The following is a 115,343-nucleotide window of genomic DNA, read 5'->3' as shown; positions in this document are numbered from 1 at the left end:
GGAGGTCGCAGACGGAGCTCCCCTGCCGCCACACCACCGACCTGGCAGGGAGAGACCGCCTCGGGGACTCAGTGTGGAAACCTCCCCGAAATGTGTCAAGACCGTCACGAAAGTTTCGAGAATTCCGCCTCGCGTACACGTCCTCGCATGCGCTTCAGCATTCATCCCGACCTGCAGAGACGTTGCGGCGGTCGCGTTATCCGGGGCCGAAACATCTCGATGAAAATTTCACCCCAACGCCCTCACCAATCAGGTCCAGCACTCCCCCGACAACACCAGACAAGCCCCCGCGCCCTGCTATCGCGACCTGGCGCACCGCACGATCGGCCAACCCCCTACCCGATCTTTGATGGGCTAGGACCACTGGCCCGGGCTCGGAACGAGGGCTGCAGAGCTACTGTTCCCGCAAGCTACCTCCGCAGGAACGAGCCCAAGGTGCGAGGGCGTCAGCATTACCCCCATTTGCGGATCATGGATCGCGTATGGATCGCGCGGCTCGTCATTCGAGGGCATCAGGCGTCGCGAGACGGCAAGATCGCGATAGCCGTACGACACACAAAAGGCCAGGTCAGATGATGTCTGACCTGGCCTTTGGATGGTGCCCCCTGCAGGATTCGAACCTGCGCACCCGGCTCCGGAGGCCGGTGCTCTATCCCCTGAGCTAAGGGGGCTCAACGAGTGGTAAGGCTACCAGCATCTGAGGGCCTTCGGTTACTTGGAAGCCAGCTCGCGATCAAGTATCCGTTGGGGCGCGAGTGGCGGCTGCGGCGATGGGCCTCGAAACGAGCGTGGCAGCACCGCCTCAGCGTGGATCCAGCAACCCCCGCACCGAACGCCCCATGCCCGCCCATGTCCCGGCCCATGATCCCGTCCATGTCCCCGTCCATGTCCCCGTCCATGATCCCGCCCATGTCCCCACCCACCCCGACACCCCGCCACCCCGCCACAGCCGCGCCCACTCCTTCACATGCTCTCCCCTCCCGGCCCGCCTGCGTCGCGCCCTGTCTCCCCGCGTCTCTCCTTGTCTCCCCTTGTCGGGGTAGCGCGTGTCTGCGTGTCCCTCTGTCTATCTGTCCCCGTCCTGCGCGTGCGCCTGGAGGTAGGAGGCGTTCTGGAGGGGTGAGTTGGCCTTTGGGCTCCGGGTGCCGTGCCGGGGTAGGTCACCCGGGGCCCGCCGGCCGTCCACTCTGGGCAGATGGGCACCGCGCTCATGACGGCACTCCTTGGCTGCACCGTGCTCATGACGGCACGCCCTGGCTGGGCTAGGAGGGTGAGTCAGTTGCTTGGGCGGATGGCGCCTCGGTAGCGGGCTCGGTAGTAGAGCGAGTGTGCGAAGTCGACCTTCCGCACTACGTCGCCGGACTTGGGGGCGTGGATCATCACGCCGTTCTTGAGGTAGATGCCTACGTGGGTGGGATCGCCGCTGCCGCCGCCGAAGAAGACGAGATCTCCCGGCCTGAGCTGCGAGAAGGGGATCTTGGTGCCCTTGGTGAACTGGGTGCCGGTGTAGTGAGGAAGCGAGACGCCTGCCCGGGCCCAGGCATAAAGGGCCAGCCCGGAACAGTCGAAGCCACCACCCGTCGCCCCAGCCCCGGATCCGCCACCCCAGACATACGGCGTACCGAGCTGGCGAAGCGCGGCGGACGCGGCGACAGTTCCAGACGCCGTCCGGCCCGATCGGGAGGTGGAGCGAGCGGTCGAGCTCTCTAACGGCTTGGACTTCCCGGCGACTGTGTGCCCCCTGGATCTGCCGGGAGCACCGATGGGGAGCGCGCCTCGGCGGTGCTTCTTCTCGTCGTCCTGCCCAAGGTGCTCGGCGCCGTGGTCTTGGGTGGGGAACTCCTGCTCGTCCCTATGGGTGATGTCGTGGGGGCGTTGTCGGCTGGAGGTCTCGGGACGTCGTTGGCGCGATGTCTCAGGACGTTGTGAGCTGGAGGTCTCGGGGCGTTGTGGGGTGGAGGGGCGTTGCTCGCGGGCCTCGATGGGGGCGGGTTGGTGGATTCGGAGGAGGGGCTCGTCGTCCTCATCACGTCCGTTTGTTTCGCTGGGGCGGGGGTCATAGGCGGGCCACGTCCACATGCGTGCGCCTGGCGAGCCGTGTGGATCTATCTGGTGCCGGGGCGCCCAGGGAATCGACTCCGAAGATCGTGCGGGGGTGGAGATCGGTGGCTCAGAAGGTGGGAGTGGGTGAAGGAGGCCGCCCTCGGAGGGGAGAACGGGATGGCCTTGTGGGTGAAGGAGGCCGCCTTCGGAGGGGAAAAGGGGATGTGGTTGAGGGTCAAGAACGTCGGCCTGGGAGGACAGAACAGGGTGGGCTTGCGAGGGGTCGGCTGAGGGGGCGGGGATTCGGGTGTCGCCTTCGCAGATGGTGACCACCGGGCTGCCGGCGAGAGATCGGAGCCATGCCGAGGCGACCTCTGACCACTGCGCCGGAACGCCCTCTGGCCACCGCGCCGGAACGGCGTCTCGCCAGGGGGTGGGCAGCTTCGCGGGGACGGTGCCGAGCCACCTTCTGAGAGCTGCGTCGGACCAGCGCGGCAGGACGGTGTCGAACCAGGCCGCTGAAGCGGCTTGGAACCACTGAGACGAGGGAGCGTGGAGCCGGCGGACCGGGGGAAGACTTCGCGGCCCCACGTGGGGTTCGAGGCCGGGAAGCCAGCGGACCTGCGCGCATCGGCCGGTGGGCAGGCGCGGAACGCCCTCGCCGGCCCCTCCGGAAAGGGCTGCCCCGGTGACAAGGACGGTGGTGATGAGCATCGTGATCACGGATGCCTCCTTGGGCTCGATGAGGAATCGAGGCCCCAGGATCAATTGGCCGGGCTCAGGCGCGCCGACCCGAATCGGGCTCTGTGCATAACCCGAGGTTGTGGGTAAGTAGCGCCCTTCGCCGCACCTGCTCTGACCTGCGGTGAAGGAGACGTGTGACCGGCGCGCCTGAGCAGTTTGTGGATAACCCAGGTACGCAGCGAGTTCTCGGACGCGATGGGGACCGGTCCCAACGAGCCATCCTCGCGGTCAGGAAAGGGGGACCGTGTTACCGCGAGCTTGGGGGACTTCGGGAAAAAGGCTCGCGAGACTCACCGGTAGGGGTTAGCCTCGCGGCCGTGGACGAGCTTCTGGGACGCGTGCTGGTTGTGGACGACGACGAGGTGATCCGGCAGCTCATCGCCGTGAATCTCAGCCTGGAGGGCTTCCAGGTCGAGACGGCGACCGACGGGCAGGACTGCCTGGAGCGGGTGGCGTCGGTGCGACCTGATGTCATCACGCTGGACGTGATGATGCCGCGCCTGGACGGTTGGATGACGGCGACGAAGCTCCGCGCCGACGAGAGCACCAGGCACATCAAGATCATGATGATTACCGCCCGGGCCCAGGAGGACGACAAGAAGAGGGGGCTCGGCATAGGCGTCGACGCCTACCTCACCAAGCCGTTCGACCCGGCCGAGCTGATCCAGGCGGTACGAGACCTCGCCCTAGCCGCCCGCACCACCAGCGCCTGACAGGCCACCGCCTCAGAGCGCCTGAGATCGCGACGGTGGCGTGATCGGCTCCTCCCGGCGTCGCAGGGCCCGCACCGCGAACGCCTGACCGCACCTGTCTCCCGACAGTCCCGCACCTCCGGCCGCTCGGAGCACCCACGAACGGGGCCGTGGCGTGATCACGCCGGGTGGGTCGACACCAAGACGACCGGCCTCGGTTCGCGGCCATGCGACACACGGCCACCAGGGGTCAGGAGGAGAGTCCTTCCTGGTGGGCGTAGGCGGCGGCCTGGGTGCGGGAGGAGACGCCGAGCTTGGCGAGGATGTTGGAGACGTGGACGCTCACGGTCTTCTGGGCGATGAAGAGCCGCTCCGCGATCTCGCGGTTGGAAAGGCCGGTGGCGACCAGCGCGAGCACCTCCTGCTCGCGGCCGGTCAGCGTGGTGAGGGCGCTGGGGACCGAGGGGGACGCGGAGGAGACGGCGGACGGGCCGGAAGCGGGGAACCGGGCTCGGCGGCCCAGCTCGGTCAGCGCGCGGCTGAGAGGCTCGGCGCCCAGGGCCTCGGCGGTGGCCACGGCCTGATCCCACTCCTTCAGTGCCTCCTCGCGGTCGCCCGCCACCAGCAACGCCTCGGCGAGGCGCCATCGCGAGCGCGCCACCTCGTAGACGAACCCGAAGTCGAAGGCGTCGACGACGGCTCTCCACATCGCGGGGTCGGCGGTGCCCTGGATGCGGTGCCACTCGACCTCACACCTGGCCAGCCACGCCTGTCCCTCGACGCCGACCTCGCCCCGGGTGCCCGACCCCGGCCCCGTCGTGGCCGCCGCACGGGCCTTGCGCAGCAGGTCGTCGGCCTGAGGCTGCCGGCTCTCGCCCAGCTCGGCGAGCGCCCAGAGCCCGGTGGCGCAGATGCGGATCATCGCGGGATCGAACGGCTCCAGAACCTCGACGACCGCTTCGACGTGCGCGATGGCGGTTCGCGGGTCACCGTTCCACAGCGCGTGCTCGGCGGCGAGCCCGCGCGCGATGTAGTTCACGAACCCGTCGTGCAGGAAGGGCTTCAGCCACGCCGTGCGCTCCTCGACGATGGCGTCGCCGCGCGCCACCTCGACGAACAGCGCGTAACCCGACAGCCGCGCCTCTGGCAACCTGCCCACCCGCACCGCGAACATGGAGGCCAGCGCGCCCGCCTGCTCCCACTCTCCGGCCACGTAGTGGATGAGCAGCCGCAGGAATCTGAGGTCGGTGCCGTACGTGCTCCAGGACAGGCCGGTTTCGCGCGCCAGCTTCACCCCGCGGTCGGCGCTGACGGCCGCCGCGGCCAGGCCGCCGCGCTCGTACAGCACCCGGGCCTGGTGGAAGATGGCCCGGAGGTCGATGGACAGGTCACCGGAGCTGATGCCGCCGGCGAGGGCGAGAAGCTCCTCGGCTCGCGCGCCGTCGCCGTCGACGTCGGCGATCGTGGCGAGGGAGATCAGCGCGCTGGACTCGGCGTCGCGAACGCCCGCCGCGCGCGCCGCGTCGAGCGCCCGGCCGGCCAGCTCCTTCGCCTCGTCGTGCCGGGAAGTCCACAGGAGGGCTCGCGCGTAGGTGGCGAGCGCCCGGGCGAGGATGCAGCCCGCGTCGGCGCCCGAGTGCGAGGCGGCGGGGTCGTTGGCGAGCTGGACCGCGGTCTTCGCCGCGTCTATGGAGGAGGCGGTGTCCTCGTCGGCGTCGATGAGGTAGTACGCCAGGCGCTCCCACAGCTCCGCGGTGGCCTCCTCGGTGGCCAGGAGCTCGCGCATCTGGATGACGGCGCGGTGCGTGTCGCCGCTCTCGGCGGCCGCGGCGGCGGACAGCACGGCCAGGCGCACCCGGTCGATGCCGGCGGCCCGCTCGGCGTCGGGGACCCGATGCCACAGCGCCAGGGCCTGGTCGTAGTGGCTGTGGGCCTCAACAGGCGCGCCCAGGCGCTCGGCCCGTCGCCCGGCCTCCACTGACGCGGCCAGGGCCCCGGGCAGGTCGTGGCTGGCGAGGTAGTGGTAGGCGAGCTCGGCCGGTGAGTCGTCGAGCAGGCGGGTGAACTCGGCGTGCAGCCGCGTGCGCTCGCCGGGGAGCAGATCGGTGTAGACGGCTTCCTGGAGAAGGGCGTGCCGGAACGCGTAGCCGTAGTCTCCGTCGGGCAGCAGCAGGCCACGCGAGACGATCTCGCGCATGGCCTCCTCAAGCTGCGCGTCATCGAGGCCGGAAACCTTGTGGAGCAGGTCGTGGTCGACGCGCCGGCCCGCGACCGCCGCCGCGCGCAGCACCCGCTGGGCGGGGTCGGAGAGCCTCTCGACGCGTGCCAGGAGCAGGTTGGCCAGCCCGTACGGAAGGCCCTCGGCGGCGAGGAGCTCCTCGGCGTAGAACGGATTGCCCTCGGCGCGCTCGATGATGTCGCTGATCACCTTGGCGTCCGCCCCGCCCAGGGCCACGAGGTAGTCGGACATCTCGTCGGTGCCGAGCGGGCCGAGCCGCACTGCGGTCACCGAGGGAAGCCGCTGCAACTCGGCCAGGAGCGGCCGGAGCGGGTGACGGCGGTGGAGGTCGTCGGTGCGGTAGGTGCCGGCGAGGCACACCCGCTCGTGCTGGAGCATGCGGCTGAGGAAGACCAGCAGGTCACGGGTGGCTCTGTCGGCCCAGTGGAGATCTTCGAGCACGAGCAGGACCGGCCTGGTCTCGGACAGCTCGGCGAGGAAGCCGAGCGTCGAGCCGAAGAGCTGCTGCTGGGTGAGGCCGGAACCGGCCTCCGGCCCGGAGTCGAACGACGAGCCGGGCACGAGCCTGCGGAGCATGGGACGGGCCTCGATCGCCGCGACGAGGTCGGGATCGGGATCGTCGCCCGCCATGCGCAGGGCGTCGGCGAGGGGGAGGTAGGGCAGGGCGTCACCGAGCTCGGCGCACTGGCCGATCAGCACGGCGAACCCCTGGGCGCGGGCCCGGCTCACCAGCTCGGTCACGAGGCGGGTCTTGCCGATGCCGGCGTCGCCGCCGACGACCGCGACCCCCGCCTGCCCCGCGACCGCGGCGTCGAGCACGCCGATCAGCCGGCGGAGCTCGCCCGACCGCCCGATAAGAGCACTCTGTGCCTCCCGCCACGCCATGTCCGGGAGTATTTCACGCCTGGCCCACAGATCCCCCGGCCAGCATTAACGTACGAAGGCCATGAAACCGACATGACCGGGATTGGACATGAAAAGCGGCCGCGAATGGCCCTCTGTTTCGGGGCGAAAGCCTCCTATGGTCGAGGCCATGATCTCCCCCTCCACCTTGCTGATCTTCTCGCTGGCCGCGATCGCGCTGGTCGTCGTTCCCGGCCCCAACAACCTGTACATCACCGCCAGGGGCATCTCGCAGGGCAGGGCGGCCGCGGTCGCGTCTGCCGTCGGGGTGGAGACGGGGACGCTGGTCCACATCGCCGCCGCGGCGGCGGGGCTCTCGTACCTGATCGCCAGATCGGCGGCGGCGTTCGCCGTCGTGAAGTGGGCGGGCGCCGCCTACCTCGTCTACCTCGGCATCCGTACGCTCACCAGCGGGCGGGAGGCGACCGCCAGGGCCGCGACCGGCCAGCCGCTCCACCGGATCTTCCTCGAAGGCGTGGTGGTCAACGTGCTGAACCCGAAGGTCATCCTCTTCTTCCTCGCCTTCCTCCCCCAGTTCGTGGACCCTGCGGCCGGGTCTCCCGCGTTGCAGATCGTGGTGCTGGGCGTGACCCTGCTGCTGCTCGGCCTGGCCAGCGACATGGTCTACGCCGTCGGCGCGGGCTCCCTGAGCAGGCTGCTGCGCGGAAGGCAGAAGCCGCTGAGGTACTTCAGCGGCTGCGTCTACCTCGGGCTCGGCGTCGCCACCGCGCTGGCGGGGGGCCGTGCCCGCTGATCGGCCAGGCAGGCGAGGTCCTCGACGAGGCGGGCCAGGCGCCCCGAGTCGGCCAGCACGGTCAGGTGGCCCCGGCGCGGGATGTGGATCAGCCGCCCGTCCCGGCAGGCGCGCAGGAAGTCGCGCTCGTGACAGCGGAAGGGGTCGCGGGATCCGTTGACCAGCCACACACGGCCCGGGTACGCGGCCAGGTCGGACAGCGGATCCCGGGCCGCCACGGCCTCCACCGCCGAGGGCATGACCTCGCAGGCGAACCCGCCCGCGACGACCGCCTCGCCGGGTGCCCCTGGCAGGGCGCGGCGGAAGCCGTACGCGCTGACGCGGCCGGCGAGCGCGGGATCGCGGGCCGCCAGGGAGGCCGCGAGACGGTAGACGTTTGCGTTCACCCGGTCGGGTCTCGCCGTGCATCCCATGGCCACCAGGCCCGCGACCTGGGAGGGGAACCGCGCGGCGGCCGCGATGCCCACGTATCCGCCGAGCGACAGGCCCACCAGCAGCGCCCGGCCGCCCATCCTGCCGACGGCGGACGCCACCGCGTCGGCCGCCGACTCCATCGTGAACGGCTCGCCGCGGCGGGAGCCGTGTCCCGGCAGGTCGGGAGCCTCCGCCGGCCTGTCCAGCCGGGAGATCACCGGTCCCCACATGGCGCCGGCGACCCGGATGCCGTGGACGAACACGACGGGCAGCACCGTCATGGCACTCTCCTTCCCAGCTCGCAACGCAACGGTGCGTTGCATATGCCTCCATTAAAGACAACGCAACGGTGCGTTGCAATAGGCTGCCCGCATGGCAGACGGTCCGCGCAGGAAGCAGGAGATCTTCAAGGCGACGCTGGATTCGCTGGCGGAGAAGGGGTACGAAAGGCTCACGGTCGAGGGCGTGGCCGAGCGCTCCGGGGTGAACAAGACGACGATCTACCGGTGGTGGCCGTCCAAGGCCGCGCTTCTGGGCGACGCGCTGGTGGAGGCCCGGGCGCTGGACTTCGAGGTTCCCGACACGGGAAGCCTGCGAGGTGACCTGAAAGCCCTGCTCAGGGGCATGGCCGCCCTGCTGACCACACCTCCGGCCTCGGACGTCGCGGTGGCGGCCCTCGGCGCGGCTGTACACAACCCCGACCTGGCCGCCGGGACCCGGCGCTTCTTCGCCGACCGGTTCGCCCGGGAGCGGCCCATCTTCGACCGGGCCGTACGCAGGGGCGAGCTACGCTCCGGAATCGACGCCATGATGGTCGTCGACCTGCTCGCCGGAGCCGTGTGGCTCCGCGCCGTCTTCCGGCAACTGCCGCTCGACAACGACTTCACCGACCGGGCCGTGGACCTGGTCCTCGACGGGGCCGGCGCCTCGACCGCACGCTGAGCCCAGCCAGGTGGCCGCGAGCCGAGCCGGGCGCACGACCGCACGTAAGGCCAGGGCGTACGACCGCACGCCGAGCCGGGCGGGGTCAGCTTCCCCAGGTGCCGGTCGTCTCGCCCGAGGTGACGGCCGCGTCCTCGATCCGCTTGTGCACGGCGCGGGCGTCGCCGCCGGACTTGATCGGGCCACGCAGCGCGTACACGATGAAGTGGTAGTGGTGCACTCCACCGGGCGGGCACGGACCCGCGTACGCGGGACTGCCGTCGCTGCCCGGCGCCACCTTGCCCGGCGTGGCGCCCTCGCCGGAGCCACTCTCGGAGACCAGGATGCCGGTCACGATCCAGTGGATGTACGACCCGCCGGGCGCGTCGGTGTCGTCCACCACGATCGCCAGCTCGCGCGCCGACTCGGGGACTCCGGTCCAGGCCAGCGGGGGCGAGATGTCCTGACCTCCCTGCCTCGCGCAGGCGTACTTCTTCGGGATCGCGGCGCCCTCGGCGAAGGCCGGGCTGCTCACCTTGAGGCCGGCCGACGGCGAAGCGCCCTGGGACGAGTCCGACGCACCTCCCGCCGAGGGCGAGGCGCCTCCGGCGGACGGTGAGGCCCCTTCGGCGGAGCACCCCGTGAGGGCGGCCAGCAGGAGCCCCACGCAGGCCATACCGAGCCGGCGGCGGACCACCCCGGGCCCTCCGCAGACCACACCCGGCCCGCCACGGACCACCCGGAACCGGCCGCGGACCACACCCGGCCCGCCGCGGGCCACACCGAGGTTGGCGATCTTCATCTGTCCAGGTTAACGCCGGCAAGGCCCGCGCCCCGGTCAGGACGCGGGCCGCACGCGAATCAGTTGCCGAAAGTGAACCAGTTGAGGTTGACGTAGTCGGCCGGCTGGCCGCTGGAGAAGGTGATGTAGACCGTGTGGGTGCCGGTGACCCCCGCGATGTTGGCCGGCACGGTGCGCCAGCTCTGCCACCCGCCCGTGTTGCCGACGGCGAAGTCACCGATGGGCGCGGCGGTCGGGCTGTCCAGCCGCACCTGGACCAGGCCGCTGACGCCGCCGGCGGCCCCGGACGCGACCCGCCCCACGAACTGTGTGGCGGCGGACGTGCCGAACCTCACCCCGTCGTAGCGGAGCCAGTCGCCGTTGCCGATCTGCGAGACGTTCTGGCCGCCTCCGCTGTCGGTCGTGGTCTCCAGCCCGGTGCCCGACTGGGCCTGGTAGCTCTCCGCCTGGATGGTCGACCGCGCGTCGAAGCCGCCGCCGGGGGGAGGCGTCGGCGTGGGCGAGGTCGGCGGGGTGGTCGGGCCGGACCCGCTCTGCCACACGGCGACGTAGTCGACGACCATGGGACGTCCCGACACGGTGGCCGCCGTCGGTGTGGAACCGCCGAGCGCATTGGGGAAGGCGCCGCCCATGGCCACGTTGAGCAGCAGGAAGTAGCCCGCGTGGCTGGTCATGTTGGCCCACGTGCCGGCGTCCATCTGGTTCTCCGCGACGCTGTGGAACTGCTGTCCGTCCACGTACCAGCGCAGCTGGTTGGGGCTGACGCCACGGTCCCACTCGAAGCGGTAGGTGTGCATGGCCGACTGGCAGCTCGCGCCGGGGCAGGGCCGGTTGGCGCCGATGCCGGTCGTCTCGTTGCAGGGCCCGCCGGGGTTCACGCCGCAGTGCAGGACGCCCCACACCGCGTTGATCCCGTTGACGTTCTCCATGATGTCGAACTCGCCGGTGCCGGGCCAGTTCCAGTAGTTGCCCCGGTACGGCGCGCCCAGCGCCCAGAAGGCCGGCCAGTAGCCGAGCGCCTCGTTGCCGGTGACGTTGGGCATCTGGATGCGGGCCTCGACGCGCAGCACGCGCCCGGCCTGGGGCTTGAAGTCTGCTCTGCGGGTCTCGATGCGCGCGGATGTCCACTCGCCCGAGCCGCTCTTGATCGGGGTGATGCGCAGGTTGCCCGCGCCGTCGAGGCTGAGGTTGGCGGGGCTTGAGGTGTAGTTCTGGATCTCGCCTGTCCCCCAGTTGCCCGGACCGCCCGGGTAGGCGTGGCCGGTGTCGATGATCCAGTCGGCCGACGACGGGAGCGAGCCCGCCGAGCCGTTGAAGTCGTCGCTCCACACCAGGCTCCAGCCGCCCGGGGTGGGAGGTACGGCCGCGCCCGCGGCGGTCAGCGCGATGACAGGGAGGAGGGCCGCGCCGATGGCGGCCAGCAGGAGGCGGATCCGGGGACGGCCTCTCGGCACTGGATCGGGGGACATGATTTTCCTCATCTCTCTCGTGGGGGCAGATCACACACTTTCCGTGAGGACGGGCGCCGGCCCGGAGACTCCGGGCCGGCGCCGCCGCTGTCAGCTGAACGGGATGGTGACCACGGAGCGGTTGCCGACCCCGAGCGAGGTCGGGTTGGTCCCGATCGCGCTCCAGATCTCGACCTTCACGCGGCCGTTGACGAGGTTGCCGAGCGTGCCTGAGGAGGACGCGAGGCCCGCCGCCTGGGTGGAGTGCTCCCAGCCCGCGACGGGATCGGTGGCGAAGTACTTGTAGGTCTCCACACGGTCGTAGGTGCCGTCGCCCGTGAGGTCGTACGAGACACGGGTCTGGACGCCGTTGCCCACCGAGGTTCCCGCGTCGAGGAACAGGTCGAACGCGGTGGCTGCCCCGGTGTAGGACATGGTCAGGCCGGTCGAGGTGTAGACGAGCGGGTTGTAGGGGGTGCCGTCGTGGGTGGTGCCCCCGGCCGAGGAGACGGTGTCCGATCCCGCCGCGCCGCTGGCCGCGGACAGCGCGCCCCCGCTCAGCAGGTAGCGGGTCGGTGAACCCGGCGTCGGCGTCACCGTGGGAGTGGGGGTGGGTGTCGGGGTGGGCGTCACCGTGGGAGTGGGTGTCGGGGTCGGCGTGGGTGGCGTGGAGCCGCCCGCGCTGGTGGCGGTCGACGCGGCCGGCACCGCGAGCTTCTTGCCGTCGGAGAAGGTGACGGTGCGGGCGGCGGTGCCGTAGTTGTGCGCCACGTAGGTGCGCGTGCCGTTCAGGCTGAAGACCGCCGCCGTCGGGGTGTCGGCGGTCACCGCCGCGTCGACCGTGCCGAGCCTGGCCAGGTTGTAGATCCAGTGGTACTCGTGGGCCTTGGTCTCCCCCGCCTCCGGAGTGTAGGAGTTCCACCCCGCGTCCCAGTTGGCCTTGGCGGCGGCCGGGTCGCCGAGCGCGCGGTACTCCCAGATGATGTCGCGCCACTCCACCGCTGGACCGCCGTTGTTGGCCTCCATCTCGGCCAGGCCGGCCTTCACCTTGTTCGGGTAGAGCCCGTGGTAGAGCGAGCCGCCTGTGATGGGCAGGTAGTTGATCCCGTGGATCTCCTCGGGGTTGCCGGTCCACCAGGTGCCGTAGGCGGCGCCGTCGCCCCAGATCATGCCGACGGTGTCATGGCCGAAACCGGCGGGGTAGACGACGTTGTCCACGTCGAACCAGTACTGCCCGATGGTGGCCGCCTGCGTGGTGTAGAGGTAGATGCCGAGGTCGCGCAGGGAGTTGTCGCCGGTCGCGGCGCCCAGCAGCAGGGCTCCGGCCGCGAAGTTCATCCCCTCCGACGACGACTCCTCGTTGTTCCCCGCGGCGAAGCCCGCGTGCCCCGACGCCCAGCCGTTGCCCGCGTAGGGGTCGAAGTTGCGCAGGAACGGGAAGCGCGTGTCCGTGCGGTCCCAGTTGTTCGCGTCCTTCGCCAGCAGCTTCGCCATGCCGCCCCACTGGCCGTCGGCCGCCCACGCCCGGTCGTACCTCGCCACGGTGGCGGCGGCCATGAGGTAGTAGCCGTAGTGGAAGTGGTGGTCGTTGACCTCGGAGTCGCTGCCGTACGAGGCGGGGTAGCCGGTGAGGATGCCCCACGTGCCGTCGTACCGGAACTGCTCGCCGCCGGCGGTGAACCAGCTCTGCAGCTCGGTCTTCAGCATCCCGAGCAGCTTGTCGCGGGACGCGGTGTCGCCGAGCTGCTCGGCGATGGGCACGAGCTGCGCGAGCCGCCCGAGGGCCTTGCCCGTCCCGTAGGTGTCGCCGGTGCCCACGAGCGGGTCGCCCGCCGCCCCCTGCTTGACGAAGTCGCCGAGCCGCGCCCGGTCGTAGGCGCCGAGGTCGGGCAGGGAGGGCAGGACGCCGTGGAACGTCTGCCGGGTGCTGAACGACGCGCCCTCGCGCAGCTTCATCGTGCCGCGCGGCGACACGTAGGTGTAGGTGGTCAGCGGGTCGGTGGTGGCGAGCCACTGGTGCCGGTAGAGCGCCAGCAGCGTGCCGGTCTGGGTGCCTTCCTTCGCGGTGGTCGTCGCGGTGTAGGTGGTCGTGAGCCGGGCGGCGGCCTCGTCGTACGACCAGCTCACGTTGGTGCCGGTGACGAAGGAGTAGGCGTACTTCGCGAACAGGTCGAGCGCGCCCCGGGCGGGCAGGGCGGCGACGGAGTAGTAGTTCTTGCCGCCGAGGGCCACCGTCGCCGCCGTACCGGCGATCGTCCAGTCGGTGCCGGTCGGCGCGAACAGCGCGTAGTCGTGCCCGTTGACCGTGGCCCCGAGCACGTTGCCCCTGTCGGCCCAGATGGTGGGCGTCGCGACGAAGCTGACCTGCGCGTTCCCGCCGGAGGGGGTGGCGTACACGAACGGCAGCCCGTGCCCGATGGTGGCGCGCAGGGTGCGGGTGCCGTCGGACCAGTAGGGGGTGACGGTCCAGTCGGACCAGCCGTCCACCTGGGTGCTCGGCGCGTTGAGGCCGGTCACGCCCAGGGTGAGGTCGCGGGCGTGGGTGTAGTCGTACTGCGACGCGGAGATGGTGGGCGTGGTCGGGTAGCTGACCTCAAGGCCGCCCGCCGCGGCGTGGAAGGCCAGCGGGTGGGCGTACATGTTCTCGGAGTAGGGGTTGCCCGCGTACCGCTGGAAGGCCAGCGAGGACCACCAGTCGTTCGTCGGGACCTTCGCCGTGACGGCGGAGGTGATCTTGGGCGTCACGGGCGCGCCGGCGTTGTTGGACGGGCCAACGGCTCCGGCGGGAAGGTCGGTCGTGTAGCTGCCGGCCCCGACGGTGACGGTGGCGGCGCTTGCGGGAGTGGCGGGGACGGTGGAGAGCAGGCCTGCCAGCAGGGTGGCGGCGACCAACCCGGCGGACCGTCGTCTCGAGGAGGGGTTCCTGGGGAGATCGGTGGTCATGCGGCGTGACTTTCGTCGTGGGGGGGGGACCGGCCCGCCTCGACGAGGCGATGACCGGCGACAACTCCTACCGCGGGCCCGACGGCCGTTCGAGGCCCGCACAGCGCTGGGATCCAGGTGTTCGCGTCGACGTAACTTGCTTGTAACGCTCTCAGCGCCGCTGACGCTAGATGGGCTGACAAGCCGTGTCAACAGCCAGAGAATGTTTCTCGAAGATCTTGAGAGCGCTCTCCAACCGTTTCCGCCGACCGCCGTGACGGCCGGCCTCGCCGTCAAGCTCACCACCAGGGACGAAAGCGGGTGTTCACGACATATGCCCCCTCCCACTGGGACTGGCCGAGATAATGGGAAAGAACCTTTATCATGGGGACACCTCCCGGCACGGATCGGCACCGGCCCCGCCCCGAACCGAGAGCGCTCTCTTTCAGATCAAGTGAAATGCGTGGGATCGCCCCCGGCCGGCCGCTTCCGCCCGCGCCCGGCCTCGCCCTGCCCCCGGCAGGCAGATCATCGGAGGAACAGTGGGGACCACTCGCGCGGGCGTCCAGGAGCCGGCGCTCCCCGGCCGCCTCGCCCCGCCCCTGGATGACGCGGATCTCCGGGGGTGTCTCGTAAGGTCGCGACCGGGTGACTTCGAGTGGCACGATGGGTACCGCCGGAGGCTCGGGAACGTGCACGCCGACTGCGAGACCCGGCGCCGGCTCCCCAAGGACAGCGGGCTGGGCTACCGGGATGTCATCCGGGGGAACGGCCTCGCCCCATGATCGACCCGAGGAAGACAGGGCTCTGCGAATGAAACGACCCACCCTGGAAGCGGTCGCCGCGCGAGCGGGCGTTTCCCGGGCGACCGTCTCGCGGGTCGTCAACGGCCAGTCGACGGTGACCCCGGAGATCAGGGACACGGTGCTGCGGGCCGTGAGCGAGCTGGGGTACGTCCCCAACTCGGCCGCCCGCAGCCTCGTCACCCAGCGCACCGACTCCATCGCGCTGGTGATCTCCGAGCCGGCGACCAGGGTGTTCTCCGACGACCGGCTGTTCTCCATGGTCGTCCGCACGGTCAGCAGCGAGCTCGAGTCGTCCGACAAGCAGATCGTGCTCATGCTCGCCAGCTCGCCGCGCGGCCACGAGCGGGTGGAGCGTTACATATCCAGCGGGCACGTCGACGGGGTCCTGCTCCTGTCCATGCACGGCGCCGACCCGCTGCCCGCCGCCCTCAACCGCATGGGCGTGCCGGTCGTCTCGTACGGCAGGCCCGCGGTGGCCGTGGCGCTGCCGTACGTCGACAACGACAATGTGGGCGGCGCCGGCGCGGCCGTGCGGCACCTGCTCGCCACCGGCAGGCGCCGCATCGCGACCATCGCGGGCCCGCAGGACATGATCGGCGGCCAGGACCGCCTCACCGGCTACCGCGACGCCCTGCGCGACTCCGACCGCCGGTCGATCGTCGCCGTCGGCGACTTCACCCGCGCCTCCGGCGCCGACGCGATGCGGCAGCTACTTGAGGACGACCCCGCGCTCGACGCGGTGTTCGCGGCGAACGACGAGATGGCGATCGGCGCGCTGCGTGCCCTGCGCCGGGCGGGGCGCCGGGTGCCCGACGACGTGGCCCTGGTGGGCTTCGACGACATCGAGGCCGCGGCGTACACCGACCCGCCGCTCACCACGGTGCGCCAGCCGATCACCGAGCAGGCGACCGCGATGGTGCGGCTGCTGCTGACCCCGGTCAAGGACCGCACGACCGATCACATCATCCTGCCCAGCGAGCTGGTCATCCGCGAGTCCGCCTGAGCGCACCGCGCCCGGGGGTCAGGCCTTGCGGCCGAGGGCCCCCGGGATGCGGTTCAGCACGCTGTACGGCACGAGCCCGTACGCGTGGAAGTCGACGGCGTCGCCGCCCGCGGCCTTTACCGCGCGCACCTTGGCGGCCAGCCGGTCCTCTGAGTCGGTGTCGGGACGGCCGGGGCGAAGCACCACCCTCAGCTCCCTGTCGTTGCCGACCGAACGGCGGTAGGCGCCCACGTCGTCGGCCACCCGCGCGGCGTCCCTGGCGTAGGCGAGGACCCCGAAGGACGGCACGAGGTCGCCGAGCGCGACCAGGTCGACGCCGAGTTGCCAGGCGTCGTGCGCGGCCAGGCCGGCCGGGGGCAGGCCGTCGGCGTACCCCTTCCTGTGGCCCGTGCCGTCGAGGAAGGTCAGCCGGGAGCCCTCGGCGGCCACCGCCGACGACACCTCGCTGACCAGCGACGTCACCGTCTCGGAACGGGCTCGCGCGTACGCCACCACCTCGGGGCCGGCGTAGGCCGTGAGGGCCGCGCGCGTGACCTCGCCCTGCGCGGGCGAGTCGCCGTCGAGCACCGCGCCGACGATGCGGGCGCACTCCTCCCGCGCCACCTCCGCCTTGACCCCGAGGTCGGCCGCGCGCCGCATGCACCACGAGCAGAAGCACAGGCCGAACAGGAACTCGTCCATCGGGCCGAGTGGGACGAAGCACCTCTCCTGCTGGTATCCCTGGGCGAACCCCCCGAAGTGCAGGGACTCGGCCACCACGCTGCTCACTCCCTGCCGTGCCACCGACCTCGCCAGGGCCACGGCGTACAGGCGGACGTCCGGGTGGGCGGGGCACAGGGCCGCGGGGAAGCCGCGCCCGCCGAAGCAGTCCTGCACGGTCACGTCCGGGTTGCGCAGGCCGAGCGTGATGTTGTGCAGGAACACCGTCCACCCGTGCAGGGCCATCCCCCGGTCGGCCGCGGCCTCGCGCAGCGCCACGAGCGGCTCCCCGGCGGCGCCGTCCTGCACGGGCGGCACCAGGCGCAGGTCGCCGAACAGGTCGGCGGGCGGCGTGAAGTGGACGCCGTCGGCGCGGACGGTCACCCGCGAGGCACCGTGCGGGGTGACGTCGCGGGCTCCGTGGCAGGCGGCGGCGACCGTCACCTCGCGCACGCCGTACCCGGCGATCCGGTCGAGGACCTGGCCGACGCCCTCGTCTCGCACGTCCTCGACATAGACGTAAACCGAACCGTCCAACGCAGCCGTGCCTTTCAAGGAGCCCGCTGTGAATGACCTATGTCCCAGGCGACCCTATATCTTGACAGTTAAGCAGGGTCGGCTCGCGCATCGGGTAGGCGCGGAGCAGGTCACGCGCGTGCTCGCGGGCAAGGTTCCAGCCGTTCCACGACTCGGACTCCCCCAGCCCGTCCACGACGGCCATCTTCGACAGCAGGCAGCTACGCGCGGGCTCGGGCAGGCCGGCCACCACCGGTACGGCCTCGGCCCCGAGGTCGCTGAGATAGTCCACGTCGAGCCGCTCGACGCCGCGCTTGTGCAGCTGGGTCTCCGCGACCCGCAGGTCGGGGTTCCAGGCGGCGAAGACCACCAGCGACAGCCCCGTCAGCAGCACCGTCGCGCGCGGGAGCCAGCCGATCCGCCGGCCGCTCAGGCGTATGCCCCCGGCGACCAGGACCAGCGCGAACACCGCGCCCAGCCACCAGATGGTCGCCCCCACCGACGCCCGCAGCCGCGACAGGCCGTAGGCGTCGGTGTAGAGGCCGAGCCGGTGCAGTGCCGAGGCCAGGATCACCAGGGTGAACCCGCAGAGCAGCCCGAGCAGCCCGGCGAGCAGCCAGCGCTCCCTGCCCCTGGGCGCGAGCACCCCGGCGGCCACCGCGACGAGGCCGAGCACGAACACGCTCACCGTGACCAGCTCGAAGAAGCCCGACCTGGCGTACTCCGCGTAGGTCAGCCCCGCCGTCTCCACGACCTTGCGGTTGCCGCCGAAGAGCGTGGTGATCTGCACGCCCACGAATGAGGCGAACAGCAGGTTCAGCGCCACCAGCGGAGTGATCCACAGGGTGCCGCTCACTCTCCCGCGCAGGTTGGGCGCGGTGGGCTCGACCGGCGGCCTCAGGGCGACGAGCGTCGCCGCCCCCACCAGCGCGGCGAACACCACGAACACGAAGATCCGGAACGGCAGGGACGAGGCCCACGCCGGGGCGGTGAACAGGTGCGTGACGAAGGAGGAGAAGACCGCGTCGGCGGAGGCGAACAGCAGCCCGAACACGACGATCAGCACTGCGGTCAGTCCCAGCGCGGCGAGCACGGGACCGACGCGCCGCCGGTTGATCGCCTTCAGCGGCGTCGCGAGGAACCACGGGAGCGGCAGTACCGCGAGGACGACCGACAGGCCTCCCCTGATCACTCCCAGCCAGCCGCGGCCGACTCCCGACACCGCCAGCGCCGCCACCCCGAAGCCGGCGAGCAGCATTGGGGCCACCAGCCAGCCCGCGTCCCTGAACAGGGCGACGGCGACCAGCGCGTACGCCAGGAGCCCGAACGTCGCGGTCCACGGCGTGATCCGGTGACGCGCGGCGGGAAGCACGGCGGCGCCCGCGGCGACGGCCACGAGCACGATCCCGAGCCCAGGCCTGCTGTCCGGCAGCGCGATCGCCGCGAGGAGCCCGACCGCCGCCGCCAGGAACAGCAGCCTGCGGGGCGTCTCGGGCAGGTCGGGACGCGGGAACAGCGGCGGCGGCACGTACTCCGCCACCGGCTGCCCCCCAGCCGGAGAGCCGGTCCCCGGCGAGGAGGCGGACACGGGTCCGTACCCCGGCGGGGAGGCGGACACCGGCCCGTACCCCGGCGGGGAGGCGGGCACCGGCCCGTACCCCGGCGGGGAGGCGGGCACCGGCCCGTACCCCGGCGGGGAGGCGGACACCGGCCCAGAGGCGGGCGTCGGCGCGTATCTCGGCTGGGGTACGGGCCGGCCGTGGGCGGTCGCGGCTCCGAGGCGGGCGCCCAGCACCGCGCCTCCCACCGTGAAGAGCAGCATCGTGGCCAGCCCGTATAGCCCGCCGAAGAAGAACCCCATGAAGAACGCCGCGCACAGCCCCACGACGAACCCGCAGACGAGCCCCAGCAGTCCGCCCGCGACCCCGGCGCCCAGCCCCGAAGGCACCCCCGGGGCCACGGGCGCGGCCGGGGCCTGGGACGGTGCCGGGGCGGGGGCCGAGGAGGCGGCGACGCGGACGTTCGAGACCACGGTGTCCGGCTCCGCTCCGGCCTCCCACCGGATCGGACCGCCGCCTCGGGGATCCGTGCGCGACGCGACACCGGCGTCGTCCTCACTCCGGACGGACATCCCCGCGGCGCCGACCGGCTCCTTTCCGAGTCCGGCCGGCTCCTTTCCAACACCGACCGGCTCCCCTCCGAGTCCGGCCGGGTCCTTTCCAAGTTCGACCGGCTCAGCTCCTACGCCGACCGGCTCCTTTCCGAGTCCGGCCGGCTCCTTTCCAACACCGACCGGCTCCCCTCCGAGTCCGACCGGGTCCCCGCTGGCTTCGGCCGGCTCACCGTCGACGCCGACCGGCTCACCGGTGGTACGGGCCGGCTGGGCTCCGGTGGGAGCCGGCTCGCTTTCGGTACGGACCCGCTCGCCCCCGTCAGGGAGCGGGTCCTTCCCTGAGTGGCCGAGCTCGGCCTCCACGGGAACCGGCCCGGCCCCGGAAGGTAAGCGCTCTTCCTCGGGTAAACGATCTTCGCCACCGCTCGCCGCCGCCTCGCGAACGCGGTCCGGCCCGGAGGCGGAGGGGGTGGCCGTGGCCTTGGCGGGCTGGGAGCCTTCTCGCAGCGGCTCCGGCGCGTCACTCATGACAGTCGTCCTTCCGGGAAGGCCGACCACCATGCGGCAGCCGACCGGGGAGTCGGCGACCCTGATCGAGCCGCCGTGCAGTTCGACGATCTCCTTGACGATGGCGAGGCCCAGGCCCGCGCCGCCCGCGTCGGCCGCCCGCGCGGTGTCGAGGCGGGAGAACCGCTCGAACACCCGTGGGCGCTCCGGCTCGGGGATGCCCGGGCCCTCGTCGGTCACGCTGAGCCGTACGCCCGCCCCCTCGGGCCGTGCTTCGAGCCGGACCAGCCCGCCGGGCGGGCTGTGCCGTACGGCGTTGTCCAGCAGGTTGGCCAGCACCTGGCCGAGCAGCGCGGGATCGGCCTGGACGCCGAGCCGGGGGGACACCGCGCTCGACAGCGAAACGTCGTCGCGCGCGAGGCTCGCCTCCCGCACGGCCTGGCCGCAGAGCGTTCCGAGCTCCACCGGCTCGGGCTCGATGGGCCGGGCTCCGGAGTCCAGCCGCGACAGGTCGAGCAACTGGGCCACCAGCCGGCCGAGGCGTTCGGTCTGCGCCAGAGCCGTGCTGAGCGTGGCGAGGTCGGGCGGGGACACGCCGTCCACGATGTTCTCCAGCACGGCCTGCAACCCGGTGATGGGCGTGCGCAGCTCGTGGCTCACGTTGGCGACCAGCTCGCGGCGCTGCCGGTCCACCTCGGCGAGGTCGGCCGCCATCGCGTTGAAGGCCCGTGCCAGTTCGCCGACCTCGTCCCTGGACGTGGCCGTGACCCGCATCCCGTACCGCCCCTTGGCGATGGTCTGGGCGGCGGCGGCCATCTCGCGCAGCGGCCCGGTCATGCCCCGGCCGAGCAGCTGGACCGTGCCGAGGCTGAGGAACCCCGCGAGTCCCATGCGCACCGACGGGACGACGCCGAGCGAGCGGCCGTACTCGTTGATGGCGAAGGCCGTGGCGACCGCCAGCAGGATGACCAGCCCGAGCTTGGCCTTGATCCGGCCGAGGAAGTCGAGCGGCCTCACGGCTTGACCAGCGCGTATCCGACGCCGTGGACCGTGCGGACGATGCCCGCGCCGAGCTTGCGGCGCAGCGCGCGCACGTGGCTGTCGACCGTGCGGGTGGCGGCGGCCTCGGAGAAGCCCCAGATGTCGGAGAGCAGCCTCTCGCGCTCGAAGACATGGCCAGGACGTTCCGCGAGGCGCCTGAGCAGGTCGAACTCGGTGCGGGTCAGCTGCGCCTCGGCCCCGCGCACGAACACCCTGCGCTCGGCGGTGTTGATCTCGACGTCGCCGACGCGGATCACCGTGTCCTCGTGGGCGAGCTGGGCCGCCCGTTCGACCCTGCGCAGCAGCGCGTGGATCCTCGCGACGAGCTCGCGCATGCTGAACGGCTTGGTGAGGTAGTCGTCGGCGCCGACGCCGAGCCCGACGAGCAGGTCGGTCTCCTCGCCGAGCGCGGTCAGCATCAGCACCGGGACGGGCCGCGCCGCCTGCATGCGCCGGCACACCTCCACGCCGTCGAGGCCCGGCAGCAGCCTGTCGAGGACGACCAGGTCGGGCTCCGCCCTCGCATAGGCCGCGAGCGCGGCCTCGCCGTCCCCCGCGATGCGGACGTCGAAGCCCTCGGCGACGAGCCGGCTCTGCACGGCCAGCGCGATGGTGCCGTCGTCCTCGACCACGAGAATGCGTCGCTGGTCTGTCACGCACGGAAGCCTAGAACGATCTCGTGCAGACAAACCTGGCTGATATGTGCAGATCCGATGCAGCATTGATTAGCTTGGCCCGTGACGAGATCTCTGGACGTATCCGCCTATCTCCATCGCATCGGACTGGACGAGCCCGCCGGCCCGCCGAGCGTGGAGTCACTGGTGCGGCTGCACACGGCCCACGTCGAGCGCGTCCCGTACGAGTACTTCCACATCTGGCTGGGCCACCCGACGACGGTCGACCCGATGGAGTCGGCCGGGCGCGTCCTCCGCGGCCGTGGCGGCTACTGCTTCCACCTCAACGGCGCGTTCTCGCTGCTGCTCGCCGAGCTGGGATATCAGGTCACGCGGCACATGGGGGGCGTCCAGAACACCGCGGAGAGCCCGGCGGGCGCCGCCGGCAACCACCTCGCGCTCACCGTGTCGGGGCTGCCGTCGGCCGAGTGCCCGGACGGCGTCTGGTTCGTCGACCTCGGCCTGGGCGACGGGATCCACGCGCCGCTCCCCCTGGTCGAGGGCGTCCACCGGCAGGGACCCTTCGTGTACGGCCTGCGGCCTTCCGAGGCCGAGCCGGGGGGCTGGCGGTTCGACCACGATCCGCGCGGCAGCTTCCTGGGATTCGACTTCCGGCGAGGCGCCGTGCCGATGTCGGCTTTCACGGAGAAACACCACTTCCTGTCGACCTCGCCGGAGTCCGGGTTCCGGCAGGTGCTGAGCGTGCAGCGGCGCGACGCCGCGGGGGTCGACTCCCTGCGCGGGCTGGTCCTCACCCGGCTCGGCTCCGAGGAGGGGACGTCGATCCTGCCGAGCCACCGCGACTACTACGAGGCTCTCGCCGACGTCTTCGGGCTGCACCTGGAGGACGTCACCCCGCAGGAGAAGGCCGGTCTGTGGCGGCGGCTGGACGAGGCGCACGAGAAGTGGCTCGCCGGCTCATCCTGAACGAGGCCGGCTCGGCCTGAGGGCCCGGAACGGTTCGCGTCCACCGCTCCGGGCCCCCGCCGGGGGATCAGCAGGCGATCGGCGAGGAGCCGAACGCGACGTCGTCGAACCAGAGCGTGTCCGCGTCACCGCCGTAGCTCTCCCAGCCGAGGCGCAGGGTCGCCGGGCGCGGCGGCGTCGTACGGCTGAGCCACTGCGAGTCGACGTCCCGGGTGGGCGTCTGGTCCAGGTGCAGGCCGGCGACCTCCTGGTTGTCCACCCACGTGCTCATGGCCTGCTTGGTGGTGTCGATCTGGTAGCGCAGGCAGACCCAGCGGCCGGTGGGCAGCGGCGTGCTCAGCCCGACGCCCGTGGGGCTCTGCTCGGGCAGGGTCGCGTCGTCGGACTCGCGGTTCCACTGCAGGGCGCTGTTCTGCCCGCCGATGCGCAGGTCCTTGTTGCCGTTGGCGGCGTCGGCCATCGTGATCATGGTGACGTGCGAGGGGGGAAGGGCGGTGGTGTGCCTGACCCACATCCGCGCGTACACCACGGGCCCGACCGTGGAGACGTTCTTGGTGGTGCCGACGAAGATGTGGTTGCAGTAGCCGCCTCCGCCGTTCACCCGCAGGGACTTGGTGCCGCTGTGCGCGGTGGAGGAGTCGATGGCGGCCGTGCCGCTGCCCTGGCAGTTGGGCGTCACGACCTGCCAGTCACCGCTGGGCGTGGAGGACGCCTGGTCGTCGAACCCCGAGCAGACCACGGCCCCCGAGCAGCCGCCGGGCGCCGAGGGCGTGGGCGTCGGAGTGGGCGTCGGGGTGGGTGTGGGGGTGGGGGTGGGCGTCGGGGTCGGGGTCGGAGTCGGGGTGACGGTCGGAGTCGGGGTGACGGTGGGGGTGGGCGTCGGCGTGCCGGTGCCGTTGCAGGGGACGCCGTTGACGGTGAAGGCCGCCGGCACCGGGTCCGACGCCGCCCACGTGCCCTGGAAGCCGAAGTCGGTGGCCCCGCCGGTCGCCAGCGAGCCGTTGTACGCCAGGTTGACGGCGCTCACGGCGGCCCCGGTCTGGGTGAGCTTCGCGTTCCACGCCGAGGTGACCTTCTGGTCACCGCCGAAGGTCCACCGGAGATCCCAGCCCGAGATCGCCGGACCCAGGTTGGTCACCTTGACCGAGGCGGTGAACCCGCCGCCCCACTGGTTGACGGTGTAGTCCACCCGGCAGCCGGGGTCCGCCGCCGAGGCGGCCCGGGCCGGCAGGAGCACGGCGACGACGGCGGCCAGCGCGGCGACGACGGCGAGGATCTCTCGCGTCGCGCTCGGCCGGCCCGGCCGCGGGGGCACGGGCCTCGGCAAGGGAGACGGACGGCCGGGGACGGGAGCACTCATGGATTCGCTCGCTTTCTACGGTGAGGAGTGGGAGCGCTCCCACACGCCGGACCGGGATCGCTCTGCTGCGCTCGACCGCCGATGGTTCTCCGCGCGCGTCCAGGTGTCAACGACGACGCCGCTTCTCGGTCACCGACCTCGGACGGCGCGGAAACGAGCTGAATCTTTCACCTCAGAGCTGCTCGCGGAGATCGCGCTTGAGGATCTTGCCCACGGCGTTGCGCGGCAGGCCCTCCACGATCTCCAGGCGCTCGGGGAGCTTGTAGGAGGCGATGCCCCTCTCCTTGAGGAAGTCCACGAGCGATGGCAGATCGACGTCGTCCCGTGGCGCGACGACCGCGCAGACCCGTTCGCCCAGCACCTCGTCCGGATAGCCGACGACCGCCACCTCCACGACGGCCGGGTGCCCGGCCAGCAGGGCCTCCAGCTCGGCGGGGGCGATGTTCACGCCGCCCCGGATGATCAGATCCCTCGCGCGGTCGACGTACCGCAGGTAGCGGCCGCCTGGACCGTCGATCTCGAACACGTCGCCCGTGACCAGGTAGCCGTCCTCGTCGAAGGGGTCCGCGTCGGCGGTGCCCGCGAGATAGCCGGCGAAGACGGTCGGCCCCGACAGGTGCAGCTCTCCCGGCCGGCCCGGCTCGGTGATCTCCTCGCCCGAGACGGGGTCCACCAGCTTCACGCGGGTGGCGGCGAGGGTCCCGGGCCAGGCGCCTCCGGGGACGCCCGGCCGCGGGAAGAACCGTGCGCGCTCTTCGGGGTCCGGGATGTTCACCGGATCGGAGAGCAGCGCGATGCCCTCGTTGGAGCCGAAGAAGTTGATGATCGCGATGCCGTGCCGCTCCTGCCACCCCTTCACCATCCACGGAGGCAGCGGCGCGGAGCCGGACCCGATGCGCGTCAGCGAGGAGATGTCGTACCGCTCCAGCATCTCGGGGTTCCGCAGCAGCATCGTGAGCAGCGCGGGCGGAGCGAGGGTGTAGGTGACCCGTTCCTCGGTGATCTGGTCGAGGTAGCCGAGCAGGTCGAACGGGTGGTGCTGGACCATCTGGAACCCGGTGCGCAGCCAGGGCAGGAAGACGCCCCCGATGCCGGCCATGTTGACCATCGGGAACGGGTTGAGCACCACGTCGTCCCCGGTCAGCGAGGGCGCGGCGGTGGTGTTCGACTCGACGGCGAACCAGTCGTAGTGGCAGCGGGGCACGCCCTTGGGCGTCGCCTCGGTGCCCGAGGTCCAGCAGATGGTCACGCAGTCGTTCGGGTCGGTTTCGAGGCCCTTGAGGTGCGCGGCGAGCATGGCCGGGTCGGCGATCGCGGTCTCCAGGTCCCGGGCGGGATCGCCCCAGGCCAGCACGATCGGGGGCGCGGGCACTTCGAGCCTCCGGACGATCTCGGCGTTGTCCCGGTCGCCGACGCGCTCGGCCGTGACGAACACCTTGACCGCCGCCAGCCTGATGACCTGCGCCAGCTCGTACTCGCGGTACTGCACCGGCAGGGGGGTGACCACGGCGCCGATCCTGGCCACCGCGAGGAACGTCACCGCGAGCTCCACGCTGTTCGGGAGCTGGACCGCGACCACATCGCCCTGGAGGACACCGGCCTCCAGCAGGACCGCGGCGATCCTGTCGGCCTCCGCGCCGAGCTGGGCCCAGGTCAGCCGCCGGACCGGGCCGTCCATCAGGCTGGGCTTGTTGAGCGGGTCGACGATCGCGACGGCCTCCGGCCGCGCGCTGACCTGCTCCCTGAACAGCCGGTCGACGGTGTCGCCGGTCCACCATCCACCCGAGGTGAAGCGCTCGACCTGCTGTGGGGGGTGCAGCCTCATCGCGACTCCCATCGTGGATGGAGCGACACTACGAAGACAGAAGCCAGCCGGTCAATGGCGGGCGGGCAGATCCTCGCCGGAGGCGGCCGGGACGGGCGGGGGCCGCAGGTGCTCCGGCACGTTGAAGCGGATCTCCCTGCGCTCCAGCGGCCGCTCGCAGGCCCGGCACAGCAGGACGGGCCGCAGCGCGGCGCCGCAGGGCCTGTGCGTGATGGTCAGGCCGGACCCTTCAGGAGCTGGCAGCTCCCGCTGCGCCCAGTCGGCGAGGAAGGCGAAGACCTCGAAGAAGGCGAGCCCCTTGTCGGTGAGCCGGTAGAGCCGGTACGAGTCGGTCTGGAGCACGCCGAGCTCGACGAACCGCTTGAGCCGCTCGGTGAGCACCGACGGCGCGATGCCCAGCTCGCCCTGGAAGTCGATGAAGCGCCTGATGCCGAGGAAGGCCGCCGCCAGGATCGTCGTGCTCCAGCGGTCGCCGAGGATCTCCATCGAGCGCGGGCAGTAGCCGAGGAAGTCGGTCCGGTCGTCGACGCGCACGGTGCGGCGATGGTGGCGAGCCACCCCGGCACGGGCGAACGTCGCGAACGGGCCGCGCTCGGCGTGGGTGTCCCGTGCGCTCATCGGCCTGCGGCACGTTCCACAGGCGAGGTACGGCCGCGCGTCGTTCCCGCACGTGTCGTGGGTCGGCGTGAGCAGGTCGGGCCGGTCGGCCCAGTCGCGCTCCCAGCTGTGGATCGCCACGAGGAACGCCCACAGCCGCAGGCCCCTGCCGGTCAGCCGGTACTCGTAGCGGATGCGGCCGTCGCGGTAGGCCGCGGGCTCGAAGATGCCGTGCCTGACCAGCTCCTTGAGCCGGGCCGCGAGCACGGACTCGGAGATGCCGAGCTCGTCGCGCCACGCGGCGAAGGTGCGGATGCGAAGAAGGAAGGCCCGCTGGAGTATCAGCAGGACCCATCGGTCGCCGAGGATGCCGAGCGCGCGCCCTATGGCGCTGAGATCCGCGCTGTCGTGATCGCGGCCTCCGGCCCCGGCCTTCCCCACCCCCGCCATGACCGGCGACTCCTTCGTCTCCACCGCGCCGACTCTGAACAGCGCCCCCCGGCGGGAGGCCTGGCCGGCGCGTTGACTGGCTGACTTTTTCAATCGTAGTTTCCAGTGATGAGGGAACAGCCCACGGCGGTCGCGACGGTGATGGACGAGTCGGGCGAGCCGAACCCGTACCTCCTCGGCGTCTACGCGCCGGTCCACGACGAGATCACCTCCGGCGACCTGAAGGTCGTCGGCGAGATCCCCCGCGACCTGAACGGCGTCTACCTGCGCAACGGCCCCAACGCGCGCTATCCGATGCGGGGCCGCTACCACTGGTTCGACGGCGACGGCATGGTGCACGCCGTGCACTTCGAGAACGGCCGCGCGCGGTACCGGAACCGCTACGTGCGCACCCGCGCCTTCGAGGCGGAGTCCGACGCCGGGAGGTCGCTGTGGAGCGGCGTCATGGAGAGCCCGAAGGGCAACCCGTTCGGCAACACCCGTGGACTCAACCTGAAGGACTCCGCGAACACCGATGTGATCTTCCACCGGGGCAGGGTGCTGGCGACGTGGTACCTGTGCGGCTCGCCGTACTCGCTCGACCCGCTCTCGCTGGAGACCCTCGGCGCCGAGACGTTCCTGAACACGCTGACGGGCGACGTCATGGCCCATCCGAAGGTGGACGAGCGCACGGGTGAGCTGTTCTGGTTCGACTACGGGCCGCGCGAGCCGTACCTCCGGTACGGGATGGTCGGCGCGGGGGGCGCTGTCGAGCACTGCGTGGAGCTGGACCTCCCCGGAGCGCGGCTGCCGCACGACATGGCGATCACCGAGAACCACGCGATCCTGATGGACCTGCCGCTCTACCAGGACCTCGGCGCCGCGCGGCGGGGAAGGTACAAGCTGACCTTCGACCGCGAGCTGCCCTCGCGCTTCGGCGTCATCCCGCGCCGGGGCCTCGCGCACGAGATCCGCTGGTTCGAGGCCAAGCCCTGCTACATCTACCACGTGGTCAACGCCTGGGAGTCCGGGGACGAGATCACCATGGACGTCTGCCGGGTGTCGCGCCCGGCGCCCAGCGGCGACGGCGGCCCGCTGGCGCGCATGCTGTCGTACCTCAAGCTCGACGCCCGGATGTACCGGTACCGCTTCGACCTGCGCACCGGGCGGACCTCGGAGGGGTTCGTGGACGAGGGCCACAACACGGAGTTCCCGTCGATCGACGCCCGCCAAACCGGATATATCACGCGATATGCGTACAACGTGTCCGTGATGAACGCCGACACCAACCTGTTCGACGGGCTGGTCCGCTATGACAACGTGACCGGCGAGAAGCAGGTGCACCGCTTCGGCGAGCACCGCTACGGCAGCGAGGCGCCGTACGCCCCCCGCGACGGCGCGACCGGCGAGGACGACGGCTATCTGGTCACCTTCGTGACCGACGAGCGCGAGGGCACCTCGGAGGTGCAGGTCCTCTCCGCTTCCGACCTGGCGGCGGGGCCGATCGCGCGGGTGCTGCTCCCCCAGCGCGTGCCACTCGGCTTCCACGCGACCTGGGTCAGATCAGACCAGCTCCGATGAGCCGTTGACCAAGCAGATACGCATATGACTCACAAAACGGAATCAAATGGAAGTGGTGAGGAGTGTCCAGTATGAGGTTGACTAAGCGTCTCGCAAGGACAGTGTCGGGGGCATGCCGTACGAGGCACTACGGCTCCCCCGGGCTATGGCAGGAGCATTACACATGAGGCTCAGCGTCTCCCTCGGGCTGTGGCAGGACCGCCCGGCGGGCGAGGCGGTTCGGACCGCTCGGATCGCGGACGAGCTCGGCTACCCCGAGGTATGGGTCGGCGAGATGGCGACGTACGACGCCTTCGCCCTCGCCACGGCGATCGGCGCGAGTGACGGCCGGGCCGCGCTCACGGTGGGGCCGCTGGCGGTGAGCGTGCGGGACCCCATGATGATCGCGATGGGAGCCGCCTCGGTCGCGGAGCTCACCGGCAGGCGGGTCAACGTCGCGCTCGGCACCTCCAGCCCTACGGTCGTGGAGGAGTGGCACGGCCGGTCCAGGAGCGGTTCGGGCACGGCGCTGCGCGAGGCCGTCCAGGCGCTGCGCCCGCTGCTCGACGGGGAGAGGTCCGACTTCTCGGGCGCCCGGGTCTCCAGCAAGGGCTACCGGCTGCGGCTGCCCGCTCCCCGGTCCGAGGTCACCGTCGCCGCCTTCGGTCCTGCCGCGGTCGCCACGGCCGCGCTCGCGGACCGCATGGTGCTCAATCTTCTCACCCCCGCCTCCGCCGCCCGCCTGATCACCGACCTGCGCCTGCTCACGCCCACCACGCGGGCCGCCGCCTGGGTGACGGCCGCGGTGGACCCCGGCCCGGCCGCGATCGAGCAGATCAGGCGGGGCGTGGTGCCCTACCTCGCCGCGCCGGGGTACGGCGAGATGTTCGCCGAGGCCGGCTTCGAGGACGTGGTGCGGTACGCCAGGACCCAGCCGCACCCCCGCGAACTGCTCGCCAAGATCCCGGATGCCCTGCTGGAGTCGGTCGCGCTGATCGGCGACTCGGTGGAGATCATGGACCGGCTGGACGCGTACGCTGAGGCGGGTGTGGACGAGGTCGCGCTCGTGCCCGTCAGCACCGACGCCGACCCCTGCGGCGAGGCGACGCTCAAGGCCCTCGCCGACTAGCCACCGCCGGCACCTGCGACGCCGCCACGCGAAAGGAACTCCCGCCGGAGGGCCAGACGTTGAAGGGACGACGCAGAATGGGCGGTGGGGACCACCCCCGCTCGGCGAAGAGAAAGGCCCGGCCATGTCGCCACTCGCAAAGTATTACGTGGGCGCGGGGATCGCCTCCGTACTCGCCCTTCTCGTGCTGCCGTCCCTGGTCGCATGGATCCTGGTGCTGGCCGTGCTGGCCGGGCCCGTGGTCGTGTACTTCATGCTGGACGAATCGCAGCGTGCCCGGCTCAAGCGGATCCGGCGGCGCCAGATCGGCGGCTGATCGCCGGCACGACGACCGCGTGAGCGGACGGGACGACCGTCCGCCCACGCGGTCGTCCGCGCTCGGCCGCCTGTGCGGTGCGGGTGCCCGTGCTCGCCGTGCGGTCAGGCGGGAGCGACGGCGACCTGCTCCTGCACGCGCTGGGTCACCTTGCGCTCGATCACGAACGACAGGAACGGGATGGTGCCGGCCAGCAGCACTCCCAGGATGTACGGCCAGGACCAGCGTGCCTTGAGCCCCAGGTTGAGCGCGGTCAGGAGATACACGGCGTAGATGAAGCCGTGCACGGGGCCGACGACGGCCACGGGCGTGGCGTTGTCGAAGACGTACTTCACGACCATGGCGCCCACGAGCGCGAGCAGCATGCAGCCGACGATGTAGGCCATCACCCGGAAGGGCTTGAGCGCGGATTCCACGATGATCTTTACCTCGCTTGGAGAGCGGTCACCACACGATATCCGGGCCTGGGGGTGGTCAGCCCTGCGGGGACGGGCTGAGCTCCGGAGCCGCGCCGCCGCCCGCCCGCTCTGTGCGCACCGTGTCTCGCACGAAGTGGAACCACATGAACACGGCGAACGCCGCGAAGATCCACCACTGGGCGGCGTAGGCGAGGTTCCGCCAGGTGAAGCCGCCGCCCTCGGTGGGCGGCGGGACGTCCACCAGGCGGGGGGCCGATGCCGGGGAGACCGGCGCCGTGGCCACCACGAACCCGTCCTGGAGCCGGACGCCCCGCCAGACGTTGATCAGCTCTGCCGTCGAGACGGTGGCCACCTGGCCCGCCGGGAGCGGGGAGGTGCGCCTCCTGGCGAAGTCGGTGGGCTCGGACGGCTGGAGCCGCCCGCTCACGCTCACCGTCCCTGTGGGTACGGCCGTCGCGGGGTCGGCGGGAGAGGCGACCCACCCGCGCACGACGGGCACCAGAGTGCCGTCGGCCAGCTCCAGGGGGGTCAGCAGCCAGTAGCCGGCGTCCTTGCTCGCGCCGCCGCCGGACTCCACGGTCGGCGCGCGCTCCGCCACCAGCAGCTGCCGTGAGGCGTCGAACGTGCCCTGCGCGGTGACCCTGCGGCTGATCGCCGGAGCCGGCACGCGCTTGCCCGCCTCGACGAGCGTGGAGAGCGCGACCGGCGCCGGATCCATCACGGCGTGGGGACGGCCGGACTCCTCGAAGACTCCCAGCTGCCATCGCCCGAGAAAGGTGAACGAGATCAGCACCCCGATCGTCACCAGGTGGAGGCCCACGAGGCGGGGCGAGAACAACGTCCGGAGCATGCCCCCACGCTATCCGCCCGGCCCCGTGGTCCCGCCTCCGGTCCTGCTCAGGCACGGCGGGCACGGCGTCCTGGGGAAAGGTTCCTCGGCCTGAGGCCGAAGTGGCATAAACAGCGTCAAGTCACCTCCGGGGTCGATAAAGTCGTGGCCATGTCAGAACCTCAGATTGACCCTGCGGGAAACACCCAGCAGTTCAAGGCCTTCGCCCAGCGCCAGGAGCCCGAGCCCGTCGCGCCGCAACGGTCCTACCTGGTGCCCGCGATCGCCGTGGTCGCCGCCGTCATCGTCGTCGCCGTGGTCGTCTTCCTGCTCCTCCGTTAGGACCCGGCCGGTCGTAGACGCCCGCGCCGCCGGCCTCGTGCCGTCGGCGCTTTTTCCCGTGCCCAGAAATATCCTGATACGGCCTACTCAAGGTGGGGGATAGACCAGAACGACGCCTACCTCTAAATTGGATCGAAGGTCCAATACGGGGGTGGAGGAGATGGTATGGCAGCCACGGGCCCCGGCATCACGATCATCGGCTCCGGCTTCGCCGGGCTCTGCATGGCGATCAAGCTCAAGGACGCCGGCTACCACGACTTCGTCATCCTCGAGAAGGACTCCGACCTCGGCGGCACCTGGCGGGACAACACCTACCCCGGATGCGCCTGTGACGTCCCCTCCCCGATGTACTCCTTCTCCTTCGAGCTCAACCCCGAGTGGTCCCGGCTGTTCGCCCCGCGGCGGGAGATCTGGGACTACCTGCGCGCCTGCGTGGAGAAGTACGGGCTCGCGCCCCACATCCGCTTCGGGAAGGAAGTCGCCGGGCTCGAATACCTGGACGAGACCAACCGCTGGCGGGTGAGCACCGGCGACGGCGCGACCTTCACCACGAACGCCGTGGTGTCGGGCATCGGGGCCTTACACGTCCCCTCCTTGCCGGAGATCCCCGGGCGCGAGACCTTCGCCGGCCGGTCGTTCCACTCGGCGAACTGGGACCACTCCTGCGACCTGACCGGCAAGCGCGTCGCGGTCGTCGGCACCGGAGCCTCCGCGATCCAGTTCGTCCCCCAGATCGCCCGCCGTGCCGGGCGGCTGCACGTCTTCCAGCGGACCGCCCCGTGGATCCAGCCCAAGCCGGACGTCCCCCTCTCGGAGCGGACCCGCAGGACGCTCAGGACGCTGCCCCTGGCCGGGCGGGCGCTGCGCAACGCGGTCTACTGGCTCCTGGAGACCCGCGCCCTGGGGTTCACCGTCGACCCGCGCCTGATGAAGGTGCACCAGGTCGTCGCGGAGCGCCACTTGGCCGCCCAGGTGCCGGACGCGGAGCTGCGCGCCAGGCTGACGCCTGACTACACCATCGGCTGCAAGCGCATCCTGCTCTCCGACGACTACTACCCCACCTTCGGGCGCGACGACGTCGAGCTGGTGACCGACCGGATCACCGAGATCCGCGAGCACTCGATCGTCGACGCGACCGGCAGGGAGCACCCGGTGGACGTGATCATCTACGGCACCGGCTTCAAGGTCACCGAGGCGCTGACCGAGCAGCGGATCACCGGCAGGAACGGGCTGAAGATCCAGGACGCCTGGCGGAACGGCATCCAGGCCTACCTCGGCACCGCCACGGCGGGGTTCCCCAACCTGTTCTTCCTGCTCGGCCCGAACACCGGGCTCGGGCACAACTCGGTCGTCTTCATGATCGAGGCCCAGGTGCGATACGTCATGTCGTGCCTGCGCCTGCTGTCGTCCACCCGGGCGAGGGCCCTTGACGTCCGGCCCGAGGCCCAGCGGGCGTACAACGACAGGCTCCAGGAACGGCTTGAGCGCCTGGTGTGGTCCGAGGGCGGCTGCGTGAGCTGGTACCTCGACGACCAGGGCAGGAACCGCACCCTGTGGCCCGGCTTCACGTTCGAGTTCTGGGCGCGAACCCGGAACGTGAAGCCGAAGGCCTACGAGCTGATCCGCTAGGGCTTCGCCGACACCACCAGCGCGCTGCCCCCGCCCCTGCGGGACGGCTCGGCCGCCGCCTGGACCTTGCCCCGGCCGAGGAACTCAAGGCCGGTGGCCGCGCCGATCTCCCCGACCGGCGGCCCGGGGGCGATCGTCAGGGTGTGGCCCTTGGCGGTCAGCCCGGCTCCGTAGCGGTCGATGAAGGCCTGCTCGGCCTGCGTCGCGGCGGTGTTGCGCTGGCTGGCCCTCGGCGCGGCGATCGCGTCGGGCAGGGACATGCCGAACTCGTAGCGGTTGACGAGGATCTGCAGCACCGTCGTGATGATCGTGGCCCCGCCCGGCGAACCCACGGCGAGAATGGGCTTGCCGTTCTTCAGCACGATCGTCGGCGCCATGGACGAGCGCGGGCGCTTGCCGGGGGCCGGGAGGTTCGGGTCGCCGGCGGCCGGGCCGAAGGTGAAGTCGGTCAGCTCGTTGTTCAGCAGGAAGCCACGCCCCGGGACGACCATGCCGTTGCCGCCGGTCTGCTCGATCGTGATGTTGTAGGCCGCGACGTCGCCCCAGCGGTCGGCCACGACCAGGTGGGTGGTCTCGGGCCCCTCCGGCTTCTCGGCCGCGCCGGACTCGCCCGTCTTGGCGGTCTCGTCGGCCGCGAGGGGCTTGCCCTCGATCTGGCACCCGCCGTACGAGCCGTCGGGCGAGCCGGGCGTGGCGGGGTTCGGCATCGCGACGTCGCCGATCAGGCAGGCGCGCTCCTTGGCGAACCCGTCCGACAGCAGCCCCTTGAGCGGCACGTCGACGTAGTCCGGGTCGCCCACGAACTTGTTGCGGTCGGCGAAGGCGAGGCGGGATGCCTCAAGGTATTCGTGGAGGCCGACCTTGGGCAGCGCCTCCAGGATGTTGAGCGCCTCGCCGACCGTGGAGCCGCCCGAGGACGGCGGCGCCATGCCGTACACGTCCATGCCGTTGTAGCTGATCTTGCTGGGAGCGCGCTCAAGGGCGCGGTAGGCCCGCAGGTCGGAGAGCTCCATCAGGCCCGGCCGCACCACCCGGGTGGAGCCCGGCCTGACCGGCGGGGACTTGACGGTCGCCACGACCTCCTCGCCGAGCTTGCCCCCGTACAGCCAGTCGCCGCCGCGCCGGCCCAGCTCGCGGTAGGTCGCGGCGAGGTCGGGGTTGCGGAAGACCGAGCCGACGGGCGGCGGCGCGCCGTTCGGCAGGTAGAGGGACGCGGTGGAGGTGAAGTCCGCGAAGCGGGCGGCGTTCTGGGCGGTCTGGTCGTAGAAGGTCTGGTCGACCGTGAAGCCCTTGGTGGCGACGTCGACGGCCGGCTGGAGCGCCTGCTTGAGCGAGAGGGTGCCGAAGCGCCGCAGCGCCAGCTCCCACTGCGCGAGGCCGCCGGGCACGCCCACCGACAGCCCGCTGGTCACGGCGGCGTCGAACGGGATGGCGACGCCGTTCTCCTGGAGAGAGGTCTCCGTCATCGCCTGCGGGGCCTTCTCGCGGCCGTCGATCGTGACGACCTTGCCGCGCCGGGCGTCGTAGTAGACCAGGAAGCCGCCGCCCGACAGCCCCGCCGAGTAAGGCTCGGTGACGCCCAGCGTGGCGGCTCCCGCGACGGCGGCGTCCATGGCGTTGCCGCCCTGCTTCAGGACGCTCAGCGCGGCCTTGCTGGCGTCGAGGTCGACGGTGGCCACGGCTCCGCCGTACCCCTCGGCGACGGGGACCTTGGCCGGCTGCCCGTGCCCCTGGGCGCCGGGGTTGCCCGGTGCCCGGGCGTCCGCGGGCGGTATGACGAAGGCCAGAGTGGCGGCGACCCCTACGAAGGGCACGGCCAGGCGGCGAAAGCTCATGCTGGACCTCATTCCTAGATCGCACCAGCATTGACTCATAGCTTCACAACCGTGGTCAATTATGATCAAAGTGTCCGCATGCGGTCATGCCACCGGGCAGAGGCGTTGACATGAAGTGACCAGAGTGTAACGCAGGGTCCACGCGGCGGCGCGGCGGTACGCCGGGGATCGTAGGCGGCACTGCCACGCTGGGACGATGCGCTGGTCAGCGCGCTGACGTACCGTTTCCGCGTGCGCACGAAACGATCCCACTGGTTCGACTCCACGCTCCCGTTGCTGGTGGGCATGGGTCAGGTCTGGGGTTCGATGGCCGCGCAGAGGGCCCAGGTCGACCCTGCGGACCCCAGCACGCGCGTCCCGCTCGACCCCATCGGGTTCGCGCTGCTCACGGTGGGGCCGCTCGCGCTGGTCGCGCGCCGCGCCCACCCCGTGGCCACGCTGTGGGTGGCGATCGTGGCGACCTGCGTCTACATCTACTCGGCTTTCGCGTACGGACCCGTGTTCATCAGCCCCATCATCGCGATCTTCAACGCGGTCCTGACCGGGCATCGCAGGGCCGCGTGGGCCGCGGGCGGCTCCCTGTTCCTCTTCTTCGCCGCCTACGCCACCTGGCTTCTGCCGAGACCCCAGGGGTGGCTGCACCACGCGAGCGTCGGAGCGATCATCCTGGTCGTGCTCACCGGGGCCGAGATGGCCCGCGCCCGGCGCGAGCAGCGCGTGGAGCGCGAGCGGGTCGAGGAGGAGGAGGCCAGGCGGCAGGCGAGCGAGGAGCGCCTGAACATGGCGCAGGAGCTGCACGACGTGCTCGGGCACAGCATCTCGCTCATACACGTCCAGGCGTCCACGGCCCTCCACCTCATCGACGAGCATCCCGAGCAGGCGCGCACGGCCCTCGCGACCATCAAGCAGGCGAGTAAGGACGTGCTCACCGAGATGCGGGCGGTGCTCGGCGTACTCCGCGACGGCGCCCCCCGCTCGCCCGCGGCGGGCCTCGGCCAGCTCGACGAGCTGATCGAGCGCACCGGGCTGGACGTCACCAGGGAGACCGAGGGGGCTCCCCGGCCGCTGCCGCCCGGGGTCGAGCGGGCCACCTACCGGATCATCCAGGAGTCGCTCACCAACGTCACCAAGCACGCGCCCGGCTCGCGCGCCACGGTGACGATCATGTACGGCCCGGAGGAGCTGTGCGTCCGCGTCGCCGACAGCGGCGCGACGGGGCCGAGCCCGCTGACCGGCGAGGGCGGCGGCAACGGCATCCCCGGGATGCGCGAGCGCGCCACCGCGCTCGGCGGCTCGCTCACCGCGCGCGCCCACCAGGCGGGCTTCCTCGTCGAGGCCCGCCTTCCGATACCGCCCGTCGAGGGCACCGAGTCCCCTGAGGAAACCGAGTGATCAAGATCCTGCTGGCGGACGACCAGGCTCTCGTGCGGGCGGGCTTCCGCGCCCTGCTCGACGCCCAGGACGGCATGACGGTGGTGGCCGAGGCCGCAGACGGCGCCGAGGCCGTCAGGCTGGCCGAGGAGCACCGGCCGGACGTGGTGCTGATGGACATCCGCATGCCGGGGATGGACGGCCTCACCGCGACGCGGAAGATGCCCGGCGACATCAAGGTCATCATCCTCACCACCTTCGAGCTGGACGAGTACGTCTTCGAGGCGCTCAGGGGCGGGGCCAGCGGCTTCCTGGTCAAGGACACCGAGCCCGCCGAGCTGATCCAGGCCGTGCGCGTGGTCGCGGTGGGCGAGGCGCTGCTGTCCCCCAGCGTGACCCGGCGGCTGATCGCCGAGTACGCCTCCCGGGCGAAGGAGCCGCACGTCACGGCGGGGCTCGACCAGCTCACCGACCGCGAGCGCGAGGTCCTCACCCTGGTCGCCGCCGGGATGACCAACGACGAGATCGCCGCGGAGCTGTTCATGGCGCCCGCCACGGCGAAGACCCACGTGAGCCGGGCCATGATGAAGCTCCACGCCCGCGACCGGGCCCAGCTCGTCGTCATCGCCTACGAGTCCGGCCTGGTCAAACCCGGCTGGCTCTGACCCTCCGCACCCGCTTGGCGTGGCGTTTTTGTCCGCATAAGGGCGGAGGCGGCAGGCTGGCGGCATGAGACTCGACGACATCGTGCTCCCCGATTCCTCCGCCGCCCGCGCGGCGCTGGAGGTCGCCACCGCCTACTGCTCCCCCGCCCTGCTGAACCACTCCGTGCGCTCCTACCTGTGGAGCGTCTCCTACGGCGCGCTGAACGGCATCGGGTTCGACGCCGAGCTGTTGTACGTGTCGGCGCTGCTGCACGACATCGGCCTGGTCAGGGAGTTCGACAGCCACACGGTGCCGTTCGAGGAGGCGGGGGGCCACGTCGCGTGGGTCTTCTGCGCGGCGGCCGGCTGGCCGGCCGAGCGGCGTACACGGGCCTCCGAAGTGATCGTGCGGCACATGTGGGATGAAGTAGACGTGTCGCAGGATCCCGAGGGGCACCTGCTGGCGCTGGCCACCAGCCTGGACATCTCCGGGCGGCGGCCGGAGGCCTGGCCCGCCGAGTTCATCGCCGAGGTGCTCCGGCGGCATCCCCGCCTGTCGCTCGGCGACGAGTTCCTCGCGTGCTTCCGCGACCAGGCGGAGCGCAAGCCGGACGGCTCCGCCGCTCAGGCGGTGCGTAGCGGGATCGCCGGCCACATCGCCGCCAACCCGCTCGATCTGGCATGACCCTCCTACGACGCTGGAAGTAGCGCGTACGGGACGCGTGCCCACCGGTGAGGTAGCGCGGGACGCGCCGCGGGGGCGATGGCAGGCGCGCCGGCGAAGAGGAGTGTGGAGGGCATCCGACCAGCTAGGAGGGGCGAATGCCTTACGCACACTGGGGACCCGGGCCATGGTGGCCGGTCATCCCGATCTTCTGGACCCTGTTCTGGGTCACCATGGCGGTGCTCGTCTTCCGTGCCCGCAGGAACGGCTGGGGTCCGTTCGGTGGCGCGGGCCGTACGGTCCCGTGGGCAGGTGGGGGCTTCACGGCGGGCGGCTCGTCGACGGCGTCGGCGGAGAAGATCCTCGCCGAGCGGTACGCGCGCGGCGAACTCGACCACGACGAGTACTTCGAGCGCCTGTCGGTCCTGAAGGGAGGCTCCGGCTGAGGCCGCCGCCCCCGTGGTCCGCGAGAAAACTCCGTCGTGGCAGGTCATGACGGAAAAAGGAGCGGCGGTTAGCGAAGTGTCACTGGCCACCGGCGGCCCTCTCCGTTACGTTCCGCGAGGAGACACTTACGGAGGAGGATCGCGTGGAGCCGAGCGTACGACCGGGTGGAGCCGGAGCGACCCGGGTCCGCCGAGCGTGACGCCCGCCGCGCTCTTCGCCGGGGGGCTCGCCGCCGGGCTGGTGGCGGGCACCGCCTCGTGCACGGCGGTGCAGGGAGGACTCCTCATCGGCCTCACCGGCCGCCGTGACGGCGGGGAGCGCCGGTCGGCCGGCCCGGTGGTGCCGGCGTTCATCGGGGGGCGGCTCGCCTCCCACATGGTGGTGGGGGCGCTGCTCGGCCTGCTGGGCGGCGTCGTGCGCATCCCGCCGGAGGCGCGGGCGGTGCTCCTTGTGGGGGCGGGCACCGCCGTGATCGTCTTCGCCGTCCGGCTCATCAGGAACACCGGCCGGGCCGCGTCCTGCTCCTCCCACCACGCGCCGGCGCCTTCGCCACCGGGAGGGGGCCTCGCGCGCCCGGCGCCCTGGATGAGGGCGGGGCTGCTGGGAGCCGCCACCGTCCTCATCCCCTGCGGGGTCACGCTCAGCACCGAGGTCATCGCCGTCTCCAGCGCATCCTGGTTCGGCGGCGCGGCGGTCATGGCCGGTTTCGTGACGGGCACGGCTCCGGCGTTCGCCCTGCTCGGCGTGCTGGTCCGCCGCATCGCCTCGACGAGGCTGGCGGTCATCGCCGCGGCGGCGGCGCTCGTGGCCGGGTCGGTCACCGTGCTCGCGGGCCTGCGGCTCGGCGGGTGGCTGCCCGATCTCGGCGCTCCCGCGACCGCGACGGCCGGTGCCCAGAGGCGCCCGGACGGCACCCAGGTCGTCACCGTCTGGTCGACGGCCGAGGGCTACCGTCCCGGCGTGGTCTCCATCGAGGCGGGCCGGCCCGCGGAGATCGTCTTCCGCACCCTGGACAACCAGGGATGCACCCGCACGCTGACGATCCAGGGCCGCGACATCACACTCCCCGTGACCGGCGAAGCGACCGTACGGCTCGCGCCGCAGGGCCCCGGGAGGCTCCGCTATGTATGCGGGATGGGGATGTATGCCGGATTTATCAACGTAAGTCAACCGGCGCCCTCTGCTGCGACCACCGAGCCTGGGCACTGACATCCCTGGTGGCGGCCGGGTCAAACGCGTTCCGCCGGACGGCAAGAAGCTGTCGATTATGTTCCATCTCTTTTGATCACGTGCGACTCTGTCCCCCATGACGTGGTGGCATGGTGAACCGGAGGCGGCGGTCGCGTGGCCCGCCGTGCCGATGCCCCGTGCGCCCGAAGCGTCACTCCGGGAACCCAGCGAGGCCGACCTCCTGAGCGCCGCCCAGGCGGGCGACTCGGGGGCCGCGCACCGGCTCGGCCGCCTGTACGCCCAGCGCGGCGACCGGTCGGCGGCACGCCACTGGTGGGAGCGGGCGGCGGGAGCCGGGAACATCGACAGCACCTACAACCTCGGCGTCTGGCACGAGAAACACGGCAGCCTCGACGAGGCCATCTCCTGGTACGAGCTCGCCGCCGGCGCCGGGGACGCCGAGGCGGCCGTCAACCTCGCCACCCTGCTGCTGGAGCAGCGGGGGGACGTCCTCGGCGCGCGCCACTGGTTCGAGAGCGCCGCGGGCGCCGGGTCGCGTCCGGCCACCCGCAGGCTGGCCCTGCTCTGCGAGGACATCGGCGACCCCGTCGCCGCCCGCGACTGGCACCACCGCGCTGCCTCGGCGGGAGACCTCGCCTCCGCGCACGATCTCGCCTTCATGAGCTACGCCACGGGCGACGAGGCGCAGGCGCGCGGCTGGTGGGAGTACGCCGCCAGGGGCGGGCACGCCGACGCCGCGTACTACCTCGGGCGGCTGCTGCACGCCGACCGCGACCCTGAGGGCGCGGAGACGCTCTACCGCCTCGCGGCCAAGGTCGACCACCCGGCCGCCGCCTCGCAGCTCGGCAGGCTCGCACTCGCGCGCCGTGACCTGCGTACCGCCCGCGCCTGGTTCGAGCGCGCCGCCCACTTCGGCAGGGTCGAGGACCAGCGCATGGCGGGATTCGTCTGCGTCGAGCTGGAGGACCCCCGCGCGGCCAGCCACTGGTTCGGGCGCGCGGCGGCCAGCGGCGACCCCGAGTCGGCCTACAACTTCGGCCTGCTCCTGATCGCCGAGCACAACGACCTGCGGGGCGGGCAGCACTGGTTCCGCCAGGCCGCCATGTACGGGCACCAGGGCGCGGCCACGGAGCTGAGCACCCTGCAGTCGGTCATCGGCGCCCGGCCCGCGGAGGCCCCGCGGTGGACGGCCGACCAGGTGGCGCCGGTGTGGGACCGCCCAGTGGAGCCCGAGCTGGTGGCCCGCGCCGAGCTGGCCGTCGCGGCGGCGGGCAGGCGGGGCGGCACCATGCTGCGCATGGCCGACCTGACCGAGATCCTCGGCACCTGGGACCTTCTCACCCGGCGGCTCAGGGAGCCCATCGACGTGGTCGCCTGGCTGACCGAGAAGAGCGGCCTGCACGCGGCGGCCGTCGAGCACCTCAGCTCGGTGCGCATGACCCTGCTGAGGCCGGGCACCGCCCCCTGGCCGACCCCGGCCGAGATCGAGCACGTGCTCGCCACCTCGCGGCAGCTCCGCAAGCGCCTCGGCCTGTCATGAAGGCCGGGGCGCTTTGCGGGTGATGTCGTCGGGGCCTAGCCGAGCAGGTCGGCGACCCGCGCGAACGGCAGGCCGTGGGCCTGGGCGACCTGCTCGTAGGTGAGCTGCCCCGCGTGGGTGTTGAGGCCGAGCGCGAGCGGGGCGTCGCCGCGCAGCGCCTCCTGCCAGCCGAGGTCGGCGAGCTTGACCGCGTACGGCAGCGTCGCGTTGGTCAGCGCGTACGTCGAGGTGTTGGCCACCGACCCCGGCATGTTGGCCACGCAGTAGAAGACCGAGTCGTGCACCTTGTAGGTGGGCTCGGCGTGCGTGGTCGGCCGGGAGTCCTCGAAGCAGCCGCCCTGGTCGATGGCGATGTCGACCAGCACCGACCCCGGCTTCATGCGGGAGACCAGCTCGTTGGACACCAGGGTCGGAGCCTTGGCACCGGGGATGAGGACGGCGCCGATGACCAGGTCGGCCTCCACGACGGCCTGCTCGATGGCGTACCGCGTGGAGACGATGGTCTTGAGACGGCCCTGGTAGATCGCGTCGATCTGGCGGAGCCTGTCGATGTTGACGTCGAGGATCGTGACGTCGGCGCCCATGCCCACCGCGATCTGCGCTGCGTTCAGGCCGGAGACGCCGCCGCCGATGACGACGATCTTCGCGGGGGCGACGCCCGGCACTCCGCCCGGCAGCACGCCCCGGCCGCCGTTGAAGCGCATGAGGTTGTACGCGCCCACCTGCGGCGCCAGCCGTCCGGCCACCTCCGACATCGGGGCCAGCAGGGGCAGGGAGTTGCCCACCTGCACGGTCTCGTACGCGATGGCGGTGACCTTGCGGTCGAGGAGCGCGTCGGTGCACGCGCGGGACGCGGCGAGGTGCAGGTAGGTGAACAGCACCTGCCCCTCGCGCATCCGGTGGTACTCCTCGGCGATGGGCTCCTTGACCTTCAGGACCAGGTCGGCCTCGCCCCACACCTCGTCCGCGGTGTCGACGATCTTCGCCCCGGCGAAGAGGTAGTCCTCGTCGGGGATCTGCGAGCCGAGGCCCGCGCCACGCTGGACATGGACGTCATGGCCGTGGCGGACGAACTCGTGCACGCCCGCCGGAGTGGCGGCGACGCGGTACTCGTGGTTCTTCACCTCGGCGGGCACGCCGATCTTCATCGCGGAATCCTTTCCGAATGGCTCGAGTGATGGTATGCGGACGTGCCCCTACCAGCACAAACGCGGGCACCGGGACCGTAGGGAACCTACAGGCGGTTCCAGGCTTCGGTGAGGACGGAACGGAGGATCGACTCGATCTGGTCGAACTCCTCGGGGCCGCAGATGAGCGGCGGCGCGAGCTGGACGACGGGGTCTCCGCGGTCGTCGGCCCGGCAGTACAGACCCGACTCGTACAGGGCCTGTGAGAGGAAGCCGCGCAGCAGGCGCTCGGACTCCTCGTCGTTGAAGGTCTCCTTGGTCGCCTTGTCCTTGACCAGCTCGATGCCGTAGAAGTAGCCGGCGCCGCGCACGTCGCCGACGATCGGCAGGTCGAGCAGCTTCTCCAGCGTGCCGCGGAAGACGGGCTCGTTCTTCTGGACGTGGCCGAGGAGGTCTTCACGCTCGAACAGGTCGAGGTTGGCCAGCGCGACCGCCGCCGACACCGGGTGCCCGCCGAAGGTGTAGCCGTGGGAGAAGGAGTTGGCGCCCGTGCTGAACGGCTCGAACAGCCGCTCGGAGGCGATCATGGCGCCGATCGGCGAGTAACCGCTGGTCAGGCCCTTGGCGCAGGTGATGATGTCGGGCACGTAGTCGAACTTCTGCCCGCCGAACATCGTGCCGAGGCGGCCGAAGGCGCAGATGACCTCGTCGGAGACCAGGAGCACGTCGTGCTGGTCGCAGATCTCGCGCAGGCGCTGGAAGTATCCGGGCGGCGGCGGGAAGCAGCCTCCGGCGTTCTGCACCGGCTCGACGAAGACGGCCGCGACGCTGTCGGCGCCCTCCATCTCGATCGCCTTGCCGACCTGGTCGGCGGCCCACCGCCCGAACTGCTCGGGAGTCAGGTCGGCGAAGCCGGTGATCTCGTCGGCGCGGTAGTAGTTGGTGTTCGGCACGCGCACCGAGCCCGGCACGAGCGGCTCGAAGGGCTGCTTGAAGGCCGGGATGCCGGTGATCGACAGGGCGCCCTGCGGGGTGCCGTGGTAGGCGATCGCGCGGCTGATGACCTTGTGCTTGCCCGGCTTGCCGGTGAGCTTGAAGAACTGCTTGGCGAGCTTCCAGGCCGACTCGACCGCCTCGCCGCCGCCTGTGGTGAAGAACACACGGTTCAGGTCACCGGGGGTGAGCTCGGCGAGCCGCTGGGCCAGCTCGGCGGCCTTCGGGTGCGCGTAGGACCACAGGGGGAAGAAGGCGAGCTCCTGGGCCTGCTTGGCGGCGGCCTCGGCGAGCTCGGTGCGCCCGTGGCCCGCCTGCACGACGAACAGGCCGGACAGGCCGTCCAGGTAGCGCTTGCCGTGGATGTCGTAGATATGGGCACCGTCGCCCCGCACGATCGTCGGGACCTCGCCGGCGTCGTAGGAGCTGTGCCGGGTGAAGTGCATCCACAGGTTGTCCTGCGCTGCCCTCAGGACGGCGGCCGTGTCGGTTTCAGGTCGCGTCATGGCTATCTTTCCTCAGTGATCTCGACTGTCCTCAGTGTGCATGTTCCACATGGAGGATTACAACTGGTTGCGTGGCGACACTATGCAAGAACTTCGGAATCCGTGATATCGCTATGTAACAACGACGAAATCCGTTTGGGGGTGTCGGGCTTACCGCCCTTCCCCGCAGCCCCCGGAGACGGCGGGGAACGCCTGTGACAGCGCCGTTCTCCGCTGGTGGCACGGTCGGTGCCACGCCTGTGATGCAATGTGTCGAATCAGAACACAGCCGATGCGGGGAACAGATAGTCGTGACACCTGAGCAAATCGAGAGCGCCGTCACCGCCGAGATGCCCCGGGCGGTGGACGAGCTGAGGCGGCTCGTCTCCATCCCGTCGGTCGCCTTCCCCGGTCACCCGGAGGAGCCGGTGTACGCGGCCGCCGCGATGACCGAGGAGCTGTTGCGCAGCGTGGGGCTGCCGCACGTCCGGCAGATCCCCGTCGAGGGCAGCTTCCCCGCGATCTACGGCGAGTCCCCCGCGCCTCCCGGAGCACCCACCGTGCTCCTGTACGCGCACTACGACGTGCAGCCCGCCGGCGACCTCGCGCTGTGGCGCACTCCCCCGTTCGAGCCCACCCTGATCGACGGAGAGCTGTACGGCCGGGGCGCCGCCGACGACAAGTCGGGCGTCATCGCGCACGTCCTCGCGCTGCGGGCCTTCCAGGGCCGCTTCCCCGTGGGCATCAAGGTCGTCATCGAGGGCCAGGAGGAGTACGCCGGCGAGCGCCTCGAAGCGTTCGTCGAGAAGAACCCCGAGCTGTTCCGCGCCGACGCGATCGTCGTCGCCGACACCGGCAACCCCAGCGTGGGCGACGCGGCCGTGACGACGTCCCTGCGCGGCCTCGCCGCGTTCACCGTCGAGGTCAGGTCCCTGAAGGAGTCGCTGCACAGCGGCTCGTTCGGCGGCGCCGGCCCCGACGCCCTGGCGGCGCTGATCCGCATGCTCGCCTCGCTGCACGACGACAACGGCGACATCCGGGTCCCCGGCCTGCCGCGCGGCGTCTTCCTCGGCACCGGCCCCTCCGACGAGGAGTTCCGCGCCACCGCCGGGGTGCTCGACGGCGTGTCCCTGGTCGGTTCCGGCTCGCTGGCCGACCGCCTGTGGGCCTCGTACGCGATCACGGTCACCGGCATCGACGCGCCGACCGTCCACGGCGCGATCAACGCCGTCCAGGCCGTGGCACGGGCCCGCGTCACCGTCCGGGTCCCCCCGGCGGGCGACCCGGGCACGGCCGCCGACGACGTGGTGGACCACCTGCGCCGGGCCGCGCCGTGGGGCGTGCGGGTCTCGGTGACCGACCGGGTGCTCGGCTCCGGCTACCTCGCCGACACCGGTGGCCGCGCGAGGGCCGCGCTGAACCGCGCGATGGAGCGCGCGTTCGGCCGCGCGCCGCGCGACATCGGCGCGGGCGGCTCCATCCCGCTGGTGGCGACCCTGGTCAGGCAGTTCCCCGCCGCCGAGATCCTGCTGTTCGGCGCCGAGGACGACGGCGCGTCGATCCACGCGCCGAACGAGCGGCTCGTCCTCGAAGAGCTCCGGCGCGCGGCCACCGCCGAGGCCCTGTTCCTGGCCGAGTACGGCGCCGTCTGACCGGTTCCCGATCCCGGAGCATGAGTCCGGCCAGAAGCCCCCGTGCCGCCGGCACGGGGGCTCTTTCGGGGGTTACCTGTAGGTGATGTCCGACGAGGAGTAGAAGCAGTTGGTGCCGTCGGCGCCGCTGCCGATCTTCGTCGGCTCGCTGCCCTTGGGCACGCCCTTGTACTTCTCGCAGATCACGATCTTCTTGCCGGAGTCACCGACGATCGTGATGTTGGAGAACCTCGCGGTGTCGCCCCAGTTGGTGTTGATCCCGGCCAGGGTCTTGCCCGGGTAGGTGGCGGTGACGTTGGAGATGACCACGTCCCGCTTGTACGAGTTCGTACAGTTGCCGCAGGCTCGGTAGAGCTTCCCGAAGTCAGAGACCTGGAAGCTCCTGATGAACATCGTGCCCGGGCCGTTGTGCTGGAACACCTTGTCCGTGGCGCTCCTGGCGCCGCCGCCGTCGATGGTCATCGTCTGCGACGACGAGGTTCCCATGAAGGTCGCGGCGTCCTCGCCCACGTCCTCCCACCAGACGTTCTGGAGCGTGCAGGTGCCCAGGCAGTGGACGCCGTCCGCCGCCGGGGCGCCGATGATGACGTTCTTCAGCACCGCGCCGTTCGCCAGCTCGAAGATGGGCAGCTGGCTCTCGCTCTGGCCGCCGTCGCCCATGTTCCCCGTGGCGTAGTAGCGCCTCAGGTTGCCGTCGAGGGTGCCGGAGACGCCGATGGTGCTGCTCACGGCCTGCTGGCCGTTGGCGCTCGGCCACGATCCTGGCGAGCCGGTCGGGGTCGTGGTCGGGGTGCTCGTCGGTGTGGAGGTCGGGTTGGATCCCGTGGGGTTGAGGGTCCACTGCTTGGTGCTGACCGAGTCGCAGGAGTTCTGCTGCACCAGGCCACCGGAGGCGGTGGAGTTGTCCTTGATGTTCAGGCACTTACCACCGTTGGCACTCACCACCCGATAGCTCGACCCCGACGCCGTCAGCACCCAGGCCTGCGAGGAAGCACCCGAGCAACTCTGCAGCTCGACCGCCGCACCCGCCGACGTGCTCGCGCCCCTGACCCCAGCGCACTTACCGCTGTTACCCGCCTTCAGCGTCACCCCACCGCTGACCGAGGTAACCGTCCAGCTCTGGTTCGCCCCGCCGTTGCACCCGTACTGCACCAGCTGCGTACCATCGGCCGTACTCCCGCCCGGAACATCCAGGCACAGACCACTACCCGCGTTGACCAGGGCGAACGAACCCGACGTCGGCGCCGCAGCAGCCGACACCCCGCTCACCACCACCCCCGCCAGCGCCACCCCGGCCGCCACCAGCACAACCAGAGCCCTGCTTCTACTCACGATCACGTTCACGACCACGCTCCTCGGCTCCCGGGACCTCGCGGTCCCGGCCTGTTCATCGGGGTCACCGCGTGCGCGTCAGACGCTGATCTTGCCCGCGCCCGCGCCGCCGCTGACGATCGACTTGACGTTCGACGGGGTGTCGAGCGTGTAGGAGTAGGGGATGGAGGCGACGCTGCCTCCGGCGTCCCCGGCTCCGGAGTTCACGAAGAAGTTGTTGCGCGCGACCAGGTTCCCGGCGGACGAGGAGGCCTCACCGCGGTGGAACGGGTCCGGGGTGTTCTCGAAGTAGTTGCCCTCGACCAGGACGCCGGCGCCTTCCGTGGAGGCGACGCCGTACCCGCCGCCGGAGCCGACGTTGGCGTAGTAGTTGTTGTAGACGTGCACCGGGTTGCCGAAGCGCACCCGCGGGTGCCGCTGGTTGGTGCCGTCGAAGAAGTTGTGGTGGTAGGTCACCCGCAGGTGGCCGTTGTCCTCGGACCCGTTGCCGTCGCTGTGGCCCAGCAGCATGGTCTTGTCGTGGTTGAAGGTGCGGTTCCAGGAGACGGTGACGTAGTCGCTGGCGCGCTTGATGTCGATCGCTCCGTCGTAACCGTTGCTGAGGGTGTTGTGGTCGATCCACACCCGGGTGGAGTACTGGACGTTGATGGCGTCGTCGTCCCAGTCCCTGAAGGTCAGGTTGCGGATGATCACGTTGGACGCCTCGGTCACATTGAGCCCGCAGCCGACGATCGTGGCGCCGGCGTTGCCGAGCACGCTCTTGTTCGACGTCACCTTGAGCATCCCGGAGCAGGAGATCGTCCCGGAGACGCGGATCACCGCGGTGCCGCCGGCGGACAGCGCGCTGGTCAGGGCGGAGGCGGTGGTCACCGTGGTCGGGGTGGCGTTTCCGCCGCCGGTGGTGCCGCCGCCCTGGGTGGCCCAGCCGACCAGGCCGTTCGCGTTACCGGGCGGCGGCGTGGGCGTGATCGTCGGGGTGGGGGTGGGCGTCGTGGTGGGGTTGGATCCCGTGGGGTTGAGGGTCCACTGCTTGGTGCTGACCGAGTCGCAGGAGTTCTGCTGCACCAGGCCACCGGAGGCGGTGGAGTTGTCCTTGATGTTCAGGCACTTACCACCGTTGGCACTCACCACCCGATAACTCGACCCCGACGCCGTCAGCACCCAGGCCTGCGAGGAAGCACCCGAGCAGCTCTGCAGCTCGACCGCCGCACCCGCCGACGTGCTCGCGCCCCTGACCCCAGCGCACTTACCGCTGTTACCCGCCTTCAGCGTCACCCCACCGCTGACCGAGGTAACCGTCCAGCTCTGGTTCGCCCCGCCGTTGCACCCGTACTGCACCAGCTGCGTACCATCGGCCGTACTCCCGCCCGGAACATCCAGGCACAGACCACTACCCGCGTTGACCAGGGCGAACGAACCCGACGTCGGCGCCGCAGCAGCCGACACCCCGCTCACCACCACCCCCGCCAGCGCCACCCCGGCCGCCACCAGCACAACCAGAGCCCTGCTTCTACTCACGATCACGTTCACGACCACACTCCTTTGACTCGCGGTTCATATATGTGGACGCCATACATGTAACCGAACGAGCTAAAGGTAGAACAACGCCAACGGCTGTCAATGGCGCTGGTGACCCGGACGAAACATTCACTCTTTCCTGGTGGGCGCTCGATGGCTTCTACCTGCGCCGTCGGCGATTTCCCATAAGCGGATGCATTTCATGTATGTGAACGCGATGAAACATTCACCCCTCGTCGCCAATGGCGGCCCTGGGGCATTCCGATCGCCCATGGACTCGCGCACTCGGCGGCAGTGATAGGTTCTTGCACTGACCGGTCAGTTCAAAGCGGCGAGGAGTGCGAAGCGATGCCAGGCGAGGGCCAGGAGGCGCGGGCGATCCTCGCGACCGGGCTGTCACTCAAGGGCGGGCACGGCTGGGTCTATCGAGACGTCGACCTCGACATCCCCGGGCGCGGCGTCACCGTCATCGCCGGCGAGTCCGGCAGCGGCCGCACGAGCCTCCTGCTGACGCTCGGCGGGCGCATGCGCCCCACCGGGGGCACGCTGATGGCCGCCGGCCACACCAGGGCTCGCCGCATCCGGCGCGTCACCGCGCTCGGGCTGTTCGACGGCGTCAACGATCTCGACGACGCGCTCTCCGTCCGCGACCACATCCACGAGCGGCTCCGGCCCCACGCCCTCCGCCGCCGTGACGGCCACGCCGCCGAGGGCGCGCTGGCCCGGGCCGGGCTCGACGTGTCCGGCCTGCCCCACGCCGACCGCACTCTGGTACGCCACCTCGGCCGCGATCAGCGGATGCGCCTCGGCATCGCCCTGGCCCTGCTCGACGAGCCCGAGATCCTGCTGGTCGACGACCTCGACGACGGCCTGCGCGAAGATCAACGTGCCGGCCTGGTGTCGACGCTGCGCGCGCTGTCCCGCCAAGGCCTCACCGTGGTCGCCTCCGCCACCGAACCACCCCACGACGCCGACACCGTGATCCCCCTGACCTCCACCCCCGCCGAACCACCCCCGGAGCCGGTCCCGCCGCCCCTCCCGAACGGCACCCCGGCCGAGATCGCGGTGGTGACTCCGGAAGATGCGCCCGAGATGGCGGTGGCGGCTACGGAAGCGGCGGCCGAGGTGGCGGTGGTCGAGACCGACAAGGAGTCGTCGTGAGGAAGCCGCTTCCCTTCCGGCTCGGGGGGCTTGAGCTGCGCCGGTTCACCCGGTCGCGCCTGACGCGGGCCGCGCTGGCCGCCGTCGTGCTGCTGCCGCTCCTCTACGCCGGGCTCTACCTCTGGTCGTTCTGGGATCCCCAGGGAAACCTCGACAGGATCCCCGTCGCCCTGGTCGTCGCCGACCGGCCCGTGACGGTAGGCGGCAAGACCCTCGACGCGGGCGAGGAGCTCGCCACCGAGCTGCGCGACCGCAGGGTCTTCGCCTGGCACCAGGTCGACGCCCGCCAGGCCGACCAGGGTGTGCGGGACGGCACCTACTACCTGTCCCTGACCATCCCCGCTGACTTCAGCGCGAGCCTCGCCTCCCCCGACGGCGGCGGCACGCCCACGGCGGCGCGGCTGGGCGTGCGGGTCGACACCGGCCGCAGCTACATCATGCGCACGATCTCCGACGCGGTGTTCTCCGAGGTCAAGGAGGCGGCCGGCCGCAGTGCGATCCGCGACTACCTCGACCGCGTCTTCCTGTCCTTCGGCGACCTCCACGACGCCACGGCCAAGGCCGCCAAGGGAGCCGGCAAGCTGAGCGACGGCGCGGCGGCCGCCAGCGAGGGCGCCGCCACGCTCGACGACGGGCTCGGCGACGCCCAGAAGGGCACCCACCGCCTCGCCACGGGCGCGGCCACGGCCCAGGGCGGCGCGGCGCGGCTCGCCGGAGGCCTCGCCACGGCCGAGCACGGCGTGGCGACCCTGCGCCAGGGGCTGGCCGAGCTCGACCGAGGCGCCGCGAAGCTCGCCACCGGCAACGCCCAGGCGTACAAGCAGGTGCACGCCTACTCCGGCACGATCAACGGAGCGGCCGACAAGTACGCGCCGATCCTCACGGAGAACGGTCAGAAGATCCGGCAGGCCGCGCTGGCCGTGGCCAGGGGCGCCGACCTCATCGCCGAAGGGCTCGGCGACCTCCCGGCCGAGGTCGGCGGAGACGCGGCCCGGGCCCAGCGTGACCTGCGCGCGGTGGAGGCCTGGCTGGACGACCACCCCGACGCCGACCCCGAGCTGCGCTCGCTGCTCGGCAGGGCCGCCGACTCGGCCCGCTCGCTCTCGGACTCGGCCGGTCGCCTCCAGGACCGCGTCCAGGCGCGTAGCGCGGCCATCGACGACCTCCGGCGGGACGCGCGCGCGGTCGCGGAGGCCGCGCGGGAGCTAGCCGCCGCCGCGCCCAAGCTGGGCGCGAGGCTCGACGCCGCGCGTGACGAGTTCAACCGGCTCGACAGCGGCCTCAAGCAGCTCGCCGACGGCTCGGCGAAGCTCAGCCAGGGCACCGGCAGCGCCGTGCGTGCCACGGGCCGGCTCGGTTCGGGCCTCGCCGGTCTCAGCACCGGCGCCGACCAGCTCAGTGGAGGTCTCGCGGCGCTCGGCCAGGGCGCGGGGCGGCTCGACAGCGGCATCGGCAAGTTGCACGCGGGGGCCGGCAGGCTGGACCACGGCCTGGTGAAGCTTGCCGACGGCTCCGAGAACCTGGCAAGCGGACTCAGCGACGGAGCCGGACGGATCCCCGACTACACGACCTCCGAGCGCGACAGCCGCACCGGCATGATGAGCGATCCCGTCAGGCTGGACAGCGAGGTCGACAACAGCGTGCCGAACTACGGCACGGGCTTCGCCCCGTTCTTCGTCCCGCTGGCGCTGTGGGTCGGTGCCATGGTGACGTACATGGTCCTGCGCCCGCTGAACCCTCGCCTGCTCGCGGGTTCGGCCCCGGCCTGGCGCATCGCGATGGCAGGCTGGCTGCCGGGTGTCACCATGGGCGTCCTGCAGGTGGCCGTGCTGCTGGGCGTCCTCCGGTTCGGCCTCGGGCTCGACGCGGCGAACTGGGCGGGCATGATCGGCCTGCTGGCGCTCACGGTCACGGCCTTCCTCGCGATCGTCCAGGCCGTCAACGCGCTCGTGGGGCCGCCCGGGCGGGTGCTCGTGCTCGCGCTGCTCATGCTTCAGCTCACCTCGGCGGCGGGCACCTATCCGATCGAGACCTCACCCGGGTTCTTCCAGGCGATCTCACCCTGGCTGCCGATGAGCTGGGTCGTGCGGGCGCTCCGCCGGTTGATCAGCGGCGGCGACGCGGCCGTGGTGTGGCAGGCTTGCGGCGTGCTCACCGCCTTCACCGCCCTCGGCCTGACCCTCACGGTGCTCGCCGTCCACCGTGGCAGAACCTGGTCCCTACGCCGCCTCCACCCAGAACTCTCCCTATGACTGCCGTCGACGTGACCAAGCTCGCCAGAACCAAGTGGGAGCTGTCGACGTGCTCAAACCAGAGCCATCGTCGTTGTGAGCGAGCCGAAGCCGTTGATATGAGCACGTCGGAGCCGTTGATATGAGCACGTCGGAGCCGTTGATATGAGCAAGATGGAGACCCGGCTCAAGCTCTACATGGCAGCGGTGGAGCTCATCGCCGAGCAGGGCTACACCGCCACCACGGTCGACGCGATCGCCGACCGCGCCGGGGTGGCCAAGGGCACGGTCTTCTACAACTTCGGCAGCAAGGACGGCCTGTTCGTCGCCCTCCTGGACCACGGCATCCAGCGCCTCGCCGACACCCTCAACGAAGCCCTCACCACCGAGCCTCCGCCCCCGAGCGAGGCGGCCGGTGACACAGGGCGGAACCTGTCCTCCTCCGGCCGAGCCCTCACCCTCAACCCGCCGTCCGCGCCGCTTCAGCGGCTTGACGCGGTGGTGATGGCGCAGCTTCGCTTCTTCGAGGAGTACGGGGCCTTCGCCCGCGTGCTGCTGGCGGAGATGTGGCGCACCACCTGGGAGGACGCGGTGGCACGGCTCCGCAGGCAGGCGCTCGGGGTGTACGCCGACGTGTTGCGGGAGGCGGTCGACGCGGGGCAGCTGCGCGCGGATCTCGACGTGGAGACGGCGGCGACGGCGGTGTTCGGCATGGTCCTCACGGTCTCGATCGAGCGCCGGGCACTCCACCCCGAGCGCCCCCTCACCGAGGTCCACGCCACCCTCGCCGACCTCATCCACGGCCGCATCGCCGGCACGAACACCCCCAGGTAGTACCGAGCCCCAGGTAGTACCGAGACGCCGCCCGGCCCAACGCCGCATACCTTCGGCGCTGGTGGTGAACGACGGACCCTCGCCACGGAGTCCCCACGGCCGGAACGCTCCCCATACGGCGGAACGCTCCCCACGGCCGGAACGCTCCCCATACGGCGGAACGCTTCTCACGGCGGGAACGCTCCCCATACGGCGGAACGCTCCCCATACGGCGGAACGCTCCCCATACGGCGGAACGCTTCTCACGGTGGGAACGCTCCTCGCGGTCGGGTTCGCTGGGACGGAGGGGCGTCGGTCGTGCGGTCACCGGTCCGCCGTGGGGCGGTGTTGGGTGGGAAGCAGGCGGGTGCCCCGATCAAGCGAGTGCCGGGAGGGAACGACACAACCGCACCCACGCCCAGTCAACGAAGAGCCCCGGCTGAGGATCAGCCGTGGCCGGCGGTCAACGAAGGGCCCGCGGAGAGCACGTGCTGGAGTTCGGCCGGACCGGCGTTGGCACCGCTGCAGACCACCCCGACCTTGCATCCCGCGAACTCGTCCTTCCGGCTGATCAGAGCGGCCAGGGCGGCGGCGCCCGCCAACTCGCTGAGGGTGTGCGCCTCCGAGAGCAGCAGCCACTGGGCGAGGCGGAGATCGTCGTCGCTGACCAGCGCGAAATCGTCCAGCTCCCGCATGATCGCCTGGGGCAGCGCGAAGGCCGAACCGGTGGCGAGCCCGTCCGCCACCGTCCCGACCGGCCGCCTGACCGGCTCGCCCGCCCGCCACGAGTCGTGCGCGGCCGGGGCCAGCGACGACTGTACGGCGATCACCCGGCACCGGGGTGCGATCGCCCTTGCGACCAGGCAGGCGCCCGCCGCGCCCGTACCCGATCCCACCGGGACGAAGATCACGTCGAGGTCCGGCCGCCGGGTCAGCATCTCCAGGTACAGCGTGCCGACCCCGGCGATCAGGCCGGGCTCTTCGGCTGGGCTGATCAGGCGGTTCCCCCGGCCGGCGGCGAGCGTGACCGCGTACTCGCCCGCCTCGACCATGGTGGCTCCCTTGATCTCCACGGTCGCGCCGAGTGCCTCCACCGCCGCGACCTTGGCCGGATTCGGGTTCTCGGGCATCACGATCGTGCAGGGCGCGCCGAAGATGCGGGCCGCGTACGCGATCGACTGGGCGTGGTTGCCGGTGGAGTACGTCAGCACGCCCGCCACCCGCTGCTCCTTCGGCATGCGGGCGAGCAGGTTGATCCCTCCGCGCACCTTGAACGCGCCGGTGGGCTGTGCGTTCTCATGCTTGACAAGCGTTTCGACGCCCAGCCGCTCGTCCAGCACCGGATACGACCACATGGGCGTCTCCGGCAGGTGAGGACCGATCAGCCGCGCGGCGTCGAGGACGTCGGTGATGGATGGCGATGTCGTATGCACGGGTACCACGCTCGGGCACCGCCATCCATAGGTCCAATGCCAACACACGCCATGTTCCATAGATATGGTTGATGGATGCTCGATGTCCTGCGGCTGCGCGTCCTCGATGCCGTGGCCAGGCACGGCTCGGTGACGGCGGCGGCCAGGGAGCTGCACTACTCCCAGCCCTCGGTGAGCCACCATCTGGCCCGGCTGGAAGCTGAGACGGGGGCGAAGCTCGTCCAGCGGGCGGGGCGCGGCATCCGGCTGACCGACGCGGGCAGGCTCCTCGCCGACCGGGCCGCCGAGATCATCGGGCGGCTCGACTCCGCCTCCGCCGAGCTGGCCGCGCACGTCGGGCTGCGCACCGGCAGGGTCCGTCTCGCCGCGTTCCCCTCGGCGCTCGGCACCTTCGTGCCGGCGGCGGCCGTACGGCTCGCGAACGAGCACCCTGGGCTGGACCTGCGGCTCATCGAGGCGGAGCCGCCCGAGGCGCTCGGCATGCTCCGCGCGGGCCAGGTGGACGTCGCGGTGACCTTCCACTACGCCGGGAGCCCGCACGACGACGGGCTTCGCTACGCCGGAGCGACACCCGAGGACAAGCCTGAGGACAAGGGGGTCCGCCTGACCGCCCTGTTCGAGGATCCGAGCTTCCTGGTCACCTCGTCGGCGACGCCCACGGCGGGCACGCTCGCGTCACACGCCGGATCCAAGTGGATCGCGGGATGCGACCGGTGCCGCATCCACCTCCTGGAGCTGTGCGCGCGGGTGGGGTTCGAGCCCGCGATCGCGTTCACGACCGACGACTACGTGGCCGTGCAGGCGATGGTCGCGGCCGGGCTGGGGGTGACCGTGCTCCCCCGGCTCGCGCTGTCCGCGCATCGCCACGCCGGCGTAGAGGTCAGCGAGCTCGCGGGCTCCACCAGGCACGTCTTCGCCGCCACCTACGGAGAGCCCCCCGATCCGCCCGCGACCTCCGCCCTGGTCCGCGCCCTCGCCGAGACCGCCAAACCCACGACACCGGGGCGCCCCCGCTTCACATGACCGGGCCACTCACGATTCCGCGCGGCGTGTCGTGAAATCTGGGTCACCTTCGGCTCCGAAACAGGCCACAGGTACCCCGCAGAGGGCCTCCTCCACCGCGAGACGGGCCGCTGTTCACCTGTGTGAAATACGATGGACCGCGTTACCAGGCGTTTCCTACTATCAGCGGCATGCCACCCATCACAACGCTCGCGATATTCGCCGCTGCGACCCTCGCGCTGCTGCTCGTGCCCGGCCCCGCCGTCGTCTACATCGTGACGCGGAGCGTGGCGCAGGGACGTACGGCCGGGCTGGTCTCCGTGGCCGGCATCCACGCGGGCTCGGTGGTCCACGTGGCCGCCGCCGCCCTCGGCGTCAGCGCGCTGCTCGCGGCCTCGGCCACGGCGTTCGCCCTGGTCAAGTACCTCGGAGCGGCTTACCTCGTGTACCTCGGCCTGCGCAAGCTCTTCTCCCGTACCGGCGACCTCGCCAAGGAGGTCGCGCCGGTGTCCGGGCCGAGGCTGTTCGGGGAGGGCTTCGTGGTCAACGTGCTCAACCCCAAGACGGCGATCTTCTTCCTGGCCTTCCTGCCGCAGTTCGTCGACCCCGCGCTCGGCCCGGTCGCGGGCCAGATCGTGGTGCTCGGCCTGATCTGGATCGCGCTCGGCATGGCGAGCGACGGCAGCTACGCCCTGCTGTCCGCCGCCCTCGCCGGCCGCCTGCGCCGCTCCCCGAGGGCCTCCAGGCGGCTCGACATCGCCAGCGGGCTCGTCTACATCGGCCTCGGCGCCGTAGCCGCCTTCGCCGGGGACGGCGCGCGCAAGGCCTGACGGCGGGCCATGTGACCTATTCAGTCCATCGCGGCCTGGGCGGTCTCCTTCGCCCAGCGGTAGTCGGCCTTGCCGGCGGGTGAGCGGACCATGCGGTCCACGAAGGCGTACGTGCGCGGCACCTTGTACCCCGACAGCCTCGCCCTGCAGTGGGCGTCCAGCTCCTCGGCCGTGGGCCGGGCTCCCTCCCTGGGCTCGACCACGGCGGCCACGCGGCTGCCCCAGCGCTCGTCCGGGATGCCGGTCACGACGGCGTCGAACACGGCCGGGTGGCCCTTGAGCACGGCCTCGACCTCCTCGGGGAAGACCTTCTCGCCGCCGGTGTTGACGCACTGCGAGCCGCGCCCGAAGATCAGGATCGTCCCGTCGTCCTCGACCCTGGCGAGGTCACCGGTGAGCAGCCAGCGCGTCCCCTCGGCGTCGGTGACGAAGGTCCTGTTCGTCTTGCCGGGGTCGTTGTAGTACCCGAAGGCGATGCTGCCCGCCTTGGCCACGGTTCCCATCTCCCCCGACCCCGGTTTCACCGGTTCCAGGGCGTCGTTCAGCACCGCCAGCGTGGAGCTCGCGTTGGGCTGGTACTTCAGGCCGGACTCCGGGGACGAGCCCGCCACGGCCGAGGCGGTGTAGCCGGACTCCGTCGAGCCGAAGCTGTCGATGATCATCACGTTCGGCAGCAGCTCCTGCAGCCGGTCGCGTACCGCGCCCGTGAGGATGGCCCCGGTCGAGCTCAGCACCATCAGCGACGACAGGTCGTACGACCCGCCGGCGATCTCGTCCGCGAGGGGGCGCGCCATCGCGTCGCCGGTGATGTTGATGGTGAGCACCTTCTCGCGCTCCACCGCGCGGAGCACCTCCGGGGCGTCGAACTTGCGCGTGTAGACGATGGTCGACCCCATCCACCACGCGATGAACGTGGCCATCTGCGCCGCTCCGTGCATCAGCGGCGCGGCGGGCATCATGACGATCGGCCCCGTGCTCGTCGCCGTCTCGATGACCTGCCCCGGCTCGCGGTGCGGCTCCCCGTACGGGTTGCCGCCGCCGAAGGCCATGAACAGGTCCTCGGTGCGCCACATGACGCCCTTCGGCATGCCGGTCGTGCCGCCGGTGTAGATGATGTAGACGTCGTCGCCCGACCGCGCGGGGAAGCCGTCCCGCCCGTCCGGCCGCCCGGCGACGGCCTGCTCGTACGGCACCGCGCCCTCGACCCGCGAGGGGCCGCCGACGGCGACCAGGGTCTCCAGCTTGGGACACCGCTGGGCGGTGGCGGCCACCCTGTCGTCGAACTCCACGTCGAACAGCAGGGCCACGATGTCGGAGTCGGTGTACAGGTAGAGCAGCTCGGACTCGACGTACCTGTAGTTGACGTTGACCGGCACCGCCCTGATCTTCAGCGTGGCCAGTAACCCGGCGATGTACTCGATGCCGTTGTACAGATGGATGCCGACGTGCTGCCCCGGCCCGACGCCCCGGTCGCGCAGGAAGTGCGCGAGGCGGTTGGCGTGCGCCTCAAGCTCGGCGTAGGTCAGGCGGATGTCACCGCAGACGACGGCCACGCGGTCCCCGATCGCGTCGGCCAATCCCTCGAACAGATCAGCGTGGTTGAACTCCATCGGGGACGCTCCTTAGAAGTCGTGGCGGAAGGCCCTCACGGCCGGTCACTCCCGACGATCCACATCGCGAAGAACTGTGCGCCCCCGCCGTAGGCGTGACCGAGCGCGCGGCGCGCCCCGTCCACCTGGTGCTCCCCCGCGAGGCCTCTGACCTGCAGCGCCGCCTCGGCGAAGCGGATCAGCCCCGACGCGCCGATGGGGTTGGAGCTGAGGACGCCGCCCGAGGCGTTCCAGGGGATGTCCCCGTCGAGCTCCGTGGCCCCTGACTCGGTCAGCTTCCAGCCCTCGCCCTCCCCCGCGAAGCCGAGGTTCTCCAGCCACATCGGCTCGTACCAGGAGAACGGCACGTACACCTCGGCGACGTCGATCTCCCGCCGGGGGTCGGTGATCCCGGCCTGGCGGTAGACGTCGGCGGCGCAGTCCTTGCCGCCCTGCGGGTTCACCGTGTCGCGGTCCGCGCGGAAGATGGGCTCCGAGCGCATGGCCGTGCCGTGGACCCAGGCGGGCGTTCCCGTCACCTTGTGCTCGGCCGCGAGCACCATCGCGCAGGCGCCGTCCGAGGACGGGCAGGTCTCCAGGTAGCGGATCGGCTCCCAGAGCATCGGCGTGGACTCGACCATCGCCCGGTCGATGCCGGGGATCCTCAGGTGCGCGTACGGGTTCCTGAGCGCGTTCCGCCGGTCCTTGACGGCGACGAGCGTGCCGATGTGGCCGGGCGCGCCCGATCGCCGCATGTACTCGCGGATGTGCGGGGCGAAGTACCCGCCCGCGCCCACGACCAGCGAGGCGTTGAACGGCAGGTGCGTCGACAGCGCCCACGTCGCGTTGGACTCCGACTGCTTCTCGAACGCGACCACCAGCACCCGGTCGTGTACGCCGCCCTGGATGAGCGAGGCCCCGACCAGCCCGGTCGAGCCGCCCACGCTGCCGGCGGTGTGGACGCGCGTCACCGGCTTGCCCGCGGCGCCGAGCGCGTCCGCGAGGTACGCCTCGGGCATCATGACGCCCTCGAACAGGTCGGGCGCCTTGCCGATGACGACCGCGTCGATGTCCTTGAACGTCAGCTCGGCGTCTTCCAGGGCGCGCAGGGCGGCCTCGCGCACCAGCCCGGCGATCGAGACGTCCCGGCGCTTCGTCTGGTACTTGGTCTGCCCGACCCCGATGACGGCGCAGCGGTTTGCCATGCTCAGGCCTCCAACACGGTGACGAGGTTCTGCTGGAGGCACGGGCCCGACGACGCGTGGCCGACGGTACGGCCCGCGCCGCCGTCGATGATCCGCCGGGCGGCCTCGCCGATGCGGATCAGCCCGGTGGCCATGACCGGGTTGGCGGCGAGCGGGCCGCCGGAGGGGTTGACGACCGTGTCAGGCGGCAGCCCGAGCGCCTCGCGGAGGATGAGCTCCTCGTGGCTGAACTGGGCGTGCAGCTCGGCGACCTCGACGGGGCCCTTGCCGACCCCCGCGGCGCGCGCGGCGTCGGCCGCGGAGGCCGACCTGGCCAGGTCTCGCATCCCCAGGTAGTGCGGCTCGGTCCGGTGCGCGATGCCGGCGATCCACGCCGGGCGCTCGACCAGCTCCCTGGCCAGGTCCCCGGCCGCGAGCACCACCGCCGCCGCGCCGTCGGTCATGGGCGCGGCGTCGCTCGGGCGCAGCGGACGCACCTCGTACCCCTCCTCGCCGGGGTCCGGCAGGTCCAGCGCGTACGGGTTGGCCCGGCCGTCGGCGCGGCTGCGCCGTACGATCTCGCGGAGCGCGCCGGGGTCGGCGTCCAGCGCGCTCGCCTGCAGGGCGGCGAACGAGACCTGGTCCAGGCCGAGCGGCGCGAGATAGTACGGGTCGAGCTGGAGCGTCATGATCTCCCGCAGGTCGCCCTGGGAGGACTTGCCGTAGCCGTAGACCAGCGCCGAGTCCACGTCGCCGTGCTGCAGGCGCACCCAGGCCTCGTACAGGGCCCAGGCGGCGTCCATCTCGACATGGCTCTCGGAGATCGGCGGCCAGGCGCCGATGGCGTCCAGCGCCGAGACGAACGAGAACGGCGCACCGGCCAGGTAGTCACAGCTTCCCGAGCAGGTGAAGCCGAACCTCGTCAGGCCCGACAGCCGCTTGACCTCCTGGATCACCGGCGAAATCAGCTCGGGCTCGGTCAGCCCCTCGTCATGGCCGGTGTGCCTGGTCTGGGCGAACGCGACGACCGCCACCTCACGCACGCGACCCTCCCCTCACGCGGCTCGCGCCGTCGATCCTCACAGCCCGCTCGCTCACAGCCCGCTCGCTCACAGCTCGGCGTCCGGCTCGCCCGTGGGGGCGAACCACCTGATGTTGGTCATGGAAAGGGTGCGCTCCTCGGGCGGCACCCAGACGGCCTTCACGCGCATGCCCTGCCGTACCTCGTGTGCGGGCACGTCGCCCATCAGCGCGATCATCGGGACGTCCGCCCCGTCGAGCAGGATGTAGGCGGAGACGAACGGCACCTCGGGCGCGCGGGGGTCGGGCAGGTTGTTGATGGCGAAGGTGGTGACGGTGCCGGTGTCGGGCAGCTCCACCTCCTCGCCGATGGAGGAGCCGCACTGCGGGCAGGTGGTGCGGTAGGGCACGTAGACCTTGTCGCAGTGCGCGCAGCGCCCGGCGAGGAAGACGCCTTCGCGCACGCTTTCGAGGAAGCGGGCGAGCGATCGGCCCGGCTGGACGCGGTACTCGGTGCGGATGTGCGACACCATCGTGGTGACCTCGGGTACGAAGCACGAGATGTCGGTGATGTGCCCGACGCGCTCGGCCTCCGGCCGGAACCGGGGGCGCACCCGCAGGCCGGGTCGCATCGCCTTGACGTCGCCGGCGTCCACCGCGTGGACCAGCGAGGTGTCCGCGCCGTCCAGCCTGACCAGCGCCCAGGCGAACGGCCGGTCGAGCGGATGCCCCTTGCGCGGCGTCTCCACCCAGGCCCAGCTCTGCACGGTGCCCGCCGGGCCGACCTGGACGAACGTGCCGGTCACGGCCTCGCCCGTGGCCGGGTCGTACTCCAAAGGCGGCACCAGCACGCGGTCGTCCGCCGTACGCACCCCGACGATGCGCCCCTCGCGTAACTCCGTGAGGAAACGCCCGATCACCGGTCCCGTCGTGCGGGTGTACCCACCGGGGAACTCCAGCACATGCTCGGCGATGAGCGGTTCAGATGGCACGGTCGCGGCCCTCCCAGTAGGGATCACGGAGCTTGCGCTTGAGGAGCTTGCCGTTCGGCTCGCGCGGCATCTCCTGGATGAAGTCGATCGAGCGCGGCCACTTCATCCTGGCCAGCCGCCCTTCGAGCGACCCGAGGATCTCCGCCGCCAGCTCCGGCCCGGGAGTGACGCCGGGGGCGGGCTCGACAACGGCCTTGATCTGCTCGCCCCACTCGTCGTCGGGGATGCCGAAGACCGCGACGTCGGCCACCTTGGGATGGACCACCAGCTCGTTCTCGATCTCGGCGGGATAGATGTTGGTGCCACCCGAGATGATCATGTCGGCCTTGCGGTCGCAGAGGAACAGGAACCCCTCCTCGTCGAGATAGCCGATGTCACCGACGGTGAAGTGGTCCCTGAGCCGGTTCTCCTCGGTCTTGGCGGGGTCGCCCTTGTACTCGAAGCGGAGGCCGGCCATCTTCATGTAGATCGTCCCGGGGGTTCCCACCGGGACGGGCTCGTGGTCGTCGTCCACGATCAGCAGCTCGCTGATCGGCCACGCGGACCCGACCGTGCCCGGGTGCTTCTTCCACCCCTCCGGCGTGGCGATGGTGCCGCCGCCCTCGGTCGCCGCGTAGTACTCGTAGATGCAGTCGCCCCACCATTCGAGCATCGCCCACTTGACCGGCACGGGGCAGGGCGCGGCGGCGTGGATCATCCACTTCAGCGAGGAGAGGTCGTACTTGTGCTTGACCTCGTCGGGCAGGCCGAGCAGCCGCTTGAAGTGCGTGGGCACCATGTGGGAGTTGGTCACCCGGTACTTCTCGCAGAGCCGCAGCGTCTCCTCGGGGTCCCACTTGTCCATGTAGACGAGCGTGTGCCCCATGTGCAGCGCCGTGCCGCCGAACTGCGTGACCGCGGTGTGGTAGTTGGGCGAGGTCACCAGGTGGGCGTTGGGCCTGCCCGCGGTGATCCCGAACAGCGAGAGCAGGAACGTCATCAGCTCGGCCGCGTCGTCCGGATCGAGCCCGTTCAGTGGCCGTCTGACACCCTTGGGCCTGCCCGTCGTGCCGGAGGTGTAGTGCATGGTGGCGCCGGCCGTACGCTCGCCGGGCAGCGTGTCCGGCCGTCCCACGGTGAGCTCCGACACCGGCCGGAAGCCGTCGATCGCGCCGAACGAGAACCGCCGGTGGGCCTCGATCGCCTCGGCTCCCCGCGCGCCCTCCTTGGCGTACCGCTCGTGGACGAAGAACGCCTTGGCCTCGCTGTCGGAGACGATGTACGCGATCTCGGGCCCGGTGAGGTGCCAGTTGACCGGGGTGTAGTACCAGCCGGCCTGCAACGCGGCGAGGTAGACCGTGAGGCCGTCGACTCCGTTCGGCACCAGGCCGCAGATGCCGTCGCCCGCCTTCAGGCCGAGGTCGCGCAGGCCGTGCACCAGGCGGTTGGCCCGGGCGAGCAGCTCAGCGGCCGTGTATTCGGTGCCGTCGGGGTCCACCGCGGCGATCCAGCCGGGATCCGCCTGCGCGAGCCTCCAGAAGCCGAGCGAGCCCATCGGAACTCCCTTGTTCGGTTCCGCCTTGACGTCCGCAACGTCCCCCGAATCCGCCGAAATGAAGCATGTTCCTGATATTCCATCTAGGCCTGGCGCTACGGGAGGGTTACAACAAGAATCTGTTCTAGTTTGCAAGCCGCAGACTAACCCGCCCGGCGTGAGCCGAGCAAGCGCTTGATTTGACAGCGACGCGCGTCCGGCCGCCCCGGCAGGCGCCTGACCACTGAGGACGATGCCCATGGAGCTCCTGCCCATCAGCACGCCACACTGCCGCGTCGAGCGTGAGGACCACCTCGTCGTCGTGACCATGGACCGTCCCGAGGCCAGGAACGCGCTCTCGTCCGACATGCTGGTAGGGCTCGCCGACGCCTGGGCCTACATCTCCGCCGAACCCGGCGTGCGGGTGGGCATCCTCACCGGAGCGAACGGCACCTTCTGCGCCGGCGCCGACCTCAAGGCCATGGGCACGCCGTCCAGCGACCCCCGGGTGCTCAGGCGCGCGCAGGAGATCCCCGACTTCCACTGGAAGGGCCTGCTGCGCGACAGCGAAGCCCTGCCGACCAAGCCCATCATCTGCGCGGTGGAGGGCTACGCGGTCGCGGGCGGCACGGAGCTGCTCGTGGGCACGGACCTGCGGGTGGTCGCGGAGTCCGCGACCCTTGGCCTGTTCGAGGCCAGGCGTGCGCTGTTCCCGATGGGAGGCAGCGCCATACGGCTGCCCCGCCAGGTGCCCTACGCGTTCGCCATGGACCTGCTGCTCACCGGCCGGGCCGTCACCGCCCAGGAGGCGCTGTCGATGGGCCTGGTCAACCGCGTCGTGCCGGACGGCGAGGCCCTGGCGGTGGCGCGCGAGATCGCCGACCAGGTCTCGGCCTGCGGGCCGCTCGCCGTGCGGGCGATCCTGCGCACGTACCGCGAGACCCTGGGCATGCCCGAGGCCGAGGCCCTCAAGGTCTCCGACGCCATCGGCTGGCCGGTGATCGGCTCCGAGGACGCCAAGGAGGGCTCCCGCGCCTTCCGCGAGAAGCGTCCCCCCGTCTACAAGGGCGAATAGCCGGCCGGCTTCACGCCCGGACCTGGATCATGGCGTGCGTCCCCGTCGTACGCCAGGGCTCGCCGGCCGCGTCCAGAGCGGCCAGCGTGCGCTCGCCCACGCCGACGAGCACGTCGGACTTCAGCGTGCGCAGGGCCGCGACCGGCCCGGGGAAGTACGCGGTGACGTCTTCGAACGGTGTGGTCGGCGGCCACACCTGGTCGCCGACCAGCCTGCGGTAGTTGAGGTCGCCCTTGGTGATCGTCAGTGCGGCCGATGCGAGGTCGTCGCGCAGGTCGTCCGGCATGTCGCGGTACGGCAGCGGAGCGCAGGAGAAGGGATGGGCGCGAAGCTTGAGCCGTCCCTCGCCCATCGCCCGCCACAGCCGCGCGCCGGCCTGACCCGGCGCGCCCGCGAGCCGCCGCAGGCAGGCCGCCACGTCGGCGGGCGTGGCGTCGGACACGAAGTACGGGTGCGGCTTGACGTGCAGCACCACCTCGGCGGCGAGCCCCTCGGCCAGGAGGTGGTCGACCAGGATGAGGTCGGGCAGCAGCTCGCGCCCGGCGTTGTCCGCGAGCACGCAGATCTTGCCGGGGGCGCCGTCGCGGACCAGCGACCACAGCAACGCGCTGTCGTCCACCACGAGGGCGGCCACGTGCTCGCGCTCGTCCGCCAGCGTGACCTTGAACGACAGGTCCGCGCGGTTGCCCCAGAGCGACCCGAGCAGGAGCCCCTTCGCCCGCTCGCCGGAGGGCAGCGTGGCGGCCTTGTCCAGGGCGGCCAGCTCGTCGTCCACGACGGCGCCCTGGAGCTCGGCCTGCTTGACCGGCCCGAACGGGTCGACGCCCCGCCACGGGCCGTCCCCGAAGTAGCCCGTGGCGTCGAGGAGCTTGCGGTAGAAGTAGCTCTCGGCCCACAGGAACGGCACGTCGACCCACCGGCGGCCGAGCTTGCCGCGCCCCCACTCGGCCCACGCGGCGAAGTCGTGCGCCGAGGCGTCGAGCGGCTCCATCACGTCGCGCGTGACCTCGTCCAGCAGCCGGTCGAGCGCCTCGTGCCGGTCGGGGGTGTAGGGCAGCGCGTCCCTGACCTGCCGCAGCAGCACCGGATGCCGGTCGCGGAACACCCCGAGGGCGTACGAGCCCGGCACGTTGCCCAGGATGGGAGGCGCGTCGATCGTCTCCGGCATTCGTCCAGCTCCTCGGCTCGGCGTCTCACCCGCTAGTAAACCGCACACCGCCGCGGGAGCCCGGGTCAGTCTGCCGTGAGGCGGTCCAGGCGCTCGATGGCCTCGATGTACTCCTCGACCAGGCCGAAGACCACGTCCTTGGCGGATCTGATCTGGTTCATGGAGCCGATGATCTGCCCGGCGGGGAACGTCGCGAGCTCGGCGGCGTCGGAGTCGCCGATCCTGCGCAGCGCCCCGGAGATCAGCATGAACTGCAGGGGCATCGGCAGCGTGCCCGGCGACTCGGCGGACTCCCAGGCGTCGGTCCACTCGTTCCTGAGCAGCCGCGCGGGCTTGCCGGTCCAGGAGCGGGATCGCACGGTGTCGCGGGAGGTGGCCCGCAGGATCCGCTGCCTGGCGTGCTCGGGCGTGTCCGCCTCCTCGACGGTCAGCCACAGCGAGCCCGTCCAGACTCCCTCGGCGCCGAGCGCGAGCCCCGCGGCCATCTGGCGGCCCGACCCGATGCCGCCCGCGGCGAGGACGGGGACGTCGACGGCGTCCACGACCTGCGGGATCAGCACCATCGTGGAGATCTCCCCGGTGTGCCCGCCCGCCTCTGTGCCCTGGGCGACGACCACGTCCACGCCGACCTCGACCTGCTTGATCGCGTGGCGCGGCGTGGAGGCGAGGGCGGCGACCTTGACGCCCTTGGCGTGGGCGAGGTCCACGACGTCCTTGGGGGGCGGGCCGAGCGCGTTGGCGAGCAGCGCGATCGGGTGCCTCAGCGCGGTCTCGACCTGCGGCCGGGCCGTGGCGTCGGTCCAGCCGAGCAGCACCCTGCCCGCGTCGGCCCCGCCGGACAGCGGGGGCACACCGTGCTCGGCCAGGAGGTTCTCCACGAACTCGCGGTGCCCGTCGGGGATCATCCCCTGGAGCCTGGCCACCAGCTCCTCCGGGGAGTCGACGCCGAGGTCGGCTCCGGCGTACGAGGCCGGCATGACCACGTCCACGCCGTACGGCCTGCCGTCGACGTGGTCGTCGATCCACTTGAGCTCCATTTCGAGCTCTTCTGGAGTGAAGTAGAGGGCGCCGAGCACTCCCATGCCCCCGGCGCGGCTGACCGCGGCGACGACATCCCGGCAGTGGCTGAAGGCGAAAATCGGCAACTCGATCCCGAACATGTCGGTGACACGTGTCCGCATGGCTCGAATGTACGACTCCTCCGAAGACGGCTGCAACGCGTTCTATCTAGAACCTTCGGTCAGTAGGGCCAGCCGGTCGGCCACGCATCATCGAGGCAGCGTAACCGAGAGGAACACGTTTCAGTCGCCCGGCTCACATCTCGCCCGATGGGCTGTGAACGACGTTCGGCATGATCCGACTAATTACTGTCAAATTTCGTGACATATCGGCATTGCGGACATAACACGTTAGTCGTACGTTCCCGGTATGGACCTGGAGCTCCGTCACCTCAAGATCGTGCGCGCGGTCGCCGAGGCAGGGAGCGTCACCAAGGCGGCCACCCAGCTAGGGCTGGCCCAGCCGTCGCTGACCGCGCAGCTCAAACGGATCGAGCGCACGCTCGGGGGCGCTCTCTTCGAGCGTGACCGCAACGGCGCCCGTCCCACTCCCCTCGGCGAGCTCGTCCTGACACGGGCTCGCGTCCTCCTGCCGGCCGTGCGGGAACTGCAAGAAGAGGCGGTGCGCTTCGCCAACACCTATGAAGGAATACCGGGGTTCCGGATCGGCGCCACCCACGGGCCCATACTCGGCGGCCTGGTCGAGCGGCTCACCATGGCCCATCCGAACACGCCCGTCAGCACCCGTACGTCGTGGTCCTCACGCGAGCTCACCACGATGGTGAGCGCCGGCCGGCTGGACTTCGCGCTCATCGGGACGTGCGGGGACACCCCTCCCCCCGCCGCCGACGTCATGACGTGGAGCGTCGTCGGGGCCGACCCGGTCTTCGTCCTGCTTCGCGAGGACCACCCCATGGCCGGGGAGAAGGAGCTGGAGCTGTCCAACCTCGCGGACGAGGCGTGGGCGGTCGCCCCCGGTGACGGCTGCTTCGCCGACTGCTTCGCCGGCACGTGCGCGCGGGCGGGCTTCGTCCCGAAGACCGTGTACGAGACCGACGTCGGAACCTGCCTGCACCTGGTCAAGGTGGGCAAGGCCGTGGCGCTGTGCCAGGCGACGTTCGAGCTGACCGCCGAGCTCGTGATGATGCCCATCGCCGGGGCGCCGCTGCGGTGGCGGCACCTGCTGGGCTGGCACTCCGACTCCATCGCCGCCCGGGCCGCGCCGTCTGTGGCGCACCACGCCCGGGAGGCCTACGGGGACGCCATAGCGCGCAGCTCCCGATACGCCGACTGGCTCGTCTCCAACCCGCAGTTCGGCGCGGTTCCATAACGCGGCGGTAGGGGCAAAGCAATATATCCGCGACCAGCATGGACGCCGCTACGGTGACGGCACCCCCCAACACCGAGGAGACTCCATGCTCCGCAGACGCACGGTCACCGCCGGATGCGCCCTGGCAATCAGCGTCCTCACCCTCATGGCCGCCCCGGCCGTCGCAGAACAAGCCCCCACGGGCGCGACCGGAACCTCCGCGGTGAAGCCCCCGCCCGGCCTCGTCAAGGCCATGCAGCGGGACCTCGGCATCACCGCGGAACAGGCCGAGTCGCGCCTGCTCAACGAGTCGCGCCTGAGTGGCGTCGAGACCAGGCTGCGCAAGGGCATCACCGGCACCTTCGCCGGCTCGTGGCTCAGCGGGCCCACCTCCGCGACGCTCACGGTCGCCACCACCGACGCCTCCGCCGCCTCCTCGATCACCGGTTCCGGCGCGCAGGCCAAGGTCGTCGAGCGCAGCCTCGCCTCGCTCGACGCCGCCAAGGAGGCCCTCGACAAGGTGAGCGCCAAGGCGCCCAAGTCGACCCCCGTCTGGTACGTCGACGTGCGCAGCAACAGCGTCGTCGTCCTCTCCTCCCAGCCCGCGGAGGCCGAGGCCTTCATCGCCGCGAGCGGCGCGGACAGGGCGGCCGTACGCGTCGAGCAGTCGAGCGAGCAGCCGCAGACCTTCTACGACGTACGCGGCGGCGACGCGTACTACATCAACAGCTCGGCCCGCTGCTCGATCGGCTTCTCGGTGACGAAGGGCAGCCAGAACGGATTCGTCAGCGCCGGCCACTGTGGCAGCACGGGCAACAGCACGACCGGCTTCAACCAGGTCGCGCAGGGCACCTTCCAGGGCTCGGTCTTCCCGGGCAGCGACTACTCGTGGGTCGCGGTCAACAGCAACTGGACGCCCCAGCCGTGGGTCAACGACGGCAGCGGCGGCAACGTGACCGTCAGCGGCTCCACCGTCGCCGTCGTCGGCGCGTCGATCTGCCGGTCGGGCTCCACCACCGGCTGGCACTGCGGCACCGTCCAGCAGCTCAACACCAGCGTGACCTACTCACAGGGCACGGTCTCCGAGGTGACCCGGACCAACGTGTGCGCCGAGCCCGGCGACTCCGGCGGCTCCTTCATCTCCGGCAGCCAGGCCCAGGGCGTCACCTCCGGCGGCTCCGGCAACTGCTCCTCCGGCGGCACCACGTACTTCCAGCCGGTCAACGAGATCCTCTCGGCTTACGGCCTCACGCTGAAGACCAGCGGCAACCCGCCGCCCACCGGCTGCAGCGGCTACCAGCAGAACTTCAGCGGCAGCCTGAGCAGCGGCCAGAGCGCCTACCAGCCCAACGGCACCTACTACCAGTCGACCGTCTCTGGCACCCACCGCGCCTGCCTCGACGGCCCCACCGGCGCCGACTTCGACCTCTACCTGCAGAAGTGGAACGGCTCGGCCTGGGTCAACGTCGCCAGCGGCACGACCTCGGCCCCGGACGAGACGATCAGCTACTCCGGCACGGCGGGTTACTACCAGTACCGCGTCTACGCCTACAGCGGCTCGGGCTCCTACAGCTTCGGCCTGAGCAAGCCGTAGACCGGCTTCGGCCTGAGGAGGCCGTGAGCACCGCGGCATGAGGCGGTGCCGCCGTCCGGAGCGGGACGGCGGCACCGCTTTCGCGTGCCCGGCCTCAGCCGGCCGGGTGGATCTTGAAGATGGTGTGCTGCCCGGAGACCGTGCTGCGGGCCGAGCCGGTCAGGCCGGCGTAGTGGTCGGTGCCGCTGGTGATCGCGGAACTGCTCGTCCACGGCGGGTTGCCCGCCCAGTCGTCCATGCCGAGCAGCGTGATCTGCCCGTGCCGGGTGCGCAGCACGCGCGTGCACTGCGCGACGACGCCGTGCGGAGTCGCCTGAACCGCCGAGCAGCGCGCGCGGCCGTCACCGGCCCGCTTCCTTTTCCCGTCGGAAAGGGAGAAATAGGTGACCCACGAATCGCCCGGCTTGACCTGCGCCGGCTGGGTGTTCACGACATTCTCCGCGTGGAATACGAGCTCGGCGGACTTGGGCTTCGGAACGGACGTGAGGGTGGACGTGTTGGATGCGGCGGACGCGTTGGCGGACGGGGACGCGGTCGTGGAGGCCGACGCCGCGACCGGCGGAAGAATAGCGATCGAAGCACCCGAGAACGCCATGACCAGCGCGGTCGTGGCATAACGGGTACGAAGCGAGAACCCTGACATTTCTACTCCAACTCGGGAATCGGGGGATGCGGAGAGAGTGGCCGCTTTTCATGTGAAGCGGCAGAACATTGTGTCCGCTCCGCCTCGCCAATCGCAACGATCAGATTCGCGACATAATCGCATTCCCTCTGCAAGTCAGCATAAAAAGCACCGCTATTTTTTGCGCTCAGGAAATACCCGGCGAATCGCCCCCAAACCCCAGCGGCGGGCGGCGTTCTGATCTTGGGTGGGGGCCGGCCGGGCGAATCCGGACAGACCTTGGCAACGCGCCGGAGGGTTCCATAACGCGGCGATAGGGACCAAACGATAGCTCCGCGACTGCCGTGAGCGCAGTTACGGTGACGGCACCCCCGAACACCGAGGAGAGCCCATGCTCCGCAGACGCACCGTTACCGCCGGATGCGCTCTAGCAGTAAGTGTCCTCACCATCATGGCCGCCCCGGCCGTCGCAGACCGCGCACCGGCCGCCGCGACCGGCGTCACCGCACAACCCGCTCCCGCCATGATCGACGCGATGAGCCGTGACCTCGGCATCACCAGGGAGCAGGCCGAGTCCCGCCTGCTCAACGAGGCCCGCTTCACCGGCGTCGAGGCCAAGGTCAAGGGCCAGCTCGGCGACAGCTTCGCCGGGTCGTGGCTCAGCGGAGCCACCTCCGGCACGCTGACCGTCGCCACCACCGACGCCGCCGCCGCGTCCGCCATCACCGGTTCCGGCGTCCAGGCCAAGGTCGTCCAGCGCAGCCTCGCCTCGCTCGACGCCACCAAGGCCGCCCTCGACAAGGCCGCCGCCGCCCAGACGCCCAAGTCGAGCCCGGTGTGGTACGTCGACGTGCCGAGCAACACTGTCGTCGTCCAGACCTCCCAGCCCTCGGACGCCGAGGCCTTCGTCGCCGCCAGCGGCGTGGACAAGTCCATGGTCAAGATCGAGCAGTCGAGCGAGGCGCCGCAGACCTTCTACGACGTGCGCGGCGGCGACGCGTACTACATCAACAACTCGGCCCGCTGCTCGGTCGGCTTCGCGGTGAAGCGCGGCAGCACGCCGGGCTTCGTCAGCGCCGGCCACTGCGGCAGGGCGGGCAACAGCACGACCGGGTACAACCAGGTCTCCCAGGGCACCTTCCAGGGCTCGTCCTTCCCGACCAACGACTACTCGTGGGTCGCGGTGAACAGCAACTGGACGCCCAGGGGGATCGTGTCGTACGGCAACGTGACGGTCAAGGGCTCCACCGTCGCGGCCGTCGGCGCGTCGATCTGCCGGTCGGGCTCCACCACCGGCTGGCACTGCGGCACCGTCCAGCAGCGCAACACCAGCGTCACCTACTCGCAGGGCACGGTGTACGAGGTGACCCGCACCAACGTGTGCGCCGAGCCCGGTGACTCCGGCGGCTCCTTCATCTCCGGCAGCCAGGCCCAGGGCGTCACCTCCGGCGGCTCCGGCAACTGCTCCTCCGGCGGCACGACGTACTTCCAGCCGGTCAACGAGATCCTCTCGGTCTACGGCCTCACCCTGGTGACCGGCTGACAGACCGGGTGACCGGCTCAAGAACCCCGTAAGCACCCCCCGGCATCACCAAGGCGCCGCCATCCCTCACGGGGTGGCGGCGCCCTCCCATGTGCGGGGGGCGCCTCAGGCGGGGAGGTTGAGCCAGTAGAAGCCGTGGCCCGCGAGATTGAGTGGATAGGGCTCGTGGCCGATCGGCAGGAAGCGGGACCCTCCGAAGGCCTCCACGGGAGTGCGGTTGGCGTACCCGGCGAGGTCGAGCCTGGCCGACTGGGCGAACCTGGAGAAGTTGACCACGCACAGCACCTGGTCGGCCTGGTGCGAGCGGATGTAGGCGAACACGGCGGGGTTGGTGGAGGCGACCTCCTCGAACCTGCCGACGCCGAAGGCGGGATTGTGCCGGCGCAGTTCGATGACGCGCCGCGTGAAGTGCAGCAGCGAACGGCTCCGCCGCTGCGCCTCGACGTTCGTCGCCTGGTACCCGTACACCGAGTCCATCAGGACGGGCAGGACGAGCCGGTCGGGCTCGCTGTGCGAGAAGCCGGCGTTGCGGTCGGGCGACCACTGCATGGGCGTGCGCACGCTCTCGCCGCCGCGCAGCATGAGGTTGTCGCCCATGCCGATCTCGTCGCCGTAGTACAGCATGGGGGACCCCGGGAGCGACATCATGAGCGCCGTGCACAGCTCCAGCAGGCTGCGCTCGTTGTCCGCCAGCGGCGCGAGGCGCCGCCTGATGCCGGTCTCTGTGCGCATGCGCGGCGCCGTGGCGTACTCGCGGAACAGGTACGCGCGCTCGCGCTCGTCGAGCGAGGCCAGGGAGAGCTCTTCGCTGTTGCGCAGGAAGACGCCCCACTGGCAGCTCGGCGCGATGGCGGGCAGCCGGGTCAGCACGTCGGAGACCGGCTGGTGGTTCTCGCGCCGGATGGCCAGGAAGATGCGCGGGATCAGCGAGGTGTAGAGCACCATGTGGCACTCGTCGCCGGTCACGGGGTCGCCGAAGTAGGCCGCGGCGTCGGCGGGCCGGCGGTTGGCGTCCGCCATGAGCACCCGGCCGGGATAGAGCTTCTCGACCTCGGCGCGCAGCCTCTTGAGGTAGTCGTGCGTCTCGGCGAGGCCCTCTCCCGAGGTGCCCTCGCGCTCGTAGAGGAAGGGCGCGGAGACCAGCCGGTAGCCGTCGACGCCGAGATCGAGCCAGTGGCGCACGACGTCGAGCATGGCTTCCTGCACGGCCGGCTCGTCGAAGTTCAGGTCGGGCTCGGCCGCGTGGAACCGGTGCCAGTAGTAGGCGCGGCGCACCGGATCGTAGGTCCAGCCTTGCGTGTCACCGCTCCCCCGCGTGTACGGTGCCTCGGCCTCAACGGCGTCTCGCCAGACGTAGAAGCCGCCGTACGGGCCGGCGGGGTCGGCCCTGGACCGGCGGAACCACTCGTGCTGGTCACTCGTGTGGTTGAGCACCAGGTCGAGCACGACGCGGATGTCCTTGCGGTGGGCGGCGTCGATCAGCTCGACGAAGTCCTGCCGAGTCCCTAAATCAGGATTTATCGCGAGAAAGTCGGAGATGTCGTAGCCGTCGTCGTGGAGCGGCGAGCCGAACACCGGGGACAGGATCAGGCAGGTGACCCCGAGCCAGCCGAGGTAGTCGAGCTTGTTGATGAGCCCGCGCAGGTCGCCGACCCCGTCGCCGTCGGAGTCGGAGAAACTCCGCACCCGCACCTCGTAGAAGACGGCCTTCTTGTACCAGAGCGGGTCGCGCAGCGGCGCCCGCGCGGCGTCCTCGTCAAGGCCGGTGAGGGACGTGCCTCGGTGCCGGGCCAGCACGCGCCGCGCGGCCAGCCCGACCTCCTCGGCCGGATCGGCGCGCAGGTCGGCCAGCGCGCGCTCGGCCGTCGCGACCTGGATGGCGTCCGCCGACAGCAGCCACAGGCCGATCTCCTCGACGGCCATGACCCGGGCGGCGACCCGCCCGCTGTGCATCAGCGCGGCGACGTCGGGCGGCAGCACCCCGGGACGTACGGGGGCGCGGGCGATCCACAGGTCGCCGCCGACCCTGCTGTCGATCGTGGGCGTCTGGTTGCGCCCGCTGTAGCCGAGCCGCTCGCGGGCGTGGTCGAAGGCCTCGCGGACGCTGACCCACCCGTTGCCGTCACCGTCGGCCGCGCCGGTCTCGATGCCCTCGAAGAACGCGCTGCCGAAGACCGAGGGGAGCGCCTGGCCCGACTCGTCCTCGGCCTCGTGCGCCCGCTGGATCGCGCTGGCCGCGACGATGACCACCCGTTCGAGGTCGCCGCGCTGCTGCCGGCTGCGCGGGAAGGCCCCGGCGTAGCAGCAGTCGAGGACGATGGCCACGCGGCGCGCCCGGCACCTGTCGAGACAGTCGCGGACGTACTCGGCCGGCACCGCCGAGGGGAGCAGCCGCTCGGGGTCGGTCTCGATCGTGGCGAGGTAGAGGCGGCCGTCGGCGTCCTTCACCCCGTGCCCGGAGAAGTAGGCGAACAGGAAGTCGTCCGGCTCGGCCGACACGAAGAAGTCGTAGATGCGCTCGCGCACGGTCACGAGGTCGGCGTCGTACAGGATGCCCACGGGGTCGAAGCCGCCGAGCAGCGGGTCGGAGAGCACCCGCCGCATGATCGCGGCGTCCTTGGCGGGCGACTCAAGGTCGGGCAGGGAGGGGTGGCGGTAGTGGCCGGTGGCGATCGCCAGGGCGCGCCGGTGGCCGCCCAGGCGAAGATCTTCGCCCAGCGCCTCAGTCACGGTCGGCTCGGTCCTCGTATTCCTTGAGAATGGCCACGAGCCGCTCGGCGGACTCCTCGGAGTGCCCTTCGATGGTCACCTTCTGCCCGTTGGGGAACTCCAGGCGCGCGCGGTTGCCCGCGTTGCGCCGGAGGAAGTCGCGGATCACCGAGACCGCCGGACGGACCACCCAGATGTAGATCGAGATGGCGAGCGCGCCCTCCTGCATGAGCGCGGGGGCGCGGGTGCCCGCGGCCGGCTCGCCGGACGCCACCGGCTCGGCGGCGGTGACCCCGTCGATCTGCAGGATCTCGTCGCGCAGGCGGCGCGTGCTCTCGGCGAGCGCCTCGGTCTCGCCCGGGTCGATGGGTTCGAGCCTGACGATGAATGGCTGTGGCTCCATGGAGGAATTCTGCCCGACTTGCCCTTTGGCGGGTACCCGTTCGGCGCCGCCGCGTAGCGATATGTGATCTAGCCCGCCATACGGCGTGGACAAGTAACCCCATGAGGGGTATACAGGGGGGATAACCCGTTCATAACCCCAGTCTAGGAGCGCGAGCGATGCCGAAGATCAACGTCTACCTGCCGGACGAGCTCGCCGAGGCGGTCAAGGAGTCGGGGGTGCCGGTCTCCGCCGTGTGCCAGCGGGCCCTGGAGCAGGCGGTGCGCCGCGTCACCGCCATCCGGGAGACCGCGCTCGGCGACCTGGACCTCGACGACCCCACCGCGCGGCTCGCCCATTTCACCGGCCGGGCACGCATGGTGCTCAAGCTCGCCGTGGAACAGGCACGTGCGGACGGCGCTCCGAGCGTCGGCACGCAGCACCTGCTCGGCGGCATGCTGGCCGAGGGCGGCAACCTCGCCCTGCACGTGCTCCGCGCCGTGGAGATCGAGCCCGAGCAGCTCGGCCGCCACCTCGCCCGCGAGTCATCCGGGACGGAGGACGACGAGGACGGTACGGCACGGCACTTCAGCAGCCCAGCGGCCAACGCCCTGGAGCTGGCCGTCACCGAGGCCACCGCTCTCGGGCACAACTACGTCGGCTGCGAGCACCTCCTGCTCGGCCTGGTCGCCGAACCCGACGGCACCGCGGGTCAGGTGCTGCGCGCCCTCGGCGCCGAGCCCCGGCTGACCCGCCGCGCCGTCGCCGCCGCCCTGGCGGGGTACGTGCACCTCCGGGCGCAGAGCCAGGCAGCCGGCCCGGCGATGCCTGCGGATACGGCGAAAGCACTGGCCACCGCGGTCCGCCAGGAGGTCCAACCACTGATCCGGCGCATCGAGCGCCTGGAGGAGCGCCTCAACACGGCTCCCGAAGCCTGACAGCGAACAATGCCGCCACCCGGCGGGAGTGTCATCCCTAGCAGCGGATCCCCGAGTCCCGAGACGGACAGACCCCGTGCTCGGGGATCGGATATCGGGCGGAGCCATCCCATGGACCGATTACCGAAGACCGTACGTGCCCTGTCCTGCGCCATCGTCTTCTTCGGCTGGCTGTGGACAGCCCAAGGAGCACCTTGTCGCAGCACTCCTTCGACGTCCCGAGCAGCAGCGCCGGACGGTGCCCAGCGACCCGAAGACGACCAGCTCCGGAGGCCGCCCCGGAAACCAGACAATCCGAAAGAGCCGAGCCGCCACAGAGACCACCCATGACCGCGAGACGAAGTTGAACGATTACTTATCGTGGAAGAGTTGGCTTTCCTAGTATGCCTGCATACTATGAAGGAGGGCTGCGGTGGGGTGGCGTCTTGAGATGGTCGGAGAAGTGAAGGAGTGGCTGCACACGATCCGCGTGGAAGACCGGATCACCGCTCGGCTGATCGGTCAGGCGATCCAGACCCTGATCGAGATCGGACCGGACTTGGGCCGGCCGCTCGTCGACAGGATCAGGGGGTCGGCCATACAGAACTTGAAGGAGCTCCGCCCGGGCTCCGCAGGCCCAAGTGAGATCAGGATCCTGTTCGCCTTCGATCCCAGGCGCACTGCCGTGCTTCTCGTCGGAGGAGACAAATCAGGACAATGGGATTCCTGGTATGAGAAAGCGATTCCACTCGCCGAAGCGCGTTTCGCCGAGTGGGTCGAGCTACTCGAACATGGATCGAAGGGACACGGTCGATGACCACTTTTCACGAGTGGGATGCTGTCAAGCGAGAGATCTTCGATGACGAGGACATCGCGGCGATCGACGAGGGCACCGCGGAGATGGCGGCCGCGATCAGGCTGTCCCAGGTACGCAAGCAACTCGGCCTACGGCAGGCGGACGTCGCGGAGAGGATGCACGTCCGCCAAGAACGGGTTTCCGCGATCGAGCGTGGCGACCCCGCATCCACGACGCTGAGCACGCTCATCTCCTACGTGCAGGCCCTGGGTGGAAGACTTGACGTCGTGGCAACGGTGGACGGCACCCACTACAAGATCGCCTGACCCACCGACCGCATCCGCGCCCGCCCCCTGCGACCCAGCCGACACCGGGGACCCGCCTTCGCACCACCCGCGTCCGCATCCCGACCCAGTGCGACCCGCGGAAACTGTCACCCGTCGTGCCCTCGCGCAGAGCGCGTGGCCATCGTCTGCTTCGGCTGCACCAGCACCGAACCGTCGGGATCTCTTCGAGTCGCGTACGACATAAGGCTTGTGAGCGTCCAGCGTGAGCGACACTCCAGCCGGGGCGAGGCCTGCGGATCGTCAGCATGCTGGCCAAGGAATGGGGCGTCACCCACCGAGGCACAACCCTCACCACCTGGTGCGAACTGCGCGCCTGATGCCAGACCGGCTGCCGGCCACCTACCGCCGCACCCATGGCATGACCTCCTTCCACGGCTGCTCTCCCTCCACGATGACCGCCTGACAGCACTTTCGTCGTTGTCAGACAAAAGTCCCGCATTGTTGGAAGAACTATCTTCACAAACCATCAAAAGATGGCTTACCGTCGGGGCGATCACCACGTTCGCCGAGGACCTGTGAGGCGAACACGCACCGAGGAAAGGAAACTCCGCCATGCCCCCCAGGCGGCCGACCGGACGCGCCAGAAGATGGATCGCGCAGACATGCGCCCTAGCCATAGCCCTGACAGGCCTCACCGTGGTCACCGTGGCCGGCCCCGCCCAGGCGCACGCGGCGGCCCTGGACCCCGCCGACTACCAGCGCGTGGAGATGGCCAAAGGGGTCGCCGACATGGGCGAGCCGATGACCATGACCGTGCTGCCCGACCTGTCCGTGCTGCACACCTCCCGCGAAGGGATCCTGCGGCGCACCGACGCGCTCGGCGACACCGCCGTGGTCGGCGCCCTGAACGTCTACAGCCACGACGAGGAGGGGCTCCAGGGAGTCGCCGCCGATCCGGGCTTCGCGACCAACCGGTTCATCTACCTCTACTACGCACCTCGCCTCAACACCCCCGACGGCGACGCTCCGGCCACCGGTTCGGACTTCTCCGCCTGGAAGGGGGTGAACCGGCTGTCCAGGTTCGCGGTCAAGCCCGACTGGACCCTGGACATGGCCAGTGAGGTCAAGGTGCTGGACGTGTCGGCCGACCGGGGCATCTGCTGCCACGTGGGCGGCGACATGGACTTCGACGCCGCGGGCAACCTCTACCTGAGCACCGGCGACGACAGCAACCCCTTCGACTCGTCGGGCTACTCCCCGCTTGACGAGCGGACCGACCGCAACCCCGCCTACGACGCCCAGCGCAGCGCCGGGAACACCAACGACCTGCGCGGCAAGATCCTGCGGATCAAGGTCAAGCCAGATGGAACCTACGACATCCCCGAGGGCAACCTGTTCCCGCCGGGGACCGCGAGCACCAGGCCCGAGATCTACGCCATGGGCTTCCGCAACCCGTTCCGGCTGAGCGTCGACAAGTCCACCGGCATCGTCTACGTGGGCGACTACGGCCCCGACGCGGGCACCAGCGACCCCAACCGAGGGCCGAGCGGCCAGGTGGAGTTCGACCGTGTCACCGGCCCCGGCAACTACGGCTGGCCGTACTGCACGGGCACCAACACGCTGGCCGAGACCTACAACGAGTTCACCTTCCCTTCGGGGCCTTCCGGCCAGAAGTACGACTGCGCCGCGGGCGGACCGACCAACAACTCGTTCCGCAACACCGGCCTGAGCAAGCTCCCGCCCGCCCAGCCCGCCTGGATCAGGTACGGCGGTGACGCCGGCTCGCCGCCGGAGTTCGGCGGCGGCTCCGAGTCCCCCATGGGCGGGCCGGTCTACCATTACGACGCCGACCTGAAGTCCGCGGTCAAGTTCCCCGAGGACCTGGACGGTCACTTCTTCGCCGGCGAGTTCGGCCGTCGCTGGATCAAGGCGATCGACGTGAAGGCCGACGGGACCCGCGGCGACATCGTGGACTTCCCGTGGACCGGCACCCAGGTGATGGACCTGGCGTTCGGCCCGGACGGCGCGCTGTACGTGCTGGACTACGGCTCGGGCTACTTCGGCGGCGACCAGAACTCCGCCTTGTACCGTTTCGAGTACATCAAGGGCCGCGACCGTTCACCGATCGCCGTGGCCAAGGCCGACAAGACGTCGGGCAGGACCCCGCTGACCGTGACGTTCTCCTCGGCCGGCTCCGCCGACCCGGAGGGCGCCGCGCTCACCTACGCCTGGGACTTCGGCGACGGCACTACCTCCACTACCCCGAACCCGGTCAAGACGTACACGACCGACGGCCAGTACAGCGCGAAGCTCACGGTGAGCGACCCTGCCGGCAATACCGGCACCGCGAGCGTACTCATCACGGTCGGCAACACGGCGCCCACCGTGGCCGTGGAGCTGCCCGACGAGGGCCAGCTGTTCCAGTGGGGCGACACCGTCCCCTTCAAGATCAAGGTGACCGACCCGGAGGACGGCGACATCGACTGCGCGAAGGTCAAGATGACCTACGTGCTCGGCCACGACAGCCACGGTCACCAGATCACCTCGAAGAACGGCTGCTCGAGCGACCTCACCATCCCGGTCGACGGCGAGCACGACGACGCCGCGAACATCTTCGCGGTGTTCGACGCCGAGTACACCGACAAGGGCGGCCTGACCACGCACACCCAGCACATCCTGCAGCCGCGGCACCGGCAGGCCGAGCACTACACGGCCGCGTCGGGAGTCAACCCCATCAGCAAGGGGCAGGCGCACGGCGGCAAGACGGTGGGTGACATCAACAACGGTGACTGGATCTCGTTCAAGCCGTACAAGCTGACCGGCGCCAAGGGAATCACCGCCCGCGTCTCCTCCGGCGGGAAGGGCGGCACCATCGAGGTGCGCGCCGGATCGCCGACCGGCACCCTGCTGGGCAAGGTCAGCGTGCCGGTGACCGGCGGCTGGGAGACCTTCGTCGACGTCTCGGCGCCACTGTCGAACGCACCGGCCGGAACGACACAGCTCTACCTGTTCTTCAAGGGCAATGACGGCGCGCTCTTCGACGTGGACGACTTCACGCTGACGGCCGAGCCGCCGAGCGGGGGCCCGACCGTCGGCCCCATCACCAGCGTCGGCGGCCGGTGCCTCGACGTCGCCGGCGCCAACCCGGCCAACGGCACCAACGTGCAGCTCTGGGAGTGCAACGACACCGGGGCTCAGGTCTGGACCGTCAGCGGCTCCACGATCCGGTCACTCGGCAAGTGCCTGGACGTCGACGGCGGCCGCACCGCCGACGGCACCAGGGTTCAGATCTGGGACTGCGTCGCCGGCGTCGGCGCGCAGAACTGGACCTTCGGGTCGGACGGCACGCTGAAGAACCCGCAGTCGGGCAAGTGCCTCGACGGCTCGAACGCCGGGCAGATGGTCATCAAGACCTGTGACGGCAGCGACGCGCAGAAGTGGAAGATGCCGGCCGGCGACGGCGGCAGCGGCGGCGCCGAGGGCGACGTCCTGGTCTTCTCGCGTACGGCCGGCTTCCGGCACGACTCCATCCCGGCCGGCATCCAGGCGATCAAGGACCTGGGCTTCAAGGTCACCGCGACCGAGGACCCGGGTGCCTTCACCGCCGACAACCTCGCCAAGTACAAGGCGGTGGTCTTCCTCAGCACCACCGGAGACGTACTGAACGACGCCCAGCAGGCCGCCTTCGAGTCCTACATCCACGCGGGCGGCGGGTACGTCGGCGTGCACGCCGCAGCCGACACCGAGTACGACTGGCCGTTCTACGGTGGCCTGGTCGGCGCGTGGTTCGCGTCCCACCCGGCGATCCAGCCGGCCACCGTCAAGGTGGAGGACCGGGCCCACGCGGCGACCGCCCACCTCGGCCCCATCTGGAACCGCACCGACGAGTGGTACGACTACCGCTCCAACGCCCGTAGCACCGCCCACGTGCTGGCCTCTCTCGACGAGTCCTCCTACTCCGGCGGCGGCATGGGTCCGGATCACCCGATCGCCTGGTGCAAGACCTACGAAGGCGGACGGTCGTTCTACACCGGCGGCGGGCACACCGCGGCCTCCTTCGCCGAGCCGGAGTTCCGCAAGCACCTGCTCGGCGGCATCAACTACGCGATGGGCGACGCCCAGGCGGACTGCCGTCCCGAGATCGGCTACACCTCGATCTACAACGGCAGCACGACGGGCTGGTCGCAGGCCGGGCCGGGCGGCTTCACCAACGCCGACGGCACCCTCACCTCGCAGGGCGGCCTCGGCATGCTGTGGTACAAGGCGAAGGAGTACAACTCCTACTCGCTGAAGCTGGACTGGAAGATGCGCGGCGACGACAACTCCGGTGTCTTCGTCGGCTTCCCCGCCTCCGACGACCCGTGGTCGGCGGTGAACAACGGCTACGAGATCCAGATCGACGCCACGGACGCGCCGGACAGGACGACCGGCTCGGTCTACAGCTTCAAGTCCGCGGATCTGGCGGCCCGCGACGCCGCGCTCAACCCGCCGGGGCAGTGGAACACCTACGAGATCCGGGTGGAGGGCGAGCGTCTGCAGGTCTTCCTCAACGGCGTGAGGATCAACGACTTCACCAACACCGATCCCAACCGGTCCCTGAAGCAGGGGTACGTGGGCATCCAGAACCACGGCGACGGCGACGAGGTGTCGTTCCGGAACATCCGGATCAAGGAGCTCGGCCCCGCGACGGGCGACGTGACCGTTCAGGCCGAGGCCTGGACGGAGGCCAACGGCGTGCAGCCCTACCCGCACGTCCCGGCGCACGGCGGCAGCGTGCTCGGCTTCGTCCACCCCGGCGACTGGGCCGCCTACGACGATGTGGACCTCACCGGCGTCACCGGCTTCACGGCCCGGGTGGCCTCACCCAACCCGTCCGGCGGCTTCGAGATCCGCACCGGTTCACCGACCGGGCCCGTGCTGGGCAGCGTCACCGTTCCGAACACCGGCGGCTGGGAGTCCTACGCCGATGTCTCCACGCCGCTCACGAACGTTCCTTCCGGAAGCACCAAGCTCTACCTGGTGTTCACCGGAGCGGACTTCGACGTGGACGACTTCACGCTCGTCCGCGGCCCGAAGGACACCAAGGCGCCGGTGACCAAGGCCGCCCTGGACCCGGCGGAGCAGCCCACCGGCTGGTACACCGCACCGGTGACAGTCAGCCTCACGGCCACCGACGAGGGTTCCGGGATCGACAAGACGGAATACAAGCTGGACGACGGCGAGTGGGCCGCCTACACCGACCCGTTCAAGGTTGAGAGCGACGGCACCCACAAGGTGTCCTTCCGCTCGAAGGACAAGGCGGGAAACCAGGAGGAGGCCAAGGACGTCACGCTGAAGCTGGACGCCACCAAGCCGGCGCTGACCATCGGCGGGCTGAACAACGACGGGAACTACGGCGACAGCGCCCAGATCACCGTCACCGCCGAGGGGAAGGACGAAGCGTCGGGGATCGACACCGTGACCGCCACGCTCGACGACAAGGCACTGGAGCTGGGCAGGCGTCTCGATCTGACGGCCGTTCCGCTCGGCACGCACACCGTCAAGGTGACCGCCAAGGACAAGGCCGGCAACACGACCGAGCAGGCCAGGACCCTGACGGTGACCACGTCGTTCGGCGATCTCACGACCCTGCTCGACAGGTATGCCATCAAGGGCTCGCTCGGGAGCCAGCTTCGCAACTACCTGAAGTCGGCGGGCAAGAGCTACGAGAAGGGCCACACCGAGGAGGCGCTCCATCATCTGCGCAAGTTCCGGGACAGAGCCGACGACGTGGCCGACCAGGCCGCCCGAGCGGTGCTGGTCCGTGACGCGGACGCTCTGATCGTCCGCCTGGGCGGCCAATCGTCCGCCGAGGGGATCGCCGCCAACGGCGGACGTCTCCTCCTGGACATGGCCAGGTGACCAGCCGGACGTAATGGGCCGCAGGAGGCGGTCGGCGTCCGCCGGCCGCCTCCCCTGCGCTCAGCGCCACCCGCACGGTTGCTTTTCGCAATTGGGAAGGCCGACTACAGACGAGTAACCATGTGCTCCGCGCATACTAGAACAGGTTTCAGCGGGGCATGCGGCGCCACAGTGAGCGGGGCAGCGCGCGCATCAGTGCGAAGGCCGGGCGGAGCTTTTTCGGCACCCAGACGGTCTCGGCGCCGTCGCGCAGGCCCTCGGCCACGGCGTCGGCGACCGCTCCCGGCGTGGTGGCCATGGGGGCGGGCGGCATGCCCGCGGTCATGCGCCCGGTGACGAACCCCGGGCGCACCACCATCACGCGGGCGCCTGAGCCGTGCAGGGCGTCTCCCAGGCCCTGGGCGAAGCCGTCCAGGCCCGCCTTGGCGGCCCCGTACACGAAGTTCGCGCGCCGTACGCGCACGCCCGCGACCGAGGACAGGACGACGAGCGTGCCGTGGCCCTGCTCGCGCAGCCGCCGGGCGGCGAACAGCCCCGCCGACACGTGACCGCCGAGGTTGACCGCCACCGACCCCGCCGCCGACACCGGATCGGCCTCGTACGCCGCCTGGTCGCCCAGCACGCCGAAGGCCGCGACCACGACGTCGAGGTCCCCGGCGAACTCCGCGGCGGCATCGATGACCTCGCCGTGCGTCTCCGGCTCCGCCGCGTCGAAGTGCAGCACGCGGACCTCGGCGCCGAGGCCCTTCAGCCGTACGGCCGCCGCCTCCGCCTCGCCGCGCGCGGCGAGCACGACCCGCCGGGCCCCGTCGCGGACGAGCCGCTCCACGATGGCGAGGCCGATCTCGCTGCGCCCGCCGAGAAGCAGCACCGTGTCCACCGAGCCCAAGGCGTTCTTCACGGGGCGGTCTCCTCGTCGGATCCATACTTCGCTCGGTTCACAGCGAGAGTCTCCTTGCCAGGTCGGAGCGGAAGACTTCACCAGGGTCGACGCTCTCCCGTATCTTGCGCCATTCCGCCAGCCGCGGGTACATCACGGGCAGCAGCTCGGCCCGCATGCGCGCGTCCTTGGCGAGGTAGAGGCGCCCGCCCGCGCCGGCGACCCACTCGTCGAACTCCCGCAGCAGCCCGGCCAGCCCCGTCTGGCCCGCAGGGATGTCGAGCGCGAGCGTCCAGCCCGGCATCGGGAAGGACAGCATGCCCGGCGTGCCCGGCCCGAAGCGCTTGAGCACGGTCAGGAAGGACACCACCCCCTCGGCCGACAGGCGGGACACCACGCGCCGGAGCGTGCCCTCCTCGCCGAACGGCACGACGAACTGGTACTGCACGAACCCCCGTGACCCGTAGACGCGGTTCCACCCGTCCACGAAGTCCAGCGGGTGGAAGAAGGGGGCGAGGTCCTGGATGACCCGCCGCTCGCGCGACTTGGCGTACCAGGCCTCGTTGAACGCGCGCACGGTCAGCCCGTTGAGCAGGCCGTTCGGCGCCCACGGCGGGGCGGGCAGCCGCGAGGAGGGGGCGAAGGCCAGGGGGTCGGCACCGGCCGGAAGCTCGTCCCTGCGGGCGTGGTCTCCCCGGGTGAGCACGCTGCGGCCCATCCGGGAGCCCCGGGCGAGCAGGTCGATCCACGCGACGGTGTAGCGGTAACGGTCGTCGGTGGCCGTCATGACCTCCAGCGTGTGGTCGAGGTCGCGGGTGCGCTCGACGTCCACGCGCACGCGGGAGGTCTCGACGGGGACGCAGGCGAAGCTCACCTCGGTGATCAGCCCGGTCAGGCCCATGCCACCCACGGTGGCCCAGAAGAGCTCGTCCCCCGGCCCGAGCACGCGGCTGGTGCCGTCCGCCGTGACCAGCGTGAGCGACCGCAGGTGCGCGCCGAAGGAGGAGTCGACGTGGTGGTTCTTGCCGTGCACGTCGGCCGCGACGGCTCCGCCGAGGGTGACATGGCGGGTGCCGGGTGTGACCGGGACGAACCATCCCCTCGGGACGAGCGCGAGCATCAGGTCGTGCAGGCTCATCCCGGCCGTCGCGGTCACCACACCGGTGTCCGGATCCAGCGACCAGCGCGCTTCCATCCCCGCGACGTCCACCACCACGCCGCCCGCGTTCTGGGCGGCGTCCCCGTACGCCCGGCCGAGCCCGCGCGCGATCAGGCCGCGCGAGGACGCCCCGGCGATCAGGGCGGAGAGCTCCGGCGCCGTGCGGGGGGCGACGAGCGTGGCGGGCGTGGGAGCGGTGCGCCCCCAGCCGGACAGGAAGGTCATCTCACGTAGATTCCGACGACGAGCAGGACGACGAGCAGGGCGGTGTAGAGCTGCAACGGCCGGTCGCGCAGCGCGAGCTCCTCAGGCTCCTCCCCTATCCCCCGGTCGACCAGCAGGTTGTGCCGGAGCACGATGAGGACGAACGGGACGATGCTCACACCATAGAGGGTGTCCGCGTGGATCTGGAGCGCCCACAGGCAGTACGTGACGATCATCGCGCCCGAGGCCATGGAGCGGACGTGCGCGAGGTAGCTCGGGGTGTAGGTCACCAGGGTCGCACGGGTGCCGTTCGTGCCCTGGTTGCGCATCTCGGCCTCCCGCTTGCCCACCACCACCTGGAGCGAGCCGAGCGAGACCACCACCAGGAACCAGCTCGTCACGGGCACGCCCACCGCGACCGCCCCGGCGAAGGCCCTGATCACATGGCATCCCGCGACGGCGACGAGGTCGACGACCACCTCGTGCTTGAGCCAGTAGGTGTAGGACAGGGTCAGGACGAGGTAGCCGGCCACGACCGCGGGCAGCCGCCAGCCGCCGGCGAGGAAGGCGAACGCGGGCGCCGCCAGGATGAACAGGACCCCGGCCGCGCGCGCGGCCCGCACCGGCACGATGCCGGCGGCGATGGGACGCAGGCGCTTGCGCGGGTGGCGGCGGTCGGCCTCGGCGTCGGCCGCGTCGTTGAGCAGGTACGCGCCGCTCGCCGCCAGGCAGAACGCCACGAACGCCACCATGGCGTCGAGCAGGCCCGCCGGGGTGGTCAGCACCCCGGCCGCGGCGGGGGCGGCGAAGACCAGGACGTTCTTCAGCCACTGGCGGGGACGGCACGCGCGCGCGAATCCCCTGATCCGCGCGCCCATGGTGAGGGCCGCCGGCACGGTGTCCGACGGCCGCACTCCCGTGTGCCCGGCGGTCACGAATCCCCGGCGCTCCCGCGCCGCGACGTCGCCGGGCGGCGCCGGACGACGAGGAAGGCCCCGGCGACGAGCACCAGCAGCCCGGCGACGAGCAGGACGACCGGGATCGTGGTCTTGATCAGGCCGATCTGGTCCCTGGACTCGATCGCCTTCTTCACCAGGTCGTCGGTGGTCTGCGGGGTGTACTTCGCGGTGGCGATCAGGGCCGGCTTGCGCTCGACGCCGTCCTCGGTCTTGAGCACCTCGTGACGCCGCTGCTCCTGCCTGACCGGCACGCCGCTCGTCGGCTCCACCCAGAACGTGACGGTGCCGTCGTACCAGCGGCCGAGCTGCACGTCACCGGCCTCGTCGATGCCCATCACGGAGGCGGGGGCGGTCACCGTCTGCGTCTTGGTGGCGGGCACCTGCTGCACGTACCTGTAGACCCGCAGCCCGTTGACGGTGTCCTCGCCGTCGAACACGGCGTCGTACGCCGCGCCCGTGCTGGAGTTGAACACCTTGTAGGTCTTCTTCTCCGCGCCGAACGGGAACAGGAAGATCTGCCCCTCCAGCTTCACCGGCTGCTTGTCGATGCTGGCCCCGCAGCAGTTGACCGCCGCCCCCGTGTACTTGTTGAAGGCGCTGCGGAACTCCGTCATCGAGATGCCGGGCCTGTCGTTGGTCACGTCGCTGACCGAGGTGAACTGGTCCCAGACGACCTTGTCGTCGGTGGAGTCCGTGACGTCGCCCCGGGTGGTGACGGTGATGTCCAGGGTTCCTGTGAGTACTTTCAGGTCACCGGCGCTGAAGTACTGGGCGTTGTCGGCGCTCAGCTTCGTGATGCCGTACTGATCGGCCGGCGCGGCAATGAGCCGATCCGCGACCTGGAACCTCACGAGCGGTGCCAGCGCGATCAGGAACGTGCCTACTCCTAAGAGAACAATTCCGACGACGCGGCCCATCGCTCCTCCTGGGGGTGCCCGCCGGGCCGGGCTTTTGTCCGGACGGCGGGGGTGTTCTTGCTCTCGACAACTGGTGACGGTACGCGCGGGGGTGCTCGCGGCGATATGTCCTAAAACAAAGTTCTAATTCGGGATATGTTAGTTCGGCGAGTGACCCCACGTCACGAGGGATGCGGAAAAGTGACAGAAACAGGTTCTAAGTTGGGCGGGCACCTCGACGCGCTCGACGGAATGCGGGCCGTCGCCGCCTTCGCGGTCCTGATCTTCCATGTCGCCATCGAGTCCGCCACCGCGCTTCAGGACAACTACTTCGGCGCCCTGCTCTCGCGCGGTGACGTGGCCGTGCCGATCTTCTTCACCCTCTCGGGGCTGCTGCTCTACCGCCCGTACGCCAGGGCCGCCGTGGAGGGGACCGAGCCGCCCAGCACCGGGACGTACCTGGTCAAGCGCGCCCTGCGCATCCTGCCCGCCTACTGGCTGGTCGTGGTCATCGCCATGCTCCTGTGGTCGCGCGACCACCTCGGCGACACCAAGACCTGGCTGCAGATGGTGTTCCTGGCCCAGAACTACGAGACCCACCCCTGGTGGTTCGGGCTCGGCCCGAAGGGGCTCGCGCAGATGTGGAGCCTCTGCGTGGAGGTGGCGTTCTACCTGGTGCTCCCGCTGCTGGCCGCGGGGCTCGCGAGGTTCGCCCGCCGGGGCGGGGGCGACGCCGGGCGGCGGGCGAGGCGCCTGCTGCTGGGCCTCGCCGCCCTCGCCGCGGTCTCCTACCTGTGGACGATCCTGAGCTACTACCCCGAGTACCGGCCCTACATGAACACCTGGCTCCCGCGCGCGCTGACGTTCTTCGCGCCCGGCATGGCGCTGGCCGTGGTCCTGGTGTGGGCGCGCCGCGAGCAGGACGGCCCGGCCGGGCGCCTGGTGCGCGCGGTGAACGCCTCACCGGGCACGCTGTGGGCGGTGGCCGGGCTGGCCTACGCGGTCGCGGCATCCCCGGTGACCGGCCCCCGGTTCTCGGGCGTCGACGGGGTCTGGAGCGGCGTCTTCGAGCTGGCCCTCTACAGCACCATCGCCGCGTGCCTGGTGGCGCCCTGCGCCATGCTGTCGCGCGGCGACGCCCCTGTGGGCCGGCTGCTCGGCAACCCGGTGATGCGCTACTTCGGGCGCATCTCCTACGGGGTGTTCCTGTGGCAGTTCATCGCGCTCTACATGTGGTACGACCTCACCGAGCAGCGGCCGTTCTCGGGGAACTTCCTGGTGAACCTCCTCGTGGTCGGCGCGCTGACGATCGCGCTCGCCGCGCTGACCTACAAGTACGTCGAGGAGCCGGCTCGCGGGCTGGTCCGCTTCCTGCGGCCGCCCGCGCTCAGCGCCCGTTCACCGGAACCGCTGCCCCAAGGGCGAACCCCTTGAGGCAGACGTCCGCGGACGGGTCGTCGACGCGCAGGAGCAGGCCCTTGCCCGGGGTCAGGATCGGGAAGTGCACCAGCGCGCCGGAGGTCGCCGCCAGGTTGAGCTGCTGGCTCTGGCCGCTGACCTCGATGGACACCGAGGTCGGCCGGTTGGCCGAATAGGCCAGGCCCGCCACCCCGTCCGGGCCGCCCCAGCTGACCGCCTCCGGGTAGTAGACCGAGCCGCCCAGCGTCGGCAGGCACTTCTTCTTCGGGGGCGGCACCTGGGCGAAGTCGGGGGTCACGCTCACCGGGACCAGCCTGCCGCTGTCGTCGAACACCATGGCGTGGTCGGACGGCTCGGGCACGCGCATCCGGGCACGGAGCGCAGGAGAGGCGAGCGGTGCGAGCAGGTGGTGGCTGAGGCGGCGGCCGCCGTTCCACGGCAGCACGACGGAGTCGGGCACCGGGCGCGAGAAGATCACGGTGTCGGCCGGCGCCTTGGCCAGGGCCGCCCGCACGTTGCCGAGGTAGGTCCGCACGTGGTCCCCGGACAGGGTCTGCCGGAAGTTCTCGATGGAGACCACCGACATCGTCAGGTACGCCCCGGCGGCCAGCCCCGTCACCAGCGGGACGACGGTGCCCGCGGGAACCGGCCTGCGGTAGGGGGCGGGCTCGTCGCGCAGCGGCAGCAGGGCCACGCCGAGGCACACGGCGAACACCACGACGGCGTCGGCCACGTAGCGGGTCTCGGCGCCGACCAGCCCGAGCGCGGTGCCCCGGGCGATCACCGTGGGGACGGCGTCGACGACCACGAGGTACACCGCGACGATGAGCCACGCGCGCGCCGCCCGGCGGCGGTAGAGCAGGGTGGCGCCCACCAGGACGGCGAGCGCCGTCCAGGCGGCGACGACGAGGAGCGTGGAGGGGGCGGCCATGCCGCCCGTGGACGGCACGGGACCCCACGACAGCGGGCCGCCGACCACGCCGGTGGGCAGGGTGCGGCCGAGCAGCGTTCCGATCAGGTCGGCGGCGACGTCCGGCTTGGGCACCGCCGCGCCCTCCCCGGGCGCGGTGTACTGGCGTGACAGGTACAGGGCCGTGTAGCCGCCCATGAGCAGGACGTGGACCCCCCACAGCCGCCAGTGCTCGCGCAGCTCCCGCCCCACGGAGGTGAGCCATCCGGCCTCCTCCGCCCGCAGGAAGGCCGTGGTCAGGGCGAACAGCAGCAGGGACACGAACACGCCCTTGGTGCTGAAGGCCATGCCGAACACGACCCAGCCGAGGGCCCGGAAGGCGTGCCTCGTCCCCTCGCCGCGCGCGTGGCGGAGCTGCGACGACAGCGCGAGCACGATGGCGAGCTGCAGCGGGACGGCGTTGAGCGCCGCCGACCACCAGCTGAAGGCGGGGATCGTGAGCGGGCAGAAGAGGTACACCGCCAGTGGCAGCAGGATGCCCATGCGGGGCCCGAACAGCGACCACAGCAGGCGGAACATCAGCACCGCGACCAGCGCCTGCAGGACGAACGTCACCGAGGCGACCAGCAGCCAGTCGTAGGCGGCGAGCCGCGACTCCACCCACGTCAGCCCGAGCGCGCCGGGCATCAGGTGGCCCTTGTGCACGCGGAACAGGAAGTCGAACGTCAGGTCATGCTCGTAGGCGTCCCCGACGAACAGCAGGTCGTCCTCGATGAAGTACGCGCTGCGCAGGATCGGCACGCGCAGGCCCATCGACGCGACCACCAGCAGCGTGCCGAGGAGCAGCACGGGGTGCGCCAGGCGGGCCATCCATCTCGGGTAGGCGATGCTCAGGGTCGGCTGCTCCGGCGGCTCGACCTCCGCGGTCTGCGGCAACGGTCCCTCCGATCACGCGCCGGTTGCTACCCCCGAGTAACGAACACCCTACGAGCCCCGCAAACCAGGCGCAACGCGGTGTTATGCTCCCGGGCACCCGAACCACTCCGGTGAATGGAAGCAGACGTGGAGACCTCGAACGCGCCCTTCCGCGCCACACTGGGCCGGTCGGTCCGGCTGCTGTCGGCCTTCCGCAAGGAGCAGACGGACCCCGATCTCTTCTACGGCATGCTGGCCCGCGACACGGCCGCCCAGCTCGCGACGTACACCGGCCTGCCGGGCGCGCTAGTGGCCGACGTGGGCGGCGGGCCGGGGTACTTCACCGAGGTGCTCCGCGCCCACGGCGCGCGGACGCTGTGCGTCGACTGCGACGCCGGGGAGATGATGGCGCGGGACGGCGCCGTCCCCGAGGGCGCGGTGCTCGGGAGCGCGCTCGACATCCCGCTGCGCGACGCCTCCGTGGACGTCTGCTTCTCCTCCAACGTGCTGGAGCACGTGCCCGACCCCTGGCGCATGGCGGCCGAGATGGTGCGGGTCACCCGGCCGGGCGGCGTCGTCTACCTGTCGTTCACGAACTGGCTCTCGCCCTGGGGCGGCCACGAGACCTCCCCCTGGCACTACCTTGGCGGCCACCGCGCCGCGCGCCGCTACACCGCCCGCCAGGGCCACCGCCCGAAGAACCTGTACGGCGAGAGCCTCTACCCCGTGTCGGTGGCCGCCGCCCTCCGCTGGGCCCGGTCGCGTGCGGACGCCGAGGTGCTGGACGCCCGGCCGAGGTACCACCCCGAATGGGCCACGGGCGTGGTGCGGTTACCCGGCGTCCGCGAGATCGTGACCTGGAACCTCCTGCTCGTCCTGCGCCGGCGCTGACCCCTCCGCCTTCGGGCGGCGGCGGAGGCGCACGGCCACCGCGACCGGGATGACCACGAGCGCGAGCACGAGGCAGACCACCGGGAACACGTCGCGGATCATGATCGCCCATCGCCGGAACCCCGCGGCCTCGCCCACCTGGGCGTCCACGTCCCCCGGCTCGGTGGTGAGGTCGGCCTGGAAGCTGACCAGGCGGTCCACCTGGTCGGGGGTGCGCAGGGTGTCCTGCCGCTGCTCGCGCGTCCTGACCGGCAGGCCGCTCTCCGGCTCGACCCACATCGTCCTGGTGATCCGCACGTACCTCGCCACGCTGACGAGCTTCCACGCGGGCAGGCCGAGCACCTTGCCCGGCATCTGGTCGGGCAGGTCCTCCACCTTGGCGGGGCCGACGGTGTAGGAGTAGCGGTAGGTCGGCAGGCCCTCGACGGTCTCCTCGCCCTCGTACCGCAGCGTGACCTGGCGCTTGAGCACGGTGTCGAAGATCGGGTACCCGCGCGGCTCCGCCCCGTACGGCAGCCGGAACGCCAGCCCCGTCTGCCGCACGGCCGTGTCCTGGTCGATGTACGCGTCGCAGCAGTCGACGGTGAGCCCGGTGTGCCGGTCGAAGGCCGTCCTGCGCTCGTGGTAGTCGATCCGCTGGCCGTACCCCGTCTCCAGGGACGAGAACTCCACCCACACCGCGGTGCGCGCGTCCCCCGCCACCGGGTCGCCGTACAGCGAGACCGTCTCGGTCATCGGCACGCCCGTACGGACCTGGAAGGTGGCGGTGTCGAGGTAGGTGGCCGCCGGGGCGGTGAGGTGAGAGATCCTGCGCTGGTCCAGCGGCAGCATGAGGCTGTTGCCGTAGACGTAGTAACGCAGCAGCACCGCCATCGTCACCAGGAAGGCCACCACGACGTACGGGATGGTCCTCAGCAGCTGCTCGCGCGTCACCCGCCCACCTCCGTCAGCGTGGCCTCGCGGTGCTTCGGCACCGGGCCCGCCGGGGTCGGGGATGGGCCCAGGGAGGGTACGGCGGCCAGCAGCCGGGCGACCACCACGAGGCAGCAGAGCTGGGGCACCAGGCCGGTCAGCGGCGCCACCTGGAACTCGGCGCCCACCGCCGCGCTCAGCCCGGCCAGGACCAGCGCCCACGCGGGCACCCAGGGGGACAGCGTGATGCGGGCGGCCCGCCGCGCCCGGCCGCCGCCGGCGTGCTGGGCGGCGAGCACGCGGGGAAGCCACAGACCCACCAGCACCAGCGCCGAGAGGATCACCGCGCCCGCGAACCCGCCGACCCACAGCCCGACCAGCGGCGCGGCCGGCCAGACCCAGCGGGCCCCGACCCTCCCCGCGCCCGCCTTGGGCGGGCGGCGCCCGGGCCTCGCGCGGATCAGGGCCAGCGCCGCCACGGCCACGACCAGGCCGAACCCGGCCAGCAGCGCCACCCGGTACGTCGCGTCCGGCTCGTACCTGAGCACCACCGTCCCGGCGCCCGCGGGCAGGATCCACGCCTGCCGCCAGCCGTCGAGGCGTACGGGCGTGAGCCGCGCGCCCTTGAGGTAGGCGTGCCAGCCGGCGTTGTAGTTCTCGCCGACGGTCAGGTAGGAGCGCTCGCTCGTGGATACGGCCAGCCGCCGCTCCTCGGGTCCCCAGCTCTCGACGCGGGCGGGCTGGATCTTCGTCGTGCCGTCGTCGGCGGCCGACTCCCCGCGCAGGACCGCCGACCTGACCCTGAAGGCGTCGCTGAACGGCGCCCCGACCCAGGTCATCCCCGGGATGAGCCGCACCGGCGTGCAGCCGGCGTAGGTCAGGGGACGGCCGTTCAGCACGTCGTTGAGGGTGCCGCCGACGATGCGGGTCGGCACGGTGTTGCCGTCGACCTCAAGGGTGGGGCCGTAGCCGCAGGGCAGCCGGAGCGGGAATCCGCCGAGCTGGCCGAGCGGCTTCACTCCCGGGATGCTCACCTCGGCGACCTCGATCGCCCGCGAGGCGGGCGCGGTGAACTCGATGCTGAGCCGCCGGGTGGTGAGCTCGGGGAACGCCACCCGCCCGTCGCCGCCGACCCACGCCTGGACGGTGCGCGACCCCGTGCGGATGGTGATCTTCACAGGGGGCTTGCCCAGGAAGGAGTCGGGGAACAGCACCTTGATCTGGGAGAACTTCCGGGTCTCGCCGAGGTCGATCGAGAGCGTGGGGTGGCGGTCGAACGGCTGGGCGTACCAGAGGGTCTTCTCGTCGCCGTCCATGGCCGAGCGCCCGAGGACGGCGGGGTAGTCGGTGATCGTCGAGGACGCCGTGACGTGCGGGTAGGCGTTCGGCAGCGTGGTGAGCAGGTCCGCCGACCTCGGATCGGTGAGCACGGCCGTGCCGCTCAGCGTGCGGGTCTGGTTGGAGTCGACCGCGAACAGCCGCTCGAAGCCGTAGCCGTCCTCGCCCAGGATCTCCAGCCGGTGCGAGCAGGTCCAGGCGGACGAGCCGCGCATGCAGGCCGGGGCCTTGCCCTGCGAAGTCAGCATCACGGTGCCCGCGTCACCGCCGCCGGGCAGCCCGGGAGCGGCGATGGCCCGCGTCGGCCGCACGCCGGGGATGGCGACCTCGGTGATGCCCACCCGGCTGCCGAAGGAGCTCTTCGGCTGGTAGGCCAGCTTGGTGACCCGGATGCGCAGCCAGGTCGTCGTTCCGGGCGGAGGCGCGAACAGCTGAGGATCCGCGGTCTCGCGCACGGGCACGCGCCGCGTCCCCGTCGCGGTCGACAGCTCGACCTCGGCGACGGGCGGTCCGATCGGGCCCTGGTCGAACGCGATCGTGATGTCCTTCATCGGCACCGGCTCGACGAACCTGGCCTCCAGCCACTCGCCCAGCGCGCCGTTCCACCCGTCCGACCGCCATCCGGTGCGCGCGTCGCCGTCGAAGGCGGCGAACGGCAGGCGGCCCGCGTCCCGCTCCCCCGCAGCCGCCGTGATGTCGGCGTCCGAGGAGGACGCCCTGACGTCGTCGATCCCGAGGTAGCGCGCGGACGAGGTGGCCGAGGCCCAGGCCGGGTCCAGCAGGTCGGTGGTGGCGTTCAGCTTCCCGCCCTCGGTGAGCGTCGGCCCCGCGCTCCGCCGGACGTCGCCGAAGACCATCTGCCGCCTGCGCAGGGTGTCGGTGACCACGGTCTTCCTGGCGGGCACCGACGAGGCGCCGGGCTCGTCTCCCACCAGGACCGGGGCGTCGTCCTTGAGCACACCCTGCTCCGCCATGGCCAGCACGCCCTCGGGCGCCCCCGCCATCCGCAGCGTCGCCTCGGCCGGTACGGTGCCCGCGACCGGCGCGGGGTCTGGTACCGCGTAGACCTCCAGGGCGGGGTAGGCCTGGTCGAACCAGTTCGAGGCCGTGGGACTGGAGACCTGGCCGACCAGGGGGCCGAACTGGGCGACCCGCACCAGCCCCGCGGAGTCCTCGATGGTCTGGTGGACGCGGGCCGGCCACGCCGAGCCGATGGTGTCGCGCGCCAGGTCGTTGCGGACGAGCAGGTACTTCACCCCGATGCGGCGCAGGGTGAGGGTGAGGCCCTCTGATCCCTCGCCGTCGGAGAAGCGCTCGTCGACCGCCTGGAGCAGGCGTGCCAGCCCGGCCGAGCCCCACGGCACGTTCGAGTGCGTGGCCCAGCGCACGGTCAGCAGCGACTGCATCGGCTCGTCGAGCGGACGGCCCCACAGGTACTCGCCGCGCCTGGAGCCGGGCACCGCGAGCACCATGCCATGGCCGGTGTTGGCGTTCAGCCAGGTGGCGGCGTCGCGCCAGTAGGAGGGCAGGTCGGTGAACGCGCCGGCCGGGGTGATCCCCGAGGTGGCTACGGGCAGCACGGCGAGCCCCGCGAGGCCCGCGCTGACGGCGGCCAGCCGTAGCCGCGTACCCTCCGGGCGCCACGCGGGCAGGGCGGCCAGGCCCAGGGCGAGCGGCAGCCGCAGCAGCGCGTCGAACTTGTGCAGGTTGCGGAAGGGGGCGAGCGGGCCGTCGAGCAGGGCTCTGAACTGCCCGGCCCATGGGAAGGCGAGCGCGTCGGCGTGCCCGGCGGTGACGATGACCACCCCGGCGAGCACGCACAGCACCAGGAACGTGCGCTCGGGAGTGGACCCGCGGACCAGTCCCGCGAGGCCCAGGGCGGCGACGGCGGCGGTGACGACGACCAGCCACGGCTGGGTCGCCTGGTCGTAGGCGGCGGGCAGCCAGGGCTTGCCGTCCACGGGCAGGAAGGAGATCCAGCTCGACGTGCCGCGCAGAGTGTTCAGCAGGGACGTCACGCCCGTGGTCGCGGCGGCGGTCTCGATGAACGGCAGGAAGGAGAAGATGTAGCGGCCGAGCAGCACGAGCGGCACCAGCCACCACATCGACACGGCCGCGACGCAGGCGAGCCACCAGGCCAGCAGCCGCCGCTTGCGCGAGCCGCTCCGGCGGGTGAGCAGGTACAGCAACGGCACGACGAGGACGGCCAGCTCGGCGGCGGCGTTGATGCCCCCGGCGAACAGGAACGCGACGGCCGAGAGCGCGGCGGCGCGGCGGGGGCTGACACTCTGGTCGGCGCCGCGTACGAGCGGCAGCAGGATCCACGGCAGCACCGCGCTGGGCTGGAACTCCGAGGAGTTGACGCCGATGAGCGCCAGCGCGTGCGGCGCGAGCGCGTAGGCCAGCCCGGCGAGGATCCTGGTGTTGGGGGTGCCGACGCGCAGAGCGCGCGCGACCCGCTCGGTGCCGAGGAACGCCGCGCACAGCACCAGCGTCATCCACAGCCGCTGGATGTTCCACGGAGGCATGTCGAGCCAGCGGAACAGGGCGTAGAACGGCCCCATCGGGAACAGGTAGCCGTACGCCTGGTTCTGCAGGTGCCCGAAGAAGGCGTCGTCCCAGAGATGGGCGGCACGTGCCAGGAAGCCGATCGGGTTGACCGCCATGTCGAGCTTGGTCTCGGCGATGACCTGGCCAGGCGAGGTGTTGAAGGCGATCGCCCCGAGGAGCAGGCAGCTCGCCAGCAGGCGTAGCCGCCCGCGCAGCCGGGATCCCGGGGCATCGGGCCCGGCGCGGCCGACCGTCAGGCGGCGGAACCAGGCATCAGCGGTCAAAACGCACCCTTGGCGGGGGTTCAGGGGATATGGCTCTCACCTGTGGCAAGACGGAGACCTAGGGCACGGACGTGTCCCCTTTGCTCAAGTTCGGCCGTGATGAGTCCGGTCATCCTAGCGCCCGTCCTTCCCCACGAGAACTCCGCCGCCCAGCCCCGGCACGCCTGCTGGATCCGCGCGCGCCGCTCCGGGTCCTCCAGCTCCTTCAGCGCCCGGTCGACCACGTCGGCCAGCGACTCGCCGTCCTGGACGAGCCAGCCGGTGACGCCGTGCCGCACCGAGTCGCGCAGGCCCGCCACGTCGTAGGCCACGGTGGGCACGCCCAGGGCGGCGGCCTCGATGACCGTGAGACCCCACCCCTCGAACTCCGACGCCGTGACGTTGAGCCGCGCGGCGCCGAGCACCGCGTTCTTCTCCGGCTCGGCGAGGAAGCCGTGCAGGCTCACCCTGCCGGTCACCCCGAGGGCGCCGGCCCTGCGTACCAGCGGCCGGTACTCCGGGCCGCGCCCGATCACGTGGACGTGCAGGCCGGGCCAGGTCTCCCCCAGCTCGGCCACCAGCTCGACGACGCGTTCGACGCGCTTGTGGCCGACCAGGCGCCCGAGGTAGGCGACGACCGGGTCACCTGCGACCTCCTCGCCGCCGACGTCCGCGGCCACCGGGCGCGCGACGGGGCTGCCGTTGGGGATGACCTCGATCGGCGCGAGCCAGCCGAGCTTGCCGCGCAGCTCCGTACGCGAGGACTCCGACACGGTCACGGTGGTGCAGTGGCGGTAGAGCAGCCGCGCCACCGGCCCCTCGACGAAGCAGCCGGCACGTGCCAGCCACTTCGGGAAGAACGCGTAGAACTGGCGGTCGTGCACGTGGTGGACCAGCGAGATGACCGTCGTGCGCCTGCCGACCACCAGGGGCGCGAAGAACGGGATGCCGTTCATGCAGTCGACGACCACGTCGAAGCGGCGGCGGCGCAGCAGGATCCACAGCGGGACCAGCAGGTAGACGAGGTAGCGGTTGCCCATGCGCCGCAGTTCGATGCCGTCACGCCGCTCCCTGCCCGGCTGCCCGGGCTCGCGGCTCGTCAGGAAGTGCACCGAGGCGCCCTGGCCGACCAGGTACCTGCCGACCTGCCAGGCGTACTCCTCCGCACCGCCCGCGACCGACTGCAGCGGCTCCCGGAAGTTCAGCACCGCGACCCGGACGTCCTGGAGGAGCCGGTCGGGAGCGTGCGCCGTCTCGACCGTGAGGCGGGGCGCACCGGCGGGCCCGGTTGGAGGTACGGGCACGTCGCCTGGATCGTGGGGCGCCCGGCCCGCCTGCTGTGCGACCACGACCACTCCTTCTGTGTCTCGAGCCCCCCTGGCTGGTACGCGCGTGCTCGGGCGTGGTTTCGAGCATGGGCATGGTTCCGCGGCTTGCCACCGGCCTGTTCGGCGGCAGGTTTAGCTGCCTGTTTCGCTGCCTGTTTCGCGGCATGGCGAAGCCACGCCTCGTGCTTGTCGCGAAGTGGAACCGGACGGGCTCACCGAGCGTGGTGTGAGACCCGCCCGTGGAAGATCATCTGTCGCCGTAGTTGTACAACGGCTTGTTGGGCGGCTGAGGGCTGGGGGCGACAACGTTGACGACGCTGACGGACGCGCCGATCGCCAGAACCACCCCAACGACGAGAGCGGCGAGCACTCGCACCATTGGGCTTCTCCCTCCAAAGTGCGGACGCTGTGGGCCTACCGAGAGTAGAACGTGATACAGGTTCTAAGCCAGCAGCTTGGTCAAAACGTAATAAATGGACTTACCGTCCAGTATGCACCTCCGACGGCCCCGTCACTAGGTCACAGTCGAAGCAGCAGCATCTGAGGGCCCAGGTAGGCCGGGATGGCACCGGGCAGCCGTGAACGAAACGTGTTCTCGTTCTGTGCCACGATGAGCACGTACCGTATACCGGCCGCCCTGAGCAGGGAGGTCAGGGGGCCGTCACCTGCCGCGATCGCCGCCCCGACGCGCCTGGCCAGCCTGTCCTCCCCCGCGACGCGGAGCGGCCGCCCGCCCGCCCGGCCGACGATGAGCGCGTCGTCCCAGACGACCCGCCGGGCGAACGACTTGGTGGCCGGGTCGAGGATCACCCGGCCGCCGTTCCACGCGAAGGCCCGGTGCGCGCCCCACGGCAGCGAGATCAGCGCCCCCGGGCCGGGGTCACCGTTGACGATCGCCTGGACGCGCCGCCAGTCGTCCGGATACTCCACCGCCGCGAGCCGCCCCGAAGCCCCCCAGGCGAAGGCCGGCAGGACGAGCACCGGCAGCAGCACGCCGACGACGGCCGGTACGAGCACCGCCGCCCGGTGGCCTCGGGCGTCGGGGCGGGAGAAGCGGCCCACGAGCACCCCGAACCCGACGGCCTGCACCAGCACCAGCGGAGCGACGTAGAGCTGCCCGTCCCGCAACGGCCCGAACCCCGGCCACAGCCCGATCATCCCCTTGAGCACCCCCGGCGCGTACGCCCCGGCCAGCGCGATCACCAGCCCGGCGGACGCCGCGATCAGCAGGCCATGCCGGTACGGCAGCCTCTCCTCAGAGCGCGGCGCCTCGCCGTCCTCGTCCCTGGCCGCCCCGCGAAGCCGTACGAAGGTGACCACGGCCACCACGGCGACGAGCAGGCGCGCGGTGGCGAGCGCCCACCCGGCCTGGCCGGAGACATTCGCCCGGGCGTTCCAGATGCCGCCGAGGCTGAGCAGGCTGCCCAGCGTGCCGAACGGCCCGTCGGCCCTGGCCGCGAAGGCGTCCACCCCCGCGGGATCGGTCACGGCATGGCTGAGCAGCGCGGGAACCGCCCACGGCAGGCTCAGTACCACCAGTACGGCCAGGGCCTCCAGCGTCCCGCGAAGCCGCCGGGAGGGGCGGGTGGCCGCCACGGGCAGCACGGCGAGCGCCGACACGAGCATGGCCTGGAAACCGCCGACGGCGGCCGGGACCAGCGCCAGGGCCAGCCGCCACGGCCCGCCTCTGGCCGCCGCCCTGACCGCCCACGGCAGGCCGGCGAACCCGAGCAGCAGCGCCCACTGGCCGAGCAGCAACCGCTGCGCGAGGTAGGCGTTCCACGCGTAGAACACCGCCGCCGCCAGCCGGGGAACCACCCGCTCCCCCGGCACCAGCGCCGCCGCCCCGGCTCCGGCCAGCACGAAGATGCCCAGGAGAACGAGCTTCTGCACGGCCTGCGCCGGTAGCACCGACGACAGCAGCGCGACGACCTGGTCGCTCGGCACGGCACGCGGGAACCCGCCGGGATCGAGGCGCAGCGGCGGGCCTGGCACGAACACCATGTCGTACAGGAGCGTGAACCCCGGCCGGAGGGCGGGCCCGAGCGCCAGCACGCCGAGCGCCAGCCCGAGCACGGCGGGCAGCGCCCGCGCGAGCCGGGAGGGATGCCGCATGGCGTACAGGCTAGCCACCAGCGGGGGGCGAACGAGCGGGGAAGGCTTGATCGTCAGGCGGCTACTTCCCTGGTTCGGGGTCGCGGGGGAGGCCGAGCATGCGTTCGGCGATGATGTTGAGCTGGACCTCGGTCGTGCCGCCGTAGATCGTCATCGCGCGGGTGGCGAGCACGGCGCGGTTCCAGTAGCCGGCGTCGCCCAGCTTCATGTCGGCCGCCACGGTGGCGGAGGCGCCCAGCAGGCTCACCGCGCACTCGGACACGTGCTGAGCGTGCGAGGTCGACAGGAGCTTGCGCACCGAGGCGTCCGCGCCGGGCTCGGACCCGGCGAGCTGCTTCAGCGTGACCCGCATGCTGAGGGCGTTGATCGAGTGGCCCTCGCAGACCACGCGGGCCAGCTCCTGCCGCTCGGCCGCCGTCAGCTCGCGGCCGAGGCGGGACGCCAGGCCGAGCAGGTCGGTGACCGAGGAGCCCGTGCCGCCGGATCCGGACGACAGAGACACGCGCTCGTTCGACAGGGTGTTGCGCGCGACCCGCCAGCCCTCGTTGATCTCGCCCACGACCAGGTCGTCCGGCACGAAGACGTCGTCGAAGAAGACCTCGTTGAAGAGGTTCTCACCGGTCATCTCGGTGAGGGGCCGCACGGTCACCCCCGGGGCCTTCATGTCCACGACGAAGTAGGTGATGCCGTCGTGCTTGGGCTTGGAGGTGTCCGTGCGGGCGATGCAGATGCCCCACTCGGCGACGTGCGCCACGGAGGTCCAGATCTTCTGCCCGTTGAGCTTCCAACCGCCCTCGACCTGCTCGGCCTTCATCTGCAGCGAGGCGAGGTCGGAGCCCGCGCCAGGCTCGCTGAAGAGCTGACACCAGATCATCTCCCCGGCCAGGGTGGAGGGCAGGAACCGCTCCTGCTGCTCGACGGTGCCGTACGCGGCGATGGACGGCACGACCCAGGCGCCGATGATCATCTGCGGCAGCCGTACGCGCGCGGCCTTCAGCTCCTGGTAGATGAGCACCTGCTCCAGCGGCGAGGCCCCACGGCCCCACGGCTCCGGCAGGTGGGGCAGCACGAAGCCCTTGCCGGCGAGCGCGCGCTTCTGCTCCTTGCCCTCCAGCGCGGCGATCTCCGCGATCTCCTCGCGAAGGGAGGTGCGCAGCGCCTCGGCGTCCTCGGGGAGGTCGAGCTCCATCTCGCGGGCGACGCCGGACAGGGCGTGCGAGGCCACCGACTCGGCCCACTCGGCCGACGGGCCGAGCAGCGCGCGAAGGGTCAGCGCGCGGCGGAAGTAGAGGTGGGCGTCGTGCTCGAAGGTGTAGCCGATGCCGCCGAAGGTCTGGATCGCGTCCTTGGCGCACTGCACGGCGGCGTCGGGGGCCATGACCCCGGCGATCGCGGCGGCGTAGCCGAGCTCGTCACCGCTCGCGCGGGTGGCGTCCCAGACGGTGGCGCGGGCCTGCTCCAGCGCGACCAGCATCCGGGCCGCCTTGTGCTTGATGCCCTGGAACTGGCCGATCGGGCGGCCGAACTGCACGCGCACCTTGGCGTACTCGGAGGCCGCGCGCACGCACCACGAGGCGACGCCGGCCGCCTCCGCGCCGAGCACGATCGCGCCGAGGTCACGGACCCCGGCGCCGGTCAGCCCGTCGAGCACCCGCTCGCCGGGCACGCCGAGCGAGTCGACCTCGACCTTGGCCACGCCCCTGGTGAGGTCGAGGCTCTTCAGCGGGGTGACCGTCACAGTGTCCCTGGACAGGGCCACCCACTCCTCGCCACGGTCGGTGCTCACCGGGAGCACGAGCACGTCGGCGAGGGCGGCGCCGAGCACGGGCTCGGCGGTGCCGCTCACGGTCAGGACACCGTCGTCGTCGCGGGTGCCGGTCAGCGTGCCGGTGAACGCGACGGCGCCGGTCAGGGTGCCCTCGGCGAGGCCGGGCAGGAGCTCGGCGCGGGCCTTGCCGTCGGAGGCGAGGATCACGACGGACGCCAGCACCGTCGGCACGTACGGGCCGGGCGCCATGCGCTCGCCGAGCGCCTCCACGGCGACGGCGGTCTCCAGCAGGCCGAAGCCGCTCCCGCCGTACTCCTCCGGCAGGTGCAGGCCGAGCAGGCCCTGGTCGGCGAGGCCGGCCCAGAAGCCGGGCCGTTCCTCGGTCTCGGCGCCCACGGCCGAACGCACGACCTCGGCGGGAATGTTGCGCTCCGCCCAGCCGCTCACGGACTCGCGGAGCGCCTCGTGCTCCTCGCTCAACCCGATCGCCATAACACCCTCCGTGCGGTTCGGCCCCAAGACGTGGCAGAACCATATTCTAGAAGATGCTTCCAAGGCGAACCAAGAGCCGACCACATCCGGCCCTGAGTCAACTTACCGAGCACACCGCGTGAAGGTGTGGAAACGCTGGGCACCGGCCGGCGCGCGGCAAAGGATCACTCGCCGTGCGCGTCGGCCAGCGCCTTCTCGAAGGCGTCCATCTCCCGCTCGATGCGGGCGAGCCCCGCGGAAGGCAGCCACGGCATGACCCGGGCGACCCCGGCCTTCTCGCACTCCTCCAGCACCTTCGGATCCGGCGGCACCGACAGCATGACCACCCGTACGGACTTCCCGGCCTCCTCGGCCCTGCGGAACAGCTCGGGCACGCGCTCCAGCACGCCGGGGCCATAGTTGGGCAGCCAGGCGTCACCGTACGACAGGACGCGGTCGAGCACCTTGGGGCCCGTGCCACCCACCAGCACAGGCGGGTACGGCTGCTGGACCGGCTTGGGCCACGACCAGATCGGGTCGAACGACACGAACTCGCCGTGGTACTCGGCCTCGTCGTGGGTCCAGATCTGCTCCATCGCCTCGACGCGCTCCTTCATCACCGCGAACCGCCTGGCGGGGTCGACCCCGTGGTTGCGGATCTCGGGGTCGTTCCAGCCGGCGCCGACGCCGAACTCGAAGCGGCCCCCGGTGAGATGGTCGATGCTGGCGACCGTCTTGGCGAGGGTGATCGGGTGGTGCTGCACCACCAGGCAGATGCCGGTGCCGACGCGCAGCTTCGTGGTGGCCATGCCGGCGACCATGCACGTCGTGAGCGTGTCGTAGGTGTGCCGGTACTTGCGCGGGAGCGGACCGTTCTCGGGCCGTCGCGGCAGCTCCACGGAGGCCGGGATGTGGGTGTGCTCGGAGAAGAACAGGGCCGCGTGCCCTCGGTCCTCCACCAGCCGGGCCACGGTGTCGGGAGCGACCGCGTCATGCGTCGCGAAGTAGCCGAATCCAGAGTCCATCGCCCCAAGGTAACCCGCGCCCCCGCCGCAGCTCCGCCGACACTCGGATGCCTCCTGACCAGGCGTTTCCCGGCCAAGGACTAGATCGCGCGGGCCGTCCAGAACAGCATGTTCAGGTCGTGGTAGAGGGCCGCGCGGGTGTCGGGGACGCTCGCGAACAGCATCGCGGGCTTCTTCTTGGCCGTCGAGATCACCATGACGTAGGCCTGCGAGGAGTGCTTCTTGCCGCCCTGGACGTAGCTCACCTTGTAGCCGAGCACCCAGCCGAGGTTGTACCGCGCCCGTTGCGAAACCGTCCAGGTGAACTTCGACCCGGCGGGCTGGTAGCGCAGCGTCCACTTCGCCGCCTTGCCCGCCAGCTTGCGGAAGTCCTCGTACGTCGCCGGCGCCCTGGGAACGGCCACCGGCACAGGGGCCGAGCCGATCAGCGCCTGGGACTGCCGCGACGTGCCGGCCTTCTGCGCGGACGTGAAGGGGTCGCGGGTGGTCTTGGCCCACGGGGTGCCGTACTGCGCGTAGCTGATGCCGGCGGTCTGGTCGACCGCGTACGACGCGACCGGCGTGCCCGTGCCGGTGAAGACCGTCATCGTCTTGGCGGCGGGGACCGGCGGGACGGCGATCGGGGTCGGCTTCGGTGACGGCGGCGCGCCCGACGCGGCGGGGCCGCTCCCCTGCGCCGGGCTGACGCGCACCTGCTCGCCGGGGGTGTCACCGCCGAACAGCATGAAGATCAGAACCACGACGATGCCGGTGACGATCGCCGCGCCGATGCCGTACACCGCTCTTATGGGAATGTCGCCGATCCGGAAGATCGCCAGGGCCAGCCACCGGGGCCGCCTCCTCGCGCGGGGGGCGGCGGGCCTCGGCCGGTCGGCCAGGGCCCCGAAACTCGACGGGGGGCCCGGCTCGGGCGCGGCCGGACGGGCCGGAGTGGCCCGGGCGGCCGCGGTGGCCTGGGTCGCCTGGGTCGCCTGGGTGGCCGCCGAGCCCGCCACGGGACGGTCCGGACGGAGGAACGGTCCAGCAGGCCTGCGGACATCCGCTGTGACGTTGTAGTCCACGGTCTCCCGCGTGCTCTCCTCCTGCGCCGCCGAGTCCGTGCCCGCGTGGTCCGTGCCCGCGTGGTCCGTGGCCGCGTCGCCGGAGTCCTGCCGCGCGCCGGTCTTGGCGGCCCGGGCCTTCGCCGCCTCTGCCATGGCGAGCGCCTGCTCGGGGCTCACCCGGGGCATCGGCGTGGTGGGCGCCTCATAGGAGGGAACGTAGGTGGGAGGCCGCCCCGAGCCCGGGCGGCTGGGGGAGATTCCAGCGCCGTCCGCCATGTCCGCAGACTACGTCACAAATCGTGATCCCCGAGGGCCGACGCCTCGTGCCACGGCGACGGAAAACGCGTTGTAGCAGGTAGAACGCGCGAGCCCGCACCCAAGAAAATCGGGGCCCGGACAGGCGGAGCCGGCCCGCCGGGCGGCTATCAAGATCAACACGTGGGGCGCGAACAGCGAGTATCTTCCGCGTGGTCGGGCATCACCTTTTCCATGGAGACGACACCAGGAACTCGGCGTACCGGACATGCGGGCCGGCACGCCCTCGCCGCCGGAGTGGTCGGGGTCCTGGTGGTGCTCAGCGGCTGTGGGCTCGTCGGGGCACCGGCCTCGACGGACCGGGCCTCCAAGAGTGGGATCACGACCCGGCCGGCCGCGCCGGTGATCTCGGAGGAGCAGGCGTACGAGCGGGTCATCGCCCAGGTGCTGCCGTCCATCGTGCAGATCAACACCTCAGGAGGCCTGGGCTCGGGCGTCGTGTACGACACCGACGGACATATCGTGACAAATGCCCATGTGGTGGGTAAGTCGAAGAACTTCGAGGTCATCCTGGCCACGGGCGGCAAGCCCCGCAAGGCCAAGCTCGTCGCGTCGTACCCGCTGGGCGACCTCGCCATCATCCGGGTCGGCGACAAGTCGGGGCTCACCCCCGCGACGTTCGGCGACTCCACCAAGCTCAAGGTGGGTCAGATCGTGCTCGCCATGGGCAACCCCCTGGGCCTGTCCGGCAGCGTGACAAACGGCATCGTGTCCGCGCTCGGCCGCACGGTCACCGAGCCCCAGGGCGAGGGATCACCGGGCGCCACGATCACCAACGCCATCCAGACCTCGGCCTCGATCAACCCGGGCAACAGCGGCGGCGCGCTCACCAACCTCTCGGGCGAGGTCATCGGCGTGCCCACGCTGGCCGCGATAAACCCCGAGCTGGGCGGTGGCGCGGCCCCCGGCATCGGCTTCGCCATCCCGAGCTCCACCGCCAAGGACGTCGCCGAGCAGATCATCAAGAACGGCAAGGTCACCAACACGCGCCGCGCCGCCCTGGGCGTCCGGGTGAACACCGTCGTCGGGCCCGACGGCCAGCCGGTGGGCGTGGGCGTCGCCCAGGTGGACCCGGGCAGCGGCGCCGCGAAGGCGGGCATCAAGCCCGGCGACATCATCATCAGCGTCAACGGCAAACCCACTCCCACGGCCGCGACCCTCTCCGAGGTGCTCGCCGGCCTCAAGCCGGGCGCCCAGGCGAGGGTCGAGCTCCTCCACCCCGACGGAAGGACAGACACCGTCACCGTGATCCTCGGCACCCTCTCGGGCAGCTGACCGCGAGGCCTCGTATCGCCGGGGGGTCACTGACACCAGGTGTCAGTGACCGGGGCATAGCTTGTCCGCATGAACGACTTCGACTTTCTCATCGGCACCTGGAACGTGACCAACCGGCGGCTCAAAGAACGCCTGAAGGGGTGCACGGAATGGGATGAGTTCCCCGGCGTCTCGACCTCCAAGAGCATCTTCGGCGGCACCGGGAACATGGACGAGATCGACTTCCCTACCATGGGATTCTCCGGGCTGACCCTCCGGCTGTACGACCCCGAGCGCGAGGAGTGGTCGCTGTACTGGACCAGCAGCCGCTCCTCGGTCATCGAGCCGCCGGTCATCGGACGCTTCGACGGAGGCGTGGGCGAGTTCTACGCCGACGACACCCACCAGGGCATCCCCGTACGGGTGCGCTACCTCTGGTCCGGGATCACCGCGACCACCTGCCGCTGGGAGCAGGCGTTCTCCACGGACGGGGGCCGGACCTGGGAGACCAACTGGATCATGGAACACACCCGGGCCTGACCTGGACCCGGTTCGCGAACCGCGGCGAGGGCGGGCGTGTCAGGACTTCGCCCGCCACTTGCCAAGGAGGAAGGCGACCGCCGCCACCGCGAGGATCAGCCACAGCACGGCGGCGAACTGGAGATCTGCCCTGCCGATGACGGCGAAGAGCCCGCCCATCCCGAGCCCGCCCAACACGGCGGCGGCCGAGGGGGAGACCTTGAGCCCGGAGCGGGCGGGCTTGTGCGTGGCGAGCCTGGCGTCGATCCGCTCGTCGATGGTGTTCCCGATGCGATCAACGAGCGCGTCGGCGAGCGCGTCCTCGTAGTCCCCGCCCAGTTCCCGGCGGGCGGCGAGCGTGGCGGCGACGTCGTCTCGCTGGATGGATTCGGCCATGGGCGGATTGTGGCGATTCAACGGCCGTTTCCCTAGAACTCCGGCAAAACCCCAGCCAGCCCGGCGTGTCGCGGCCACCGCCCACACCGGAGGCGGTACTGCCGCCGGACCCGGCATACGCCATTGGATCAAGAACGACTAGAGTCCTTATGTCGTGAGATGTCCCTTGGTTCTCAATGCGCTGATCGCCGCGATGGAGAATGGCAGCCGATGACCACCACCACATCCGTCTCCGCGCGGCAGCTGATCGAGCAGGCGGCGCGAGGTCAATATCGCACCGTGTACACACCCTCGGCGCTGGAGGCCGCCGCCAAGGTGCTGGCGGGCCTGCACGAGACCGGACAACGTCACGGCATCGGCCCCTCGGACTGGGCGGGGTTCCACGGCGCCGACCACCGCCTCGCCGAGGCCGTTCTCCTGGGCCAGACGACGGCGTACCGCCGGGCCTCGCTCACCGACCCCGGCGACCCGCTGGCCCTGCTCACCGCCGCCGCCGAGCGCGCCGGCCTGAAGACCCTGGCGCCCCGCCCCCACACCGGCGACCCGGCCGTACCCGGCTCACGCGGGGACGGCGAGCGCGACCGTCCGGACCCGGCCCCCCGGGCCGCGATCCACCTTGCGCGGCTCTCGCAGACGCCTCCGTGGGGTTGGGACGGCATGGCGTCGCTCGTGGTCTCGCTGGACCGCTTCGACAACCCCGTGAGCCCCGCGTGGAAGTGGGAGCTGTTCCCCGACGTCGGCGAACCCAGCACCCAGATGGTGCAGGTCGTGGCGCCGCCCCCGTCGCCCGCCGTGGCGGACGAGGTGCTCGCCATCGCCCACCTGACACTGACCGGCGCCATCCGCCTCTACCGCTGACCGGCCGCCGGCACCGGCACTAGCGCCCGCAGTCGCCTTCCGCCTCTGACCGGCGTGGCCCGGCTCAGCGCTCGAGGAACTCCGTGAGCGCCGCGAGGAACTCCTCAGGGCGCTTGGCGTGGACGTCGTGGCCCGCCTCGATCGTGACCAGCCGGGCATCAGGTATGCGAGCGGCCAGGTCGGCGACCTGATCCTGCGGGAGGTGGCTGGGCGCGCCGCCGGCGATGACGAGCGTCGGCGCGCTGATCTTCGCGAGCCGCTCCAGCCACGCCGGGTCGGGATGATTGCGCTGGTAGGCGGTCTGCTCGACCATGGCCCAGTCGAAGGCCAGCGCGCCCTCCGGTTTCGCGGGCAGCGGCAGCCCGGCGGGATGAGGAGCGGGAACGTCCTCCAGCACCAGCCGCTCCACCCTGTCGGGATACTCCTCGGCGATCAGGCACGAGACCATGCCGCCGAGGGAATGGGCGACGAACGTCGCGCGGGCCACCTCCAGATGGTCGAGCAGGGCGACCACGTCGTCACGCATCAGCTCCAGCGAGTAGACCCCCGGCCATTCACTGTGCCCGTGGCCCCGCAGGTCAGGCGCGTAGACCCGCCAAGAACCGGCGAGATGGGCGATCACGCGAGCCCAGTCGGTGTGATCGAGCCCCCGCCCCGGCAGCAGCACCACCGGCGGCGCCCCCACCTCCCCCGCCACCAGAAAAGCCAGACGCACCCCATTGACAGAAACGACCTGGAGATCACTCACCCCCCCAACCTAGACTGCCCCCATCCCGCCCGACCTGGAGTTCGCGACGGGTGAAAGGACTGGGAGGGCTTAATAGTGCGGGAAAAGGATCAAGGGCGGTCGGTGGGCCTTGGGGCTACCGACCGCCCTTGGCGATCTGGTGGAGGTGGCGGGAATCGAACCCGCGTCCTTCAACACCACGACAGGGCTTCTCCGGGTGCAGCCTGCTTCGATTTTCTCAGCCCCGGTGATCACGCAGGCGTGTCATCGACGGGCTCAGTCACTGTTAGGTTTCCCTATCGGCCCCGTGACCGGGTCGATCGGTTTAGCCTCCTAGCGATGCCAGATCCGGGCCGGAGGCGGTCCCGGGCTGACAAGGGCTTGGTCCTCGCTCAGGCGGCGAGGGCCATGTGGCCCTGAGTGCGCGTGTTATTGGCACTTATTGTTTTGCGGTCACAGTGTTAACGAGGTTATGTCCGCAGTCCTCGACCCGCTTCCCCTGGCGCGACATGTCAAAGTCGAAACCAGTCACCCCCTGTGGAGTTGTCACCCGGTCTCGCGAAAGACCAGGTAACCAGAAGATACTCTAGAGAACACCCAAGGCGCCAACTTGATTCCCGGCATGCCCGGCGCGGAGGGCCCCGTACATGCCGAAACCCCCGGAGGCGTGGCACGTGGCGCACGCCCCCGGGGGCCGACCGGCAGGGTCGAGCCGGTCCGGACGGCAGGGCTTCCCCCGAGATGAAGCCCTGGTCTCATCACGGCGACTGAGCCCGCAACCCCCAAGCGGTGCCCAGTCATCCAGAAAGACGCAGGCCGAGCCCCCAAAGGTTGCTCGGCCCGAGATTTATTTTTCAGGCGGCCGAGCGGGCGCTGCGGAAGAACTGCCCGGCGATCTGCGCGGAGCTCGTCGCGCTGGTCGTCTCGCTGAGCACGGCCACCGCGATGTCGCCCTGCCAGCCGACGAACCACGAGAGGCTCCTCGCGCGCTTCTTGTCGGTGTAGGTGATGGCGGCGGAGACGCCGTGGACCTTGTCGCCCGGCGCTGCGGCCGCCGCGGCCGTACCCGAGGTGACCCCTGACCGCATGAGGGCGCGCAGCTTGGTCAGGGTCTGGGGGTCGAGCGCGACAGGGCGCGGAGAGGCGGGGGGCGGGGCGTCGGAGGAAAGATCGGGCGAGCCGGGAGAGGTGACCAGCGTGGGCGGACGCCACGTGCCGGAGGCGACCGCGCCGGCGACCAGCGCCATCGACAGCGGGCTGACCCGCACGCTCTGACCAGCGATGATCTTCGCCTTGGCGGCGTCGCTCGTGGCCGCCGGGACCGTGCCGCTGAACGACCGCAGCGGCAAAGTCCAGTCGCCGCCGATGCCGAAGCGGCTGGCCGCCTCGGTCAGCGTGCCCGCGTCGACACGGCGGGCCAGCGACGCCAGCGCGGTGACGCATCCGTTGGCGAAGTCGCTAGCGATGGTGGGCGACGTGCCGAGCGGGCCCACGGCCACCTGCTCGAACCGGGCGCCTCCGACCGTGCGGCCGACCGGGCACGGCAGCTTCTGCCTGGGATCGACTCCCCCGGCGAGCAGCCCCTCGGCCGCGACGACCGAGAACGCGGTGCCGGGCGGGAACCGGCCGTTGAGCCCGTCGCGCGCCTGGTTCATCTCGTGGGAGCCCACGGCCAGGATCTCGCCGGTCGAGGCCTTGACCGCGACCAGGGTGGCGGGGACGGTGCCGCTGACGGCGAGGTCGGCGGAGCGCTGCACGCCCCTGTCGATGGTGGTCTTCACCGACGTGGTGTTGGACCTGCCGGGCCACTGGGCCAGCTCGGCCACCTGCTCGCTGGTCTTCAGGTCGTAGGTGATGACCTTCGTGCCGGTGGAGCCGGTGAGCTGGTCCTGGTAGGCCTTCTGCAGCCCGCCCTGGCCGACGGTGTCGCCGGCCCGCTGCGGGCCGCCGAGCTGCTGCTCGGTCTCCGGCGTGATCGCGCCGACCTTGCCGATGATGTCGGCGGGCTGCGCGGGCGCGACCGGCTGCGACTTCTTGTCGATCTTCAGGTCGGGGATCTCGTCCAGGCGGTCGCGAAGCTGGGCGTACTTGGTGCCGCCGAACGTCACCAGCGGCACGAAGTCCTGCGGCGGGGCCGACCTGATGCGGCTGAGCAGGCGGTCCTGGGCGAAGCCGGTCACCTGGTACAGCCGCTCGCACACGCCCACGGGGTCCTTGACCCTGGCGGGGTAGACGCCCGCGACGTAGAGCGTGGCCTCCCGCTGGAGCGCGTCGCCGTTGCGGTCCTCGATGGGCTGGCGGCCCATGGAGGAGACCTCCACCGCGAACCGCTGCCCCTCGCGGAGCTGCGGGTGGATGACGCTGGGCGACCAGCGGACCTTCCACACGCCGTCGACCACGTGCAGCGGCAGGTCGTTGTCGTACTGCCACAGGGGGTTGTTGTCCCCGAGGTCGACCTGGACCTGGAACCTCGCGTCGGCGTTCTCGCCGTTGGTCCGCAGCCCCTTGAGGGAGAAGCGGAGCGACGCGGCGTCCAACTGCAGGCCGGCGTCCTCCAGGGCCCTCTTGACGACCTTGGGGTCGCCGTCGGTGCGCTCTGCCGCGGAGTCGTAGTCGCCGGTCTGCCACCCGACCAGGAACTGGCTGACGGCCTCGTGGGGCGACGGCTCGCTCAGGCAGGCCGACAGCAGGGGGACGGCCACGGCCAGCGACAGCCCGGCCGACAGCGCTCTTCTGATACGTACGGCTAGCGGCACGACTGATCGGACCTCATCGGTTGCGGTGACGAAGAGCGCGGGCCATCTCCCGGGTCGCCTGCTTCTCCGCGAGGTCGTGCCGCTTGTCCCAGGTCTTCTTGCCGCGCGCCACACCGATCTCGACCTTGGCCTTGCCGTCCTTGAAGTACAGCGAGAGGGGGACCAGCGTGAGGCCGGACTCCTTGGTCTTGGCGATGATCTTCCCGATCTCCTTGCGGTGGAGCAGGAGCTTGCGGGGGCGCCGCGAGGCGTGGTTGGTCCACGTGCCCATGTGGTATTCGGGGATGTGGATGTTCATCAGCCACACCTCGTCATCTTTGACCTGGGCGTACCCGTCGGACAGGCTCGCCCGGCCGGCACGGAGGGATTTCACCTCCGTGCCCATCAGGACGAGCCCAGCTTCGTAGGTGTCGTCGATCTGATAGTCGTGCCAGGCACGCTTGTTCTGGGCGATGAGCTTGCGCCCGGTCTCACGTGGCATAGCGTCGAGCCTACCGGGGTGTGTCACACCCTCAGGTATCGCCGGAGGGTGACGAAGGAGGCGAGGATACAGATCAGCACGCCGACCACGGTGGTGAGCGTGATCACCTGCGCCACCTCGCTCCAGCCGAGCTGCGTGGACAGGACGAAGTACTCCCTCATGCCGTCGAACAGCACGACCTTGGCGAGCATCAGCAGCACCGCGGAGATCACGCCGCCGACCAGGCCGGCGATGGTGCCCTCCATGACGAACGGCAGCTGGATGTAGAGGTTGGAGGCGCCGACCAGGCGCATGATGCCGGTCTCCCGCCTCCGGTTGTACGCGGACAGCCGCACCGTGTTACCGATCAGGAGGATCGCCGCGAAGACCTGGATCATCGCCACGACGAGCGCGGCCCAGCGCAGCTTGCTCATCAGGCCGAAGAACTTCTCGAGGAGCTGCTGGTCGTTGACCACGTTGGACACGCCGGGCGCGCCGCTGAGGGCGTCGAACACGGCCTTGTAGTCATCCTGGTTCTTCAGCTTGACCCGGAACGACTCGGGCATGTCGTCGACCTTGACCGCGGACAGGAACACGCTGTTGCTGCTGTAGGCATCCTTGAAGTTCTTGTAGGCCGCCTCCTGGCCCTCGAAGAAGACCTTGTCCACCTGGGCCATGCCTTCGATGCGCGTCTTCAGCGCCTGCTTCTCCTGCTCGCTGACGGCGCCGCGGCCCTTGCAGGCCTCGAACGGGTCGTTCTTCTTGCACAGGAACGCCGAGAGCTGGACCTTGTCGGACCAGTAGGTGCTCATGCTGCCGACCTGTGCGTTGATCATCAGCCCAATGCCGAGCAACGCCATGCCGATGGCAACGGTCACGATGACCGCGACGGTCATCGTGAGGTTGCGGCGTAGGCCGATCCAGACCTCAGAGAAGATGAAGTTTGCCCGCATGCTGTGGGTGTCCCCTGTTGCTCTCGCTTGGTGATCAGTACGCCTGACCGTAGACGCCGCGTGACTGATCTCGGACGATCTTGCCGTCCTCCAGCTCGACCACGCGCTTGCGCATGGAGTCGACGATCGCGGCGTCATGGGTGGCCATGACGACGGTGGTGCCGGTCCGGTTGATCCGGTCGAGCACCTTCATGATCCCGATGCTGGTCGCGGGGTCGATGTTTCCCGTGGGCTCGTCCGCGAGCAGGATCATCGGGCGGTTGACGAAAGCGCGGGCCATGGCGACCCGCTGTTGCTCACCTCCGGACAGCTCGTCGGGCATGCGGTGGGCCTTGCCTTCCAGGCCGACCAACTCGACCACCTCAGGCACCACCTTGCGGATGAACCGCCGGGGCTTGCCGATGACCTCCAACGCGAACGCCACGTTCTCGTAGACGTTCTTGTTGGGCAGCAGCCGGAAGTCCTGGAACACGCAGCCGATGCGGCGGCGCAGATGCGGCACCTTGAAGTTCGACAGGCGCGCCAGATCCTTCCCGGCGACATGTATCGCGCCCGAGTTCGGGCGCTCCTCCTTCAGGACCAGCCGGAGAAAGGTCGACTTCCCCGACCCCGAAGGACCGACCAGGAACACGAACTCACCCTTGTCGACGTCAACGCTGACGTGGTCGAGGGCGGGCCGGTTCTGGTTAACGTAGACCTTGGTGACATTATCGAAATGGATCACAGGCGCATCACGGCATGCCAGTCTAGGGGTTAGGACGGTCGCGGAAGTGGCCGCGTGGGCCACAGCGCATTGCTCGCCGGCCGGGGGGCGCCGCTCTTTACCATTGATCGACGTTCCGGTTGGCCGAGGCTCAGTCTAGGGGTAACACTGGCATGGAACGTCCATAACGGAAACAAAACGATTCCACACTCGCTAACAGGCTGGTAAAGCGATCACCGTGGAGAGGGAGATATCCCGTGAGCTGCGAACATCTCATCTGCGCCCAGTGTGCCGGCCCAGTCGTGGAGGGCCGGTGCCCCGCATGCCGGGCGAGCAGGGCCAGGTTCCATCACCATGGGCTGGGGGGTCTTTCGCCCATGCTCATCGCGATAATCCTGTTCGTCCTGCTTGCCGCTACGCTGGCGCTGAAGCACCTGTACGGCGCCTGACCGGCGTCCGGTACGGATCCCGGAGCGCCGGGATCCGTACGGGGGCTAGCCCGCCGCCCCGGACTCGATGCGGCGCGTCCAGCGGATCTCGCCCTCGATGAACTCGTCCAGGTCGCCGTCGAGCACCGCGCTGGGGTTGCCCGCCTCGACGGAGGTGCGCAGGTCCTTCACGATCTGGTACGGGTGGAGCACGTAGTTGCGTATCTGGGTGCCCCATGAGGTGGTGGACTCGCCGCGCAGCTCCGACATCTTCTCGGCCTCCTCCTGCCGCTTGCGCTCCAGCAGCTTGGCCTGCAGCACCGTCATCGCGGAGGCGCGGTTCTGGAGCTGTGAGCGCTCGTTCTGGCAGGAGACCACGATGCCGGTGGGCAGGTGGGTGATGCGCACCGCGGAGTCGGTGGTGTTGACGCCCTGCCCGCCGGGACCCGACGAGCGGTAGACGTCGATGCGCAGGTCGTCCTCGTTGATGTCGATGTGGTCGGTCTGCTCGACGACCGGCACCACGTCGACGCCCGCGAAGGAGGTCTGGCGGCGGCCCTGGTTGTCGAACGGGCTGATGCGGACGAGCCGGTGGGTGCCGTGCTCCCCCCTCAGCGTGCCGTAGGCGTAGGGCGCCTTGACCACGAACGTCGCGGACTTGATGCCCGCCTCTTCGGCGTAGGAGGTGTCGTACACCTCCGTGGAGTGGCCCTTGCGCTCGGCCCAGCGGAGATACATGCGGAGCAGCATCTGCGCCCAGTCGGCGGCGTCCACGCCGCCGGCCTGGGAGTTGATCGTGATGAGCGCCTCGCGCGCGTCGTACGGCCCGGAGAGCAGCGTGCGCACCTCCAGGGCGTTGACGTCGGTGCGGAGGGAGGCGAGCTCGCGCCCGGCCTCCTCGCGCGTCTCGGCGTCGTCCTCGGCCTCGGCCAGCTCGTAGAGCACGGAGATGTCGTCGAGCCTGCGCAGGAGGTTCTCGACGCGGTTGAGCTCGCCCTGCATGTGGGACAGCTTGCTGGTGACCTTCTGCGCCTGCTCGGGGTCGTTCCACAGGTCAGGCGCGGCAGCCTGCTCCTCCAACTCGGCGATCTGCTTTCGCATGACGTCGAGGTCCAGCACGTCCTGAATGCCCTTCAGTGTGCCGGTAAGCTCGCTGATCTCTTCTGCGGGATCGATGGCTGCCACATCTGCCAAGGGTACGCGACACCGGAGGCACCTCGCGCGTGGCTAGCATTGGCGGTCTGCGGGGGACTCATCGGGAGGCGAGCGTGAACGGGACCATGCGTGCCGTCCTGGCGATCGTCCTGTTCGCCGTCACGGCCTCCGCGTGCGCCTCCGGCGGTCGCGAGACCCGGCGCGGCCCGGTCGCCGCCACCTCGGCGGCCACCGGCGCGTCCACTCCCACCCCGTCGCCCTCCCCCTCGGCACAGGCCGAGGACTCCCAGGCGGTCACGCCCGCCGAGGCGGCCGACCTGGTGCGCAAGATCCTTCGGACGGACGACGCGGTCAGGGCGTCGGGCGACGAGTTCTACGCCCTGCAGCAGGTGCGCGACGCGCAGAACCAGATCACCGCCACGGCCTTCCAGTCGACGGGCATGAAGCCGCCCCGCTACACCTGGGGCGCGCCGAGGGTGCTGGTCCCCCGGCTCGACCGGTTCCCCTACTGGTTCGCCGCGGTCGTCGAGCGCCGCGACGCGAGCGGGGCGAACCGCACCGCGGTGCTCGTGTTCATGAAGCAGTACGAGGTCTCCCGCTGGCAGCTCAGCTTCGGCTCCCTGCTCTACCCCGGCACGAAGCTCCCCGACGTCAGCCTGGACTCCCAGGGGTACGCCACCCCGCTCGCCACCCGGGACGACTCGATCGCGATCAGCCCGCACCTGATGGCGCCGCTGCACGCGACGATCGCCGAGGAGGGCCCCGGCGGGTTCGCGGCCGACCTGATCGCGGCCGGCCCGCAGACCACCGGCTACTTCACCGAGGTGGAGAAGATCCAGCCCGAGTCCAAGTGGCGGGGATACCTGTACGACTCGCTCTTCGCCGCGACCGCCTTCCCGATCTACGCCCTGCGCACCACCGACGGCGGCGCCGTCATCCTGTACTCCCTGACGCGCACCACGCTCCGGCAGGCCAAGATCAAGCACGCCGACGGCCTCGTGCCCGTCCCCAAGGAGGTGCGCTGGGCCGTCGGCAGCGTCGTCGTCCCGAACATGCTCCGCGTGGTCGAGACGCAGCAGTACGTCAGCCACGTCTCGCGCAGGGGCGCCGCCGAACCCGCGAAGATCATCGGATTCGACGGCGCCGCCACCGGCGTCAGCTACAAGTGACGCCGCCCGGCGCGTGAGCGGTCAGCCCTCGGCGTGGGGCAGGTTGCTGGTCGCGACCAGGGTGCGCACCGCGCGCAGCGCGACCGAGAGCGTGGCCAGGTCGAAGTGGTCGCTCTCCCAGATCTCCGACAGCGTCTGACGGGCCCGCGCCACGGCCGCGGAGTTCGCCTCCGACCAGCGGGCCAGGCGCTCCTCCGGCGACAGCCCCGGCTCGCTGTGCGTGAGGACGTCCCCGGTGAGCGTGGCGTGCGCGGCGTACAGGTCGTCGCGCAGCGCGGCCCTGGCCATGGAGTTCCACCGGTTGTCGCGTGGCAGGGCGATGACCCGCTCGCGCAGCCGGGCGAGCTGCAGTCGCTCGGCCAGGTCGAAGTAGACCTCCGCGACGTCGTGCACAGGACGGCCGGTGCGCGAGGAGATCTCCACGAGGTCGAACGTCGAGTACGCCGGCACCATCACCGCCGCGCGCTCGGCCAGCTCGGCCGGCACACCCCGCGCCAGGAAGCCGTCGCGGCGCTCCTCGAAGGCCGCGAGGTCGGGGCCGGCGAGCAGCTTGGGCAGGTGCGGCAGCAGCCCGTCGGCGCCCTCGACGAAGAACCTCACGGTGGAGGCCAGGTCGAGCGGGGGCCTGCGGTTGCCGAGCAGCCAGCGCGCGCCCCGCTCGGCGAGCTTGCGGCCCTCCAGCAGCATGGCGAGCTGGGTCGCGGTGTCGACCTTGTTGTCCAGCGCCTCGACGTCCCGCCGGAAGCCCGGCAGCTCGAAGACCTCCCTGGACACCAGGTACGCCCTGGCGATGTCCGGGGTGGAGGCTCCGGTCTCCTCGCCGAAGCGGAACAGGAACGAGGTGCCGCTCGCGTTGACCAGATCGTTCACCACGCGGGTGGTGATGATCTCGCGGCGCAGCGGGTGGGCGTCCATGGCCGCGCGGAACCGCTCACGCAGCGCCGAGGGGAAGTAGGACACCAGCCACGACTCCAGGTACGGGTCGTCGGGCAGGTCGGAGGCGAGCACCTCGTGGTCGGCCACCAGCTTGGTGTACGCGAGCAGCACCGAGAACTCAGGAGCGGTGAGCCCGAGCCCGGCCTGGCGCCGCTCGGCCAGCGCCTTGTCGGACGGCAGCGCCTCCAGCTCGCGGTTGACCAGGCCCTCGCGCTCCAGCTTGCGAAGGTAGCGGGCGTGGATGTGCAGCATCTCGGGGGCCTGTGCCCGCGCGGCGGCCAGCACGACGTTCTGCGCGTGGTTGTCCTGGAGCACCAGCCCCGCGACCTCGTCGGTCATGTCGAGGAAGAGCTCGTCACGCTGCTGGTCGCCGAGCCGGCCGTCCCGCACCAAGCGGTCGAGCAGGATCTTGATGTTCACCTCGTGGTCGGAGGTGTCCACGCCGGCCGAGTTGTCGATGAAGTCGGTGTTGACGTACCCGCCGCTCAGCGCGAACTCGATGCGGGCGAGCTGGGTGAGGCCGAGGTTGCCGCCCTCGCCGACCACCTTGCACCGCAGGTCGGCGGCGTTGACGCGCAGCGAGTCGTTGGCCTTGTCGCCGACGTCGGCGTTGCTCTCGGCGGTCGCCTTGACGTAGGTGCCGATGCCGCCGTTCCAGAGCAGGTCGACGGGGGCCTTGAGGATGGCGTTGATCAGGTCGTTCGGGGTGAGCGCCGACACTCCGTCGCGGATGCCGAGCGCCGCGCGCATCTGCGGCGAGACCGGCACCGACTTGGCCGTGCGCGGCCAGATGCCACCGCCCGCGGAGATCAGCTTGGCGTCGTAGTCGGCCCAGGAGCTGCGCGGCAGGGCGAACAGGCGCGATCTCTCCGCGAAGCCGCGCGCGGCGTCCGGCTGGGGGTCTACGAAGATGTGCCGGTGGTCGAAGGCCGCGACCAGCCTGATGTGCTGGGACAGCAGCATGCCGTTGCCGAAGACGTCGCCCGACATGTCGCCGACGCCCGCGACCGTGAAGTCGGTGGTCTGGACGTCGACCCCCATCGAGCGGAAGTGGTAGGCGACCGACTCCCACGCACCCCTGGCTGTGATGCCCATGGCCTTGTGGTCGTAGCCGACCGAGCCGCCGGAGGCGAAGGC

The 115,343-nt window shown here is 70.9% G+C and carries 89 protein-coding genes, 1 tRNA gene and 1 other RNA gene (1 of these 91 cut by a window edge); 39 read left to right on the top strand and 52 right to left on the bottom strand.

Features of this window, described 5'->3' with window-relative positions; translation table 11 throughout:
* Nucleotides 1-596: 596 nt before the first annotated feature.
* Together OG589_RS44645 and OG589_RS44640 are read right to left on the bottom strand one after the other, a co-directional pair.
* Nucleotides 597-671: transfer RNA gene (locus OG589_RS44645), tRNA-Arg, on the bottom strand.
* Between the two features lie 604 nt (nt 672-1,275).
* Nucleotides 1,276-2,079, bottom strand: a complete 804-nt coding sequence (locus OG589_RS44640) for a C40 family peptidase (RefSeq protein ID WP_405145001.1) — start codon at nt 2,077-2,079, stop codon at nt 1,276-1,278.
* Between the two features lie 108 nt (nt 2,080-2,187).
* Here OG589_RS44640 and OG589_RS44635 point away from each other — a divergent pair, with 108 nt between their 5' ends.
* Together OG589_RS44635 and OG589_RS44630 are read left to right on the top strand one after the other, a co-directional pair.
* Nucleotides 2,188-2,334, top strand: coding sequence for a hypothetical protein (locus OG589_RS44635; RefSeq protein ID WP_405145000.1), 147 nt, complete (start codon nt 2,188-2,190; stop codon nt 2,332-2,334).
* Between the two features lie 770 nt (nt 2,335-3,104).
* Nucleotides 3,105-3,500, top strand: coding sequence for a response regulator transcription factor (locus OG589_RS44630; protein WP_405144999.1), 396 nt, complete (start codon nt 3,105-3,107; stop codon nt 3,498-3,500).
* 229 nt (nt 3,501-3,729) lie between these two features.
* On the opposite strand, the gene OG589_RS44625 is transcribed toward OG589_RS44630, so the two are convergent.
* A complete protein-coding gene (locus tag OG589_RS44625; RefSeq protein WP_405144998.1) occupies nt 3,730-6,603 on the bottom strand; it encodes an AAA family ATPase in 2,874 nt (957 codons plus the stop codon).
* 148 nt (nt 6,604-6,751) lie between these two features.
* On the opposite strand from OG589_RS44625, the gene OG589_RS44620 reads away from it, so the two are divergent.
* Nucleotides 6,752-7,375, top strand: a complete 624-nt coding sequence (locus OG589_RS44620) for a LysE family translocator (protein ID WP_405144997.1) — start codon at nt 6,752-6,754, stop codon at nt 7,373-7,375.
* On the opposite strand, the gene OG589_RS44615 is transcribed toward OG589_RS44620, so the two are convergent.
* Entirely contained in the window at nt 7,324-8,070 is a 747-nt protein-coding gene (locus OG589_RS44615; RefSeq protein WP_405144996.1) for an alpha/beta fold hydrolase, read from the bottom strand. The genes OG589_RS44620 and OG589_RS44615 overlap by 52 nt on opposite strands.
* Before the next feature lie 91 nt (nt 8,071-8,161).
* Between OG589_RS44615 and OG589_RS44610 the strand changes: the two genes are divergently transcribed.
* Nucleotides 8,162-8,731 carry a TetR/AcrR family transcriptional regulator gene (locus tag OG589_RS44610; protein ID WP_405144995.1) on the top strand — a complete coding sequence of 190 codons (570 nt, stop codon included), beginning with the start codon at nt 8,162-8,164 and terminating at the stop codon, nt 8,729-8,731.
* 85 nt (nt 8,732-8,816) lie between these two features.
* On the opposite strand, the gene OG589_RS44605 is transcribed toward OG589_RS44610, so the two are convergent.
* From OG589_RS44605 to OG589_RS44595, 3 genes are all read right to left on the bottom strand, one after another.
* Nucleotides 8,817-9,512: a YbhB/YbcL family Raf kinase inhibitor-like protein gene (locus OG589_RS44605; protein ID WP_405144994.1), complete on the bottom strand. Its 696-nt coding sequence runs from the start codon at nt 9,510-9,512 to the stop codon at nt 8,817-8,819.
* 59 nt (nt 9,513-9,571) lie between these two features.
* A complete protein-coding gene (locus OG589_RS44600) occupies nt 9,572-10,981 on the bottom strand; it encodes a glycoside hydrolase family 16 protein (RefSeq protein WP_405144993.1) in 1,410 nt (469 codons plus the stop codon).
* Nucleotides 10,982-11,071: 90 nt separating this feature from the next.
* Complete coding sequence (locus OG589_RS44595; RefSeq protein ID WP_405144992.1) at nt 11,072-13,903, bottom strand: glycosyl hydrolase; 2,832 nt, start codon at nt 13,901-13,903, stop codon at nt 11,072-11,074.
* A gap of 521 nt (nt 13,904-14,424) precedes the next feature.
* Here OG589_RS44595 and OG589_RS44590 point away from each other — a divergent pair.
* Nucleotides 14,425-14,667 carry a family 1 glycosylhydrolase gene (locus OG589_RS44590; protein WP_405144991.1) on the top strand — a complete coding sequence of 81 codons (243 nt, stop codon included), beginning with the start codon at nt 14,425-14,427 and terminating at the stop codon, nt 14,665-14,667.
* Nucleotides 14,668-14,695: 28 nt separating this feature from the next.
* Nucleotides 14,696-15,691 (top strand): LacI family DNA-binding transcriptional regulator, encoded by a 996-nt coding sequence (locus OG589_RS44585; protein ID WP_405144990.1) that lies wholly within the window; start codon nt 14,696-14,698, stop codon nt 15,689-15,691.
* Between the two features lie 18 nt (nt 15,692-15,709).
* Here the strand turns inward: OG589_RS44585 and OG589_RS44580 are convergent, their stop codons facing one another.
* From OG589_RS44580 to OG589_RS44570, 3 genes are read right to left on the bottom strand one after another with little or no spacing between them, the layout of a single operon-like run.
* Complete coding sequence (locus tag OG589_RS44580; RefSeq protein ID WP_405144989.1) at nt 15,710-16,927, bottom strand: hypothetical protein; 1,218 nt, start codon at nt 16,925-16,927, stop codon at nt 15,710-15,712.
* Nucleotides 16,928-16,964: 37 nt separating this feature from the next.
* The gene (locus tag OG589_RS44575) at nt 16,965-20,543 is read right to left on the bottom strand and encodes a DUF4153 domain-containing protein (RefSeq protein WP_405144988.1); all 3,579 of its coding nucleotides are present in this window, start codon (nt 20,541-20,543) and stop codon (nt 16,965-16,967) included.
* Nucleotides 20,540-21,199 carry a response regulator transcription factor gene (locus OG589_RS44570; protein ID WP_405152244.1) on the bottom strand — a complete coding sequence of 220 codons (660 nt, stop codon included), beginning with the start codon at nt 21,197-21,199 and terminating at the stop codon, nt 20,540-20,542. Before OG589_RS44570 ends, OG589_RS44575 begins: the two co-directional genes overlap by 4 nt.
* Before the next feature lie 105 nt (nt 21,200-21,304).
* Here OG589_RS44570 and OG589_RS44565 point away from each other — a divergent pair, with 105 nt between their 5' ends.
* On the top strand, nt 21,305-22,168 hold the full coding sequence (locus tag OG589_RS44565) for an arylamine N-acetyltransferase (protein WP_405144987.1): 864 nt from the start codon (nt 21,305-21,307) through the stop codon (nt 22,166-22,168).
* 67 nt (nt 22,169-22,235) lie between these two features.
* On the opposite strand, the gene OG589_RS44560 is transcribed toward OG589_RS44565, so the two are convergent.
* From OG589_RS44560 to OG589_RS44550, 3 genes are all read right to left on the bottom strand, one after another.
* Nucleotides 22,236-23,528 carry a cellulose-binding domain-containing protein gene (locus OG589_RS44560; RefSeq protein WP_405144986.1) on the bottom strand — a complete coding sequence of 431 codons (1,293 nt, stop codon included), beginning with the start codon at nt 23,526-23,528 and terminating at the stop codon, nt 22,236-22,238.
* Between the two features lie 172 nt (nt 23,529-23,700).
* On the bottom strand, nt 23,701-25,353 hold the full coding sequence (locus OG589_RS44555; RefSeq protein ID WP_405144985.1) for a class I adenylate-forming enzyme family protein: 1,653 nt from the start codon (nt 25,351-25,353) through the stop codon (nt 23,701-23,703).
* A gap of 51 nt (nt 25,354-25,404) precedes the next feature.
* Nucleotides 25,405-26,424 carry a winged helix-turn-helix transcriptional regulator gene (locus OG589_RS44550; RefSeq protein ID WP_405144984.1) on the bottom strand — a complete coding sequence of 340 codons (1,020 nt, stop codon included), beginning with the start codon at nt 26,422-26,424 and terminating at the stop codon, nt 25,405-25,407.
* An 84-nt stretch (nt 26,425-26,508) separates the two neighbouring features.
* On the opposite strand from OG589_RS44550, the gene OG589_RS44545 reads away from it, so the two are divergent.
* The 3 genes from OG589_RS44545 (at nt 26,509) to OG589_RS44535 (ending at nt 29,384) form a co-directional block, all read left to right on the top strand.
* The gene (locus OG589_RS44545) at nt 26,509-27,960 is read left to right on the top strand and encodes a carotenoid oxygenase family protein (protein ID WP_405144983.1); all 1,452 of its coding nucleotides are present in this window, start codon (nt 26,509-26,511) and stop codon (nt 27,958-27,960) included.
* A 163-nt stretch (nt 27,961-28,123) separates the two neighbouring features.
* Nucleotides 28,124-29,068, top strand: coding sequence for an LLM class F420-dependent oxidoreductase (locus tag OG589_RS44540; RefSeq protein ID WP_405144982.1), 945 nt, complete (start codon nt 28,124-28,126; stop codon nt 29,066-29,068).
* A gap of 124 nt (nt 29,069-29,192) precedes the next feature.
* Nucleotides 29,193-29,384 carry a hypothetical protein gene (locus OG589_RS44535; protein WP_405144981.1) on the top strand — a complete coding sequence of 64 codons (192 nt, stop codon included), beginning with the start codon at nt 29,193-29,195 and terminating at the stop codon, nt 29,382-29,384.
* Between the two features lie 104 nt (nt 29,385-29,488).
* On the opposite strand, the gene OG589_RS44530 is transcribed toward OG589_RS44535, so the two are convergent.
* Complete coding sequence (locus tag OG589_RS44530) at nt 29,489-29,800, bottom strand: DUF3817 domain-containing protein (RefSeq protein ID WP_405144980.1); 312 nt, start codon at nt 29,798-29,800, stop codon at nt 29,489-29,491.
* A gap of 58 nt (nt 29,801-29,858) precedes the next feature.
* Nucleotides 29,859-30,653, bottom strand: a complete 795-nt coding sequence (locus OG589_RS44525; protein ID WP_405144979.1) for an SURF1 family protein — start codon at nt 30,651-30,653, stop codon at nt 29,859-29,861.
* A 150-nt stretch (nt 30,654-30,803) separates the two neighbouring features.
* Here OG589_RS44525 and OG589_RS44520 point away from each other — a divergent pair, with 150 nt between their 5' ends.
* Both OG589_RS44520 and OG589_RS44515 read left to right on the top strand, forming a co-directional pair.
* On the top strand, nt 30,804-30,974 hold the full coding sequence (locus tag OG589_RS44520) for a hypothetical protein (protein WP_363915995.1): 171 nt from the start codon (nt 30,804-30,806) through the stop codon (nt 30,972-30,974).
* Nucleotides 30,975-31,139: 165 nt separating this feature from the next.
* Nucleotides 31,140-32,603: a flavin-containing monooxygenase gene (locus OG589_RS44515; protein WP_405144978.1), complete on the top strand. Its 1,464-nt coding sequence runs from the start codon at nt 31,140-31,142 to the stop codon at nt 32,601-32,603.
* On the opposite strand, the gene ggt is transcribed toward OG589_RS44515, so the two are convergent.
* Nucleotides 32,600-34,438: a gamma-glutamyltransferase gene (gene ggt, locus OG589_RS44510; protein WP_405144977.1), complete on the bottom strand. Its 1,839-nt coding sequence runs from the start codon at nt 34,436-34,438 to the stop codon at nt 32,600-32,602. The genes OG589_RS44515 and ggt overlap by 4 nt on opposite strands.
* 231 nt (nt 34,439-34,669) lie before the next feature.
* Between ggt and OG589_RS44505 the strand changes: the two genes are divergently transcribed.
* The 6 genes from OG589_RS44505 to OG589_RS44480 all read left to right on the top strand — a co-directional run bounded on the left by OG589_RS44505 (nt 34,670) and on the right by OG589_RS44480 (nt 40,295).
* Complete coding sequence (locus tag OG589_RS44505) at nt 34,670-35,830, top strand: sensor histidine kinase (protein ID WP_405144976.1); 1,161 nt, start codon at nt 34,670-34,672, stop codon at nt 35,828-35,830.
* Nucleotides 35,827-36,474 carry a response regulator gene (locus tag OG589_RS44500; RefSeq protein WP_405144975.1) on the top strand — a complete coding sequence of 216 codons (648 nt, stop codon included), beginning with the start codon at nt 35,827-35,829 and terminating at the stop codon, nt 36,472-36,474. Before OG589_RS44505 ends, OG589_RS44500 begins: the two co-directional genes overlap by 4 nt.
* Before the next feature lie 64 nt (nt 36,475-36,538).
* Nucleotides 36,539-37,138, top strand: a complete 600-nt coding sequence (locus OG589_RS44495; protein ID WP_405144974.1) for an HD domain-containing protein — start codon at nt 36,539-36,541, stop codon at nt 37,136-37,138.
* 137 nt (nt 37,139-37,275) lie between these two features.
* Nucleotides 37,276-37,563: an SHOCT domain-containing protein gene (locus OG589_RS44490; RefSeq protein ID WP_405144973.1), complete on the top strand. Its 288-nt coding sequence runs from the start codon at nt 37,276-37,278 to the stop codon at nt 37,561-37,563.
* Nucleotides 37,564-37,759: 196 nt separating this feature from the next.
* Nucleotides 37,760-38,773: a sulfite exporter TauE/SafE family protein gene (locus tag OG589_RS44485; RefSeq protein ID WP_405144972.1), complete on the top strand. Its 1,014-nt coding sequence runs from the start codon at nt 37,760-37,762 to the stop codon at nt 38,771-38,773.
* Between the two features lie 97 nt (nt 38,774-38,870).
* Nucleotides 38,871-40,295 carry a tetratricopeptide repeat protein gene (locus OG589_RS44480; RefSeq protein WP_405144971.1) on the top strand — a complete coding sequence of 475 codons (1,425 nt, stop codon included), beginning with the start codon at nt 38,871-38,873 and terminating at the stop codon, nt 40,293-40,295.
* 35 nt (nt 40,296-40,330) lie between these two features.
* Here the strand turns inward: OG589_RS44480 and ald are convergent, their stop codons facing one another.
* Both ald and OG589_RS44470 read right to left on the bottom strand, forming a co-directional pair.
* Nucleotides 40,331-41,443, bottom strand: coding sequence for an alanine dehydrogenase (gene ald, locus OG589_RS44475; RefSeq protein WP_405144970.1), 1,113 nt, complete (start codon nt 41,441-41,443; stop codon nt 40,331-40,333).
* A gap of 86 nt (nt 41,444-41,529) precedes the next feature.
* The gene (locus OG589_RS44470) at nt 41,530-42,921 is read right to left on the bottom strand and encodes an aspartate aminotransferase family protein (RefSeq protein WP_405144969.1); all 1,392 of its coding nucleotides are present in this window, start codon (nt 42,919-42,921) and stop codon (nt 41,530-41,532) included.
* A 290-nt stretch (nt 42,922-43,211) separates the two neighbouring features.
* Between OG589_RS44470 and OG589_RS44465 the strand changes: the two genes are divergently transcribed.
* Nucleotides 43,212-44,552 carry a dipeptidase gene (locus tag OG589_RS44465; protein ID WP_405144968.1) on the top strand — a complete coding sequence of 447 codons (1,341 nt, stop codon included), beginning with the start codon at nt 43,212-43,214 and terminating at the stop codon, nt 44,550-44,552.
* Nucleotides 44,553-44,624: 72 nt separating this feature from the next.
* Here OG589_RS44465 and OG589_RS44460 read toward each other — a convergent pair whose 3' ends face one another.
* Together OG589_RS44460 and OG589_RS44455 are read right to left on the bottom strand one after the other, a co-directional pair.
* Nucleotides 44,625-45,896 (bottom strand): pectate lyase, encoded by a 1,272-nt coding sequence (locus OG589_RS44460; RefSeq protein WP_405144967.1) that lies wholly within the window; start codon nt 45,894-45,896, stop codon nt 44,625-44,627.
* Nucleotides 45,897-45,962: 66 nt separating this feature from the next.
* A complete protein-coding gene (locus OG589_RS44455) occupies nt 45,963-47,414 on the bottom strand; it encodes an RICIN domain-containing protein (protein WP_405144966.1) in 1,452 nt (483 codons plus the stop codon).
* 336 nt (nt 47,415-47,750) lie between these two features.
* On the opposite strand from OG589_RS44455, the gene OG589_RS44450 reads away from it, so the two are divergent.
* The 3 genes from OG589_RS44450 to OG589_RS44440 all read left to right on the top strand — a co-directional run bounded on the left by OG589_RS44450 (nt 47,751) and on the right by OG589_RS44440 (nt 51,628).
* On the top strand, nt 47,751-48,563 hold the full coding sequence (locus tag OG589_RS44450; protein ID WP_405144965.1) for an ATP-binding cassette domain-containing protein: 813 nt from the start codon (nt 47,751-47,753) through the stop codon (nt 48,561-48,563).
* Nucleotides 48,560-50,815, top strand: a complete 2,256-nt coding sequence (locus tag OG589_RS44445) for a YhgE/Pip family protein (RefSeq protein WP_405144964.1) — start codon at nt 48,560-48,562, stop codon at nt 50,813-50,815. The genes OG589_RS44450 and OG589_RS44445 overlap by 4 nt, the downstream gene beginning before the upstream one ends.
* Nucleotides 50,816-50,959: 144 nt before the next feature.
* Nucleotides 50,960-51,628 (top strand): TetR/AcrR family transcriptional regulator, encoded by a 669-nt coding sequence (locus OG589_RS44440; RefSeq protein WP_405144963.1) that lies wholly within the window; start codon nt 50,960-50,962, stop codon nt 51,626-51,628.
* A gap of 425 nt (nt 51,629-52,053) precedes the next feature.
* Here OG589_RS44440 and OG589_RS44435 read toward each other — a convergent pair whose 3' ends face one another.
* Entirely contained in the window at nt 52,054-53,040 is a 987-nt protein-coding gene (locus OG589_RS44435; RefSeq protein ID WP_405144962.1) for a threonine/serine dehydratase, read from the bottom strand.
* A gap of 75 nt (nt 53,041-53,115) precedes the next feature.
* On the opposite strand from OG589_RS44435, the gene OG589_RS44430 reads away from it, so the two are divergent.
* Both OG589_RS44430 and OG589_RS44425 read left to right on the top strand, forming a co-directional pair.
* Nucleotides 53,116-54,063 carry a LysR family transcriptional regulator gene (locus OG589_RS44430; protein WP_405144961.1) on the top strand — a complete coding sequence of 316 codons (948 nt, stop codon included), beginning with the start codon at nt 53,116-53,118 and terminating at the stop codon, nt 54,061-54,063.
* 170 nt (nt 54,064-54,233) lie between these two features.
* Nucleotides 54,234-54,872 carry a LysE family translocator gene (locus tag OG589_RS44425; protein ID WP_405144960.1) on the top strand — a complete coding sequence of 213 codons (639 nt, stop codon included), beginning with the start codon at nt 54,234-54,236 and terminating at the stop codon, nt 54,870-54,872.
* A gap of 20 nt (nt 54,873-54,892) precedes the next feature.
* Here the strand turns inward: OG589_RS44425 and OG589_RS44420 are convergent, their stop codons facing one another.
* From OG589_RS44420 to OG589_RS44400, 5 genes are all read right to left on the bottom strand, one after another.
* A complete protein-coding gene (locus tag OG589_RS44420) occupies nt 54,893-56,482 on the bottom strand; it encodes an acyl-CoA synthetase (RefSeq protein ID WP_405144959.1) in 1,590 nt (529 codons plus the stop codon).
* Nucleotides 56,483-56,517: 35 nt separating this feature from the next.
* Complete coding sequence (locus OG589_RS44415; RefSeq protein WP_405144958.1) at nt 56,518-57,666, bottom strand: thiolase domain-containing protein; 1,149 nt, start codon at nt 57,664-57,666, stop codon at nt 56,518-56,520.
* Between the two features lie 2 nt (nt 57,667-57,668).
* A complete protein-coding gene (locus OG589_RS44410) occupies nt 57,669-58,688 on the bottom strand; it encodes a thiolase domain-containing protein (RefSeq protein WP_405144957.1) in 1,020 nt (339 codons plus the stop codon).
* 66 nt (nt 58,689-58,754) lie between these two features.
* Nucleotides 58,755-59,657 carry a Zn-ribbon domain-containing OB-fold protein gene (locus OG589_RS44405; RefSeq protein ID WP_405144956.1) on the bottom strand — a complete coding sequence of 301 codons (903 nt, stop codon included), beginning with the start codon at nt 59,655-59,657 and terminating at the stop codon, nt 58,755-58,757.
* Complete coding sequence (locus tag OG589_RS44400; RefSeq protein ID WP_405144955.1) at nt 59,647-61,191, bottom strand: acyl-CoA synthetase; 1,545 nt, start codon at nt 61,189-61,191, stop codon at nt 59,647-59,649. The genes OG589_RS44405 and OG589_RS44400 overlap by 11 nt, the downstream gene beginning before the upstream one ends.
* Before the next feature lie 238 nt (nt 61,192-61,429).
* Between OG589_RS44400 and OG589_RS44395 the strand changes: the two genes are divergently transcribed.
* A complete protein-coding gene (locus OG589_RS44395) occupies nt 61,430-62,245 on the top strand; it encodes a crotonase/enoyl-CoA hydratase family protein (protein WP_405144954.1) in 816 nt (271 codons plus the stop codon).
* 10 nt (nt 62,246-62,255) lie between these two features.
* Here the strand turns inward: OG589_RS44395 and OG589_RS44390 are convergent, their stop codons facing one another.
* Nucleotides 62,256-63,413, bottom strand: a complete 1,158-nt coding sequence (locus OG589_RS44390; protein ID WP_405144953.1) for a damage-control phosphatase ARMT1 family protein — start codon at nt 63,411-63,413, stop codon at nt 62,256-62,258.
* Nucleotides 63,414-63,478: 65 nt separating this feature from the next.
* Nucleotides 63,479-64,594, bottom strand: a complete 1,116-nt coding sequence (locus tag OG589_RS44385; RefSeq protein ID WP_405144952.1) for an NAD(P)H-dependent flavin oxidoreductase — start codon at nt 64,592-64,594, stop codon at nt 63,479-63,481.
* A gap of 247 nt (nt 64,595-64,841) precedes the next feature.
* On the opposite strand from OG589_RS44385, the gene OG589_RS44380 reads away from it, so the two are divergent.
* Both OG589_RS44380 and OG589_RS44375 read left to right on the top strand, forming a co-directional pair.
* Complete coding sequence (locus OG589_RS44380; RefSeq protein ID WP_405144951.1) at nt 64,842-65,801, top strand: LysR substrate-binding domain-containing protein; 960 nt, start codon at nt 64,842-64,844, stop codon at nt 65,799-65,801.
* A gap of 85 nt (nt 65,802-65,886) precedes the next feature.
* The gene (locus OG589_RS44375) at nt 65,887-67,374 is read left to right on the top strand and encodes a S1 family peptidase (RefSeq protein WP_405144950.1); all 1,488 of its coding nucleotides are present in this window, start codon (nt 65,887-65,889) and stop codon (nt 67,372-67,374) included.
* 94 nt (nt 67,375-67,468) lie between these two features.
* Here OG589_RS44375 and OG589_RS44370 read toward each other — a convergent pair whose 3' ends face one another.
* Nucleotides 67,469-67,804: a hypothetical protein gene (locus tag OG589_RS44370; RefSeq protein WP_405144949.1), complete on the bottom strand. Its 336-nt coding sequence runs from the start codon at nt 67,802-67,804 to the stop codon at nt 67,469-67,471.
* Here OG589_RS44370 and OG589_RS44365 point away from each other — a divergent pair.
* Nucleotides 67,797-67,991: a hypothetical protein gene (locus OG589_RS44365; protein WP_405144948.1), complete on the top strand. Its 195-nt coding sequence runs from the start codon at nt 67,797-67,799 to the stop codon at nt 67,989-67,991. The two genes, OG589_RS44370 and OG589_RS44365, sit on opposite strands and share 8 nt — an antisense overlap.
* A 456-nt stretch (nt 67,992-68,447) precedes the next feature.
* Nucleotides 68,448-69,539, top strand: coding sequence for a S1 family peptidase (locus OG589_RS44360; protein ID WP_405144947.1), 1,092 nt, complete (start codon nt 68,448-68,450; stop codon nt 69,537-69,539).
* A gap of 105 nt (nt 69,540-69,644) precedes the next feature.
* On the opposite strand, the gene treS is transcribed toward OG589_RS44360, so the two are convergent.
* Both treS and OG589_RS44350 read right to left on the bottom strand, forming a co-directional pair.
* Nucleotides 69,645-72,269 carry a maltose alpha-D-glucosyltransferase gene (gene treS, locus OG589_RS44355; RefSeq protein WP_405144946.1) on the bottom strand — a complete coding sequence of 875 codons (2,625 nt, stop codon included), beginning with the start codon at nt 72,267-72,269 and terminating at the stop codon, nt 69,645-69,647.
* Nucleotides 72,262-72,651, bottom strand: coding sequence for a hypothetical protein (locus OG589_RS44350; protein ID WP_405144945.1), 390 nt, complete (start codon nt 72,649-72,651; stop codon nt 72,262-72,264). Before OG589_RS44350 ends, treS begins: the two co-directional genes overlap by 8 nt.
* A gap of 158 nt (nt 72,652-72,809) precedes the next feature.
* On the opposite strand from OG589_RS44350, the gene OG589_RS44345 reads away from it, so the two are divergent.
* The 4 genes from OG589_RS44345 to OG589_RS44330 all read left to right on the top strand — a co-directional run bounded on the left by OG589_RS44345 (nt 72,810) and on the right by OG589_RS44330 (nt 80,531).
* The gene (locus OG589_RS44345) at nt 72,810-73,568 is read left to right on the top strand and encodes a Clp protease N-terminal domain-containing protein (RefSeq protein ID WP_405144944.1); all 759 of its coding nucleotides are present in this window, start codon (nt 72,810-72,812) and stop codon (nt 73,566-73,568) included.
* A 412-nt stretch (nt 73,569-73,980) separates the two neighbouring features.
* On the top strand, nt 73,981-74,364 hold the full coding sequence (locus tag OG589_RS44340) for a type II toxin-antitoxin system RelE/ParE family toxin (protein ID WP_405144943.1): 384 nt from the start codon (nt 73,981-73,983) through the stop codon (nt 74,362-74,364).
* Nucleotides 74,361-74,669 (top strand): helix-turn-helix domain-containing protein, encoded by a 309-nt coding sequence (locus tag OG589_RS44335; protein WP_405144942.1) that lies wholly within the window; start codon nt 74,361-74,363, stop codon nt 74,667-74,669. The genes OG589_RS44340 and OG589_RS44335 overlap by 4 nt, the downstream gene beginning before the upstream one ends.
* A 666-nt stretch (nt 74,670-75,335) precedes the next feature.
* Nucleotides 75,336-80,531, top strand: a complete 5,196-nt coding sequence (locus OG589_RS44330; protein WP_405144941.1) for a ThuA domain-containing protein — start codon at nt 75,336-75,338, stop codon at nt 80,529-80,531.
* A 148-nt stretch (nt 80,532-80,679) separates the two neighbouring features.
* Here OG589_RS44330 and OG589_RS44325 read toward each other — a convergent pair whose 3' ends face one another.
* The 4 genes from OG589_RS44325 to OG589_RS44310 are packed head-to-tail and all read right to left on the bottom strand — an operon-like array spanning nt 80,680 to nt 84,650.
* Nucleotides 80,680-81,432, bottom strand: coding sequence for an SDR family NAD(P)-dependent oxidoreductase (locus tag OG589_RS44325; RefSeq protein ID WP_405144940.1), 753 nt, complete (start codon nt 81,430-81,432; stop codon nt 80,680-80,682).
* A 37-nt stretch (nt 81,433-81,469) separates the two neighbouring features.
* Complete coding sequence (locus tag OG589_RS44320; RefSeq protein WP_405144939.1) at nt 81,470-82,795, bottom strand: FAD-binding protein; 1,326 nt, start codon at nt 82,793-82,795, stop codon at nt 81,470-81,472.
* Nucleotides 82,792-83,652: a decaprenyl-phosphate phosphoribosyltransferase gene (locus tag OG589_RS44315; RefSeq protein WP_405152243.1), complete on the bottom strand. Its 861-nt coding sequence runs from the start codon at nt 83,650-83,652 to the stop codon at nt 82,792-82,794. The genes OG589_RS44320 and OG589_RS44315 overlap by 4 nt, the downstream gene beginning before the upstream one ends.
* Before the next feature lie 53 nt (nt 83,653-83,705).
* Nucleotides 83,706-84,650: a DUF3068 domain-containing protein gene (locus tag OG589_RS44310; protein ID WP_405144938.1), complete on the bottom strand. Its 945-nt coding sequence runs from the start codon at nt 84,648-84,650 to the stop codon at nt 83,706-83,708.
* A 201-nt stretch (nt 84,651-84,851) separates the two neighbouring features.
* On the opposite strand from OG589_RS44310, the gene OG589_RS44305 reads away from it, so the two are divergent.
* Nucleotides 84,852-86,063 carry an acyltransferase family protein gene (locus OG589_RS44305; protein WP_405144937.1) on the top strand — a complete coding sequence of 404 codons (1,212 nt, stop codon included), beginning with the start codon at nt 84,852-84,854 and terminating at the stop codon, nt 86,061-86,063.
* On the opposite strand, the gene OG589_RS44300 is transcribed toward OG589_RS44305, so the two are convergent.
* Entirely contained in the window at nt 86,017-87,894 is a 1,878-nt protein-coding gene (locus tag OG589_RS44300) for a hypothetical protein (RefSeq protein ID WP_405144936.1), read from the bottom strand. The two genes, OG589_RS44305 and OG589_RS44300, sit on opposite strands and share 47 nt — an antisense overlap.
* A gap of 114 nt (nt 87,895-88,008) precedes the next feature.
* Between OG589_RS44300 and OG589_RS44295 the strand changes: the two genes are divergently transcribed.
* On the top strand, nt 88,009-88,764 hold the full coding sequence (locus OG589_RS44295) for a methyltransferase domain-containing protein (protein WP_405144935.1): 756 nt from the start codon (nt 88,009-88,011) through the stop codon (nt 88,762-88,764).
* On the opposite strand, the gene OG589_RS44290 is transcribed toward OG589_RS44295, so the two are convergent.
* The 7 genes from OG589_RS44290 to OG589_RS44260 form a co-directional block, all read right to left on the bottom strand.
* Complete coding sequence (locus OG589_RS44290) at nt 88,705-89,697, bottom strand: DUF3068 domain-containing protein (protein WP_405144934.1); 993 nt, start codon at nt 89,695-89,697, stop codon at nt 88,705-88,707. The genes OG589_RS44295 and OG589_RS44290 overlap by 60 nt on opposite strands.
* The gene (locus OG589_RS44285) at nt 89,694-93,848 is read right to left on the bottom strand and encodes an alpha-(1->3)-arabinofuranosyltransferase family protein (RefSeq protein WP_405144933.1); all 4,155 of its coding nucleotides are present in this window, start codon (nt 93,846-93,848) and stop codon (nt 89,694-89,696) included. The genes OG589_RS44290 and OG589_RS44285 overlap by 4 nt, the downstream gene beginning before the upstream one ends.
* A gap of 20 nt (nt 93,849-93,868) precedes the next feature.
* Complete coding sequence (locus tag OG589_RS44280; protein WP_405144932.1) at nt 93,869-95,176, bottom strand: glycosyltransferase family 4 protein; 1,308 nt, start codon at nt 95,174-95,176, stop codon at nt 93,869-93,871.
* 498 nt (nt 95,177-95,674) lie between these two features.
* A complete protein-coding gene (locus OG589_RS44275) occupies nt 95,675-97,270 on the bottom strand; it encodes a hypothetical protein (protein WP_405144931.1) in 1,596 nt (531 codons plus the stop codon).
* Between the two features lie 61 nt (nt 97,271-97,331).
* Entirely contained in the window at nt 97,332-99,530 is a 2,199-nt protein-coding gene (locus OG589_RS44270; RefSeq protein WP_405144930.1) for an acyl-CoA dehydrogenase, read from the bottom strand.
* 164 nt (nt 99,531-99,694) lie between these two features.
* On the bottom strand, nt 99,695-100,534 hold the full coding sequence (locus OG589_RS44265; RefSeq protein WP_405144929.1) for a TIGR03619 family F420-dependent LLM class oxidoreductase: 840 nt from the start codon (nt 100,532-100,534) through the stop codon (nt 99,695-99,697).
* Nucleotides 100,535-100,614: 80 nt separating this feature from the next.
* The gene (locus OG589_RS44260; protein WP_405144928.1) at nt 100,615-101,853 is read right to left on the bottom strand and encodes a hypothetical protein; all 1,239 of its coding nucleotides are present in this window, start codon (nt 101,851-101,853) and stop codon (nt 100,615-100,617) included.
* A gap of 213 nt (nt 101,854-102,066) precedes the next feature.
* Between OG589_RS44260 and OG589_RS44255 the strand changes: the two genes are divergently transcribed.
* Together OG589_RS44255 and OG589_RS44250 are read left to right on the top strand one after the other, a co-directional pair.
* Nucleotides 102,067-103,167, top strand: coding sequence for a S1C family serine protease (locus OG589_RS44255; RefSeq protein WP_405144927.1), 1,101 nt, complete (start codon nt 102,067-102,069; stop codon nt 103,165-103,167).
* Nucleotides 103,168-103,236: 69 nt separating this feature from the next.
* The gene (locus tag OG589_RS44250) at nt 103,237-103,686 is read left to right on the top strand and encodes a hypothetical protein (protein ID WP_405144926.1); all 450 of its coding nucleotides are present in this window, start codon (nt 103,237-103,239) and stop codon (nt 103,684-103,686) included.
* A 39-nt stretch (nt 103,687-103,725) separates the two neighbouring features.
* Here the strand turns inward: OG589_RS44250 and OG589_RS44245 are convergent, their stop codons facing one another.
* Complete coding sequence (locus tag OG589_RS44245) at nt 103,726-104,061, bottom strand: hypothetical protein (RefSeq protein WP_405144925.1); 336 nt, start codon at nt 104,059-104,061, stop codon at nt 103,726-103,728.
* 210 nt (nt 104,062-104,271) lie between these two features.
* On the opposite strand from OG589_RS44245, the gene OG589_RS44240 reads away from it, so the two are divergent.
* Complete coding sequence (locus tag OG589_RS44240; RefSeq protein WP_405144924.1) at nt 104,272-104,919, top strand: hypothetical protein; 648 nt, start codon at nt 104,272-104,274, stop codon at nt 104,917-104,919.
* Nucleotides 104,920-104,983: 64 nt separating this feature from the next.
* Here OG589_RS44240 and OG589_RS44235 read toward each other — a convergent pair whose 3' ends face one another.
* The 7 genes from OG589_RS44235 to prfB form a co-directional block, all read right to left on the bottom strand.
* Complete coding sequence (locus OG589_RS44235; protein WP_405144923.1) at nt 104,984-105,634, bottom strand: alpha/beta fold hydrolase; 651 nt, start codon at nt 105,632-105,634, stop codon at nt 104,984-104,986.
* Between the two features lie 170 nt (nt 105,635-105,804).
* Nucleotides 105,805-106,182: a transfer-messenger RNA gene (gene ssrA / locus OG589_RS44230) on the bottom strand.
* A 318-nt stretch (nt 106,183-106,500) separates the two neighbouring features.
* Nucleotides 106,501-108,402 (bottom strand): penicillin-binding transpeptidase domain-containing protein, encoded by a 1,902-nt coding sequence (locus OG589_RS44225; protein ID WP_405144922.1) that lies wholly within the window; start codon nt 108,400-108,402, stop codon nt 106,501-106,503.
* Between the two features lie 13 nt (nt 108,403-108,415).
* Entirely contained in the window at nt 108,416-108,883 is a 468-nt protein-coding gene (smpB, locus tag OG589_RS44220; protein ID WP_405144921.1) for an SsrA-binding protein SmpB, read from the bottom strand.
* Between the two features lie 23 nt (nt 108,884-108,906).
* Complete coding sequence (gene ftsX / locus OG589_RS44215; RefSeq protein WP_405144920.1) at nt 108,907-109,815, bottom strand: permease-like cell division protein FtsX; 909 nt, start codon at nt 109,813-109,815, stop codon at nt 108,907-108,909.
* 34 nt (nt 109,816-109,849) lie between these two features.
* A complete protein-coding gene (gene ftsE / locus OG589_RS44210) occupies nt 109,850-110,539 on the bottom strand; it encodes a cell division ATP-binding protein FtsE (RefSeq protein WP_114029179.1) in 690 nt (229 codons plus the stop codon).
* Nucleotides 110,540-111,012: 473 nt separating this feature from the next.
* Nucleotides 111,013-112,131, bottom strand: coding sequence for a peptide chain release factor 2 (gene prfB, locus OG589_RS44205; protein ID WP_405144919.1), 1,119 nt, complete (start codon nt 112,129-112,131; stop codon nt 111,013-111,015).
* Nucleotides 112,132-112,214: 83 nt separating this feature from the next.
* Between prfB and OG589_RS44200 the strand changes: the two genes are divergently transcribed.
* Nucleotides 112,215-113,270 carry a hypothetical protein gene (locus OG589_RS44200; protein ID WP_405144918.1) on the top strand — a complete coding sequence of 352 codons (1,056 nt, stop codon included), beginning with the start codon at nt 112,215-112,217 and terminating at the stop codon, nt 113,268-113,270.
* Nucleotides 113,271-113,291: 21 nt separating this feature from the next.
* On the opposite strand, the gene OG589_RS44195 is transcribed toward OG589_RS44200, so the two are convergent.
* Nucleotides 113,292-115,343 carry the 3' end of an NAD-glutamate dehydrogenase gene (locus OG589_RS44195; RefSeq protein WP_405144917.1) on the bottom strand. The gene runs 2,814 nt beyond the window's last position, so the window shows 2,052 of its 4,866 coding nt (coding positions 2,815-4,866); the start codon falls outside the window, past its right edge; its stop codon occupies nt 113,292-113,294.

It is taken from the genome of Sphaerisporangium sp. NBC_01403 (assembly GCF_045040145.1).
Lineage (GTDB): Bacteria > Actinomycetota > Actinomycetes > Streptosporangiales > Streptosporangiaceae > Sphaerisporangium > Sphaerisporangium viridialbum.
Note: the sequence above shows the minus strand (reverse complement) of the source record. Positions and strands in the feature narration are given on the sequence as shown.

Excerpts from the sequence above, each read along its gene's own strand:
- OG589_RS44640 (WP_405145001.1), bottom strand. The coding sequence starts at position 2,079 with ATGTGGACGTGGCCCGCCTATGACCCCCGCCCCAGCGAAACAAACGGA.
- OG589_RS44625 (WP_405144998.1), bottom strand. The coding sequence starts at position 6,603 with ATGGCGTGGCGGGAGGCACAGAGTGCTCTTATCGGGCGGTCGGGCGAG.
- OG589_RS44620 (WP_405144997.1), top strand. The coding sequence starts at position 6,752 with ATGATCTCCCCCTCCACCTTGCTGATCTTCTCGCTGGCCGCGATCGCG.
- OG589_RS44615 (WP_405144996.1), bottom strand. The coding sequence starts at position 8,070 with ATGACGGTGCTGCCCGTCGTGTTCGTCCACGGCATCCGGGTCGCCGGC.
- OG589_RS44610 (WP_405144995.1), top strand. The coding sequence starts at position 8,162 with ATGGCAGACGGTCCGCGCAGGAAGCAGGAGATCTTCAAGGCGACGCTG.
- OG589_RS44605 (WP_405144994.1), bottom strand. The coding sequence starts at position 9,512 with ATGAAGATCGCCAACCTCGGTGTGGCCCGCGGCGGGCCGGGTGTGGTC.
- OG589_RS44600 (WP_405144993.1), bottom strand. The coding sequence starts at position 10,981 with ATGTCCCCCGATCCAGTGCCGAGAGGCCGTCCCCGGATCCGCCTCCTG.
- OG589_RS44595 (WP_405144992.1), bottom strand. The coding sequence starts at position 13,903 with ATGACCACCGATCTCCCCAGGAACCCCTCCTCGAGACGACGGTCCGCC.
- OG589_RS44585 (WP_405144990.1), top strand. The coding sequence starts at position 14,696 with ATGAAACGACCCACCCTGGAAGCGGTCGCCGCGCGAGCGGGCGTTTCC.
- OG589_RS44560 (WP_405144986.1), bottom strand. The coding sequence starts at position 23,528 with ATGAGTGCTCCCGTCCCCGGCCGTCCGTCTCCCTTGCCGAGGCCCGTG.
- OG589_RS44555 (WP_405144985.1), bottom strand. The coding sequence starts at position 25,353 with ATGAGGCTGCACCCCCCACAGCAGGTCGAGCGCTTCACCTCGGGTGGA.
- OG589_RS44545 (WP_405144983.1), top strand. The coding sequence starts at position 26,509 with ATGAGGGAACAGCCCACGGCGGTCGCGACGGTGATGGACGAGTCGGGC.
- OG589_RS44540 (WP_405144982.1), top strand. The coding sequence starts at position 28,124 with ATGAGGCTCAGCGTCTCCCTCGGGCTGTGGCAGGACCGCCCGGCGGGC.
- OG589_RS44535 (WP_405144981.1), top strand. The coding sequence starts at position 29,193 with ATGTCGCCACTCGCAAAGTATTACGTGGGCGCGGGGATCGCCTCCGTA.
- OG589_RS44525 (WP_405144979.1), bottom strand. The coding sequence starts at position 30,653 with ATGCTCCGGACGTTGTTCTCGCCCCGCCTCGTGGGCCTCCACCTGGTG.
- OG589_RS44520 (WP_363915995.1), top strand. The coding sequence starts at position 30,804 with ATGTCAGAACCTCAGATTGACCCTGCGGGAAACACCCAGCAGTTCAAG.
- OG589_RS44515 (WP_405144978.1), top strand. The coding sequence starts at position 31,140 with ATGGCAGCCACGGGCCCCGGCATCACGATCATCGGCTCCGGCTTCGCC.
- ggt (WP_405144977.1), bottom strand. The coding sequence starts at position 34,438 with ATGAGCTTTCGCCGCCTGGCCGTGCCCTTCGTAGGGGTCGCCGCCACT.
- OG589_RS44495 (WP_405144974.1), top strand. The coding sequence starts at position 36,539 with ATGAGACTCGACGACATCGTGCTCCCCGATTCCTCCGCCGCCCGCGCG.
- OG589_RS44490 (WP_405144973.1), top strand. The coding sequence starts at position 37,276 with ATGCCTTACGCACACTGGGGACCCGGGCCATGGTGGCCGGTCATCCCG.
- OG589_RS44480 (WP_405144971.1), top strand. The coding sequence starts at position 38,871 with ATGACGTGGTGGCATGGTGAACCGGAGGCGGCGGTCGCGTGGCCCGCC.
- ald (WP_405144970.1), bottom strand. The coding sequence starts at position 41,443 with ATGAAGATCGGCGTGCCCGCCGAGGTGAAGAACCACGAGTACCGCGTC.
- OG589_RS44470 (WP_405144969.1), bottom strand. The coding sequence starts at position 42,921 with ATGACGCGACCTGAAACCGACACGGCCGCCGTCCTGAGGGCAGCGCAG.
- OG589_RS44450 (WP_405144965.1), top strand. The coding sequence starts at position 47,751 with ATGCCAGGCGAGGGCCAGGAGGCGCGGGCGATCCTCGCGACCGGGCTG.
- OG589_RS44440 (WP_405144963.1), top strand. The coding sequence starts at position 50,960 with ATGAGCAAGATGGAGACCCGGCTCAAGCTCTACATGGCAGCGGTGGAG.
- OG589_RS44430 (WP_405144961.1), top strand. The coding sequence starts at position 53,116 with ATGCTCGATGTCCTGCGGCTGCGCGTCCTCGATGCCGTGGCCAGGCAC.
- OG589_RS44425 (WP_405144960.1), top strand. The coding sequence starts at position 54,234 with ATGCCACCCATCACAACGCTCGCGATATTCGCCGCTGCGACCCTCGCG.
- OG589_RS44420 (WP_405144959.1), bottom strand. The coding sequence starts at position 56,482 with ATGGAGTTCAACCACGCTGATCTGTTCGAGGGATTGGCCGACGCGATC.
- OG589_RS44415 (WP_405144958.1), bottom strand. The coding sequence starts at position 57,666 with ATGGCAAACCGCTGCGCCGTCATCGGGGTCGGGCAGACCAAGTACCAG.
- OG589_RS44400 (WP_405144955.1), bottom strand. The coding sequence starts at position 61,191 with ATGGGCTCGCTCGGCTTCTGGAGGCTCGCGCAGGCGGATCCCGGCTGG.
- OG589_RS44395 (WP_405144954.1), top strand. The coding sequence starts at position 61,430 with ATGGAGCTCCTGCCCATCAGCACGCCACACTGCCGCGTCGAGCGTGAG.
- OG589_RS44390 (WP_405144953.1), bottom strand. The coding sequence starts at position 63,413 with ATGCCGGAGACGATCGACGCGCCTCCCATCCTGGGCAACGTGCCGGGC.
- OG589_RS44385 (WP_405144952.1), bottom strand. The coding sequence starts at position 64,594 with ATGCGGACACGTGTCACCGACATGTTCGGGATCGAGTTGCCGATTTTC.
- OG589_RS44380 (WP_405144951.1), top strand. The coding sequence starts at position 64,842 with ATGGACCTGGAGCTCCGTCACCTCAAGATCGTGCGCGCGGTCGCCGAG.
- OG589_RS44375 (WP_405144950.1), top strand. The coding sequence starts at position 65,887 with ATGCTCCGCAGACGCACGGTCACCGCCGGATGCGCCCTGGCAATCAGC.
- OG589_RS44360 (WP_405144947.1), top strand. The coding sequence starts at position 68,448 with ATGGCCGCCCCGGCCGTCGCAGACCGCGCACCGGCCGCCGCGACCGGC.
- OG589_RS44350 (WP_405144945.1), bottom strand. The coding sequence starts at position 72,651 with ATGGAGCCACAGCCATTCATCGTCAGGCTCGAACCCATCGACCCGGGC.
- OG589_RS44345 (WP_405144944.1), top strand. The coding sequence starts at position 72,810 with ATGCCGAAGATCAACGTCTACCTGCCGGACGAGCTCGCCGAGGCGGTC.
- OG589_RS44335 (WP_405144942.1), top strand. The coding sequence starts at position 74,361 with ATGACCACTTTTCACGAGTGGGATGCTGTCAAGCGAGAGATCTTCGAT.
- OG589_RS44320 (WP_405144939.1), bottom strand. The coding sequence starts at position 82,795 with ATGACCTTCCTGTCCGGCTGGGGGCGCACCGCTCCCACGCCCGCCACG.
- OG589_RS44315 (WP_405152243.1), bottom strand. The coding sequence starts at position 83,652 with ATGGGCGCGCGGATCAGGGGATTCGCGCGCGCGTGCCGTCCCCGCCAG.
- OG589_RS44310 (WP_405144938.1), bottom strand. The coding sequence starts at position 84,650 with ATGGGCCGCGTCGTCGGAATTGTTCTCTTAGGAGTAGGCACGTTCCTG.
- OG589_RS44295 (WP_405144935.1), top strand. The coding sequence starts at position 88,009 with ATGGAAGCAGACGTGGAGACCTCGAACGCGCCCTTCCGCGCCACACTG.
- OG589_RS44275 (WP_405144931.1), bottom strand. The coding sequence starts at position 97,270 with ATGCGGCATCCCTCCCGGCTCGCGCGGGCGCTGCCCGCCGTGCTCGGG.
- OG589_RS44270 (WP_405144930.1), bottom strand. The coding sequence starts at position 99,530 with ATGGCGATCGGGTTGAGCGAGGAGCACGAGGCGCTCCGCGAGTCCGTG.
- OG589_RS44265 (WP_405144929.1), bottom strand. The coding sequence starts at position 100,534 with ATGGACTCTGGATTCGGCTACTTCGCGACGCATGACGCGGTCGCTCCC.
- OG589_RS44260 (WP_405144928.1), bottom strand. The coding sequence starts at position 101,853 with ATGGCGGACGGCGCTGGAATCTCCCCCAGCCGCCCGGGCTCGGGGCGG.
- OG589_RS44255 (WP_405144927.1), top strand. The coding sequence starts at position 102,067 with ATGGAGACGACACCAGGAACTCGGCGTACCGGACATGCGGGCCGGCAC.
- OG589_RS44250 (WP_405144926.1), top strand. The coding sequence starts at position 103,237 with ATGAACGACTTCGACTTTCTCATCGGCACCTGGAACGTGACCAACCGG.
- OG589_RS44245 (WP_405144925.1), bottom strand. The coding sequence starts at position 104,061 with ATGGCCGAATCCATCCAGCGAGACGACGTCGCCGCCACGCTCGCCGCC.
- OG589_RS44240 (WP_405144924.1), top strand. The coding sequence starts at position 104,272 with ATGACCACCACCACATCCGTCTCCGCGCGGCAGCTGATCGAGCAGGCG.
- smpB (WP_405144921.1), bottom strand. The coding sequence starts at position 108,883 with ATGCCACGTGAGACCGGGCGCAAGCTCATCGCCCAGAACAAGCGTGCC.
- ftsX (WP_405144920.1), bottom strand. The coding sequence starts at position 109,815 with ATGCGGGCAAACTTCATCTTCTCTGAGGTCTGGATCGGCCTACGCCGC.